The 112997-nt window shown below is 60.0% G+C and carries 110 protein-coding genes and 1 pseudogene (2 of these 111 running past the window's edge); 67 read left to right on the top strand and 44 right to left on the bottom strand.

Annotated features, from left to right (window positions below; genetic code table 11):
* Both MKI83_RS09990 and MKI83_RS09985 read left to right on the top strand, forming a co-directional pair.
* On the top strand, positions 1-770 hold the 3' portion of the coding sequence (locus MKI83_RS09990; RefSeq protein ID WP_241585346.1) for a DUF2868 domain-containing protein. Its footprint begins 592 nt before the window's first position; 770 of the gene's 1362 nt are visible here — the last part of the coding sequence; the start codon falls outside the window, past its left edge; it ends in the stop codon at positions 768-770.
* A complete protein-coding gene (locus tag MKI83_RS09985) occupies positions 767-2134 on the top strand; it encodes a GTPase/DUF3482 domain-containing protein (RefSeq protein ID WP_241585344.1) in 1368 nt (455 codons plus the stop codon). The genes MKI83_RS09990 and MKI83_RS09985 overlap by 4 nt, the downstream gene beginning before the upstream one ends.
* 20 nt (positions 2135-2154) lie before the next feature.
* Here MKI83_RS09985 and MKI83_RS09980 read toward each other — a convergent pair whose 3' ends face one another.
* From MKI83_RS09980 to MKI83_RS09970, 3 genes are all read right to left on the bottom strand, one after another.
* Positions 2155-2763 (bottom strand): SPOR domain-containing protein, encoded by a 609-nt coding sequence (locus MKI83_RS09980; protein WP_241585342.1) that lies wholly within the window; start codon positions 2761-2763, stop codon positions 2155-2157.
* A gap of 3 nt (positions 2764-2766) precedes the next feature.
* Positions 2767-4506: an arginine--tRNA ligase gene (gene argS / locus MKI83_RS09975; protein WP_241585341.1), complete on the bottom strand. Its 1740-nt coding sequence runs from the start codon at positions 4504-4506 to the stop codon at positions 2767-2769.
* A 96-nt stretch (positions 4507-4602) separates the two neighbouring features.
* On the bottom strand, positions 4603-5361 hold the full coding sequence (locus MKI83_RS09970) for an NRDE family protein (RefSeq protein WP_241585340.1): 759 nt from the start codon (positions 5359-5361) through the stop codon (positions 4603-4605).
* A 120-nt stretch (positions 5362-5481) separates the two neighbouring features.
* Here MKI83_RS09970 and MKI83_RS09965 point away from each other — a divergent pair, with 120 nt between their 5' ends.
* The 5 genes from MKI83_RS09965 (at position 5482) to hslU (ending at position 9867) form a co-directional block, all read left to right on the top strand.
* On the top strand, positions 5482-6264 hold the full coding sequence (locus MKI83_RS09965; protein ID WP_241585339.1) for a sulfite exporter TauE/SafE family protein: 783 nt from the start codon (positions 5482-5484) through the stop codon (positions 6262-6264).
* Between the two features lie 14 nt (positions 6265-6278).
* The gene (gene lgt, locus MKI83_RS09960; RefSeq protein WP_241585338.1) at positions 6279-7073 is read left to right on the top strand and encodes a prolipoprotein diacylglyceryl transferase; all 795 of its coding nucleotides are present in this window, start codon (positions 6279-6281) and stop codon (positions 7071-7073) included.
* Complete coding sequence (locus tag MKI83_RS09955) at positions 7070-7864, top strand: thymidylate synthase (RefSeq protein WP_241585337.1); 795 nt, start codon at positions 7070-7072, stop codon at positions 7862-7864. The genes lgt and MKI83_RS09955 overlap by 4 nt, the downstream gene beginning before the upstream one ends.
* A gap of 102 nt (positions 7865-7966) precedes the next feature.
* On the top strand, positions 7967-8503 hold the full coding sequence (hslV, locus tag MKI83_RS09950) for an ATP-dependent protease subunit HslV (RefSeq protein ID WP_241585336.1): 537 nt from the start codon (positions 7967-7969) through the stop codon (positions 8501-8503).
* Between the two features lie 23 nt (positions 8504-8526).
* A complete protein-coding gene (gene hslU, locus MKI83_RS09945) occupies positions 8527-9867 on the top strand; it encodes an ATP-dependent protease ATPase subunit HslU (protein ID WP_241585335.1) in 1341 nt (446 codons plus the stop codon).
* A 95-nt stretch (positions 9868-9962) separates the two neighbouring features.
* Here the strand turns inward: hslU and MKI83_RS09940 are convergent, their stop codons facing one another.
* Complete coding sequence (locus MKI83_RS09940) at positions 9963-10538, bottom strand: YceI family protein (RefSeq protein WP_241585334.1); 576 nt, start codon at positions 10536-10538, stop codon at positions 9963-9965.
* 19 nt (positions 10539-10557) lie between these two features.
* Positions 10558-11112: a cytochrome b gene (locus tag MKI83_RS09935; protein WP_241585332.1), complete on the bottom strand. Its 555-nt coding sequence runs from the start codon at positions 11110-11112 to the stop codon at positions 10558-10560.
* Positions 11113-11302: 190 nt separating this feature from the next.
* On the opposite strand from MKI83_RS09935, the gene MKI83_RS09930 reads away from it, so the two are divergent.
* The 3 genes from MKI83_RS09930 (at position 11303) to MKI83_RS09920 (ending at position 14156) form a co-directional block, all read left to right on the top strand.
* Positions 11303-12439, top strand: a complete 1137-nt coding sequence (locus MKI83_RS09930) for a GGDEF domain-containing protein (protein WP_241585330.1) — start codon at positions 11303-11305, stop codon at positions 12437-12439.
* Positions 12440-12567: 128 nt separating this feature from the next.
* The gene (locus MKI83_RS09925; RefSeq protein WP_241585329.1) at positions 12568-13362 is read left to right on the top strand and encodes a substrate-binding periplasmic protein; all 795 of its coding nucleotides are present in this window, start codon (positions 12568-12570) and stop codon (positions 13360-13362) included.
* Between the two features lie 35 nt (positions 13363-13397).
* The gene (locus MKI83_RS09920) at positions 13398-14156 is read left to right on the top strand and encodes a substrate-binding periplasmic protein (RefSeq protein WP_241585327.1); all 759 of its coding nucleotides are present in this window, start codon (positions 13398-13400) and stop codon (positions 14154-14156) included.
* Positions 14157-14207: 51 nt separating this feature from the next.
* Here MKI83_RS09920 and MKI83_RS09915 read toward each other — a convergent pair whose 3' ends face one another.
* Complete coding sequence (locus MKI83_RS09915; RefSeq protein ID WP_241585326.1) at positions 14208-15563, bottom strand: flavin monoamine oxidase family protein; 1356 nt, start codon at positions 15561-15563, stop codon at positions 14208-14210.
* A 155-nt stretch (positions 15564-15718) separates the two neighbouring features.
* On the opposite strand from MKI83_RS09915, the gene MKI83_RS09910 reads away from it, so the two are divergent.
* The 7 genes from MKI83_RS09910 (at position 15719) to MKI83_RS09880 (ending at position 27108) form a co-directional block, all read left to right on the top strand.
* A complete protein-coding gene (locus tag MKI83_RS09910) occupies positions 15719-17125 on the top strand; it encodes an adenosylmethionine--8-amino-7-oxononanoate transaminase (RefSeq protein WP_241585325.1) in 1407 nt (468 codons plus the stop codon).
* A gap of 69 nt (positions 17126-17194) precedes the next feature.
* The gene (locus MKI83_RS09905; RefSeq protein WP_241585323.1) at positions 17195-17917 is read left to right on the top strand and encodes a 16S rRNA (uracil(1498)-N(3))-methyltransferase; all 723 of its coding nucleotides are present in this window, start codon (positions 17195-17197) and stop codon (positions 17915-17917) included.
* Positions 17918-17998: 81 nt separating this feature from the next.
* Positions 17999-18490, top strand: a complete 492-nt coding sequence (locus MKI83_RS09900) for a hypothetical protein (protein WP_241585321.1) — start codon at positions 17999-18001, stop codon at positions 18488-18490.
* A gap of 134 nt (positions 18491-18624) precedes the next feature.
* Entirely contained in the window at positions 18625-25491 is a 6867-nt protein-coding gene (locus MKI83_RS09895) for an FG-GAP-like repeat-containing protein (RefSeq protein WP_241585320.1), read from the top strand.
* An 8-nt stretch (positions 25492-25499) separates the two neighbouring features.
* Positions 25500-26081, top strand: coding sequence for a pentapeptide repeat-containing protein (locus tag MKI83_RS09890; protein ID WP_241585318.1), 582 nt, complete (start codon positions 25500-25502; stop codon positions 26079-26081).
* A 302-nt stretch (positions 26082-26383) separates the two neighbouring features.
* The gene (locus tag MKI83_RS09885; protein ID WP_241585316.1) at positions 26384-26707 is read left to right on the top strand and encodes a hypothetical protein; all 324 of its coding nucleotides are present in this window, start codon (positions 26384-26386) and stop codon (positions 26705-26707) included.
* Between the two features lie 89 nt (positions 26708-26796).
* Positions 26797-27108 (top strand): hypothetical protein, encoded by a 312-nt coding sequence (locus MKI83_RS09880; protein WP_241585314.1) that lies wholly within the window; start codon positions 26797-26799, stop codon positions 27106-27108.
* A 7-nt stretch (positions 27109-27115) separates the two neighbouring features.
* Here MKI83_RS09880 and MKI83_RS09875 read toward each other — a convergent pair whose 3' ends face one another.
* Complete coding sequence (locus MKI83_RS09875; RefSeq protein WP_241585312.1) at positions 27116-27952, bottom strand: alpha/beta hydrolase family protein; 837 nt, start codon at positions 27950-27952, stop codon at positions 27116-27118.
* Positions 27953-28062: 110 nt separating this feature from the next.
* On the opposite strand from MKI83_RS09875, the gene MKI83_RS09870 reads away from it, so the two are divergent.
* The gene (locus MKI83_RS09870) at positions 28063-29040 is read left to right on the top strand and encodes a GlxA family transcriptional regulator (protein ID WP_241585310.1); all 978 of its coding nucleotides are present in this window, start codon (positions 28063-28065) and stop codon (positions 29038-29040) included.
* Here MKI83_RS09870 and MKI83_RS09865 read toward each other — a convergent pair.
* Positions 29037-29945, bottom strand: a complete 909-nt coding sequence (locus MKI83_RS09865) for a LysR family transcriptional regulator (RefSeq protein WP_241585308.1) — start codon at positions 29943-29945, stop codon at positions 29037-29039. The genes MKI83_RS09870 and MKI83_RS09865 overlap by 4 nt on opposite strands.
* A gap of 127 nt (positions 29946-30072) precedes the next feature.
* On the opposite strand from MKI83_RS09865, the gene MKI83_RS09860 reads away from it, so the two are divergent.
* On the top strand, positions 30073-30588 hold the full coding sequence (locus tag MKI83_RS09860; RefSeq protein WP_241585304.1) for a lactoylglutathione lyase family protein: 516 nt from the start codon (positions 30073-30075) through the stop codon (positions 30586-30588).
* Between the two features lie 3 nt (positions 30589-30591).
* On the opposite strand, the gene MKI83_RS16990 is transcribed toward MKI83_RS09860, so the two are convergent.
* A complete protein-coding gene (locus MKI83_RS16990) occupies positions 30592-31893 on the bottom strand; it encodes a DsbA family protein (RefSeq protein WP_241585302.1) in 1302 nt (433 codons plus the stop codon).
* Between the two features lie 98 nt (positions 31894-31991).
* Between MKI83_RS16990 and MKI83_RS09850 the strand changes: the two genes are divergently transcribed.
* Positions 31992-32609, top strand: a complete 618-nt coding sequence (locus MKI83_RS09850) for a DUF924 family protein (RefSeq protein WP_241585301.1) — start codon at positions 31992-31994, stop codon at positions 32607-32609.
* An 8-nt stretch (positions 32610-32617) separates the two neighbouring features.
* Positions 32618-32875 (top strand): outer membrane protein assembly factor BamE, encoded by a 258-nt coding sequence (locus MKI83_RS09845; RefSeq protein WP_241585299.1) that lies wholly within the window; start codon positions 32618-32620, stop codon positions 32873-32875.
* 14 nt (positions 32876-32889) lie between these two features.
* Here the strand turns inward: MKI83_RS09845 and MKI83_RS09840 are convergent, their stop codons facing one another.
* Complete coding sequence (locus tag MKI83_RS09840; RefSeq protein WP_241585297.1) at positions 32890-33537, bottom strand: substrate-binding periplasmic protein; 648 nt, start codon at positions 33535-33537, stop codon at positions 32890-32892.
* 145 nt (positions 33538-33682) lie between these two features.
* On the bottom strand, positions 33683-34132 hold the full coding sequence (locus MKI83_RS09835; RefSeq protein ID WP_241585295.1) for a hypothetical protein: 450 nt from the start codon (positions 34130-34132) through the stop codon (positions 33683-33685).
* Between the two features lie 91 nt (positions 34133-34223).
* Here MKI83_RS09835 and pip point away from each other — a divergent pair, with 91 nt between their 5' ends.
* Positions 34224-35195, top strand: coding sequence for a prolyl aminopeptidase (pip, locus tag MKI83_RS09830; protein WP_241585382.1), 972 nt, complete (start codon positions 34224-34226; stop codon positions 35193-35195).
* Positions 35192-35629 (top strand): D-aminoacyl-tRNA deacylase, encoded by a 438-nt coding sequence (gene dtd, locus MKI83_RS09825; protein ID WP_241585291.1) that lies wholly within the window; start codon positions 35192-35194, stop codon positions 35627-35629. The genes pip and dtd overlap by 4 nt, the downstream gene beginning before the upstream one ends.
* Before the next feature lie 43 nt (positions 35630-35672).
* Here the strand turns inward: dtd and MKI83_RS09820 are convergent, their stop codons facing one another.
* Entirely contained in the window at positions 35673-36116 is a 444-nt protein-coding gene (locus tag MKI83_RS09820; protein WP_241585287.1) for a hypothetical protein, read from the bottom strand.
* 111 nt (positions 36117-36227) lie between these two features.
* On the opposite strand from MKI83_RS09820, the gene MKI83_RS09815 reads away from it, so the two are divergent.
* On the top strand, positions 36228-36641 hold the full coding sequence (locus MKI83_RS09815; protein WP_241585285.1) for a hypothetical protein: 414 nt from the start codon (positions 36228-36230) through the stop codon (positions 36639-36641).
* Here the strand turns inward: MKI83_RS09815 and MKI83_RS09810 are convergent.
* A complete protein-coding gene (locus MKI83_RS09810; RefSeq protein ID WP_241585283.1) occupies positions 36610-38400 on the bottom strand; it encodes a sensor domain-containing diguanylate cyclase in 1791 nt (596 codons plus the stop codon). The genes MKI83_RS09815 and MKI83_RS09810 overlap by 32 nt on opposite strands.
* Before the next feature lie 257 nt (positions 38401-38657).
* On the opposite strand from MKI83_RS09810, the gene MKI83_RS09805 reads away from it, so the two are divergent.
* Both MKI83_RS09805 and rsd read left to right on the top strand, forming a co-directional pair.
* Entirely contained in the window at positions 38658-39146 is a 489-nt protein-coding gene (locus tag MKI83_RS09805; protein ID WP_241585282.1) for a disulfide bond formation protein B, read from the top strand.
* 204 nt (positions 39147-39350) lie between these two features.
* On the top strand, positions 39351-39818 hold the full coding sequence (gene rsd, locus MKI83_RS09800; protein WP_241585280.1) for a sigma D regulator: 468 nt from the start codon (positions 39351-39353) through the stop codon (positions 39816-39818).
* Between the two features lie 86 nt (positions 39819-39904).
* Here the strand turns inward: rsd and MKI83_RS09795 are convergent, their stop codons facing one another.
* Positions 39905-40546 carry an FKBP-type peptidyl-prolyl cis-trans isomerase gene (locus MKI83_RS09795; protein ID WP_370867380.1) on the bottom strand — a complete coding sequence of 214 codons (642 nt, stop codon included), beginning with the start codon at positions 40544-40546 and terminating at the stop codon, positions 39905-39907.
* A gap of 160 nt (positions 40547-40706) precedes the next feature.
* On the opposite strand from MKI83_RS09795, the gene MKI83_RS09790 reads away from it, so the two are divergent.
* Positions 40707-41507, top strand: a complete 801-nt coding sequence (locus MKI83_RS09790; protein ID WP_241585276.1) for an AlgP family protein — start codon at positions 40707-40709, stop codon at positions 41505-41507.
* Positions 41508-41551: 44 nt separating this feature from the next.
* Here the strand turns inward: MKI83_RS09790 and MKI83_RS09785 are convergent, their stop codons facing one another.
* The gene (locus tag MKI83_RS09785) at positions 41552-41998 is read right to left on the bottom strand and encodes a TIGR02444 family protein (protein ID WP_241585274.1); all 447 of its coding nucleotides are present in this window, start codon (positions 41996-41998) and stop codon (positions 41552-41554) included.
* A 50-nt stretch (positions 41999-42048) separates the two neighbouring features.
* Here MKI83_RS09785 and MKI83_RS09780 point away from each other — a divergent pair, with 50 nt between their 5' ends.
* The gene (locus tag MKI83_RS09780) at positions 42049-43956 is read left to right on the top strand and encodes an ATP-binding cassette domain-containing protein (RefSeq protein WP_241585266.1); all 1908 of its coding nucleotides are present in this window, start codon (positions 42049-42051) and stop codon (positions 43954-43956) included.
* 112 nt (positions 43957-44068) lie between these two features.
* On the opposite strand, the gene MKI83_RS09775 is transcribed toward MKI83_RS09780, so the two are convergent.
* The gene (locus MKI83_RS09775; protein ID WP_241585264.1) at positions 44069-45847 is read right to left on the bottom strand and encodes an acyl-CoA dehydrogenase C-terminal domain-containing protein; all 1779 of its coding nucleotides are present in this window, start codon (positions 45845-45847) and stop codon (positions 44069-44071) included.
* Positions 45848-45979: 132 nt separating this feature from the next.
* Between MKI83_RS09775 and MKI83_RS09770 the strand changes: the two genes are divergently transcribed.
* The 3 genes from MKI83_RS09770 to rhtB all read left to right on the top strand — a co-directional run bounded on the left by MKI83_RS09770 (position 45980) and on the right by rhtB (position 48291).
* A complete protein-coding gene (locus MKI83_RS09770; RefSeq protein ID WP_241585262.1) occupies positions 45980-46738 on the top strand; it encodes a transporter substrate-binding domain-containing protein in 759 nt (252 codons plus the stop codon).
* Between the two features lie 104 nt (positions 46739-46842).
* On the top strand, positions 46843-47595 hold the full coding sequence (locus MKI83_RS09765; RefSeq protein WP_241585259.1) for a TerC family protein: 753 nt from the start codon (positions 46843-46845) through the stop codon (positions 47593-47595).
* A gap of 66 nt (positions 47596-47661) precedes the next feature.
* Complete coding sequence (gene rhtB, locus MKI83_RS09760) at positions 47662-48291, top strand: homoserine/homoserine lactone efflux protein (RefSeq protein ID WP_241585257.1); 630 nt, start codon at positions 47662-47664, stop codon at positions 48289-48291.
* On the opposite strand, the gene MKI83_RS09755 is transcribed toward rhtB, so the two are convergent.
* The 5 genes from MKI83_RS09755 to MKI83_RS09735 form a co-directional block, all read right to left on the bottom strand.
* Positions 48292-48984 carry an EAL domain-containing protein gene (locus MKI83_RS09755; RefSeq protein WP_241585255.1) on the bottom strand — a complete coding sequence of 231 codons (693 nt, stop codon included), beginning with the start codon at positions 48982-48984 and terminating at the stop codon, positions 48292-48294.
* Positions 48954-50450, bottom strand: coding sequence for a diguanylate cyclase domain-containing protein (locus tag MKI83_RS09750; RefSeq protein ID WP_241585252.1), 1497 nt, complete (start codon positions 50448-50450; stop codon positions 48954-48956). The genes MKI83_RS09755 and MKI83_RS09750 overlap by 31 nt, the downstream gene beginning before the upstream one ends.
* 115 nt (positions 50451-50565) lie before the next feature.
* On the bottom strand, positions 50566-51036 hold the full coding sequence (locus MKI83_RS09745) for a thioesterase family protein (protein WP_241585248.1): 471 nt from the start codon (positions 51034-51036) through the stop codon (positions 50566-50568).
* A gap of 74 nt (positions 51037-51110) precedes the next feature.
* On the bottom strand, positions 51111-51764 hold the full coding sequence (gene elbB / locus MKI83_RS09740; protein ID WP_241585247.1) for an isoprenoid biosynthesis glyoxalase ElbB: 654 nt from the start codon (positions 51762-51764) through the stop codon (positions 51111-51113).
* Positions 51765-51767: 3 nt separating this feature from the next.
* A complete protein-coding gene (locus tag MKI83_RS09735; RefSeq protein ID WP_241585246.1) occupies positions 51768-52604 on the bottom strand; it encodes a dienelactone hydrolase family protein in 837 nt (278 codons plus the stop codon).
* Positions 52605-52732: 128 nt separating this feature from the next.
* On the opposite strand from MKI83_RS09735, the gene MKI83_RS09730 reads away from it, so the two are divergent.
* Positions 52733-53977: a sterol desaturase family protein gene (locus MKI83_RS09730; protein ID WP_241585244.1), complete on the top strand. Its 1245-nt coding sequence runs from the start codon at positions 52733-52735 to the stop codon at positions 53975-53977.
* A gap of 81 nt (positions 53978-54058) precedes the next feature.
* On the opposite strand, the gene MKI83_RS09725 is transcribed toward MKI83_RS09730, so the two are convergent.
* The 5 genes from MKI83_RS09725 to MKI83_RS09705 are packed head-to-tail and all read right to left on the bottom strand — an operon-like array spanning position 54059 to position 58750.
* Positions 54059-54502 (bottom strand): MerR family transcriptional regulator, encoded by a 444-nt coding sequence (locus tag MKI83_RS09725; protein WP_241585239.1) that lies wholly within the window; start codon positions 54500-54502, stop codon positions 54059-54061.
* Positions 54492-54908, bottom strand: a complete 417-nt coding sequence (locus MKI83_RS09720; protein ID WP_241585238.1) for a group I truncated hemoglobin — start codon at positions 54906-54908, stop codon at positions 54492-54494. The genes MKI83_RS09725 and MKI83_RS09720 overlap by 11 nt, the downstream gene beginning before the upstream one ends.
* A 2-nt stretch (positions 54909-54910) precedes the next feature.
* The gene (locus tag MKI83_RS09715) at positions 54911-55765 is read right to left on the bottom strand and encodes a DUF3034 family protein (RefSeq protein WP_241585237.1); all 855 of its coding nucleotides are present in this window, start codon (positions 55763-55765) and stop codon (positions 54911-54913) included.
* An 11-nt stretch (positions 55766-55776) separates the two neighbouring features.
* Positions 55777-58113 (bottom strand): putative bifunctional diguanylate cyclase/phosphodiesterase, encoded by a 2337-nt coding sequence (locus tag MKI83_RS09710; protein WP_241585236.1) that lies wholly within the window; start codon positions 58111-58113, stop codon positions 55777-55779.
* Complete coding sequence (locus tag MKI83_RS09705) at positions 58103-58750, bottom strand: methylamine utilization protein (protein ID WP_241585235.1); 648 nt, start codon at positions 58748-58750, stop codon at positions 58103-58105. The genes MKI83_RS09710 and MKI83_RS09705 overlap by 11 nt, the downstream gene beginning before the upstream one ends.
* 143 nt (positions 58751-58893) lie before the next feature.
* Here MKI83_RS09705 and MKI83_RS09700 point away from each other — a divergent pair, with 143 nt between their 5' ends.
* The 9 genes and pseudogenes from MKI83_RS09700 to MKI83_RS09660 all read left to right on the top strand — a co-directional run bounded on the left by MKI83_RS09700 (position 58894) and on the right by MKI83_RS09660 (position 71962).
* Positions 58894-60126 (top strand): NADH:flavin oxidoreductase/NADH oxidase family protein, encoded by a 1233-nt coding sequence (locus MKI83_RS09700; protein WP_241585233.1) that lies wholly within the window; start codon positions 58894-58896, stop codon positions 60124-60126.
* 102 nt (positions 60127-60228) lie between these two features.
* On the top strand, positions 60229-61134 hold the full coding sequence (locus tag MKI83_RS09695; RefSeq protein ID WP_241585231.1) for a carbohydrate kinase family protein: 906 nt from the start codon (positions 60229-60231) through the stop codon (positions 61132-61134).
* Between the two features lie 100 nt (positions 61135-61234).
* A pseudogene (locus tag MKI83_RS09690) lies at positions 61235-62422 on the top strand (OmpP1/FadL family transporter); the annotation flags it as partial.
* A gap of 16 nt (positions 62423-62438) precedes the next feature.
* The gene (locus tag MKI83_RS09685) at positions 62439-65237 is read left to right on the top strand and encodes a DUF1254 domain-containing protein (RefSeq protein ID WP_241585229.1); all 2799 of its coding nucleotides are present in this window, start codon (positions 62439-62441) and stop codon (positions 65235-65237) included.
* 14 nt (positions 65238-65251) lie between these two features.
* The gene (locus MKI83_RS09680) at positions 65252-66880 is read left to right on the top strand and encodes a hypothetical protein (RefSeq protein ID WP_241585227.1); all 1629 of its coding nucleotides are present in this window, start codon (positions 65252-65254) and stop codon (positions 66878-66880) included.
* A gap of 139 nt (positions 66881-67019) precedes the next feature.
* On the top strand, positions 67020-67610 hold the full coding sequence (gene betI, locus MKI83_RS09675) for a transcriptional regulator BetI (protein WP_241585225.1): 591 nt from the start codon (positions 67020-67022) through the stop codon (positions 67608-67610).
* Positions 67610-69073 carry a betaine-aldehyde dehydrogenase gene (betB, locus tag MKI83_RS09670; protein WP_241585224.1) on the top strand — a complete coding sequence of 488 codons (1464 nt, stop codon included), beginning with the start codon at positions 67610-67612 and terminating at the stop codon, positions 69071-69073. The genes betI and betB overlap by 1 nt, the downstream gene beginning before the upstream one ends.
* Before the next feature lie 10 nt (positions 69074-69083).
* Positions 69084-70745, top strand: coding sequence for a choline dehydrogenase (locus tag MKI83_RS09665; protein ID WP_241585222.1), 1662 nt, complete (start codon positions 69084-69086; stop codon positions 70743-70745).
* A gap of 275 nt (positions 70746-71020) precedes the next feature.
* A complete protein-coding gene (locus MKI83_RS09660; protein ID WP_241585220.1) occupies positions 71021-71962 on the top strand; it encodes a choline ABC transporter substrate-binding protein in 942 nt (313 codons plus the stop codon).
* A gap of 604 nt (positions 71963-72566) precedes the next feature.
* Here MKI83_RS09660 and MKI83_RS09655 read toward each other — a convergent pair.
* Both MKI83_RS09655 and MKI83_RS09650 read right to left on the bottom strand, forming a co-directional pair.
* Positions 72567-72947, bottom strand: a complete 381-nt coding sequence (locus tag MKI83_RS09655; RefSeq protein WP_241585219.1) for a VOC family protein — start codon at positions 72945-72947, stop codon at positions 72567-72569.
* A 155-nt stretch (positions 72948-73102) separates the two neighbouring features.
* Complete coding sequence (locus MKI83_RS09650; RefSeq protein WP_241585217.1) at positions 73103-74383, bottom strand: acetyl-CoA C-acetyltransferase; 1281 nt, start codon at positions 74381-74383, stop codon at positions 73103-73105.
* A 193-nt stretch (positions 74384-74576) separates the two neighbouring features.
* Here MKI83_RS09650 and MKI83_RS09645 point away from each other — a divergent pair, with 193 nt between their 5' ends.
* Positions 74577-75968: a 3-oxoacyl-ACP reductase gene (locus MKI83_RS09645; protein WP_241585215.1), complete on the top strand. Its 1392-nt coding sequence runs from the start codon at positions 74577-74579 to the stop codon at positions 75966-75968.
* Between the two features lie 65 nt (positions 75969-76033).
* Here the strand turns inward: MKI83_RS09645 and MKI83_RS09640 are convergent, their stop codons facing one another.
* The 5 genes from MKI83_RS09640 to dadA form a co-directional block, all read right to left on the bottom strand.
* Entirely contained in the window at positions 76034-76453 is a 420-nt protein-coding gene (locus tag MKI83_RS09640) for a c-type cytochrome (RefSeq protein WP_241585213.1), read from the bottom strand.
* Between the two features lie 145 nt (positions 76454-76598).
* Positions 76599-77147, bottom strand: a complete 549-nt coding sequence (locus MKI83_RS09635) for a cupin domain-containing protein (RefSeq protein ID WP_241585210.1) — start codon at positions 77145-77147, stop codon at positions 76599-76601.
* Between the two features lie 149 nt (positions 77148-77296).
* Positions 77297-78364 carry an alanine racemase gene (gene alr, locus MKI83_RS09630; protein WP_241585209.1) on the bottom strand — a complete coding sequence of 356 codons (1068 nt, stop codon included), beginning with the start codon at positions 78362-78364 and terminating at the stop codon, positions 77297-77299.
* 17 nt (positions 78365-78381) lie between these two features.
* Complete coding sequence (locus tag MKI83_RS09625; protein WP_241585208.1) at positions 78382-78732, bottom strand: RidA family protein; 351 nt, start codon at positions 78730-78732, stop codon at positions 78382-78384.
* A complete protein-coding gene (dadA, locus tag MKI83_RS09620) occupies positions 78707-80005 on the bottom strand; it encodes a D-amino acid dehydrogenase (RefSeq protein ID WP_241585207.1) in 1299 nt (432 codons plus the stop codon). The genes MKI83_RS09625 and dadA overlap by 26 nt, the downstream gene beginning before the upstream one ends.
* A gap of 150 nt (positions 80006-80155) precedes the next feature.
* On the opposite strand from dadA, the gene MKI83_RS09615 reads away from it, so the two are divergent.
* The 3 genes from MKI83_RS09615 (at position 80156) to MKI83_RS09605 (ending at position 82691) form a co-directional block, all read left to right on the top strand.
* Positions 80156-80644 carry an Lrp/AsnC ligand binding domain-containing protein gene (locus MKI83_RS09615; RefSeq protein WP_241585206.1) on the top strand — a complete coding sequence of 163 codons (489 nt, stop codon included), beginning with the start codon at positions 80156-80158 and terminating at the stop codon, positions 80642-80644.
* A gap of 119 nt (positions 80645-80763) precedes the next feature.
* Positions 80764-82068 (top strand): NAD(P)/FAD-dependent oxidoreductase, encoded by a 1305-nt coding sequence (locus MKI83_RS09610; protein ID WP_241585201.1) that lies wholly within the window; start codon positions 80764-80766, stop codon positions 82066-82068.
* A 152-nt stretch (positions 82069-82220) separates the two neighbouring features.
* A complete protein-coding gene (locus MKI83_RS09605) occupies positions 82221-82691 on the top strand; it encodes an SRPBCC family protein (RefSeq protein WP_241585199.1) in 471 nt (156 codons plus the stop codon).
* A gap of 49 nt (positions 82692-82740) precedes the next feature.
* On the opposite strand, the gene MKI83_RS09600 is transcribed toward MKI83_RS09605, so the two are convergent.
* Positions 82741-83331, bottom strand: coding sequence for a GNAT family N-acetyltransferase (locus tag MKI83_RS09600; protein ID WP_241585198.1), 591 nt, complete (start codon positions 83329-83331; stop codon positions 82741-82743).
* A 141-nt stretch (positions 83332-83472) separates the two neighbouring features.
* Here MKI83_RS09600 and MKI83_RS09595 point away from each other — a divergent pair, with 141 nt between their 5' ends.
* The 3 genes from MKI83_RS09595 to MKI83_RS09585 are packed head-to-tail and all read left to right on the top strand — an operon-like array spanning position 83473 to position 86147.
* Positions 83473-84078 (top strand): hypothetical protein, encoded by a 606-nt coding sequence (locus MKI83_RS09595; RefSeq protein ID WP_241585196.1) that lies wholly within the window; start codon positions 83473-83475, stop codon positions 84076-84078.
* A 51-nt stretch (positions 84079-84129) separates the two neighbouring features.
* Positions 84130-84807 carry a response regulator gene (locus tag MKI83_RS09590; RefSeq protein ID WP_241585194.1) on the top strand — a complete coding sequence of 226 codons (678 nt, stop codon included), beginning with the start codon at positions 84130-84132 and terminating at the stop codon, positions 84805-84807.
* The gene (locus MKI83_RS09585; protein ID WP_241585192.1) at positions 84804-86147 is read left to right on the top strand and encodes an ATP-binding protein; all 1344 of its coding nucleotides are present in this window, start codon (positions 84804-84806) and stop codon (positions 86145-86147) included. The genes MKI83_RS09590 and MKI83_RS09585 overlap by 4 nt, the downstream gene beginning before the upstream one ends.
* Before the next feature lie 13 nt (positions 86148-86160).
* Here the strand turns inward: MKI83_RS09585 and MKI83_RS09580 are convergent, their stop codons facing one another.
* Both MKI83_RS09580 and MKI83_RS09575 read right to left on the bottom strand, forming a co-directional pair.
* Positions 86161-87324, bottom strand: a complete 1164-nt coding sequence (locus MKI83_RS09580; RefSeq protein ID WP_241585191.1) for an MFS transporter — start codon at positions 87322-87324, stop codon at positions 86161-86163.
* A gap of 75 nt (positions 87325-87399) precedes the next feature.
* A complete protein-coding gene (locus MKI83_RS09575; RefSeq protein WP_241585189.1) occupies positions 87400-88893 on the bottom strand; it encodes an aldehyde dehydrogenase in 1494 nt (497 codons plus the stop codon).
* A gap of 181 nt (positions 88894-89074) precedes the next feature.
* Between MKI83_RS09575 and MKI83_RS09570 the strand changes: the two genes are divergently transcribed.
* The 5 genes from MKI83_RS09570 (at position 89075) to MKI83_RS09550 (ending at position 93644) form a co-directional block, all read left to right on the top strand.
* The gene (locus tag MKI83_RS09570; RefSeq protein ID WP_241585187.1) at positions 89075-89440 is read left to right on the top strand and encodes a cupin domain-containing protein; all 366 of its coding nucleotides are present in this window, start codon (positions 89075-89077) and stop codon (positions 89438-89440) included.
* Between the two features lie 108 nt (positions 89441-89548).
* Positions 89549-90400 carry an alpha/beta hydrolase family protein gene (locus tag MKI83_RS09565; protein ID WP_241585186.1) on the top strand — a complete coding sequence of 284 codons (852 nt, stop codon included), beginning with the start codon at positions 89549-89551 and terminating at the stop codon, positions 90398-90400.
* A gap of 361 nt (positions 90401-90761) precedes the next feature.
* Complete coding sequence (locus MKI83_RS09560) at positions 90762-91883, top strand: Re/Si-specific NAD(P)(+) transhydrogenase subunit alpha (RefSeq protein ID WP_241585184.1); 1122 nt, start codon at positions 90762-90764, stop codon at positions 91881-91883.
* Positions 91884-91895: 12 nt separating this feature from the next.
* Positions 91896-92207, top strand: coding sequence for an NAD(P) transhydrogenase subunit alpha part 2 (locus MKI83_RS09555; protein WP_272493038.1), 312 nt, complete (start codon positions 91896-91898; stop codon positions 92205-92207).
* Complete coding sequence (locus MKI83_RS09550; protein WP_241585182.1) at positions 92208-93644, top strand: NAD(P)(+) transhydrogenase (Re/Si-specific) subunit beta; 1437 nt, start codon at positions 92208-92210, stop codon at positions 93642-93644. It abuts the gene before it with no gap.
* Positions 93645-93900: 256 nt separating this feature from the next.
* Here MKI83_RS09550 and yihA read toward each other — a convergent pair whose 3' ends face one another.
* Positions 93901-94542 (bottom strand): ribosome biogenesis GTP-binding protein YihA/YsxC, encoded by a 642-nt coding sequence (yihA, locus tag MKI83_RS09545; RefSeq protein ID WP_241585181.1) that lies wholly within the window; start codon positions 94540-94542, stop codon positions 93901-93903.
* 183 nt (positions 94543-94725) lie between these two features.
* On the opposite strand from yihA, the gene MKI83_RS09540 reads away from it, so the two are divergent.
* The 7 genes from MKI83_RS09540 (at position 94726) to MKI83_RS09510 (ending at position 100670) form a co-directional block, all read left to right on the top strand.
* Positions 94726-95031 carry a c-type cytochrome gene (locus MKI83_RS09540; RefSeq protein WP_241585180.1) on the top strand — a complete coding sequence of 102 codons (306 nt, stop codon included), beginning with the start codon at positions 94726-94728 and terminating at the stop codon, positions 95029-95031.
* A 52-nt stretch (positions 95032-95083) separates the two neighbouring features.
* Positions 95084-95692, top strand: a complete 609-nt coding sequence (locus MKI83_RS09535) for a c-type cytochrome (RefSeq protein ID WP_241585179.1) — start codon at positions 95084-95086, stop codon at positions 95690-95692.
* A 161-nt stretch (positions 95693-95853) separates the two neighbouring features.
* Positions 95854-96474: a thiol:disulfide interchange protein DsbA/DsbL gene (locus MKI83_RS09530; RefSeq protein ID WP_241585178.1), complete on the top strand. Its 621-nt coding sequence runs from the start codon at positions 95854-95856 to the stop codon at positions 96472-96474.
* A 2-nt stretch (positions 96475-96476) separates the two neighbouring features.
* Positions 96477-97319 (top strand): endonuclease/exonuclease/phosphatase family protein, encoded by an 843-nt coding sequence (locus tag MKI83_RS09525; protein WP_241585177.1) that lies wholly within the window; start codon positions 96477-96479, stop codon positions 97317-97319.
* Between the two features lie 79 nt (positions 97320-97398).
* On the top strand, positions 97399-99180 hold the full coding sequence (locus tag MKI83_RS09520; RefSeq protein ID WP_241585175.1) for a GGDEF domain-containing protein: 1782 nt from the start codon (positions 97399-97401) through the stop codon (positions 99178-99180).
* 109 nt (positions 99181-99289) lie between these two features.
* Complete coding sequence (locus tag MKI83_RS09515; protein ID WP_241585174.1) at positions 99290-99883, top strand: MarC family protein; 594 nt, start codon at positions 99290-99292, stop codon at positions 99881-99883.
* 1 nt (position 99884) lies between these two features.
* The gene (locus tag MKI83_RS09510; RefSeq protein WP_241585173.1) at positions 99885-100670 is read left to right on the top strand and encodes an N-acetylmuramoyl-L-alanine amidase; all 786 of its coding nucleotides are present in this window, start codon (positions 99885-99887) and stop codon (positions 100668-100670) included.
* A 4-nt stretch (positions 100671-100674) separates the two neighbouring features.
* Here MKI83_RS09510 and MKI83_RS09505 read toward each other — a convergent pair whose 3' ends face one another.
* A complete protein-coding gene (locus tag MKI83_RS09505) occupies positions 100675-101331 on the bottom strand; it encodes a DUF3313 domain-containing protein (protein ID WP_241585172.1) in 657 nt (218 codons plus the stop codon).
* 97 nt (positions 101332-101428) lie between these two features.
* On the opposite strand from MKI83_RS09505, the gene MKI83_RS09500 reads away from it, so the two are divergent.
* On the top strand, positions 101429-102658 hold the full coding sequence (locus MKI83_RS09500) for a spore maturation protein (protein ID WP_241585171.1): 1230 nt from the start codon (positions 101429-101431) through the stop codon (positions 102656-102658).
* Between the two features lie 15 nt (positions 102659-102673).
* Here MKI83_RS09500 and MKI83_RS09495 read toward each other — a convergent pair whose 3' ends face one another.
* From MKI83_RS09495 to MKI83_RS09485, 3 genes are read right to left on the bottom strand one after another with little or no spacing between them, the layout of a single operon-like run.
* The gene (locus MKI83_RS09495) at positions 102674-103618 is read right to left on the bottom strand and encodes an L-threonylcarbamoyladenylate synthase (RefSeq protein ID WP_241585170.1); all 945 of its coding nucleotides are present in this window, start codon (positions 103616-103618) and stop codon (positions 102674-102676) included.
* Positions 103618-104505 (bottom strand): lysophospholipid acyltransferase, encoded by an 888-nt coding sequence (locus MKI83_RS09490; protein ID WP_241585169.1) that lies wholly within the window; start codon positions 104503-104505, stop codon positions 103618-103620. The genes MKI83_RS09495 and MKI83_RS09490 overlap by 1 nt, the downstream gene beginning before the upstream one ends.
* Before the next feature lie 59 nt (positions 104506-104564).
* Positions 104565-105131, bottom strand: coding sequence for a DNA-3-methyladenine glycosylase I (locus tag MKI83_RS09485; RefSeq protein ID WP_241585168.1), 567 nt, complete (start codon positions 105129-105131; stop codon positions 104565-104567).
* Between the two features lie 102 nt (positions 105132-105233).
* Here MKI83_RS09485 and glyQ point away from each other — a divergent pair, with 102 nt between their 5' ends.
* Genes glyQ through MKI83_RS09460 form a run of 5 tightly spaced genes read left to right on the top strand, consistent with a single transcriptional unit; the run spans position 105234 to position 109809 of the window.
* Positions 105234-106181 carry a glycine--tRNA ligase subunit alpha gene (gene glyQ / locus MKI83_RS09480; protein ID WP_241585166.1) on the top strand — a complete coding sequence of 316 codons (948 nt, stop codon included), beginning with the start codon at positions 105234-105236 and terminating at the stop codon, positions 106179-106181.
* On the top strand, positions 106181-108232 hold the full coding sequence (gene glyS / locus MKI83_RS09475) for a glycine--tRNA ligase subunit beta (RefSeq protein WP_241585164.1): 2052 nt from the start codon (positions 106181-106183) through the stop codon (positions 108230-108232). Before glyQ ends, glyS begins: the two co-directional genes overlap by 1 nt.
* Positions 108233-108236: 4 nt before the next feature.
* Positions 108237-108779: a D-glycero-beta-D-manno-heptose 1,7-bisphosphate 7-phosphatase gene (gene gmhB, locus MKI83_RS09470; protein WP_241585162.1), complete on the top strand. Its 543-nt coding sequence runs from the start codon at positions 108237-108239 to the stop codon at positions 108777-108779.
* A gap of 15 nt (positions 108780-108794) precedes the next feature.
* Positions 108795-109571 carry a lysophospholipid acyltransferase family protein gene (locus MKI83_RS09465; RefSeq protein WP_241585161.1) on the top strand — a complete coding sequence of 259 codons (777 nt, stop codon included), beginning with the start codon at positions 108795-108797 and terminating at the stop codon, positions 109569-109571.
* The gene (locus tag MKI83_RS09460; protein WP_241585159.1) at positions 109564-109809 is read left to right on the top strand and encodes a putative hemolysin; all 246 of its coding nucleotides are present in this window, start codon (positions 109564-109566) and stop codon (positions 109807-109809) included. The genes MKI83_RS09465 and MKI83_RS09460 overlap by 8 nt, the downstream gene beginning before the upstream one ends.
* A 3-nt stretch (positions 109810-109812) precedes the next feature.
* On the opposite strand, the gene MKI83_RS09455 is transcribed toward MKI83_RS09460, so the two are convergent.
* From MKI83_RS09455 to MKI83_RS09445, 3 genes are all read right to left on the bottom strand, one after another.
* The gene (locus MKI83_RS09455) at positions 109813-110010 is read right to left on the bottom strand and encodes a hypothetical protein (RefSeq protein ID WP_241585158.1); all 198 of its coding nucleotides are present in this window, start codon (positions 110008-110010) and stop codon (positions 109813-109815) included.
* A gap of 196 nt (positions 110011-110206) precedes the next feature.
* Positions 110207-111070: a methylated-DNA--[protein]-cysteine S-methyltransferase gene (locus MKI83_RS09450; protein ID WP_241585157.1), complete on the bottom strand. Its 864-nt coding sequence runs from the start codon at positions 111068-111070 to the stop codon at positions 110207-110209.
* Positions 111060-111947: a DMT family transporter gene (locus MKI83_RS09445; protein ID WP_241585156.1), complete on the bottom strand. Its 888-nt coding sequence runs from the start codon at positions 111945-111947 to the stop codon at positions 111060-111062. Before MKI83_RS09445 ends, MKI83_RS09450 begins: the two co-directional genes overlap by 11 nt.
* A 148-nt stretch (positions 111948-112095) precedes the next feature.
* Between MKI83_RS09445 and MKI83_RS09440 the strand changes: the two genes are divergently transcribed.
* Positions 112096-112997: the 5' portion of a histidine kinase N-terminal 7TM domain-containing diguanylate cyclase gene (locus MKI83_RS09440; protein WP_241585155.1), read on the top strand. 856 nt of this gene lie beyond the right edge of the window; 902 of the gene's 1758 nt are visible here — the first part of the coding sequence; it begins with the start codon at positions 112096-112098; its stop codon lies off the right edge, out of view.

The following is a 112997-nucleotide window of genomic DNA, read 5'->3' as shown; positions in this document are numbered from 1 at the left end:
TGAGTGTGCGCCGCTATGGTTTTATCTGGGAGAGCACCCTGCTGCCGGCCGAGAGCTTCATCACTCTCACGCAACCCATCGGCATGGCCGCCGCCCTGCTCAATCTGCCGCAGCCCGACCTCGGTCAAATCGCCGCCAGCGATCAATGGCAACGCCACGACGCCGCACTGCAGCAAGCGTGGGCTGGCTGGCTGTTGGCCGCGTTACTGCTGTATGTCTGGCTACCGCGCTTGATCGGCGTCATCGTCTGCGCGCTGCACTATCAGCGCCGGCAACGTCGACTCGATATCGACCTGAGCCTGCCGGGCTACGCCACCCTCGCCAACCGGCTCCAGCATCGCTCGCTTGGCGTGCTCGATGCGGAACACCCGCACACCAGCACCCGCGCAACCCATGCCGCCCCCAGCGCAGGCTCTGGCCAATGGTTGGTCGGACTAGAGCTGGCCGATGACGAACCGTGGCCGCTCAGCCACGCCGAAGGCTGGCGGGATGGCGGTGTCCTGCGCCAGCGTCAACACAGCGCCGCTCTGCTGCAAGGCTGGCAAGCTCAGCCGCCACAACATCTGCTGCTGGTGTGCGACGCACGGCAAACACCCGACCGTGGCCTTGAGCGCTGGCTAGAAAGCCTCGCCAACGCCGCCGCACAGCCCGCCTTGCTATTGCTGCACGCCGAACACAGCCCACGCCTAGCCCTGTGGCAACAACTCAACTGGCCACACCCCCGCTTTGAACACTGGGCCCAGGCCCACGCGTGGACGCAATCAGCATGAACACAACCGCACTGCGCTTGGCCGTGGTTGGCCACAGCAACACCGGCAAAACCTCGCTGCTACGCACCCTGTTGCGCGACCGGGACTTTGGCCAAGTGGCCGATCGAGCCGGCACCACACGGCATGTCGAAGGCGCGCGCCTGAGCATCGACGGTGCAACCGCCCTCGAGCTGTTTGATACCCCAGGGCTTGAAGACCCCAGCGGCCTGCGCGATTACCTCGACCTACTGTGCCCGAGCAGCGAGCGACTGGATGGCCCCGCGCGCATCGAGCGCTTTCTCGCCTCCAGCGAGGCCAGCCGCCGTTACGAGCAAGAAGCCAAAGTACTGCGCCAACTCAGCCACAGCGATGCCGGGCTTTACGTGATTGATGCGCGCGACCCTGTCTTGGGCAAGCATCAAGATGAACTCGCCCTGCTGAGCGACTGCGCCAAACCCCTGCTGCCGGTGCTTAACTTCAGCGCCGCCAGCCACAACCGCGCCGCCGCATGGGCTGATGCATTGGCCCGTGCCGGGCTGCATGCCTACGTGCCCTTCGACACCGTAGCCCCTGCCGAAGGCGGTGAAGCCCAGCTATACGCCAGCTTGGCGCTACTGATCAGCCACGGCAAAGCGGCACTGACCCGCCTCACCGAACACCTTGCCGAGCAGCGCCAACAGCGCCAGCACGCCGGCATCCGCTGTATCGCCGAACTGCTACTGAACAGTGCTGCGCTACGCCACAGCGTGCCCAGCGCCAACGCCGCAGCCGCGCTGAGTGAGTTGCAAAACACGCTGCGCGAACGTGAACAGCATTGTGTGCGCAACCTGCTGCAGCTGTACGGTTTTCATCCAGACGACGCCCTGCCCGACCATCTACCGCTTAATGCCGGGCGTTGGGGCGATGACCTGTTTCACCCCGAGACCCTCAAGCAACTCGGCATCAAGGTGGGTGGCGGCATGGCGGCTGGCGCGGCCAGCGGTGTTGGCATCGACTTGCTGTTTGGCGGCATGACCTTAGGTGCCGCGGCCTTACTGGGCGCCGTCGCTGGCGGCGGCCTGCAAACCGCGCGTAATTATGGCAAACGCCTGATCGGCAAGCTGAAAGGCCACGCCGAACTCACCGTCGACGACAACTTACTGCGCCTGCTGGCCGCCCGCGGTTTATGGCTACTCGCCGCCCTCGACACACGCGGCCACGCCGCCACCGAGGCACTACAAGGGCAAACACCAACAGCGCCATGGCCCGACGCACTGCCCAAACCGCTGCGCCAAGCACGGGCGCATCCCCAGTGGTGTGCGTGGCAAGAGCAAGCCACCGATGAAGAGCGGCAACGCGCCGTTAGCGAGTTAGCCGCTGTTCTGCACGACTCTCGGCAGGCCTAAGGCTTATAGAAAAATCGGCGTTACCGGCGCTGCAACTGCAAATTACTAAAGCCATTGGCGGATAACGTCGTGCGCGCGGCTTTCAGTTCGTTTTCATTGCCGTAAGGGCCGGCCAGTACGCGGTACCACGTTTCTTCACGCACCTTGCCTGACTCCACATGCACGTCCTGCCCCATGAGCAGTAATTGCGCGCGCAGTTTGTCGGCGGCGGCATCGCTGCGGAAGGCACCTATCTGCAGATAGAACTGCACAGGCTTGGCAGCGGGTTCGGCCGTTTTGCTGTCGTCGCCAGCTTTGGCCTCAGCAGCTGCGGCATCCGCCGGCTTTTTATCTGCGACTTTGGGCTGCGCACCCGGCGGCACGATGACTTCGGACTCCGGCAGCAGGGTGTAAAAGTCATATTTCGGCTTAGCCGGCTCATCCGCCTTGGGCTTGGCCGCCGGCGCCGGTTTAGCCACCGCTGACGGGCGCTGCACTTGCTTGCCGCCCGGCTCCAACTGGTTGAGGAACATGATCACGCCGCCAATCGCCACGCCAGCCACCAACCACAACCAGCCGGGTACCGGCTTTTTTGCTGGGGCTTGGTAGCGGCTTGCGCCGCGCTGTGGGGCTTTGCGTTTGGCGGCCATAACTTACATGCGCTCCAGCGTTTGCAGGCCCAGCAGCGCCAAGCCTTGTTGTAGCGTACGGCCCGTCAGCGCGGCGAGGCGCAGGCGGCTCGCCTGCAATTCAGGCGTTTCGGCGCTGGCAATCGGGCAGTGCTCGTAGAAGCTGGAGAACAAGCCCGCCAGCTCAAACAAGTAAGCGCACAACATGTGCGGCACGCCTTTGTCCGCCACGCCTTGCAGCACATCGTTGAACTGCGCCAGCTTAGTGCCTAACTCTTGCTCTTGGGCGGCGAGCAGTTGGATCTGCCCGTCGAGCTTGGCTGGGTCGCGCTCCAGCTTACGGAAGATGCTCGCCACACGGGTGTAGGCGTACATCAGATAAGGCGCGGTGTTGCCCTCAAAGCTGAGCATCTGTTCAAAGTTAAAGCAGTAGTCGCTGGTGCGGTGCTTGGATAAGTCGGCGTATTTCACCGCGCCAATGCCCACGGCACGCGCAATCTGGCGCAGCTCGGCGTCGTCCAGCTCGCCGTTTTTCCCCTTCACCAGCGCATAGGCGCGCTCTTCGGCCTCAATCAGCAGATCGACCAGCTTGACCGTGCCGCCGCTGCGGGTTTTGAACGGCTTGCCATCGGCGCCGTTCATAGTGCCAAAGCCCATGTGCTCAAGGCTCATCGCGACATCGACGAAACCCGCCAGTTTGGCCACCTTGAACACTTGCTGAAAGTGCAGCGCTTGGCGCTGATCGACAAAATACAGCGCACGATCGGCTTCCAGCGTTTGGCTGCGGTAACGCATCGCGGCCAAGTCGGTGGTGGCGTACAAATAGCCACCGCCGGCCTTTTGCACGATCACCGGCAGCGGATTGCCTTCGGCATTTTTAAATTCTTCGAGGAACACACACTGCGCGCCCTCGCTCTCGCTGAGCAAGCCTTGGTCGCGCAAAGCGCTGACGATGCCCGCCAACTCGGCGTTGTAGGCGCTTTCGCCGCGCACATCATCGCGCGTCAGACTGACGTTAAGGCGCTCGTACACGTCTTGGCAGTGACTGAGCGAGATTTCATTGAAGCGATGCCATAGCTGCAAACACTTTTCATCACCTGCTTGCAGCGCCACCACCAACTCGCGCGCGCGGTCGGCAAAGGCCGGCGACTCATCAAAACGGCCTTTGGCGGCGCGGTAGAACACTTCAAGATCGGCCAGTTCGGCATCGCCGGCGTCGCCTTGTTCTTCCATGTAGGCCAGCAGCATGCCGAATTGCGTGCCCCAGTCACCGACGTGGTTCTGGCGAATCACGGTGTGGCCCAAAAACTCCAATACGTGTGCCACTGCATCGCCAATGATGGTCGAGCGCAGGTGGCCGACGTGCATTTCTTTAGCCAAGTTGGGGGAGGATAAATCCACCACCACGCGCTGCGGCTCGGCGGCCAGCTGAATGCCTAAATGCACATCGTTCAAGGCGGCATCCAGCTGGCGCGCCAGATAGCCATCGTCTTGGAAGAAATTCATAAAGCCCGGGCCAGCCAGTTCAACCTTGGCAATCGCGGCATTGGCCGGCAGGGCATCCACCAACATTTGCGCCAAATCGCGCGGCTTTTTACCGGCAGGTTTGGCCAGCATCAGGGCGATGTTGGAGGCAAAATCACCGTGGCTCTTGTCCTTGGTGTTTTCGACCTGAATATCGGGCGACAGCTCAGCCGGCAGCACTTGCTGGGCTTTGAGGGTGTCGATGGCGTGCTGGATCAACTGACGGATTTGATTCTTCATAAACTCAAGACTGCTGGGCGCGCGCAAGGACGCCGGGCGAATGGATGCGAACGCGGCATTATAAGGGATACTCCGCGCCTGTCAGCGCTTGCGGCGTTATTCGTTACTGACGATGAATGACTCGTGACAATCGCCCAGCGCCACGCCATGCGGGCCAAAGCTGCGCTCGAACAGCTCCGCGCGCTCGCGCCCCAGACGCAGCACGCTGCTAGCACGGGTGCCGTAGGCTTCGCTTTGAATGAAGGCGCTGCCAAGCAGGCGCTCCCACACCAAGCCAATGCCGGTATCGGGCAGATGATGATCGGCGGGCTGTGTGGGGTCGGCGAGTAACTCAAGGTAATGCGCCAGCGGCGCCTCGGCGGTCAAGCCCAACAAGCCTTCGCGGGTGCGCAGTAGCTTAGGCCACGGCGTATCTAAGGCCGCGTTCGACATGCCGTAACTGCCCGCTTCGAGCACGCGCGGCGCGCCTTCTTGCGAGTTGTAGTACACCAACTGCGCCGGCGTGCCGACCAGCAAGTTAAAGCCGCTGTAATCGCCTGCGGCGGCGTGCACCTGCTCGGCGTAGGCCAATGGCGTGCTGCTGGCGGTCAAAAAGTCTGCGGTTAATTCGCCGCGTGAGCGTGCGCCCTGCGGCAGACTCAAGTCGCGCACATTGGTCAGCGCGGCAAAGCGGCCGCTGCGCGTCACGCCCAGCCAAGTTCCGCCCGCTTGCACATCACGCCCGGCCAGCACCTGCGGCGCGTCCGTCCACCACTGCAGCGCTTGGGTGGGACGCGCATAGAACTCGTCGCGATTGGCCGCCATGCGCAAGGGCATGTCGCTCTCTGGCTGCCAAGTAAATACGATCAGGCACATAGGCTCCTCCTTGCGGGCAGTCTCCCGCCTGTTGGCCTGCTGAGCAAGTCACAGGCTGCGCCGGCGGTGTTACCATCGCCACCTTAACTTGCGCAGTTCGACGCAAGCGTGGGGAACAACATGGAATTTTTACTGTATCTGGCCCTTGGCGCGGCCGCTGGCACCTTGGCCGGCTTGTTTGGTGTAGGCGGTGGCACGGTGATTGTACCGGTGCTGGTCTACAGCTTTGTCGCGCAGGGTATGGATAGCAGCGTGCTCACACACATGGCGGTGGGCACCTCGCTGGCGACGATCATCTTCACCTCGATCAACTCTGTGCTGGAGCACCACAAAAAAGGCGCGGTGCTGTGGTCGGTGGCCGGCTGGATGAGCGTCGGTATTTTGCTCGGCGCAGGCCTAGGCGCGCTGACCGCAGACGCCATCCAAGGCCCGTGGCTACAAAAGCTGATCGGCGTGTTCGCCATTGTGATTGCGCTACAGCTAGCGCTAGAGCTTAAACCCAAGGCCGCCAAACCCTTGCCGGGCAAAGCTGGCTTAGGGGTGGTCGGTACGCTGGTGGGCTGGGCCTCGGCGATTTTCGGTATCGGCGGCGGCTCGCTGAATGTGCCGTACTTAACGTGGCGCAGCGTGCCGGTGCAACAAGCGGTGGCCACCTCCGCCGCGTGCGGCTTTCCGATTGCCGTCGCCGGTGCGATCAGCTTTATGTGGGTCGGCCACGGCACGCCCAATTTGCCCGAGTGGAGCATTGGCTATGTTTACCTGCCGGCGCTGCTGGGGATTGCACTGACCTCCATGCCGTTCGCCCGCGTGGGTGCGCGCTTGGCGCATCGTTTGTCGCCGCGCCTGCTTAAGCGTTTATTTGCTTTATTGCTCACCGTGGTGGGCGTGTCTTTCCTGATTTAACGAGTTCATCACGCATGCTCAGCTACCCGCAAATCGACCCCGTGGCGTTTAGCCTTGGCCCCTTGGACGTGCACTGGTACGGCCTCACCTACCTGTTCGGTATTGGCGGCGCGTGGCTGTTGGCCAAAACACGTCTCGCCCGTTTTGACGCGCAGTGGACCAACGACAAGCTGTCCGACCTAATCTTCTGGGTCGCCATGGGCATCATCCTTGGCGGCCGTTGCGGCTACGTGTTGTTCTATAACTTCGACCAATTCCTAGCCAACCCGCTGTGGTTGTTCAAAGTCTGGGAAGGCGGCATGTCGTTCCACGGCGGCCTGATCGGGGTGATGCTCGCCACGTGGCTGTTTGGGCGCAAAAACGGCAAAAGCTTCTTCGAGCTGATGGACTTTATCGCCCCGTTGGTGCCGGTTGGATTAGGCGCAGGCCGGATCGGTAACTTTATCGGCGGCGAACTCTGGGGCCGCGCCAGCGATGTGCCATGGGCCATGGTGTTCCCGCGGGATCCGCTGCAAGTCGCCCGCCACCCCTCACAGCTGTATCAAGCCGCGCTGGAAGGCCTCGCCCTGTTTGTGCTGCTGTGGGCTTACTCACGCAAGCCACGCCCAACCATGGCGGTATCCGGCATGTTCCTGATTGGCTACGGCGTGTTCCGTTTTGTGATTGAATTTGTTCGCGAGCCTGACGCCCAGCTTGGCTATATCGCCTTCGGTTGGTTGACCATGGGCCAACTGCTGACCGTGCCCATGCTGCTGGCCGGCGGCGCACTGATCACTTGGGCCTACCGTCGCCAAGGAGCCACCGCATGAAGCAATACCTCGACCTGATGCGCCACGTGCGCGAACACGGCACGTTCAAAGAAGACCGCACCGGCACCGGCACCTACAGCGTGTTTGGCCACCAAATGCGCTTTGATTTAAGTGCAGGCTTCCCGCTGGTGACCACCAAAAAGTGCCATTTAAAATCGATCGTGCATGAGCTGCTGTGGTTCTTACAGGGCGACACCAACATTCGCTACCTGAAAGAAAACGGCGTCAGCATTTGGGACGAATGGGCCGATGAAAACGGCAACCTCGGCCCCGTATACGGCTACCAGTGGCGCAGCTGGCCAACGCCCAACGGCGAATCCATCGACCAGATCAGCCAGCTGATCGACATGATCAAGCGCAACCCAGACTCGCGCCGCTTGATTGTGAGCGCGTGGAACCCCGCCCTAGTCGAGCAGATGGCCCTGCCGCCGTGTCATGCACTGTTCCAGTTTTACGTCGCCGACGGCAAGCTCAGCTGCCAGCTCTACCAACGCTCGGCGGATATCTTCTTAGGCGTGCCGTTCAACATCGCCAGCTACGCGCTGCTGACCTTGATGGTGGCGCAAGTCTGCGGCCTTAAGCCTGGCGAATTTATCTGGACCGGCGGCGACTGCCACCTGTACGCCAACCACATCGAACAAACCGACCTGCAACTGAGCCGCCAACCACACCCGCTGCCGCAGATGCACATCAACCCCGAAGTCAGCGATTTGTTTGCCTTTAAGTTCGCAGACTTCGAACTGCAAAACTACACCGCCCACCCGCACATCAAAGCGCCGGTGGCGGTGTAGCCCCCGCGCCGACCAGTCTGTTGCGCAGCTGGTCGGCGATGGTTGAAATCCCTCACTCCTGCCCCCACCTCCTTTAAAAGCACACGGGCAGGAGTACTCCCCTTGACCACTATCGTTTCAGTTCGCCGCGGCGGCACCGTCGTCATGGGTGGCGACGGCCAAGTTTCCCTCGGCAACACGGTTATGAAAGGCAACGCAAAAAAAGTGCGCCGCCTGTACCACGGCAAGGTGATTGCTGGCTTTGCCGGCGCCACCGCCGATGCCTTCACCCTGTTTGAGCGCTTTGAAGCACAGCTGGAAAAACACCAAGGCCATCTGGTGCGCGCTGCCGTGGAGCTAGCCAAAGACTGGCGCACCGACCGCAGCCTGAGCCGCCTGGAGGCCATGCTCGCGGTGGCCAACCAAGACGCCAGCCTGATCATCACCGGCAATGGCGATGTGGTAGAACCCGAGCACGGCTTGATCGCCATGGGCTCGGGCGGCGGCTACGCCCAAGCGGCAGCCATGGCGCTGCTGCAAAAAGGCGATGCCAGCCTAAGCGCGCGCGAGATTGCCGAAACCGCGCTGAACATCGCCGGCAGCATTTGCGTGTTCACCAACCAGAACTTGACGATTGAAGAGCTGGACTCCGCGGTTTAACCGGAGTTGGCTGGAGCCTTAGCATGTCCATGACCCCCCGCGAAATCGTCCACGAGCTGGACCGCCACATCATCGGCCAAAACGACGCCAAGCGCGCCGTGGCCATCGCCCTGCGTAATCGTTGGCGGCGGATGCAATTGGCGGCAGATTTACGCCAAGAAGTCACACCCAAGAACATCCTGATGATCGGCCCCACCGGCGTGGGTAAAACCGAAATCGCCCGCCGCTTAGCCAAGCTGGCGAATGCGCCGTTCTTGAAGGTGGAAGCGACCAAGTTCACCGAAGTAGGCTATGTTGGCCGCGATGTTGAGTCGATCATCCGCGATCTTGCCGACGCCGCGCTAAAAATGCTGCGTGAGCAGGCCGTGCACAAGAACCGCGATCGCGCCGCCGACGCCGCCGAGGAGCGCATTCTCGATGCGCTACTGCCGCCGGCGCGCACAGGCTTCGGTGATGAGCCGGTTAAAAGCGAAGACAGCAGCACGCGCCAGCTGTTTCGCAAGAAGCTGCGCGAAGGCCAGCTGAACGATAAAGAGATCGACATCGAGGTCAGCGAAGCCCCGATGGGCGTCGAAATCATGTCCCCACCGGGCATGGAAGAGATGACCAATCAGCTGCAAAACTTGTTCTCAGGCCTAGGCAAAGAGCGCAAAAAGACCCGCAAGCTGAAAGTCAGCGAAGCGCTCAAGCTGATTCGCGACGAAGAAGCCGCGCGTCTGGTCAACGAGGACGAGCTAAAAGCCCGCGCGCTAGAAGCGGTCGAGCAAAACGGCATCGTGTTTATCGACGAGATCGACAAAGTCGCCAAGCGCGGCAACACCGGTGGCGCCGATGTGTCCCGCGAGGGGGTGCAGCGTGACCTGCTGCCCCTGATCGAAGGCAGCACGGTGAACACTAAGCTGGGCATGGTCAAAACCGACCATATCTTGTTTATCGCCTCGGGGGCTTTTCATCTGAGCAAGCCCAGCGATTTGATCCCAGAGCTGCAAGGCCGCCTGCCGATCCGCGTCGAGCTCAAAGCGCTGACCCCGGATGACTTCAAACGCATCCTGCGCGAACCGCATGCTTCGCTCACCGAGCAATACCAAGCGCTGCTGGCCACCGAAGGGCTGGCGGTTGAGTTTGCCGATGACGGTATCGAGCGCCTCGCGCAGATCGCTTTTCAGGTCAACGAGAAGACCGAAAACATCGGCGCGCGCCGTTTGCACACCCTGCTGGAACGCTTGCTGGAAGAAGTCTCTTTCAGCGCCGCCGATCTGGCCGGCCAGCAAAACGGCCAAGCGTTATGCATCGATGCCGCTTATGTTGACGGCCACTTGGGCGAGCTGGCGCAGGACGAAGACCTGTCACGCTACATCCTCTAATTCCCAAGCTTGAACCCCTGCGGCAGGCATGTCGCAGGCAACAAAAAGGCGGCGAGGTCACCCTCGCCGCCTTTTTAATCGCCAGAACAATCGCGTTACTGGCGTACACCCTCAACCGACAGGGTCAGCTCGACTTCTTGCGAAGCAGGGCCTAAGTCCATGGCGATATCGAAGTCCTTGAGCTTGATCGTGGTGCTACCGGCAAAACCGGCGCGGAAACCGCCCCACGGGTCTTGACCCATACCGACCAACTCAGCCTTGATCAGCACCGGCTTGGTCACGCCATTCAAGGTCAGGTCGCCGCTGATGTCGGCGGTTTTGTCGCCGGTCATCTTCACGCCGGTCGAGGCAAAGCTGGCTTGCGGGTGCTTATCCACATTGAGGAAATCATCGCTGCGCAAGTGCTTGTCACGCTCAGCGTGGTTGGAGTCGATGCTCGCCGTGTTGATGGTGACATTGACCTTGCTCGCCTCAGGCGCGGCTTCGTCGTAGCTGAAGCTGCCGTCGAAGTCTTTGAACGTGCCGTACAGCCAGCTGTAGCCCAAGTGGCTAATTTTGAAATTGATAAAGGCGTGCTGGCCTTTCTTGTCGATGGCGTAATCGGCAGCCATTGCTTGTGGGGCTATCACGGCGGCGCTCAGCGCCAGTGCGGCTAGGGTTTTCTTTAGCATCGTATTCTCCTCGGGGTTGTTATTCGCCACGCCCGCCGAGCATGCGGCGTAGGGTGGCATCACGATCAATAAAGTGGTGTTTCAAGGCAGCCGCTGCATGCAGCACCACCAAGCCAATCAAGCCCCACGCCAGTAACTCGTGAACCCAACCGGCAATATCCTCTTGCTCGGGTAAACCGCTGATCAGCGCCGGCACACTGAACACGCCGAACACCTCAATCGCACGGCCATCGGCGGTACTGATCAGATAGCCGCTGGCCATCAACGCGAACAGCACAAGGTACAAAGCCCCATGCCCAGCCTTGGCGGCCACGCGCACCAACGCGCTGTGCCCGGCTAATGGCTTAGGTTGTGGGCTCAACAAGCGCCAGCTCAAACGCAGCAGCATCAACACCAACAGACAGATGCCGACACTCTTATGCAGCTCGGGCGCGTCTTTACGCCAAGGGTCGTAGTAACCCAGGTCCATCATCCACAGACCCCACGCAAACATACCGATCACTACCAGTGCCACCAGCCAGTGCAGGGTGATACTCAGCCAGCCGTAGCGGTCATCTTGATTCTTTAGCGACATACACGCTCCTTCACTAATGCCGCCAGTTTAGACGCTGAAAAACTGATTAAAAGCGCAAAAATACGCCGAAAAAGATCAGTTAATTCGATATTAGATCGCCCAGCAACGTTGGTCTGACGTCAACAGGTCAGCAAAGTTGCATCGCATTTACTGCCTAACATTGCCGCGCCGCGCTGCTACGCTAATCAGCATGAAGCTCACCTCTTTACTGCACAAACTGTACTGCTGGCTACCGGCCTACTCTCTGCTCTCGCATACGGATGAGCAGCAGTTCCGTCGCCAACTGATTGCCGAGCACCGCGCGCAAAGCCTGCGTTATATCGTGCTGGCGCTGGCCGTGCTGATGGCCTTTATCGTCAGCAATCAAGTGGCAGGCGCGCCATGGCACAACGCCGCCGACGTACTGCGCGGCGCTTGCATCGCGCTGATCACACTGACCATGCTGTGCACGCGAACGCTGTCGGACGCGCATTGGTTAAGGGCTTGGTTTGCCTGTTGCGGCCTGCTCATGGCATTACTGGTGGGTGTGTTTGTCGCCACCGCCGAACGGTGGGGCTACCTCAACGAGGGCGGCCCCATCGTCGCCATGCTGATCTTTGGCTCCATCACCGTGCTGCACTTGGGGCAAAAGCTGTTGCTGTGGGCCATCCTCGTGCTGGGCTTAGTGCTAATGGCAAAGCTGGGCAGCCCCATTAGCGGCTGGACCTTCTTCTACATGGTGTTGTGCTGGGTGCTAATGGCCTATGTGCAATATCAAATCGACGTCTTGCAACGCCAGCACTACATCGCCGAGCAAGCTGAACGGATTAAAGCCGAAACCGACAAGCTCACCGGCACCTTAAACCGCCATGCCTTTGAGGCCCGCCTAACGCAGCTGATCGACGACTTAAAACCCCAGCAAGCCCTGACGGTTGGCATGTTGGATATTGACTACTTCAAGCGCTACAACGACCACTACGGGCATTTGCAAGGCGATCAGGCGCTGATTGCCGTGGCACGCTGCCTTAAGCAACTGCCGCTGGATTTACTCGTGCGCTTCGGCGGTGAAGAGTTCATCGTGGTGAAAGTGCACAACGGCCCAATACCAAGGGAGCTCACGCAACTGCACGAGCAGATCGCGGCCCTGCAATGGCCACATGCACAGAGCCCTTTTCAGCACCTGAGTGCCTCGGTCGGCCTTGCCAGTTATGTGTGCAAAGAGCGCGGCGAACCGCTGCCAGCCAACTTGCTTGGCGGCGCTGATAGCGCGTTGTATGCGGCTAAAGAGCAAGGGCGCAATCGCACCATCGCACGCGATATCGCCGCCAGCACCGCTGCCACCGCCTGATTTAGAGCGCCCGCACGGGCAGCAAAAAGCCACGCCGCCTGCTACGATCAAACCACTCAGCGCTGCGGATTCAGCGCGGAATTTTGCCAAGAAAAGCCACCGCCATCACTGCCAAAATCGAGACTACTTTGCCGTTAGCTCGCTTACTGAAACTATCCCCGTTGTGTCGCATCAGTGTTGTCGCCCTGATGCTGGTTTGCGCCGGCATCAGCCACGCACAAGAGATCAACCTCGCCTTTGCCGATGACTCGCCCCCGCTGACCTACGCGAAAAACGGCCAAGCACTGGGCATCATTCCAGAGCTGGCGCAGTGGCTGATTGAGCACACGCCAGGCCTGAGTTTTAAGGCCACCGCCTTGGCATGGCCACGCGCCCAGCGCGAAGTGGAACAGGGTCGCCTCGATGGTTTCTTGACGTATCCCTCCGGCGAGCGGCAAAACTACGCCGTGTTTACCCCATCAGCGGTGTACCACATCAACTCGTCATACCTGATTTACCGTCACGACAACCCCCACCGTGCGCGCATGGAGCGCGCCACCCAGCTGTCTGATCTCAACGGCCTGACATTGGTGGCCCCCAGCGGCACCGGCTTTGTCGATGACAATATTCCTGCGGGCATCCAGCGTGTGTTCACGCCGCACGTAGAGAGTGTTTATCACCTGCTGTTTAAGCGCCGTAATGGCGACTTCACCCTGCTCCCGCCCGAACAAGCTATCTATTCAACCAAGCAGCTGGGCTATCACGGTGCCTTGCGCTATCACGCGGTGGACTTCATCCCTAACTCAAAAATCCCACTGCACTTGGGCATCAGTAAAGCCAATCCCAAAGCGCAGGCATTGATTGCGCTGTTAGAAAGCACCCTGCAAACAACCGCCTTCAAACAAGCGCACGCCCGCATTGTGAAGAGCTACCGCACCCCGTGATCTATAGTGAGGTAACGCTTCACTAGGATGTGCCTATGCCGCGCTTGTTTACCGCCGCAGCCTTGAGCTTGCTGCTCGTCAGCACCAGTTTTGCCGAAGTACTGACCTTTGCGTTTGCCGAAGGCGAGCCACCCATCAGCGACATGCTCAACGGTGAGGTGGTGGGCCTGATCCCCGAGCTAGCCACGCTGGCGGTTAATCAAACCGGCGACTTGCAAATGCACGCCCGCGCCTTGCCTTGGGCGCGCGCGCAACACGAAGTGGAGTTGGGCAGACTCGACGCTCTACTGACTTACCCGTCCAAAACCCGCCAAGTCTATGCCGTGTTTACCCCCACGCCAGCGTACCACTTGGACTTTGGCTACTTGGTGTTCCACCGCGACAACCCTCACCGCGCGCAGATCGAAAGCGCTAATAGCTTCGCGGATCTGCACGGCCTGACGTTCGTCGCGCAGCAGGGCGTGGGGTTTGAAGAACAAAACGTGCCCAGCAGCGTGCAACGGATTTACGCCCATCAGCTCGATGCGGTGTTGCACCTGCTACTCAAGCGCCGTGTGGGTGACTTCGCCATCATGCAGCCCGAACAGGCGGTGTATTTGGCGCAGAGTTTTGGCTATGCGCAGGCGCTTGCCTTTCAGCGTGCGCCCTTCATTCCTGACGCGCAGATTCCCTTTCACATCGGCATCTCTCGCCTGCACCCGCAGGCTGAGCAGCTGATCGAGCGCCTAGAGAAAACCCTCAACAGCCCCGCTTTCACACACGCCCGCGACGCTCTGGTCAAACGCTACCGCTGACCGGCACCAAAAAGCCGGCGCAGGACGCCGGCTCGTGTTATTTCCACCCGCTTATTGGGTGCTTTTTAGCTGGGCGGCCACGCGCTGGCCGCTGCGTAGTGCGCCTTCTAAAGTGCCGGGGAATAACTTATCGGTGTGTTCACCGGCAAAGTAAATCCGCCCCATGGGCTTTTCCCACAAGCCCCAGTAGCGGCTCATTTCACCAGGGCCGTAGGCCAGCCACGCGCCCCCCGCTAGTGGATCTTTACCAGGCCGCACGACTTCGTAGCCGGTAAAGGCGGCGCGTGCGCCAGGGTAACGCTTGTCCAGTTTGAACAGCACTTGGTCGACCACTTGGCGATCACCCAAGGTCTGCAACAGGCGGGCATTGTCGCCCGCTAAGGTCACCAGCACGTTAGCGCCGCCCTTAAGCGCGGGTTCCAGCCACAGCACGCCCAAGCCTTGGTCGCTATAAATCTCACCGGATAAGCGCGCGCTGCCCCATACCGGTTTTTTGAACTTGAGCAACACGGTGTCACGCCAGCCGTAGTTGATGTCTTTGATCGCCGTGCTGCGCAGTGCGTCCAGACTAGGGCTCAAGCTGATTTTGCCCAACGCCGGCAGCGGCACGGTGAGCACCACATAATCGGCGCTGTAGGTTTGCTTGCCCGCAGTGACGCTGACCTGCTCACCCTGCTGTGCCACACGCGACACCCACTGGCCGGTTTTTACAACTTTCACCCGTTTGGCAAACGCCTGCGCGAGCACATTAGCCCCGCCGCTTAAGCGCTCCGCGCGGCGCTGGCTATCACCAATCTGCTGATACACGCTGAACTGCTGCAACAAATACAGCAACGAAATGCGGCTCGGCTCATCAAAGCGTGAACGGATGATTTGATTGATCAACGCGCGCGCCGTCGGCGGCAACCCTTGGCCATCCAGCCAACGGGCCACGGTGGTTTGATCCAGTTGCAGCAACTCACGATCCGGGGCGGGGTTACTCGGGTCCGCCACTTGCTGACTTAACTGCTGTAGCGCTTGGCGCACCTTGTCTAAGGCGGCGGCATCACGCGGGTAGGCCTTGGCCAGCTCGCTTTCGGTCAGGTACTGGCCGTTGACCATAAACGCCGGCCGCTGCACCTCACCCGGCGCAGCGTGCGTGTTCAAATCAAACAGTTCGATGTAGTTGTGCAGCACCGGCATGGCCGCCTTGGAGCCAATCCACTCCCCCGACTGTGGGCCGATGCGCCCGCCGACTGCGTCGCGCGCTTCCAACACGGTCACCTGCCAGCCGGCACGCTCCAGCTCAAACGCACTGGACAGTCCGGCCAAGCCGCCGCCCACCACAATCGCCGACGGCTGATCGGCCGCCATCAACGGCAGCGCGGTTAAGCCTGCCAACAACCAGCCCCAGCGTTTGTTGCGCATGGATCAATCCCCTTGTTTTCTGTGCCCACAGCATACTGCAGCGCCAAGGCCCAAGGCAGCCCGCCGTTTCACAGTCTGATCAATGGCTTACGACTGGTAAGCGCTGCGCCGATTGCATAGGCTGTAGCGCTACCCACGTTCACAGGAGTGAGGCCATGAGCCTGAACGACGCCTGGATGCAGCGCGACCTTGCCGTACTCTGGCACCCGTGCACGCAAATGAAAGACCACGAAAAGCTGCCCGTCATCCCGATCAAGCGCGGTGAAGGCGTCTGGCTGGAAGACTTCGACGGCAAACGTTATCTGGATGCCGTGAGTTCGTGGTGGGTCAACGCCTTTGGCCACGCCAATCCGCGGATTAATCAGCGCATCAAAGATCAGCTCGATCAACTTGAACACGTAATTCTGGCGGGCTTTGGCCATCAGCCGGTGATCGAGCTGTCCGAGCGCTTGGTCGCCGTCACTCCGCCGGGACTTGAACGGGTGTTCTACGCCGACAATGGCTCATCGTGCATCGAAGTGGCGCTGAAGATGAGCTATCACTACTGGCGCAACCACGGTCACAGTGAGAAAAAACGCTTCGTCACTCTGACCAACAGCTACCACGGCGAAACCGTGGCGGCGATGTCCGTCGGCGATGTCTCGTTGTTCACCGACACCTACAAGCCGCTGCTGCTGGATACCCTCAAGGTGCCTAGCCCCGACTGTTATCTGCGCCCTGACGGGGTGAGCTGGGAGGCGCACTCGCGGCTGATGTTTGCCCACATGGAGCAAACCCTCGCCGAGCACCATCACGAAGTGGCGGCAGTGATCGTCGAACCCTTGATTCAAGGGGCGTGCGGCATGCGCATGTACCACCCGATCTACCTCACGCTGCTGCGCGAAGCCTGCGACCGCTATAACGTGCACCTGATTGCCGACGAAATCGCCGTCGGCTTTGGTCGCACCGGCACCCTGTTTGCCTGCGAGCAAGCTGGCATCACGCCCGACTTTATGTGCTTATCCAAAGCCCTCACCGGCGGTTATCTGCCGCTAGCCGCGTGCCTCACCACCGACGACGTGTATCAGGCGTTCTACGACGAATACGACACCCTGCGCGCCTTCTTGCACTCGCACAGTTACACCGGCAACCCGCTGGCCTGCGCGGCGGCGCTGGCCACCTTGGACATCTTCCGTGATGACGATGTGATCAACGCCAACAAAAAGCTCGCCGCGCGCATGGCCCAAAGCACCGAGCATCTCAAAGATCACCCGCACATTGCCGAAGTGCGGCAAACCGGCATGGCCATCGCCATGGAGATGGTGCAAGACAAAGCCAGCAAAACCGCCTACCCCTGGCAAGAGCGGCGCGGCCTTGCTGTCTACCAACACGCTCTCAGTCGCGGCGCCTTGCTGCGCCCGCTGGGCAACGTGGTGTACTTCCTGCCGCCGTATGTGATCAGCGAGGAGCAAATCGACTTCTTGGCCGAAGTGGCCACCGAAGGCATCGACCAAGCCACCTCGAAAAAAGTCAGCGTGGCGGTGAATGCCGCGCTGTACCCCGATTTCACCCATCCCGGCTAAAAGCAGCAGCACAGCGCGGGCGGCCTAGGTAACATGGCCGCCTAACGCTGTTGCAACTGGTAGTGAGTCATGCGCTTATCCCGCTTTTACATCGACACCCAACTGACCTTAGGCGAACAAGCCCTGCCGGAAACGGCGGCGCACTACATGGCCAAGGTCTTGCGCCTTAAAAGCGGTGACGCGGTGCAGCTGTTTGACGGCAGCGGGCACGAGTTTCGCGGCGTGCTCAGCGAGGTGAACAAAAAAGCCGTCCACGTCCACCTCAGCGAACAATTCGCCGGTCAAGCCGACTCGCCGCTGCATATTCACTTGGGCCAAGTCTTGTCACGCGGCGAACGCATGGATTGGGCGATCCAGAAGGCCACCGAGCTGGGCGTCAACCGCATCACCCCCTTGTTTAGCGAGCGCTGCGAAGTGCGCTTGTCCGACGAGCGCCAAGACAAACGCCTGCAACACTGGCAACAAGTCGCGATCAGCGCCTGTGAGCAATGCGGACGCTCCAGCGTGCCGCAGATACTGCCGCCGCAAGCCCTCAGCGACTGGCAAGCCGCGCGCGATGAAGACCTGCGCTTGGTGCTGCACCCCGAACACGCGCAACCGATTGCCAGCCTTGCCAAGCCCCAGCGCTTAGCCTTGCTGATCGGCCCCGAAGGCGGCCTCAGCGACGCCGAAGTCGCCGCGGCGTGCGCCGCAGGCTTCAGCCAAGCCTGCTTCGGCCCGCGTGTGCTGCGCACCGAAACCGCACCGATTGTCGCGCTGAGCTTAGCCCAGCAACTGTGGGGCGACTTTTAAGCGCCAAGGCTTTCACAGGCGCCGGCACCGCCTTCTGATAGGCTTACCCACACGACCCACCCTAATAAGAAGAAGCCGTCTATGCTCACTCGCCACGCCTTGCTCGCCTTACTCATGCTAACCAGCAGCCTGAGTGCCCAAGCCATCGAAGAAATCCCCGCCGACCGCGCCGAACCGATTTACTTGATCGGCCAACTCAAGCTGGACGGCAGCAGCATGAGCTACAGCATCTTCTTGCACGAGCCACAAGTGCCGAGCCTGGATGCCTGTAACGAGGCATGGCGCTCCGGCCAACAAGGCGACTGGCCGCACTACTTCCATGTTTTCCGCCGCGACCTGATCAAAGGCTTTTCCGCCCACATCCAATACCGCTGCGCCACCAGCCAACAACTATTAGCGCCGTGGGAAGATCGGCGTGATTACAACAGCAACTACCTTGTGCACGTGGAAGGCCAGCGTTTTAGCCTCACGCCCTTTAACAGCTTCGCCGCTTGCAGCCAAAATCTGGGGCAATTTAGCGCCGTGCAACAAGCCAACCGCTTTTGCACGAAAAGCAATCAGGTGCTGCGTTAAGCCATAAAAGAGCCAACAGCCAAACCAAGGATTGGCCGACATTTAGACCCCGCCTTTTTTGCTATAACCATATAGCCTTTCATTCCATTTATTGCTAAAACCCCGAAATAACCCACTTTCAAGCAAGGGACTGCATGAACCGTCACGCTCTGCGTCTGGCGCTGCCTATTCTCGCCACCGCCACATTTGCCCTTTCCACGCCAAGTTATGCTGCGCAATGGAATACTGCCCGCGTTCAAGCATTAACCGGGGACTACAACGGCGATGGTCAGCCCGACATCTACTTAAAGCCACGTGACGGTTTTGCCCTGATCGGCCTTGAGTTACCCGCAGCAATTCCTCTCAAAGCACCCTTTCCGCCAGTGGTGCTACTAAAGAATGGCGCGGGCTACAGCCATCTCTACAACCCACCATTAAGCGAGCTCAACAAGGTCAACTGGCAGCCATTGGCGTATCAGTTGCAGACTGGCGATGTGAATGGCGATGGTTTGGCCGACCTAATCATGCAGCCACAGCAAGCAGGCAGTGATTTACTCATTGTCAGTGGCAACCCACAAAGCCAAGGACTGCTTGCAACGCAAAGCGCGCAGGGGCTAGGCATAGAGCTGGCTGCCAGCAATGGCGTGACCGTCACGCAAGGTGACTGGAACGCCGACGGCAAACTCGACCTGCGCATCAAGCATCCAACTCAAGGGCAAAAAAGCTTTTCCCTAATCAATGGCGAGCTTGTCGCACAATCTGATACTCCGACGACGCCCAGCAATCCATCTACACCAGGTCGGCTTGACGACAGCCCACAAAGTTTTTCGGCGCTAAACCTTGCTTTGCCTGCCGCCGGGGTTTCTGCCAGCGGTGATGCGCAATACGGCTACCCGATGTCTTTGCCAGAGGGCATTAACGGCCTCACACCGCAATTAAGCATTAACTATATTGGCAACAACGAACCGAGCCTCGTCGGGCGCGCTTGGGCACTAAGCGGTATTTCAGCTATCTACCGCTGCGCAAAAACCATCGCTCAAGATGGAGCCTATGCTCCGATTGCCCTAGCAAGCTCGGATCGTCTATGCCTCGATGGCATGCGCCTGCAACTGGCAAGCGGCCAATATTTGCAGCCAGGAAGCGTTTATTACACCGAGCTAGACAGCTTTAGCCGCATCACCCAAAAAGGCACAGCCAACAATCCAATCTTTGAGGTTAAAACCCAAAGCGGCCAAATCATTGAGTACGGCGGCGCAACCGCCAGTATTCGCAGCCAAGGCAAAGTTGCGGAATACCTTTGGGGCATCAATACAGCCAGTGATCGCTTTGGCAATAACATTAAATATAGTTACGAAGAATCGGCCAGCAGCTTAGTGCCCAGCGAAATCCGCTATGCCGACATCGAAATCAAATTCACCTATGCCGATGGCACCGAAAAGCTGCCCAAATACTTTGGCGGCGGCTTTAGCGAGTCAACCAAACTATTAAAAACCATTGACGTTAATGCTGGCTCACAACGTCTTTCCAATGTAACACTGGGCTACGGCGCATCCACCCTTAATAGTCAACAGCATATACTAAAGCATATTCAATCATGCGCGTGGATCAACAACGATAAGTCCTGCATTGCGCCTGTAACATTTGATTACTCAGATGCAAACACGCAACTACAGCCAGCCAAGCCATTTACAGATACCTTGGGTGGAATGACCCGAAAAATGGCCAACCCCAGCATGTTTTCGCTGGACTGGAATGGCGACGGCATCGACGACATGTTTACTACCACGATGGAGGTAGGCTCTCGAGGCCAAATAGGCAACTACATCCATACCGTAAACATATTCAAAAAAGACGGTAGCTATACGCAAAAGACAATATACAAAGAGCCACTGTTGACCTTTTCCGCAGACAAGGCCGATTTCGATGGCGATGGCAAAGACGAGGTTTACTTTCTAAAGTTAATTAGCCAAAGCAACGTTGGCTCAACACAGTACTGGACCATGCAATGGCTGATGGCTAGCGAAGCTGGCATAAAGCCAATTACGGGCCAATGGCAAGCTCCCGCCTTGAGCATGATGGCCAGTTATACTATCAGCAATGCTAACGGCTTATTTCTAAAAGGCACGTCAACAGATATCAACAATGACGGCCGAACAGACTTGATCCTGCCGTTTAATGGGCAATGGACTGCCTTTGTTAGCACCAGCACCGCAGGGGCGTTTAATTTCACAAACAAGCCGGCATTATCAGGCTTTACCACCCAAGACTACCCATGGATTGGTTCACTAGGCAGTGACCCTGCAGGCGGCGCACAAATAACTACCAACAAGGCAAGCCATCTGCATGCAGCTGTTATTCGTGAGAACACCACAACCAGCCCTAACGCTTTAGTTAACTTAGGCATTGCCCTTAATCGCAGCGCAGGGGCAGATTTAAACGGCGACGGCCTGCAGGACTTCATTGTGCCGGATGCCAGTAATAAAATTTCTGTCATGCTAAATACGGGTGGCACACTATCGGCCAACCTGTTCAAAAAAGTACCCACCAGCTTTGACGCTTCAGAAGTATTACCCTCTTTTAAATATCGTTCATCGGAAGGCGACTACCCAGCCAAGGCAGCGGACTTAAACGGTGACGGACGACAAGAAATCATTTACACAGCCAAAGACAGTCGCTACTTAAGACTGAGCTTCAATAACGAACAGCTTACAGCCTCCCCGCTTGGCATCAGCACAAGCCGCATGTTCGTCAATGACTTCTCTAAACTCAGCGCCAGCTGCCAAACGCAAATAAACCAGTTTAATAGTTTTATATCTAAAATAACCGATCCAGCCGCAAAAGCTGCATTCAGAAGCATGCTAGATCTCATATATGCAGGAACCTGTGCCTATAACCCCGACGGGATGCATGGTGACCCTGCGATGTATTACATCGGCAACTTCACCGGCAGCGGGGCAGACAGCATTATTGTTGGCACGCCTGTTTTTACGACACTCAATGCTGCGACAACATATTACTCCGGCGACAAATGGCACCTTTACACCCAGTCGCGCGACCTTCCTGAACTACTCAGCAAAGTCGATAACGGCGCTGGCAACGTGGTGTCTTATGCGTACACCACCCTCCACGACACCAGCGTGGCAACGGCAGCGAATGATGCGATATACCCTGATGTCGCCTATCGCGCGCCTAAGCCGGTGGTTAAGCAACTGCTCAGCAGTGACGGCGTAGGCGGCACGCGCACCCAAAGCTATCGCTATCAAGGCGCTAAGCTCAATCGCCAAGGGCGCGGCTTCTTGGGCTTCGCCAGTATCGAAGTACAGGATCAGGCCCGTGAGAGCCGGGTTGTGCGGCAGCTGCGCCAAGATTTCCCATATATCGGCGCGCTCAAGCAAGAAGAGCAATACCTGGCCGACAAACTCAACCTGCGGGTCACCAATACCTGGGCCGATAAGCAACGCGTGGCTGGCAAGGTGTTTTTCCCCTATCTGGCCAATGCCGTTAACGAGCAATTTGAAGCGGGTGTAGCTGTTGCCGCACAGAGTACCGCTTATGAATACGATACCGATTACGGCACGCTCACCAGCACTATCGAGAAAACCGCTGCCACAGCAGCAGGGCTGGGCAGTCCGCAACGCACGGTAACCGTAACCCGGCAGTACCAAAACGACAGCGCCGATTGGCTAATTGGCTTTTTACGCCAAGAAACCCATACCAGCAGCGCCAACGGCGTCGCCCGGACTCGCACGCATACCTACCAAGCCAAACCGGGCACCCTCGCTGTAGCAAGCCAGACCCAATACCAAGGCGAGGCAGACAATGCGTTACAAACCAGCTTTACCTACGATGGCCAAGGCCGCCTAACCAGCAGCACACAGAGTGCAGCCGGCCTGCCCGCCCGCACCACCACCCTGAGCGACTACCAAGGCCCGTGGCCACAAACGGTTAAGAACCCGCTCAACCATACCCTGCGCACAACCTACGATCGTGCCACCGGGCAAGTGCTGACCAGCGCCGATGCCAACGGCCTAACTACCACCAATCGTTATGATGCCTTTGGCCGGGCAATCAGCACCCTCAACCCCGACGGCAGTCTGCACACCACCGCCTACAAAATCTGTGGGCAAGGCGCGGTGGTTTGCGCGGCGGGAGCCAAACTGGCCGTGCAGCAACGCACCACCAACAGCAATGGCGACCAACAGGGCGCGCCGGAGCAGTGGCAGTACCTCGACCAGCTAGGCCGCACCCTGCAGACCCGCCACCAGAGCTTCGACGGCAATTGGGTCAAAGTGGACCAAACCTACGACGCCCTAGGCCGCATCACCCGCACCACCGAGCCCTATGTACAAACGCCCACGCCGCTGGTGACTGTTTGGGATAACCAAGACCGTCCACGTCAGCGCCAGCTGCCCGGCGGCGCCACATTAAATTTCGACTACGGCGCCAACAGCACCGGCGGCACTTGGCGGCAATACAGCCTCAGCTACGAAGAACACGGGCGCAAAACCCGCGTAGAGCGTCGCGAAAACAACGCCCTCGGCCAGTTGGTGCTCAGCGTGAATGCTGCCGGCAGCGCCGAAGCCAACCAAACCCGCTACCAATACGATGCCGACGGCAACCTAGCCCGTGTCGAAATCAACGCTGATCCACGCACTCAAGTGCAGATGAGCTACGACCTAGCCGGCAACCGCATCACCCTCAGCGACCCCAACAGCGGCCTGCAGCGTTACCACTACAACGCCTTTGGTGAATTACGCGAAACCGTGGCCAGCGATGGCAGCAAAATCGTCAACCAATACGACCCACTCAGTCGCCTCACCACGCGGGAAGACCTAGCCGGCGATGGCAGCGTGCAAGACGCCTCCACGTGGCAGTACGACCAAGCCGCCAATGGCATCGGCCTGCTCTCGGCCATGGGCAAGCACAACCAAAGCTTCTTGCAGGTCTATAGCTATGACCAGCTCAGCCGTCTGCAGATGCGCCAAACCAGCATCCGCGCCAATGACCAAGTGCTCACCTACAACGATGGGCAGGTATACGACGGTTTTAGCCGGCCCAGCACGGTACAAGACGCCAGTGGCTTCCGTTACACCAAGCACTACAACGGCTACGGCTATCTCGCAGGCGAGAGCAACCACGCCGACAGCAAGCCCCTGCGGCAAATCCTCGCGCAAAACGCGCGCGGCCAAGCCACCCGTATTGCCTACGGCAACGGCATCGTTAGCGAAAAAACCTACGACGACGACACCGGCTGGCTGAAACAAATCATCAGCGGCACCCAAGCAGGCCCGGTACAACACCTCAGCTATCAATACGGCCAAAACGGCGTGCTGCTCAGCCGAAGCGATGCCCGTGGCTTAACGGAAAGCTTCCAATACGACCTGCTGCAGCGCCTCACCAGCAGCACCCGCGTATTGGGCAGTGAAACCCTGAGCGACACCTACCGCTACGACAACCTCGGCAACCTGCTGCAAAACCCGCAGTTCACCCAGCTGGATTACGGCCAGTACGATGCCGCCGGGCAAAGCCACTGTGCGGCGCAAGGGGCCAACACACCTCCCGGCCCACATGCGGTACTGAAAAGCACGGCGGGCTACTACTGCTACGACAGCCGCGGCAACCAAATCACCGCGCCAAACCGGCAAGTTAGCTACAGCCTGTACGACAAGCCGCTGCGCATTACCCACAACGGCCAGCACAGCGACTTTCAGTACGACCCCGAGCGCCGTCGCTTCCTGCAGGTCAGCCCGCAGCGCATCACCGTGTACTTGGACGAAGGCCGCTTCGAAGAGATTCTCGATAACGGCAAACGCTGGCAAAACAGCTATATCGACGGCTACCTGCAAGTGCAGCGCGACCCGAGCAGTAACCAGTTGCGCCTCAACTACCAGCTGCAAGATCAGCTGGGCTCTCTGGAGACCGTCACCGACGCCAACGGCGCCCTGCTGGAAAAACGCAGCTACGCCCCCTTCGGCGGCGTGCGCGGCGCCGACTGGAGCAACACCCCAGCGGCCCTGCTCACCACCCGCCGCGGCTTTACCGACCACGAACACCTAGCGGAAAGCGGCCTGATCCACATGAACGGCCGCGCCTACGACCCCGCGCTGGGGCGCTTCTTAAGTGCCGATATCGTTTATCAAGACACCGCTAATGCGCAGTTCTTTAATCGTTATGCGTATGGGTTTAATTCGCCGTTTATTGGGGTGGATCCGACGGGGTATTTCTTATCCTTCATTGAAAATGATTTTGATTTTTCATATGGAACTTCCGGCATGGGGCGCCACTTTGGAGGCATGGACACTAGCTCCGCATATAGTGGATTCATCCCGTCTGGCAAGGAGAAATATGTATTAGGTGCGACACTAGCTCCTTTAACTCTACCTTTCGCTCTTGAAGTGTCAGGCGTCAGTATGGCTGTTGGTAGTGTCGCACAGCATGGTTTAAGGGGCGCTTTATATACAGAAAGCTTCAACTTGGGCACATTGATGGTTGCTGAGATAGCCTTAGGCAGTGGGGCCGTGTTTGGTTTAACAAGGTCAACAGTTACAAAAAGTGCAACGGCTGAAATCAGTAGCGTCGGTAGAGGTATTCGAGGCAACCAAACCGTCACTCGCATTGCAGAGGAGGCGCAAGGGGCACTGAGCCAAGCAAACAGAATTCTTGATTCGGGTAGCTACGAAACTCGCTGGGGCCAGATATACCAAAACGTCCGAGATACTGGCGGTAACTTCGAGTTCCTTGCGCGCCGAAATGCGCTGCACCAAGAGTCAGAGAGACTTCTGTTGAATAATCGATACGTTACCGAAGCGATTGACAACGGTTATATGGTTGAATTTAATCGTGGCAGCTTGCTGAATGTGCGCAGTTCAAGTGGTTCAATTTTGCGCCCAGACATCCAGATTAGGACTCCTGGCCGAAGTTTCGGAATCATTGATTTCACCACGCCAGGCTCTGCCTCGAAGATTTTTAAGTATGGTACGCCTCAGCAAGCCCCGTACATGATCAACGTAACTGTGCCGTGATGGATAGCATGACCGATTCCTTAATTAGCCGCTGGGACGCCCGTTTGCAGGCTGGCAGCCTGCGTGCTTTACTGTCGGGGGCGTCATGCCAAAGCCCCTTCGGTTTGACCAACGACTCCTTGTGCGACTTTCGAGGAGTGCGTATTGAAGAGTCCCTGCACAAAATATCTATTTCGTCGGTAGATTTCTCTGATGCATTAATGGTCGCTGGGCAGTTCGCAGCGGAGGTATCAGACTGCTGGTTCAAGGCTTGTCGCCTTGAGGGAAATCTAGGCAATCAATTTGTGAACTGCGACTTCACTCAGGCAAATTTGTCCAATTCTATATTGCGTGGAAGGTTTGTTAACTGTGTTTTTTCGTTGGCCAACATGACCAATGTTCGCGGGACGGGATTGTTTTTTGAACGATGCGTATTTGAAAAAACCAATTTGCGCAAAGCGTCTTTTTACGACTCCAGATTTGTGGAATGCCGGATTGTTGAATGTAAGTTTGGATCGGGCTCTCTTGCTGGGTCGCGCTTTGAAAAGTGCATGATTGAAGGAGCTGACTTCAGTAAAACAGTCATGCAGCGCGTTACGGGGATTGATTAACTACGACGAAACCTCAGCCATGTAGGACGGGGCATTTGACCCGCGCAGACTTTGTTCTCGCAATACGCAGGGCGTGATTGATGGGGTGCATAACGTGACTATTGCGTGAACTGCACCATTGCCCGGCGGGTTACGCCTTTGGCTAACCCGCCCTACGTTTGGCCTTGGCGTGACGCGGCTGTAAACAGGAGCAGAGCCTCGTTGCCACAGCGGATTTACATATTTAACGAAGACTGGCATTGATCAGCGGTTATTGCACAGAGCAAACACTGCATCACTCAACAAAGGAAAGGAAACACACCATGCTGCGGATAGGCTTAATACTGGCTACGGCTGCACTGGCGCTCAATGCACAGGCGCAACAAATTGACAAAGCCAAAGTAACTATCGTGGGGCTCAATACTGAACTGGCAAATACTGCGTATGTGCTTGCCAGCCCAGCGGGTAGTTCTAGCGAATGCGGTTTTAACATTATTCGCTTACCCAGCATCACCAGCGAGCAAGGCCGCGCACTTTTGAGCATGGCACTGAGCGCTCAGGCCACCCAAGTCAGCGCCAACATCACCTACAAAGTCACCGCGCCCCAAGTGTGTGAGCTCACGCAGTTACAACTGCTTGCTCCTTAAGCGGCAAGGTGATTAGGGCGATGTTGCAATCACAGTAAAGCCTCACTGCCCCATTCAGGAAAACTTACTATTACTAAGGAGTGGTAATTATGCGGCTAAAAGCCAGCTTAGCGTCACTGTTATTGACCATGCCATTACACAGCATGTCGGCAGAAACACCCTACAAAAATATTGAAATTATTAAATATGATACGACAGGCACTCTGTATATGAGCAATAACTCGGGCTGGGGCGCAGTTGGTTGCCCCACGGCCACTTATGCTTATTTACCAGCGAACACCCATGTACAGTCACTAGCCATGCAAGCAATGGCTACTAAAGCCAAGGTAGCGTTTCTGGGTAATTGCCAGAATGCCGAATATTTTTTAATTAATTACATTATGGTGAAAGCCCCCGAATAATCGGGACTTACCACGCCAACACCCGTCGCTCACGTAAATGCTCAGCCAAAAAGTTAAGCACCCGTGCAGCGTATTCTTGCGGCGCGGCAGCGTAAGCGTGGGTGTGTTCGGCATTCGGCACCTGCCAGAACTGGGTTTGGGTACTGGCGCTTAACGCGCTGTGCAGCAACTGGCCGTCGCGTACGGGGGTGAATTCGTCGGCGTCGCCGTAGATCATTAACACCGGCGGCTGACTGGCTAAGCGGGTGGCGGCATGCAGCGGGCGCATGCGCCGCTCACCGGCCGGGTAGACCAGCTTGGACAGCTGAATACCCAACTTGGGCACCGGGTAGCGCGACCAGAAATGCAGCAGGGTTGGGAACGCCGCCTCCAGCACCACGGCCTGGAACGGGTGATCAGGCTCGGCCAGCGCGCAGGTGGTCATCGCTGCGCCCATCGAGGCGCCGACCACCGCCACCGGCAAGTCGGGGTAGCGCGCTTGCAGGGCAAGGCCGGCGGCAAGCACGTCCAGCGGGTAGTCCATGGTGGTCGAGGTGCTTTCGCCAAAGCCGTTCAGATCAAACACCATGACATGATAACCGGCTTGGCGCAGCAGCTCGGCGTGGCCGTATTTGAGCCAAAAGCCTTTGGCCGCCACGCCCATCGGGTGCGCCATCAGCACCGCGCCTTTAGCTTGCTCAGGCTGCACTGCGTCAGCCACCAACGCCGACAAGGTGGCGCCGGAGCGGCTAGCAATCGACTGGCGCACCCACACCTGTTGGTCCACTCCTTCGGGCCAGCGCCACGGCTTCATAAAGCGACCAAAGAACGGTTGTTTAAACGCACGGTAAAAGGCCAATTTCATCGTTAGACACTCCCCATCAATCAACGAGGGTAAGCGTGAGCGATTGACCGCGGCGTCTCTACGGCGAAAAATGACTTCTTACATGCGATTTTTACCGAGCATTAGCGACCATGAAGATAGCCATTTTGATGAGCGAGCACTGCGCCTCGATCAGCGTCAGCGCCGCACTAGAAACCTTTGGCATGGCCAATGCGCTGTACTGCCACAGCTTGCCCGATCAAGCGCCGCTGTTTGAGCTGTACACCGCCAGCCTTGATGGCGCCCCCGTCACCTGTAGCGGTGGGCTGATACTCACCCCGCAGCACAGTCTGGCCAGCTTGCCGTCCTGTGACTTGATCATGGTGCCCGGCTATATGTTCAGCATTTTGCGCCTGCTCCCCACGCTGGGCGCGCTCTACGGCTGGCTGCAAGAGCAACACGCGCGCGGCTGTGCGATTGCCAGTTTGTGCACCGGCGCCTTTATCTGTGCGGAGGCGGGTTTGCTCGACGGCCGCAATGCCACCACACACTGGGCCTTTGCCGCGCAATTTGCCCGCCGCTATCCGCAGATTAAATTGCAAGCCGAGCGCACCCTGACCGAGGACGGCCTGATCTATTGCGCCGGTGGAGCCAACAGCGGCAGTGACTTGCTGCTGCACCTGATTCGTAAATTCGGCTCACCGCAATTGGCCGCCGACTGCGCCAAGCATTTGCTCATCGACGGTACCCAGCAAACCCAACAACCCTACGCCAGCACCGCGTTTAAAAAGCACCATGGCGATGGCGATATTCTTAAAGTGCAGGTCTGGCTGGAGCGGCATCTGCAGCAACCCATCGTGATGGAGCGCGTGGCCGAACAATTCAACATCGGTACACGGCACTTCATCCGCCGCTTCAAAGAAGCCACCGAGCAAACGCCCATTCATTACCTGCAAAACCTGCGCTTAGAGAAAGCGCGCTTGTTGCTGGAGAACAGCGATTTGGCGTTTGACCAGATCACCTTGCAAGTCGGCTACGAGGATCACAACTCATTCCGCCGCCTGTTTAAACAGCGTCTTGGCCTGAGCCCCAGCGAGTACCGACGCAAGTTCCAGCCTTATGTCGCCTAAGGCGCAAGCGCCAGCCACTGCGCCATCTGTTTGAGCAACGGCGCAAAGCGCGCCGGCAGCTCGCGGCCACGGCGTTGCAGCAAATACAACGGCTCGCTGACCTCACGCGGTGATTGCCACACCCGCAGTTGTTCTGGCGCAGCAAACGCCTTCACCGCACGCGCCGGCAACACGGTAAAGCCCAACCCCTGCGCCACCGGCAGCAAGATTTGCTGCAACTGATTGACATAGCCATGCACCGGCAAGCTGGCCAGCGCCACCTGCTGCAGGGCGGCATCGCCGCATTGGGCGAGGTACAGCGCGAGGTAGTGCTCCACATCTGGGTGCCGAATCAGGCCAAGCTTGCGCAGGATAGCCGGCAGATCGGCGCTCACAGGGGCCGCCGCCTCGGCTTGCGCCGGCAGAATCAGCTGGATGATCTCGCTGCCAATCTGTTGGGCTTCCAGCGCGGGGTCATCCGGTGCTTGGGTAACGATACCGATATCAATCGTGCCTGCGCTGACGGCGCGGGTAATACTGTCCTTAGGCGCTACCTCTAACTGCATGACCAGCGCCGGATGGCGCGCCTGCCGCTGCAATAACGGCGGATACAAACTCAGCGCCAGCGCACCAGAGCAGGCAATGCGGCACACCCCGGCGTGCGGGTCATCAAAGCTTAATTGCTGGTGCAGGCGCGTCTCTTGCGCGGCCAAGGTTTGCGCATGCTGATACACCAGACGACCTTGCTCGGTGAGGCTAAAACGCTTGCCCTCGCGCTTGAGCAGCGCATGACCGCAGGCCTCTTCCAGTTTTTTGATCTGCTGAGTCACCCCAGGCTGAGTCATAAACAGGCGTTCTGCGGTCTGCGTGAAGTGACCGACCTCGACCAAGGTTTTGAAGGTGTGCAGCCACTGGGCGTTGAGCATAGGCCATCCAATAACACGAATTTATCAAAAGAATAATAATTGATAATTTCTAATGCAACACACTCCTGACTAAGCTGTAGCCATCGCATCGAACACCCCGTTCGACATCCCTATCGCGAGGCACAGCATGTCACAGACCTATCCGCGCAGTTTTTCCCACATCGGCATTTCTGTTCCCGACCTTGAAGCCGCCGTTAAGTTTTACACCGAGGTGCTTGGTTGGTACTTGATCATGCCGCCGACCGAGATCACCGAAGATGACTCCGCCATCGGCGAGATGTGCACCGACGTGTTCGGCGCCGGCTGGGAGCGCTTTCGTATTGCGCACTTGTCCACTGGCGACCGCATTGGCGTCGAGCTGTTCGAGTTCAAAAACCAAGAGAACCCCGAAGACAACTTCGAGTACTGGAAAACCGGCATCTTCCACTTCTGCGTGCAAGACCCGAACGTTGAAGAGCTGGCCGAAAAAATCGTCGCCGCCGGTGGCAAAAAGCGCATGAAAGCACCGCGCTATTACTACCCAGGCGAGAAGCCCTACCGCATGATTTACATGGAAGACCCGTTCGGCAACATTCTAGAAATCTACAGCCACAGCTACGAGCTGCACTACGCCAGCGGCGCATACACCGCGCCCGCCGCGTAAGGCTTACGGGGCGTCGGCCGGCGCGGTCAAATGCCAACGCCGACGCAAGGCTTGCTCCAGTAAGCCGAGGCGATCTTGCCCCCAAAAGCACAGATCGCCGTAGCGAAAGCTCGGCACGCCCCACAGCCCTGCCTCGCGCAGGGCGTCGAGGTTGTCTTGCGCCCACGCTCGCCAATCTTGCTGACCCAATAGCGACTGCGCGTGCGCCCACGATAAGCCGGCGCGCTCAACCATCTGGCGTAAATGGCGATCATTGGCCGCGTCTAAGCCTTGGCTGTTCACCCCAAGACTGACGCTGTGCAAATACGCTAAGCCTTGGCCTTGCGCTTGCGCCCACGCAAACAACTGATAACAACGCTCAACCCCCGCCCCCAAGGGATCAGCCACCTTGCCGTAAGGAATGCCAAGCTTGTCGGCTTCGCGTTTGGTGTCGTGAAAGATGTACCACTTCTTCGTCGGCGGCACCGGCAGGCCGCGCATCAACATCGGCAACACCGGCCGCAAACGCAGCGGCAGGTGATAGTGCTCGGCCAGTTGCATCGCACGCTGCAAGCCCAAGTGCGAGTACGGGCTGCGAATCGAGAAAAACACTTCAAGTTCGGTGGCTTCCGGTGCGGTTTCTGGAGCCGGCAGCTGACAAAACGACTGCCAAGTGCGATCGAATTGCACGCCGTCTAGCGTCAGTGCGCGGCGCTCGCTTTGCAGACGACGCTCTAAATGATCGAGACGATCCAGTCCCCAGTACCACTCGCCGGCGTAATACAGCATGGCGCTGGCGTAGTGCTTAAGACGAGCGCGGCGCAGCTCATTGGCCGCCAACCAAGCGCGCCAATCCTGTTGCTGCCAAGCACGCGTCAAACCCGCACCACCCCACGCGCGCCGATACAAATCCGCCACCCGTGCCACGGCATCAGGCTGCTGCTCGGCCAATAGCAAATCACGGGTGTAGCTTTCTAAACGCGCACTGCTCCACTGCGGTAAGTCTTTGGGCCACTGCAAGCCATACAAGCGCGCTAGATGCTGCGCATCGACACAGGCATTGGCGTACCACGCCTCGGGCTCGGGGTAGTGCTGCGCCTCGCGATTAAGCACCGTGCGCACCCGCCACTGCACAGCAAAGCGCGCCTGCAAACGCGGCAACGCCTGCGCCAGCAGGTAGCTGTAAGGGTCATCCACCGCCAAGTACACCTCGACGGTGGCTGGCTGGCGGCGCAAGGCATGGCCAAGCCTGTGCAGGCGCTGACGCTGCTGGCGTAACCAAGGGCTGGCCAGTCCAGCGGCCACGTAAGGTACGATTGACGTCACGGTGTACTCCCTTGCTCAGCCTGTGCAGCACGCTGTGCGGCGCTGCTAGTCTTGTTGTTGTTTTACCCTGCCGTGAAGCCCCTCTGGAGGCAAGCCCTATGCACAGCCTTTGGCATGAACAACCGCTACTCGATTGGTGGTTCGGCACCGCCCCCACCTTGCAGGCCCGCATCGAACAACGCCACGGCCTATGGTTTGGTAAACACGACGCCCAAGACCAACAAGCCCAGCAACGCTTTGGCACAGCCGTCAAACAAGCACTGCGCGGCGAATTAGACCCATCCATCGACAGTCCCACGCGCTGGCTTGGCCTGTTATTGCTGCTCGATCAGCTACCCCGCATGTTGTATCGCCAAGACGCCCGCGCCTTTAGCGGCGATCGCCACGCGCAAGCTTGGGTAACGCGCGGCCTAGCGCTCGGTTGGGCGTCCTCGCTCGATCCGCTCCAACGTGTGTTTGTCTATTTGGTGCTGGAGCATCAAGAAGATTTGGCCGCGCAAGAGGCCAGCGTCAGCCACTTTAGCGCGCTGCTGGCCGAAGTCAGCACGCTAGAACCTGCCGCGCAACCTGCCTTTGCTGGCTTTCTCGATTATGCTGAGCGCCACCGTGCGGTGATCCAACGTTTTGCCCGCTATCCGCATCGTAATGCGCTGCTTGAGCGCCCATCCACGCCGGAAGAACTGGCCTTTCTGCGCCAGCCCGGCTCATCGTTTTAGGAGTTGTTATGCGCTCATCGTTACTCGCTGGTACCGCCCTCCTCGCCCTGACCCTGCTCAGCGGGTGCAGTAAGGTCAACCAACAGCATTACGACCAGCTCAAGGTCGGCATGAGTAAAGCCGAGGTCGAGACCCTGCTCGGTGCGGGTGAGTGTGAAGGGGCCATGGGCGCCACCAGCTGCGAATGGGGCGACGATAAAACCGGCATCAGCGTGCAGTTTTTGGGCGACAAAGTCATGCTGTTTTCAGGCCGTGGGCTGAAGTAAACCAGCGGCCTTGCTCACTCATCCACTGCCGGCACGCCCCAGCGCAACTTGAGTTGCGCCACCACGGCGGCGTGCTGCAACAAATAACGGTCAAACTGCTCAATCACCTCGGGGCGTTGAAAGCTGCTGAGCCGGTAGTGGCCTTGCAGATACGGCAAGTGCCGATCCAAACGTAAGCGTTGCGCCCTTAGACCGTCATCCTGCGCCAGCTGGTAATTGATGCTTTGCGCATTGAAGAAGATGCCGTCAATACGCTGCTTTTCAAGCAGCAAATACAACTGCTCCAGCGAATTGCCCTGCACCATCTCAAACTCACCGTTGTCGTACAGGTAGTCGGCTTTAAAGCCGCGAATAATCCCCAGACGCATCGGCCGCGAGCCCGGCGGCACGGGGTCAAGATTCAGCCGCATCACGCCATCTAAATACTCCAGCACCGGATCGCTGTAGTGAATGGCTAACCTCGCGCGCTGCGGCTGATCCCACTGCGGCGAGTCGGGAAATTTAAACTCAACGTCGCCGTTGAAAAACGCGTGGTACAAACGCGCCACCGGCAAGGCTTTAATTTCTAGCTGATAGCCATGACGCTTGGCGAAGTCGGTCAACAGGTCATTGGCAAAGCCCTGATAGCGACCGCGCTGATCAAGGTAATACAAGGGCTGCATGTTCAGCGCCTCAACCCCGACCAACAGGGGCTCGGCCCATCCCAAGCGAGGCAGCCCGAATAACACAGCTAACACCAGTAAAAACCGCAGATACCGACGCACACTATTGGCCTCAAACGTGTCACGTACGCTTAAGCCTAGACCACTACTCCCACGACAAGCGCGCTAACTGCCAACGCCCGTCGTCACGCCACCACTCCAAGCGCACCCGATAGCTGGCGGCGGCGTTAGGCAGCAGCTGTTCAGCGCCAGCCAAGGTGACTTGCGCTTGGGTGGTGCCGCGCTCAGCGCCGGTTAACTGGCTATCCACCGCCAGCGGCAGCACGTGAACATTTTTGTGCCGCAGGTACAGCAAGGTCATGGTGCGCTGGGCCCACGCGCGGTCGAACTGGCCGTCTTGGGCGTGAAACGAGGGGTGTAACTGCGCCAGCACGGCGGCGCTGCGTTTGTTGTCGAGGTTATCGGCCAGCGCGGCGACTTCGGCCTTCAGCTCAGCCAGTGGGTCATCCGCTGCGCAGCTCACCAGCAGCAGTGCCAAGCCAACCCACGTCAACCGAACCCATCCAATCAACCACGACCGCGTGAGATTGTGCATACAAACTCCTTTTATTCGTGTCGCACGCCAGTATGATCGCTACATAGCTGGGGCTAATGCGCCCCTCATGGACTTGCCGCAGGAGCGTGCCATGCAGTGTCTGTACCCCGAGATTAAACCCTACGCCCGCCATACGCTGGCCGTTGAGGCACCGCACGAGCTGTATATCGACGAAAGCGGCACGCCCGAAGGCTTACCCATCGTGTTTATTCACGGCGGCCCCGGCGGCGGCTGCGACGCCCTGAGCCGACGCTTCTTTGATCCCACACTGTACCGCATCATCACCTTTGACCAGCGCGGCTGCGGGCGCTCCACGCCACACGCCAGCCTCGACAACAACACCACCGCGCACCTGATTGCCGACATGGAGAAAATTCGCGAGCACTTAGGCATCGAGCAATGGGTGTTATTTGGTGGCAGCTGGGGCTCAACCCTGAGTTTGGCCTACGCACAGGCGCATCCGGAGCGGGTGCTGGGTTTGGTGTTGCGCGGGATTTTCTTGTGCCGCGAGCAAGATTTGCGCTGGTTCTACCAAGAAGGCGCCAGCCACGTGTTCCCCGATTATTGGGAGGACTACATCGCGCCGATTCCCGCGGCCGAGCGCGGTGAAATGATTCCCGCGTTTTACAAGCGCCTGACCGGCGACGACCAGATCGCGCAAATGCACGCCGCCAAAGCGTGGTCCGTGTGGGAGGGCCGCACCGCGACGCTGCGCCCGAACCCGCAAGTGGTTGAGCGCTTTGGTGACCCACGTCGCGCGCTGGCGATGGCACGCATTGAGTGCCACTACTTCATGAACCAAATCTTCCTGCAGGAAGGGCAACTGCTGCGCGACATGCACAAGATTTCCCACCTACCGGGAATCATCGTGCATGGCCGCTACGACATGGTTTGCCCGCTGGATAACGCGTGGGATTTGCACAAGCGCTGGCCCAACAGCGAGCTGGTGATCGTCCGCGATGCCGGCCACGCTGCGGGCGAGCCGAGCATTGCCGATGCTTTAGTACGCGCGACCAATGAGATGGCGCGCCGCCTGCTGGACCTCCCGCAGAACGTGCAATGAAGGGACTGATTCAACGGGTGCGGCATGCCCGCGTCGAAGTCGATGGCGAGATCGTCGGCGCCATCGATCAAGGCTTGCTGGTGTTGGTCGGCGTAGAGAAGCATGACGACCACGCCAGCGCCGATAAGCTACTGCACAAATTGCTGAACTACCGGGTGTTTGCCGATGGTGACGGCAAGATGAACCTGTCGCTGCGTGACATCGATGGCGGCCTGCTGCTGGTGTCGCAATTCACCCTCGCCGCCGACACGCAAAAAGGTCTGCGCCCGAGTTTTTCCAGCGCCGCCCCACCGGCCCACGGCGAGGCGCTGTATGACTACTTACGCAGCCAAGCCCAAAGCCAGCACCCACAGGTGGCGTGCGGCCGCTTCGGTGCTGACATGCAGGTACATTTGCTCAACGATGGGCCAGTGACCTTCTTGCTGGAAAGCTAAACCACCTTCCAGCAGCGCCGCCCTAGCCCACAGAATCTTGCGCTTATTCGCCGCTAGCTTGGCTTAGCGCAAACATATTCAATCGCTCATTGACCCAATTCAGGCCCGCGCGAAAGTCATTATCAAAATTACGACTGCTGATGCCCCAGCTGTGCGGGTCTTCCAGCGTTTGCAACAGCAAGCGTAAGCGCGGATCGGTATAGCGGCTGAACAGGTACGCCGTTGCACAATGCTGGCGACTGCAGCTTGGGGTATAGAGCGCTTTGACCGCTTGCAACAACCCGCGATCGACCAAGGTGACACGACGAAAGTCCATCACTTCCGCCCAGGGGGTGTTATCCAACTCAGCAATGCACGCTTGGTAGCGCTGCACATACTGGCGCACCAACGGCGTACTCATGACACCCCACTGACGTACAAACAACACGTTGCCCACCAGCGAGACATCAAAGCCATCATCCGCTACAACACGTTTTGCTCTGTTCATAGTCTTAACGCTAGCTGATCGGCTTGGCCGTTCCAAAATAATGCGCAGTAGCTGACCAACGGTGACACCCGAGGTATGGTGCGCTATCACGGTGCGAAGAAGGAGGCACTCATGCGGATAAAACTGTCTTGGCGCGTTTGGTTATGGGTCGCCGGTTTGATCAATATTGGCGGGGTTTTGCTGTTCTCACAGGGCCTGCAAAGCCCAGTGCTGGGCCGCGAGCAACCCGAAGTGCTGAGCCTGATGGGCTTGCTCGCGATCATGCTGTGGGGCTTGGCCTATATCGCCACGGCGCTGCAGAAAACGCCCAACCGCACCTTGCTGGCGGTGTTCGCGCTAGAAAAACTCTTGTATGTCGGTGCATGGCTGAGCCTTATGGTTGGCCTGCCCGATTGGTTGATGCTGTGGGCCGAAGACCCACTCGCCACGCTGTTTATGGCCATTTACGGCCCCAACGATTTACTGTTTTGCCTGATCTTTGCCGTGCTGGCGGTTAAGGCGTCGGCAACGCCTGCGCAACCTTAACCCGATTGCGCCCCGCCGCCTTGGCCGCATACAACTGCTGGTCGGCGGCGGCGATCAACTGCTCCGCCTGCCCCTGCGCCACGACCGACGCCACACCAATACTCACGGTGACCGGCAGGCGGTCGCCGTCCAGCTCAAACACCATCGCCTGCACCGCCGCACGAGCGCTTTCCAGCAAGACGTGCGCACCAGCCAGCGCGGTATCGGGCAGGATCAAGGCGAACTCTTCACCGCCATAGCGCGCCAGCACATCTTGTGGTCGGCGCAATTGCGCCGCTAAGCACTGCGCCACCGCGCGCAAGCAGTCATCGCCGGTCAAGTGACCATGGCGATCATTGAAGGCCTTGAAGTGATCAATATCCACCAGCGCTAAACTCAGCTCGCTGCCTTCACGCCGCGCGCGTTGCAGCTCAAGCGCCAGCGTCTCATCAAAGTGCCGGCGATTGTATTGCCCCGTGAGCGCATCACGTCGGGCGGTTTCACCCAACGCCGCGTGCGCGTGTTTCAGCTCGCTCAGGGCTTGATTGAGACTGGCGGTTTTTAACGCCACTTCTTGCTCTAGACGCTGGTTGGCGTGGTTCTTCACCGACAATAGTTCTTCGGCTATTTCGGTGCGCTGGCGACGCAAGTCATTCAAACGCAAGCCCAAGAGGAACGACAACAACATGGCCTCCAGCGATAACCCAAACAGCTGTGCATAGTTGGTCACGCTATTGACCGGCATAAAGCCCATCAACGCCATGTTGAACAGCAAGGTGCCAGTGATCAGCAAACCCCAACTGATGCCATACAGCCAGATGTAACGACTGTGCGCGCTGCGTACCTGATAAAACGCCAATAAAGGCAACACCGTACCCAGCGTCGCCAGCGGCAAGCCCAGCCACAACAAGTACGGTGCCAACGGCGTAGCCAGCGCGGCGATAAACAGCCCCAAAGCCGCCAACAGCCAGCGATACAAGCGCCACAGCTTAGGCGCCAAGCGCGGCAGGTTCAGTAGCACCACCGAGAACATATTGACCAGCCAAAAACTGGCGCCGGCGGTCAGGATAAAGGCTTCGCTACCGGCCATCGGCCCAAACCACGGCTCGTGTAGACCAAAACGAATCCACTCAAACGCATACACCGCCATCTGAAACAGCACGTACCACAGGTACAAGGTGATCCGCGTGCTGATCCACAGAAACAGGTTGTACAACGCCACCGCCAAACCAATCCCAAAGAACACGCCCAGCCAGCCGTGTTGTTCGCTGCGTACATCCTGCAACGCGGGCTCGGTCAGCACGCGCAGCGGCACCAAGGCGATTTGTGGGTAATGGACTTTTAACAACACATGGCCGCTGCCTGCCTGCTGCGGCAGAGCAAACACGGGGTAGCGCAAACCTTGTGTAAGCGGCAACGCCACTAACTGCCCGTCACCGGCCTGCCAGTAGGCCGCGATGTCGCCCATCTGCGGCCACTCGCTGTACAGGCGCCACGGGCGGTTTGGATCAAGCGTCAGGGGGATACGCAGCCACAGCGCCTGCGTCTGATCAATCAAGTTGATGCTGGCGTGCGGCCAGCGCTGCCAAGCGTCTGCCAGCACATCGTGCGGGCCGGCATCAGGTGCCAGCCATTGAAAATCAGGCTGCGCCGGTAGCTGCCAATCATTAGGGCTATGGCGCAAATCCAACCCTTGCGCGTGCAGCGCAGAAGCCAGCAACAGGCTCACCAGCGCACCACAACGCGCTAGCCATCGCACAGCGTTAAATGCCTTTGTCATGCACTACTCAGCTCACAGGCTTTTTATCGAGCTTAGCAGCCCCGGCGGCCAACCTTGGTAGGGCGTAAACGCCAAAGGTTACGCGGCCATCGACAACATTGTTACGCCACGTCACTCAAGGCGCAGCCAACCCCACGCTAAAGCGGTGGCGACCGTTACCCTAGCCAATTGCGCCGGCCGTCCTTATGCTGCCACAGCTGGCTTGCCCTCTTACTGACAACCCACTACGTTGCACGCCGGTTTATAAGGATCTCACCATGCAGCTGTTTGCCCCTCGCCCTTTGTTTTTATTGATGTTTAGCGCCTGCTTGGCGATTGTCGGCGGCGCGCTGTACATGGAGCATGTACTGGGACAAGAACCCTGCCCGCTGTGCATTGTGCAGCGCATTGAGGTGATGGCGGTGGGCTTGGTATGCCTCATCGCGGCCCTGCATAACCCGCAAGGGGTGGGCCGCAAGGTGTATGCCGGCATTGCCATGCTGTGCGCCGCCGCCGGCGTGGCCACCGCCGCGCGGCAAGTATATTTAACCACCCTGCCGGCAGACCAAGTGCCCGCCTGCTTGCCGCCGCTGGACTACATGCTCGAAGCCTTTCCGCTGTGGGAAATCCTCAGCAAAATGCTCAGCGGCACCGCCGATTGCGCCAAAGTCGATTGGACCTTTTTGGGTCTGAGCATCCCCGAATTAAGCCTGCTGAGCTTTGTCGGTTTAAGCGTCGCCGCGCTGCTGCAACTGCTGCGTAAATAGCCCGCGCCAGGGCGCTAAACCGCCACGCGCACACTATCAAACGCTTGTATGAAAAATGCCCGCAGCCTTTCTTGATGGCTGCGGGCCACTGGCATACCCTGACCTTCCGGCCTTGGGCCAGACCATTTCCCGGAGCTTCGTCGAAGCTTCCTCACCAGCCAGCCTTGCTGGTCATAATAACAACCACCCGGGATCGAGGTGCTTATGCTAGAAAGTTGTCGCAATGCCCAGGAGCGCTGGGGCGGCGTTCACCAATTGATCGACCGCTGGCTGACCGAGCGTCACGAACTGATCGAGGCCTTCTCATCGTTGACCTCGCAAGACGCCGATGACACCACCACCACACCACTGCAGTTCTGCCAAATCTTGGTGGACTACGTGTCTGCAGGGCACTTTGAGGTGTACGAGCAGCTGATCAAAGAAGCCGAATCCTTCAACGATCAACGCGCACTGGAGTTGGCCAAGCAGATTTATCCCCGCCTTGAAGCCATCACCAGCCAAGCGCTGAAGTTCAATGATCGCGTCGACAATGGCGACCTGCGTGAGCATGGCTTAACCACCGCGCTGGCCATCATGGGCCAGCAGCTGCACGAGCGCTTTGAATTGGAAGACTGCCTGATCGAAGTGCTGCACAACGCCCACCGCGATCAAGCCATGGCCGAAAAAGCCTAAGACAAGCTGATTTAACCGCCGCACAACTCAAGCACCGCGCAACGCCGTGATTGAGTTGAGCCGGCCGGTAGTCCGCCCCTCCTTGACTATTCAGCCTTCTCTAGCAACACATCAAACAACAAGGGCGCGTACGGCGGAATCACATCGCCAGCGCCCTCTGCACCATACGCCTGCGACGACGGAATCAAGATTTCCCAGTGCGAACCCACAGGCATCTGCGTCAGCGCCGTACGCCACCCCGGGATCAGCGAAGCCAAGGCAAAGCGCACCGCCTCGGGACTGGCATCAAACACACTGCCGTCGGCCAGCTTGCCGCTATAGCGCACCGTGACCATGGCATCGGCGCGCGGTGTTGGGCCACGACCGGTGCTCAGCTCGCGCACCAGCACGCCGCCGTCTAACACCCGCGCACTGGGGTGGCGCGCCTTGAACTGGGCAATGTAAGCCGCCTCTTGGCGCTGCTGGCGCGCATCAGCGGCGGGGCTATCCGCCTGCGCCGCCTCATGTTCCGCCAGCAAGGTTTCGATCTTCGCCGCATCCAAGGCCAGCGGTTGACCTTGATAAGCCGCCTGCAAGCCCGCGAGCAAATCGCTCACCGACAACGCCGGCACCTCATCGCGCAAGCGCTCGCCAATGCGCACGCCCAAGCTATACGCCAGCTCATCTTTGGGCGCCGCCGGTGCAGTCGCGGCAAAGGCTGAGCCACTCAATACACTGCTCAGCAACATCGCCGAGACCACCGCCGAGACCACCACGCTCATCCGTAAGGCCATAAAACGTCCTCTTGATCTGTGACAATGGCCTTGATGCTAACCGAAAGTGTCACTGGTCGCCGCCTTTAACCCTGCCTATAGTGTTGGCACGCCCTACCAGCCAGGAGGCTTAACCATGGCCGCAAAGAAAAGTCGTATTGTTACCCCGCTGCACCTGCTGTCGGACCTATCCAGCAGCCTGATTTCACACCTCGCGCAAGCCTGTACAGCAGCCCAAAAAGAAGCCGAACAACTGCTGGTTAAGCTGGAAAAACAGCGCGGCAAGGTGCAAGAGAAACGCGCCAAGGTACAAGCCAAGCTTGAAGAAGCGCTCGCCGCCGGCAAAAACAAAGCCCGTCAGCGCGCCGAAAAGCGCCTGCAAGACATCGACAGCCTGTTGGCCAGCTTGCAAGAGCGCCTGCAAGACACCCGCAACTACCTGAGCTCGCTGCAAGGTGATACGCAAAAAACCTTAAAGCTGGCCGAAGGCATTGCCGCCGTGGGCGACCAAGCCAAAGCGCATATCGAAGAAAAAGCCGCCGCCCCCAAAGCCGTGAGCAAACCGGCAGCTAAACCGGCAGCCAAGAAACCAGCCGCCGCCAAACCTGCTAGCGCCAAAACCGCCAGCAGCAAAGCGGCCGCCAAACCCGCTGCGAAAAAAACTCCAGCGAAGAAGCCCGCCGCCAGCAGCACCGCTGCTAAGCCCGCCGCCAAGCCCGCCGCTGCCAAAGCAGCCGCTAAACCGGCAGCGAAAAAACCGGTAACCAAGCCTGCGCCTAAGCCGGCCACTAAGCCTGCCGCGAAAAAACCAGCCGCCAAACCGGTTGCCAGCGCTAAGCCAGCGGCCGCCGCGGCACCTGCGCCAAGTTCTGCGGCAACAACGGCCGTAGCAAGCAACACTGAGGCGCCTGCTGCCAGCGCCGAGAAAAAAGCCTAAGCCACCCGAGCGGCAGCAGCTCGCCTGCTGCCTAGCTCACCCTGCTAGAAACCGCTCGCCGCGCGCAACCGCGCCCGCAGTGCTTCGCCTGTACCGAGCGCCACCAGCCAACCCGCCTCACCCGCCGTGTCGCTGCTCGACGGCCAGGCCGCCACCGCTTGCGCTAACTGCGCCAGCAACGCCCGCTCGCTATCCAGCTCCACCGCCTTCAAGCGCTCACGCAAGGCGTGACGAGCCGCATCCTCGGCACACCAAGCTTTAGCCTGTTGCCGTAATGCGCGCATGGGCGCCAGCCACGTCTTCTGCCAGTCCGCACTGAGCGCCTGTAATTCAAGCCAACGGGGCGCGCTAAAAGGCACCTGCTCGCGGTCTAACCACGCCGCACACAACAACAAACACACATCACCGCCTTGCGTCTGCCAAGCCAAACATTGGCGTTCTACGTCGTGTTGACCATACAAGTGCGTGGCGAAAGCCCACAGATCGCGCATAATTCACCCCCCGTTTTTGCCAAGACTACTAGGCCCTGCGCCTTGCGCCCATGATTCGAATCGACAGCCTGACCTTACAACGCGGCGCCCTGCGCCTTTTGGACAACGCCAACCTGACCCTGCACCCAGGGCAAAAAGCTGGCTTGGTCGGCGCCAACGGCGCGGGCAAATCAACCCTGTTCGCCCTCTTGCGCGGTGAACTCGGGGCCGATGCCGGGCGCTGTGACCTGCCCAGCAGCTGGCGCATTGCCCATATGCAGCAAGAGGTCGACGCGCTGGATCGCCTCGCGGTGGATTACGTGCTCGATGGCGACCAGCAACTGCGGCGCATTCAACACGACTTAAGCGTCGCCGAAGCCGCCCACGACAACAGCGCACTCGCCCGTCTGCATGCCGAATTTGATGCCGCCGACGGTTACACCGCCGACAGCCGTGCGCGGCGTTTGCTGGCTGGCTTGGGCTTTAACGAAGCAGAAATGCAACGCCCCGTATCGAGCTTTTCCGGCGGATGGCGCATGCGCTTGAACTTGGCGCAAACACTGATGTGCCCGTCCGACTTATTGCTGCTGGACGAGCCCACCAACCACCTCGATTTGGATGCCATCTTGTGGCTGGAAGAGTGGCTCAAGCGCTATCCTGGCACCTTGCTGTTGATCTCGCACGACCGCGATTTTCTTGATTCGGTGATCGACCACATCATCCATATCGAGCAGCAAACCCTGACCTTGTATCGCGGCGGCTACACCGCCTTTGAACGCACCCGCGCCGAGCGCTTAGCCCAGCAGCAGGTGATGTTTGATAAACAACAAGCCCAGCGTGCGCACCTCGAAAAGTACATTGCACGCTTTCGGGCGCAAGCCACCAAGGCGCGGCAGGCGCAAAGCCGGATCAAGATGCTGGAACGCTTGGAAGACCTCGCCCCGGCCCACGCCGACTCACCCTTTGAGTTCAGCTTTCGCGAGGCACTGAAAGTGTCCAGCCCGCTGCTCGACGTGCAAGAGGCCGATTTGGGCCATCAAGGCGCGGTGATCTTGCAGCAGGTCAAACTGCAACTCGCGCCCGGCGATCGTTATGCCCTGCTGGGCCCTAACGGGGCGGGTAAATCGACCCTGATCAAAACACTGGCCGGCAGTTTGGCGCTGTTGAGCGGCACACGACAAACCGGCGAGCACTTGGCGGTGGGTTATTTTGCCCAGCACCAGCTCGACAGCCTCGACCCCAAAGCCTCGGCCTTGTTGCATCTGCAGCGCATTGCCCCAGATGAGCGCGAGCAAACCCTGCGCGACTTTTTGGGTGGTTTTGATTTTCGTGGTGAGCGGGTCGAAACGCCGGTGGCACCGTTTTCCGGTGGTGAAAAAGCCCGCCTTGCGCTGGCTTTGATTGCTTGGCAACGGCCCAACTTGCTGCTGCTCGACGAACCCACCAACCACCTCGACTTAGAAATGCGCCACGCCCTGACCATGGCCCTGCAGGCCTTTGAGGGCGCGGTGCTGTTGGTGTCGCACGACCGTCACCTGCTAAAAAGCTGCACCGATCAATTCCTGCTGGTGGCCGAAGGCCGCGTGCAAAGCTTTGACGGCGACCTTGACGACTACAGCCGCTGGCTAGCCGACTACCGCAGCGCACAAGCTGCGCCGGACAACGACAGCAGTGACGCGCCGAAAGTCGATCGCAAAGCCCAACGGCAAGCTGCGGCAGCGCTGCGCCAACAACTGGCGCCACAGAAAAAAGCCTGCGACAAGCTCGAGCAGCAGCTGGAAAAAGTCCAAGGCCAACTGGCCGAGGTAGAGCAGCAGTTAGGCGACAGCAGCCTGTACGACGCCCACCGCAAGGACGACCTCAAAGCCCTGCTCAACCAGCAAACCACGCTAAAAATCCAAGTCGATGAACTCGAAGAAGCGTGGATGACGGCGTTGGAACAGCTGGAAACCCTGCAGGCCTCCTTGCAAGACGCGTAACGCTCAGGCCAGCAGGGCGCAATAAAAAAACCGGCAGCACAAATAAGCGGGGGGGCTTTGCTGCCGGCGTGCGCAGAGATCTCGTGCGCTGGGCTACGCACGAGCGCAGGGGTTACACCGCAAACTCTTCTTCGCTAAAGGCCATCAAGGTGGCTTTACCGGCTTTGATTTCGGCCAGCAGACCGTCGGTTTCCGTCAGCACACGCGCCATATAAAAATCCGCCGACTTGAGCTTGGCCCCGTAGAAGGTAGTTTCGCTGCTGCCGGCATCCAGCTTCTGCTGCGCAACATACGCCATGCGCGACCACAACCACGCCAGCGTGGTCAGGGCGAACAGGCGCAGATAGGGCACCGAGGCGGCGCCGGCTTGCTCGGGGTCTTTCATCCCTTCGGTGGCAATCCACATGGTGGCCGCTTGCAGTTGCTTCAGCGCTTTGGTGACTGCGGCGGTGTGCGGGGCTTCTGGATTGGCCTTGAGCCAAGTCTCGAGCATGGCGAAGAAGTGACGCACCGCGCGACCACCACCGAGGCCCAGTTTGCGCCCGACCAAGTCCAAGGCCTGAATGCCGTTGGTGCCTTCGTAAATGCGCGTGATCCGGCAATCGCGGACCAATTGCTCAATGCCCCAGTCCTCGGTAAAGCCAGCGCCACCCAGCACTTGTAAGCCTTCGTTAGCACAGGTGGACCCTTCATCGGTCAGGAACGCCTTCACCACGGGAGTGAGCAGCTGCACGATATCATCGGCCTGCTCGCGCACGGCTGGGTCTTCGTGATCATGTGCCACGTCTTGATGCAGACCGGTGTAATAAGCCAATGCACGGCACCCTTCGATCACCACCTTCTGCCGCAGTAACATGCGGCGCACATCCGGGTGCACGATGATGGGGTCAGCCGGCTTATCGGCCGCCTTCGGGCCAGACAAAGCGCGACTTTGCAGGCGCTCTTTGGCAAAGCCCAAGCTGATTTGATAGGCGTTTTCGGCAATGCCCAAACCCTGCAGACCGACCATCAGGCGCGCCGAGTTCATCATGGTGAACATGCACTTGAGGCCCTTGTTGGCCTCACCAATCAGCCAGCCTTTGGCGCCTTCAAAGTTCATCACACAGGTGGCCGAGCCCTTGATGCCCATCTTGTGTTCTAGGCCGCCACAGAACGCTGGATTACGGCTACCGTCATGCAAAAACTTGGGCACCAAGAACAGCGAGATACCTTTGACGCTGTCTGGCGCATCCGGCAGCTTGGCCAGCACCAAGTGCACGATGTTATCCACCAGATCGTGTTCACCGCCGGTGATCCAAATCTTGGTGCCGCTGATGGCATAGCTGCCATCGGCTTGCGGCACCGCCCGCGTGCGGATCAGGCCTAAATCGGTGCCGCACTGCGGCTCGGTCAGGCACATGGTGCCTGTCCATTCGCCGCTGATCAGCTTGGGCAAATACGCCTGCTGTTGCTCGGGCGTGCCGTGCGCGGTGAGTGCATTGATTGCACCGTGGGTCAGGCCTGGGTACATGCCCAACGACAAGTTGGCTGAGCAGACCATTTCTTCCACCATCATGTTCAGCACATGCGGTAGGCCTTGGCCGCCAAAGTCTGGCGAGCACGCCAAGGCCGTCCAGCCGCCTTGGGCAAACTGCTGGTAGGCCTGTTTGAACCCGTCGGGGGTGGTGACGCTGTGGGTGGCGGGGTCGTACTGACAGCCTTGTTTGTCGCCAGGTCCGTTCACCGGTGCCAGCACGTTAGCCGCAAGCTTTGCGGCCTCTTCTAAGATGGCGCCACCGAGATCGTGACCGAACTCGCGCTGCGAGGGCAGCGTCTGCAAGGTGGCATAAGCATCAAGTACTTCATCAAACACAAACTGCATGTCACGCAGGGGGGCGGTATAGCTGGGCATAAAAACCTCGCAGCAGTAAAAATGTACAGGCGTGTAAATGTTGTACACAAATCTATACAAACAATCAAATACCGCACAATAAATTTATGCGCTTTTGACTAAACTCTGAGCAGGCCCTCTTGATGAATTGCCATGCTGCGCAGTCGCTTACTCGTCCCTCTGCTGGTCTTTAGCTTGCTACAAAGCGCTCTAGCTGGCGCCGTGCGGGCACAAAACCTCGAATTACTGATGATCGAATACCCGCCGTACACCAGCACCACATTGGCCGATGGCGGTTTCACCGTGGCCTTACTGCAGAAAACTCTGCACGGCTCACCGTTTACTGTACAACTTCGTAGCCTGCCGCCGGCGCGCGTGCAGCACACCATGAGCCGCACCAGCGGCTGGGACGCCAGCTTGATGCCGCCCGCCGCCGAGGTCTCGCGTCAGCACCTGAGCAATATCGCCCTCGATAACCAAGGCATCCGCATCAGTTTGTTTCGGCGTCAGCCCACGGGCGACACGCAGGCTTTTACTTGGCAAACCTTTGCCGATCTCGCACCGGGCTCGGTGGCAATGACCCGCAGTTACACCGCCAGCCCGCGCGTGCACGCGCTACAAGAGGCGGGACTGGAGATCATGCCGATCGACGAGCTGAGCCAAGCCTTTGCCATGCTGCGGCGCAAACGGGTGGATTACGTGATGGCCGCCGAGGCCAGCGGCTGGTACGTGCTCAACCAGCAAGGGGCGCAGGCAGCGGACTACCAATTTGCCGAGCAGGACTTGCTGCGCGTGCCCAACAATCTGTGGATTAACCTCGCCAGCCCCAACGGCCAAGCGTTGCGCCACTATCTAGTCGAGCAGCTGTCACTGCCGCAACTGTACCCCAGCGTCGACAGCGCTCAGCCCTAGACGAACAGCCGTGCACACGTCGGCACTCACTCGACGCCTTGTGCGGCGCCCCCTAGAATGCCGGCGGGCAATATCGCCCTCAGACCCTCGCAAGGATCAACAACATGGAATGGCTGACCAGCCCAGAAATTTGGGTTGCCTTTCTAACCCTGACTGCTTTGGAAATCGTCCTAGGCATCGACAACATTATTTTTATTTCCATCCTCGTTAGCCGCCTGCCCAAAGCCATGCAGCCCAAAGCACGCTTCTTTGGCTTGGCGTTGGCGATGGGCACCCGCATCTTGCTGCTGCTGTCGATTTCGTGGGTGATGCAGCTGACCGACGACCTGTTCACGGTCATGGAGCACGGCATCTCTGGCCGCGACCTGATTCTGTTCTTCGGCGGCTTGTTCTTGCTGTTCAAAAGCACCATGGAGATCTACCACGGGCTAGAAGGCGAAGAAGCAAACGGGGAAGGCGACAACGCCAGCGCCGCACGCGGCTTTATCGGCATCATCATCCAGATTGCGATCATCGATATCGTGTTCTCGCTGGACTCCGTGATCACCGCCGTTGGCTTGGTCTCGCATGTGCCGGTGATGGTGGCCGCGATCGTGATTTCCGTCGGCGTGATGATGCTCTCAGCCGGCACCATCAGCGACTTCATCGACAAGCACCCGTCGTTGAAGATTCTCGCCCTGTCGTTCTTGATTTGCGTCGGCACCTTGCTGGTGGCAGAAGCATTCGGCGTGCACGTACCCAAAGGCTATGTGTACTTCGCTATGGCGTTCTCGCTGGCGGTTGAGGCCCTCAACATCCGCATGCGCGGCAAAAAAGTCGCCAAGCAGGCGGTAGAGTTACGCAAAAATACGCCGTAACTGTACCTAGCTGCCGAACAAAGCCCCAGCTAGTCTGGGGTTTTGTTTTTATGGCCGAGGGACATCATGGCGTTGTCGGTGTGGTTAACTTTTTTTGCCGCTTGCTGGCTATTGAGCCTGTCACCGGGGGCCGGTGCGGTGGCCTCGATGAGCAGCGGCGTGCGTTATGGCTTTTGGCGTGGCTACTGGACTGCCATCGGCCTGCAAGTGGCCATGGCCCTGCACGTCGGGATTGTCGCGGCAGGCTTAGGCGCGCTGTTAGTCGCCTCCACGCTGGCCTTTGAGCTGATTAAGTGGCTGGGCGTGGCCTACTTGGTGTGGCTGGGGATTAGCCAATGGCGCAGCCCGCCCGCACCACTGACCAGCAACGAAGAAGGCCGCCCCATCGGTCGGCCACTGTCGCTACTGCTGCGCGGTTTTATGGTCAACGCCAGCAACCCCAAGTCGATCATTTTTATCTTGGCGGTGCTGCCACCGTTTATCGACCCTACCAAGCCCTTGCTGGTGCAGTACCTGATTTTGGGCGGCACCATCATTGCGGTGGACTTGATCGTGATGGCCGGCTACACCGGTTTAGCCGCCCGCGTACTGAGCCTGCTGAAAAGCCCTGCCCAACAAAGCTTGGTCAATAAGGTCTTCGGTGGCTGCTTTGTGCTGGCGGCGGGGTTGCTAGCCACCGTGCAACAAAAAGCCTGATCAGCTCACCTGTTGCTGGGCCTGCGGCGGTAATACGTCAATCGGCCGGTACAGGCTGAGCCATTCCAATAAATCAGCCACAGGCAATGGCTTGCTGAACCAAAAGCCTTGCAACAAATCGCACTGCTGACTGCGCAACAAAGACACGTGCTTGAGCGATTCAACGCCTTCGGCGACCACGCGCAATTGCAGCTTGTGCGCCATGGCAATAATGGCGCCGGTGAGTTCTTGATCCTGCTGGTTAGTGTCCAGCTCGCGCACAAAAGAGCGGTCAATCTTTAGCGTATTGACCGGCAAGCGACGCAAGTACGCCAGCGACGAATAGCCCGTGCCGAAGTCGTCAATCGACACCCGCACGCCCAGCTCACGGATTTTCTGCAAGCTGTCCGCCGCTTGCAGCAAGTTGCCCATCAAGGCGTTTTCGGTGATTTCGATCGTTAAATAAGCAGCAGGCAAGCACGAGCTGCGCAGTGCGTTATCCACCCGCGCTGGCAGCTCTGGATCCGATAAGTTCAGCGCTGAGCAATTCACCCCAACGCGCAACTCCAGCCCCTGACCGTGTAACCGGCAGACATCGCGACAAGCCCGGCGCATGACCCAATCATCCAGCTCGCCAATCAAGCCGCATTGCTCGGCCAAACCGACGAAACGCTCCGGGTTGATCATGCCAAATAAGGCGTGCGGCCAGCGCACCAGCGCCTCAAGCCCTTCAACATGGCCATCCTCAGCGCGCACGATAGGTTGGTAAACACCTCAAGGCCATCTTGGTCCAGCGCTTCACGCAGGTCTTGCTCCAAGCGCAAGTCCATCTGCGCCTCACCCGCCAAGGTCATGCTGAAACGCTGGCTGCGGTTACGCCCGTTCTTTTTACACCAGCCCAAAGCGATGCCCGCGTCACGCAATAACTCGCCGGGCTCACGGCCATCATCCGGGAAATAGGTAAAACCGATGCTGGCACTCAACTGCAGCGTGGTGTCGCCCACGCTAAACGGCGGCTCTAGTTGATCCCGCAAGCGCTGCGGCAAGGCTTCTAAGCTGTCGAGGTCGGCATCATTGACCAAGACACAAAACTCATCCGCCGCATAACGACCCAGTAGCGCATTACCCGATAGCGCTGCGCGCAAACGCAGCGCCACTTGCACCAGCAAATCGTCGCCATGAGCGTGGCCTAGGCTGTCATTGATGCGCTTGAACTGGTCTAAGTCTAACCACAGTACCAAGGCGGGCTGCTCATCGGCCTGCACTGACAAGCGCTGGTGTAACTTCTCGCGAAAGGCACGACTGTTGTAGAGGCCCGTCAGCGGGTCGTAATCGCTCGCCTGCTGCAAACGCAACGCTGCCTGACTCAGCGCACTGCTTTGCTGGCGAATCACTTGCTGCCCCCAGCTGCTGCCGACCAAGCCAATCAACATAATTAACAAGGTGATCATGCCCACCACGAGGCCGAGTTCGGTATCGGTGCTGCTGGCATTTTGTACAAACGCTTGTAAGTCCACCGGCACCAGCAACTGCATACCGTGCATGCCAACCCAATGCACGGCAGCCACACCCAAGGCCAACAGCAGGCTGATACTGATTTTCAGCGCTAAATAACTGAGTAGCTGTGTGGTGCGTAATAAGCGCTCCACCAAAAAATAACCCAACATACCCACCGCCACCGCCAAAGGCACGGTGACTAATAACCACCACGGATTATGCAGCTGCACGGCGATGCTACGCATCGACACCATGCCGGTGTAATGCATGCTGAGAATGCCCATGCCGGAGATCAACCCGGCATACAGCAGGCGATGTTTTAACGCCGTTTTAGCCAGCAGCACCAAGGAGGCCAGCGCCGCAGCACATGCCAACAACAGCGACAGCAGGGTCAAACCCACGTCGTAACTGCGCTGGATAGGCACCTGCAGCGCCAGCAGGCTGATGAAATGCAGCGACCAAACCCCAGCGCCCAAGCAGAACGCGGCCAGCGCCACACTGACATACAACTGCCACTGCGCAATGCCCGCGCGCAGCCGCATGATCATGTATTCCACCAGGCTTTGCGTGACAAACGCAGCGGCCACGGCAATCGTAATTGCCAATAGCAATAAAAAATTCTGATGCTCGAACGGGATGACCAGCATGTCCGGCGGGACGGCAATACCCAAGGAAAAGCTCATCACGACCCCTCATGACCGTATCGTGTATTGAGCTTAGCCAAGATTGCACGGTGACAAGCACCGCATAGCGGAAAGCTGCGCGGCATTACTCACGCGCGCGGCGCAAGTCGTGGCCTCAGCCGCACAGGTAGGTGCCCGTTCCCACCGCGATGAGTTCGCCTTCTAAGGCATGCAGTTCGCAGCGGATCACCGCCACCTTATTGCCACTGCGCAGCGGGGTGGCGCGGGCGATAAACGCCGTGCCGCGCCCCGGGCGCAAGTAGTCCACGCGTAAGTCGATGGTGCCCAACTTGGACAACCGTGCCATGCGTTCAGACGAGCTTAAGTGCTGGTTTTTTAGGCTGGCGCCGACCAAGGCCATCAAGCCGCCGGCCACATCCAAAATAGTCGCCGTGACACCACCGTGCAGAATGCCGTGCAGGTAATTGCCCACCAGCTCTGGCCGCATCGGCACGCGCATCTCAACGGCGTCTTCTTCGATCGACAGCAGTTCGATACCCAGCAGCTTGTTGAAAGGAATCTGCTCGATAAAGCGGGCGATCCCCTCACGGACGAGGGGATCAAGGACGGGGGAATCATGACTCATGGCCGGCGGCATCCTGTTGCAAGCGTCTGCGGGGCGACCAGCATAACCGCTGGCCACCGCCCATGAGGTGACGATCAGGCCAAAGCTAGGACGCGATCGACCAGCTTGTTGATGCCTTGCGCCGCTTCCACCAAGGAGCCGGCCAACATGTACGCCGGCGTGGTCACCAACTTGCACTGACTGTCTTCGACGATATCGCTGACCACACAGCTTTGGTGGTGCGCGCCGCTGGCCGTCACCGCCGCGGCGGTATCGGCGTCATTACCGATGGTGCAGCGCACACCGGGGCCAAAGATTTTTGCCGCCAAAGCCGGTGCAATGCACTCCAGCCCCACCGGCTTACCCGCCGCTGCAAACGCTTTTAAGGCCGCCAAGACATCGGCTTGCACGGTGCAATCGGCCCCTGCAAAGGCAAAGTTGGAGAGGTTTTTCGCCACGCCAAAACCACCGGGCAAAATCACCGCTGCAAAGTCGTCCACCGCCAGTTCGGCCACGTCGCGAATCGCCCCTCGGCAAATGCGCGCCGCCTCAACCAACACGTTGCGCGTCTCGGCCATGGCTTCGCCATTGAGGTGGTTGATCACGTGATGCTGCGCCACGTTGGGGGCAAAACATTGATAGGTGGCGCCCTGTTGTTCCAAGCGCAACAAGGTCAGTACGGTTTCGTTAATTTCCGCGCCATCAAACACGCCACAACCCGACAAAATCACTGCAACCGGCTTACTCATCGCTCACTCCTTGCTGTTTAAGTGTTCGGCCAAGAAGGCCTCAGCTTGCGCTTCGGCGGCACGCGCCATGGCCGGCACTTCGCTGTTCATGCCGCTGGGCTGATCAAACACATGCTCGGCACCGGCAAACTGGCGAATATCCAACGGCTGGCTGGCAAAGTTAGCCGCCGCGTTCAAACATTCTTGCGGGCTGACCACCGTGTCCGCACCGGCTAAAAACATCAGCAGCGGTGTAGCCAACGCCACGCCGCTTTGCGCGTGACTCGAAGGGAAGCCGCAGAAGGGGTAATAGGCGATCACGCCTTTAACCCCGGCCAACGCCTCAGCGCTCGGTGCGGTGTAGCCGTGACCCTCGTGGCCGGCCTGGCTCAGGGCGTCAAAAATCGTCCAGCCGCCGTGCGAATAACCCAGCAGCACCAGCTGTTGTGGGTCGGCCAATGGATAGTCTTTGAGCAGCGCCAGCGCGGCGAACACATCTTGCGCCCGCTCACTGCCCCACAACACTTTGCCGTCACACACGGGGTATTGGCCGGTCTGAATCGGGATATCGCGCGCCTTTAAGCTATCCACAAACAACACGTGGTAGCCCTTGGGCACCAGCCAGGCAGAAACATGCTGGAAAAAGCCCGGGGTTTGCCCTGAGCAGCCGTGAAACACCAACACCGTTGGGCCCACTTGGTCGCTGGCCGGCACAAAGGTCAGCGCGTCTTTTAGCCGCGCCATGCTGGCCTCTTGTTGTGAGGGGGTAGGGAATAGCGCCGCACGATAAGGCCAAAACCCGACCAGCGAAGCCGCCACGGCCACCACCACGATCACTGCCAACCCACGAAAGCGTTTCATATTGTTCCTTGTCGTTATTCGTCGCCTGCGCTGGCATCTGCGGCCATCGCCAATTGTCGCGCAGGGTATAGGATGAGGTCGTCAATGCTAGCCTGACTCTACGCTGGTACCAACTGTCGAGGTGCTCGATGAACTTGATCTTATTCGCCGTTCCTTTCTTTTTACTGCTGATTCTTCTCGAGCTAGCCGCCGACTGGCATACCGGCAAGCGCCACTATCGCTTAAGCGACTCGATCAACAGCTTGAGCGCCGGCGTGCTGTCGCGCGCGGTGGGTATCCTCACCAAACTGTTTACCGTGGGCATTTACTGGGCCATCTACGAGCACAGCGCCTGGTTCGAACTCAGCGCCAGCAGCGTGTGGGTGTTTGTCTTCGCCTTTGTCGCCTACGACTTTTGCTACTACTGGAATCACCGCCTCGGCCACGAGGTGAACGTGCTGTGGGCCGCGCATTCAGTGCACCACCAAAGCGAAGATTACAACCTGATCACCGCGCTGCGACAAACCAGCACCGGATGGATTTTTGGCTGGGTGTTTTACGTGCCAATGGCCGTGCTGGGCGTGCCGCCTGAGTTATTTATCACCGTCGCGGCGCTGAATTTGATCTACCAGTACTGGGTACACACGCAGCACATCGGCAAGCTCGGCTGGTTTGAGACCTACTTCGTCACTCCGTCCAACCACCGCGTGCATCACGCGCAAAACGAGGTGTACATCGACCGTAACTACGGCGGCGTTTTCATCCTCTGGGATCGCCTGTTCGGCACCTTTCACGAAGAGCTCGAACACGAGCCGGTGATCTTCGGCGTCACCACCCCACTGGCCAGCTGGAACCCGCTGTGGGCCAATGCGCAATTTTATGTACAACTGTGGCGCGACGCCGTGCGCGCCGAGCGCTGGCAAGACAAGCTGAGTATCTGGTTTCGCCGCACCGGCTGGCGACCAGCGGATGTAGCCGCGCGTTACCCCATGCACAAGCCCGACATCAGCCAGTTTAAGAAATTCGACATCCCGCTCAGCCGCGCACAGCAGATCTATGCCGCCGCGCAATTTAGCGTCACCGTGCTCGGCACGGTGGTGATCATGGCCGTAGGCGAAAGCCTGCCCTATGCCCCCATGCTGATGCTGGCCGGCTGGGTTGCTTTCAGCCTCTATGCCACCGGCGTGTGGCTAGAAAACCACCGCTACGCTTACCTGCTGGAATACCTGCGCATGGCCGTCAGCGGCGCGGTGCTGGTGTGGCTGCTCAGCAGCGGCTTACTCAGCGGCACGGCCTTGTGGCTCGGCCTGTTTGCCGGCTACGCCGCCCTTAGCCTGTGGGGGATGAGCCAAGTAGCCCGCCAACCTGATCAGCCCAATGCCAGCGCGGCCTAACACGCCATCACGCCATCACGCCATCACGCCATCACGCCAAGCAGCTTGGGCCATGCCCCTTGGCGTGATGACCACACCAACTTAAGCGCTGTCGCCCGCTGCATGCCCATCCAATAACTTAGCCAGCGGCAAGCAACGGCCTAAGTCCCAATGCTCGTGCAGCTTGCCGAGCATGCAGGTCAGCCCCGTGTGCTGCGCGGCCAAGGTGCTTTGCATTTGCTCGATTTCCGCCAGCCGCGCCTGCAAGCCGGTGAGAATTTGTTGGTGATCCAACGGCTCACCGGCGCGCCCTAAAATGCCGCGCACTTGCTCCAAGCTAAAGCCCAAGCGCTGCGCTAGGCGAATCAAGCCTACCCGCTCCACGGCATCAGGCGCGTACTGCCGATAACCATTGCCGCCGCGCGCCGCTTTGCCGAGCAGGCCGTGTTTTTCATAAAACCGCAGCGCCGAGGTGCTCACCCCGGTGGCAGCGGCCAGTTCACCGATGCGCAGGGCCGCGCCGCTTGCTGGGCTGTTAGCGTTCAATGATCTCTCCGCGCATGGGCGCTAAGTGCGCCAACAGCTGATTTTGCGCGCGCACCGACACGCCTTGTTGATCCATCGCCGCTTGCAGCAGCTCGACCAACGCGTTGAAGTCGCTGCGGCTGATGTGCAAGCCGGTGTGGCTTTCTTCCATGCTGTCACCGCTGTAGGTGCAAGGGCCACCGCTCAGTTCACACAGCTGCTCAACCAGCTTGTCGCGCACCCGCACGATATCCACCTCGACAAAATGCTGCTTAATGCGCGCATCGGCGGCGGCGCGCAGCAGCATGTCTTCGACAATACGGGTGATCCCCGTCTGTCCGCCGAGCTGCTGATAGAGGCTGTCCGGGGCCGGCGTGGCGCAACCGACCAGCAGCACCAGCAGTCCGCTAAATAACCAAGCTCGCATGGTTAAAAACTCCCTTGCAGCGACAGGTAAACGCCGTCTTGATGGTCGTAGGTGGCGATCTCACCGAGCCGCGCATAGGCCAGCACCAGCGAGACATGCTTGCTGGGGAAATAGCCGATAAACACATCCTGCCAGTCGCTTTCACCGGCAAAACTCAGGTTGTCGGGCTTTTCGCGGTATTCCACGCCCACCGCCCAGCGCGGGTTGAGCAGCACCGCCAAGCTGGCTTCGCCGAGCCATTGGTGTTGGTCGCGACGGTCGCCGCCAAAGCCCAGCAGGCCTAACTCGTTGGCGCGGCTATAACGCGCGGTGACGTTGCCCAGCAGGTTGTAGCCAAACGCGGCGCCGAGCCACAAACGGCTGGCGACCAAATAGCCTTCGGTGTCTGTGTCGCGCTGCGCGCCGACCAGCTTAGGCACGCGGAAGTCGCGCTGACGTTTGTGCTGCACGCCCAGCGCCACTTGCGGCAAGCGGTCGTAGATCAGATCGCCAAACAGGCGCACTTTAAGGCCGAAGATATCTTGGCTGACGCTGTTATCCGGCAGGTTCAAGTCACGCGCCAGACTACCCAAATCTAAGTGCTGGCGGGCATAGCTAAGCTCCAGCCGATTGCCATAAGCCAGCGCCACGCCGCCGGCATCCAAGCGGTAGTCGCCGGTCTCGACACGGGTGGCAAAGGCGCTGCCGCCCCACTCATCTTGCTCGCCATAGCCGGTGAGCACCGCCCACGGCACAATGCCGCCGCCGGCGGCCCCTTCGAGCATGCTGGCACCGCCGGTGGCCAATAAACGCCCCTGCTCGGCGTACGCGCCGAAGGCACAACACAGGCCACAGGCCAAGAGCGTTATTCGTCGCATGTTTACCTCCGTTAACCTTGCATAACCTGCGCCGCGTCGCTGGCCAGCCAAGCTTGCAACGCGCTGGCCGGCACCGGCCGGCTGATGTAATAGCCCTGCGCCACATCACAGCCCCAGTCGCGCAGCAGCTCCAAGACCAAGGCACTCTCGATGCCTTCGGCAACCACCTTCAGGCCTAAGCGATGGCTCATCTCGATGGTCGAACGGACGATCACCGCATCATCGCCTTCCGGGCCCAGTTGGCGGATAAAGGTTTGGTCGATTTTCAGCTCTTGCACCGGCAACTGGCGTAGCTGCGCCAGCGATGAATAGCCGGTGCCAAAGTCATCCACCGACAGGCCCACGCCCAATTCGCGCAGCGCCTGCAACACCGCTAGCGCGTGCTGTTGGTCCTGCATCACCGCGCTTTCGGTGATTTCCAGCACCAATTGCTGCGCCGCCAGTTGATGGCGACTAAGCGCCTGCTCGACCACCTGACAGACATCGAAAGCGGCCAGATCGGCGGCCGACACATTCACCGACACTTGCATGACCAGCCCCTGCGCGTGCCACTGAGCTATCTGCGCCACGGCGGCCTCAATCACCCAGCGGGTCAGCGCGGCAATGCTGCCGGTGCGCTCGGCCAAGGGAATAAATTCGCCCGGCGACACCCAACCCAACTCGGCATGCTGCCAGCGCAGCAGGGCCTCGGCTTGGCGAATCTGCCCATCGCGCAAGTTCAGCTTGGGCTGGTAATGCAGCTGCAATTCGCCACGCTCGGCGGCTTGGCGTAGGTCGCGCACCAGAATGATCTGCCGCTGCCGCGCGGCGTCTTTAGCCTGCTCATAGACTTGCACCGGCTCGTGGTGCATTTGCGCCTCATGCAGGGCGGCCAGTGCGCAGTGCAGTAAGGCCTCGCTGCTGTGCGCATCGTGCGGATAGCTGGCCACGCCGATATGCACCTGCAAGCCCAGCGCCTCGCCCTGCCAATCGCGCAGTTGGCTAAAGCGCTGCTGGCATTGGTCGGCCAAGGTGATCAGCTCGGCGGCGCTGGCTTCTTCAAGCAACACGGCGAAACGCTCATCCAACAGACGCGCCACACTCAAGCCCGGCCGGCGCAGCTCGAGTAATTGCTGCGCCAAGGCCTGCGCCAGCTGTTGCTCGGCATCGCCGCTGCGCGCACTGAGCCACTCGGAGAAGTTCGCCACGCCAATCAGCAACACACCTAAGGGCCGCTCGGCGGCGATGGCGCTGTTGATGCGCTCCTCCAGCAAGGTGCGGTTGGGCAGGCCACTGTGCGGTTCGTGCAGAGCATTGTGCGCCAACTGGCGTTCGCGCTCGGCGATGCCGTGCTGCATCTGCCCCAGCGCAGCGCCCAGCGCGGCCAGCTCAGGCACGCGCAGGCGTTCAATCGGCGCCTGATAATCGCCCTGACCAATGCGCTGCGCACTACGCGCCAAGCGCTCCAGCGGCCTAGCCACAGTGCGCGCCAGCAACAAAGCCAACAACAGCGACGCGCCGAAGGCCAAACCGGCAATGCTCAGCAAGCGTTCACGCAGCCCCAGCAGTGCGGCAGACACGGCATTTAACGGCCGATGCAAAAAGGCGCTGATCTGGTAATCCGCCGCTTCACTGAGCGGCACCGCCAAGCTCAGGTAATGTTCGCCGGCCAGCGCCAAAGGCTGCCAATGGCGACTGTCGCTATCCAGTTGGCGCAGCAGCTCCAACTGCTGCGCGGGGGCATTCAGCAAGGTGCTCAGCCAGCGCGGTTTGCTGTTGTCCGTCTGCACCAGCAGGGTCACCTCTAGATGGGTGAGCTGGCGCAGCTCGTCGGCCAGCGCGCGGTCGATTTCAAACCCCATAATCAACACCGCCACCGGCAACGGCGCGCGCACCGTGGCGGCGGCCAGCAAGTGCGGCACGCCATCGACCGGCACCACCAGCAGATGCTGCGGGTTTTGCAGCTGGGTCAGCAGTGCTTGGGCATAGGCAAAGGGCTGGCCTTCGGCAAACGCCGCGCTGGTGCTGGCCTTGATCTGCCCGTGTAGATCGAGCAACAGCACTTCGCTGGCTGCGGCGCGATCACCATGATTACGCAGCGCCGAGCGCAGGGTCGGCACATCCGCCGAGGCCACCGCATCACGAAAGCCAAAATCGCTACTGAGGATGCGCACTTCGTCCTGCAACTGCTGACTGCGCAGCGCCAGCAAGCGCTCGAAGACCCGCGCACCGACATTCAGCTGCTCCTGCGCGTGACGCTCCAGCGCCTGCTGCGCGGCCTGTTGCAGGGCACCGGCCAAGCTGCCGATGACCAGCAGCAAGAGCAACATCACCCCCAGGCTGACCCGGGCAAAAAAACTAATCCGCATGCTGCTGCAAATTACGCTGGAAGGCTTCGGCAAACGGGTTGCTCGGCGCAGCGGCTGGAGCAGCGGCCGAGATGCGCACCGCTAACGGCAGCGCCGGAGTGTTGGCCGACAGCGCCGCACGGCCTTGCCAAGGTTGCGGCTGCGGCCAATCGGGGTGCCAGAGGGTGAGCGGGTAATCGCCGGCGGGCAAAGCAAAGCGTGCGATGCCTTGTGCATCGGTCACCGCCACCCATGGGTCGGCACTGACATAGATGTAGCCGACCATCCAATCGTGAATATTGCAGCCCAGCACCACTAAGCCGGGGCTGTCGAAATGCACCGGCTGGCTGGGCGTGCCGTGGTAAAGGCGCAGCTCGAAGCGCTTGGGCTCCGAAAAAGAATACACGTGATGGCGGATATCGTCGCGATTAGGAAACGCCACCGCCGTGCCGGTGCTCACGGCCAACACCCGCGGCACAAACTGCTTGCCCACCTGATCCATTACCGCCGTGCTGGCCGGCGTGCCGGGGGCCTGAATGCTTACCACCGCATCGGCCAGCGGCTGACCTTGGCCATCCACCACCTGCACGCGTACCTCGGCCTGCGCCGTCAGCGCCGCCAACACACCAGCGGCTAACCACCCCAATTGTCGAAGCATACTGCACCTCCCCCTGCCGAACGGTTAACGGCAGGGCCTGCGATTTCCTGAGCTTAGGCACTGCAAAGCAGCATTGCCATGTGGGCTTGACCTTAAACAGCACTTCAAGCTTAGCCTGTGCTCACCGCGACGAGGAGATCAGCATGCCGCACGCCCTGTTTACCCCGCTCACCCTGCCCAACGGCAGCCAATTACCCAACCGCATCGGCAAAGCCGCGATGGAGGAAAACCTCGCCGCGCCCGGCCAGCAACCCAGCGCCACCTTGATTGAACTGTATCGCCGCTGGGCGCAGGGCGGCAGTGGTTTGCTGTTGACCGGCAATGTGATGATCGATGGCCGCGCCATGACCGGCCCCGGCGGCGTGGTGCTAGAGCAAGGCACGCCGCTCAGCGCCTTCACCCACTGGGCTAAGGCTGGGCAAAGTGGCGGCGGGCAGATTTGGATGCAGCTCAACCACCCAGGTCGGCAAACCTACGCCAACTTGGGCGGCCTGCGCTGGGCGCCGTCGGCGGTAGCGCTGGATTTGGGCAAGCACTCCAAGCTCTTTGCCGCCCCCACACCGATGACCCACGCCGACATTCAAGAACTCATCGCGCGCTTTGCCCACAGCGCACAACTGGCCGAGCAAGCCGGCTTTAACGGCGTGCAAATCCACGCCGCGCACGGCTATTTGTTGTCGCAATTCTTATCGCCGCTGAGCAACCAACGCGATGACGAGTACGGCGGCAGTTTAGAAAACCGCGCCCGCGTGCTGATCGAAGTCGTCCGCGCCGTGCGCGCCGCCGTTAGCCCCGGTTTTGCCGTGGCGGTGAAGCTCAACTCGGCAGATTTCCAGCGCGGCGGCTTTACTGCCGACGATGCGCGCGAAGTGGTCGAGCTGCTTAACCAGGAAAACATCGACCTCTTGGAGCTGTCCGGTGGCAGCTACGAAAGCCCCGCCATGCAAGGCCGCACCGCCGATGGCCGCACCTTGGCACGCGAGGCGTACTTCCTAGAATTTGCCGCCGAACTGGCTAAAGTCGCGCGCATGCCGCTGATGACCACCGGCGGAGTACGCCGCCTGCCGATTGCCGAGCACGTCATCGACAGTGGCGTGGCCGTGGTCGGCATGGCCACCGCTTTGGCGGTCGAGCCCGACCTGCCCAAGCGCTGGCAAGCCGGTGAAGCACGCATCGGCGAGCTACCCGCTGTCAGCTGGGGCGACAAGACCCTCGCCGCGGTCGCCACTATGGCGTTGGTGCGCCGCCAACTACGCCGTCTTGGCACGGGCAAGGCGAGCAAGCCCGAGGCCTCACCCGTGTTGTCGCTGCTGCTCGATCGTCTGCGCCTGTCGCGCCTGACCAAGCGCTACCAGCAGTACCTCGCCCAGCGCTGACTCGTCCAACGCCTGCGCCCCCGCCCTGCGCCTACCCAAGGCGCAGGTGCAGGCGGCTTAAGCTCGCTACGCTGCCTGCTGGCGCAATCATGGAGACGCAGCATGCAGCCTTTATGTGTGATTGGCGGCACCAGTTGGGACACCCTCATCCACTTGCCCGCGCTACCCAAACCCATTGGCCAAACCCTGTGGGCCGAGCGCAGCTACCAAACGCTGGGCAGTACCGGTGCGGGCAAAGCGCTAAACCTCACGGCCCTTGGCTTTGAGGTCAGCCTGCACAGCGTGATTGGCGCCGATGCGGCCGGCGACGCGATCCATCACGCCTTGGCACCCCATGGCCTGCACCAGCACTTAGCCCGCAGTCACAGCGCCACGCAGCAGCACACCAACCTGATGGATGCCCACGGCCAGCGCTTATCGATTTTCACCCACGCCCCCGCCGCCAGCGGCCTCGACCTTGCCGCCTGCCAACAAGCCTTGGCAGCGTGCGATTTGGCCATCATCAACATTCTTGATTACGCCCGCCCCACCTTGGCACTGGCACAAGCGCTCGGCAAGCCGATCTGGACGGACCTGCACGATTACGATCTCGGCAACCCCTACCACCAAGCCTTTATTGATGCCGCCGAGGTGATCTTGGTCGCTGACAACCAACTGCGCGATTACCGTGCCTTCATGCAGCAGTGCATCGACCAAGGCAAAAAGCTGGTGCTGTGCACCCACGCCGAGCACGGCGCCAGCTTGCTGGCCGCTGACGGCACATGGCTTGTGCAACCCGCCCTGCCGATTCAACACCTGCGTGATAGCAACGGTGCCGGCGATGCGTTTTTCAGCGGCTTTGTTTACGGCTATCTCCAGCAGCGACCGCTGGCGGAATGCTTGCGCTTAGCCGCCGCGGCGGGGGCTTTTTGCGTGGAGTCAGCCAGCCTGTGCGCCGCGGCGATGACGCCCACAACGCTGCAACAAAGAGCCGCGCTGCAAACAAAAGATCATCCCAACCGCCACTAAAGGTCATCCGGGTGTGGGTCAATGCGCGATGAAGGCATGGCAGAGCATGGCACGCGCCCTTTGACGCCCCTTCAAAGCCGGCGCAAAATTCGCCGCAGGCGACGTCGGCCTTGCCAACGCTGGCGCCGCCGCACGGGCACAAAACCCCAGCACACTGGCGAGCAATATTGCCGGCATGAGCTACTTGTCCGGCACTCAAGTCACCGCCGGTGGCCAGCTGATCAGCGGGCAAGTCAACTTCGACACCGACAGCAGCAACAACCTCTCCGGCGGTGGCGGTAAAAACGCCATGCCACTGTCGCCCGGCGCGAGCTTTTTCATCAGCCATCAGTTGAATGAACAGTGGCACGTGGGTTTTGCCAACTATGGCGACTTCGGTCTGGGCATCGATTACTCGGATGACTGGGCTGGTCGCTACTACCTGCAAAACGGCAGCCTGATGGGCTTAACCATGATGCCCAGCCTGTCGTTTCGCGCTAACGAGCAATGGTCTTTCGGCCTTGGCTTACGCGCCATGTATGCCATCAATGACACTGAGCTGGCACTGGACAACAACCCGCTGGGCCTTGGTTCGCACCCCGACGGCAGCTTGGAGTACTCCGCCACCGATTGGGGCTTTGGCCTCAACGCGGGGGTGATCTATCAAGTCACGCCGGCCACCCGTCTCGGCTTGGCTTATACCAGCGCCGTCGATTTGAGCTTTAGTGACAAGCTGGATCCCGAAGGCTTAAGCGCCGCCGAGCAAACCGTGTGGAACAACAGCGGCCTGACCAATGCCAAGACCACGCTGGATATGCAAGTCCCGCAAACGGTGACGTTAAGCCTGTTCCACCAGCTCAACCCGGAGTGGGCACTGCTCGCCAGCGCCAACTGGCAAGATTGGTCGCGCTTTGGCGAAATCGGCCTTGATCTGGAGGCGCGCAACCCCACAAGCGCTACCCTCGACGCCAACTACCGCGATACTTGGCACGTGTCCGTCGGCGCGCAGTACCAATTCAGTCAGGCGGCGCGCTGGAATGTCGGCGCGGCGTACGACAGCTCACCCGTTGGCGACCAGTACCGCACCGTCACCAACCCCATGGGCGAAGGCTGGCGACTCGGCACCGGCCTCGACTATGCGCTGGATAGCGACACCACGCTGAACGTTAGCTATGAGTTCATTTGGATTGGCGACATGCCCACGGCGCAGAACAAGGCCTTGCCGGTGAATGCCCCCAAGACCGTCAGTGGCACCTATGAAAACGCTTGGATGCAAGCCTTCAGTGGCAGCGTCACTTGGCACTACTAAGCACGGAGAGCACACGATGAAATCCTTAATACAGGCGGCTTGGCTCAGTACCTTGCTGGTTGCTAGCAGCGCACTCGCTGAACCGGCAAAACCTGACCTCAATGCGCTGGCCACTCAGGTGAGCATTTACGGCTTTCCGCTGGTCATGAACTACAAAGTCTTTCATGACACTTTTTTAGACAGCAGCAGCCCCGGCTACAAAGGCCCGCTGAATCAAATCCACCACACCGCGCGCACTTACACGCCAGACGACACCACGGTGCAAACCCCCAACAGCGACACGCCGTACTCGCTACTGGGCACCGACCTGCGTAGCGAGCCGCAGGTGTTGTGTCATGCCGATGTGCCACAAGACCGCTACTTCAGCGTGCAGCTGGTGGACATGTACACCCACAATTACGCCTACATCGGCTCACGCAGCACCGGCAGCCAAGCCGGCTGTTTCTTGCTCGCCGACAGCCAGTGGCAAGGGCCAACACCGGCCGGCATCAAGCAGGTGCTGCGCAGTGAAACCGCGTTCAACATGGTGATTTTCCGCACCCAGCTCAAATCCGACGCGGACTTGCCCAACGTACAAAAGGTGCAAGCTGGCTATCAGATTCAGCCGCTGTCTAGCTATCTAAAACAGCCGGCGCCAGCCGCCGCACCAACGATTACTTGGCCGGCGGCCAACAAAGATATTTTCACCACCGGCATGCCCGCGCTGCTGAGTTTTTTGCAGCCGTTTATGCCCATAGCGCTGGCTTCGCCGGCCGAACAACAGCTGCGTGAGCAAATGCCTTTGTTGGGCATTGGCAACCCCGCGGCGCTGAAAGACAAAGCCGTGCAGGCCGCTTGGGGTAACGGTTTAAAAGCCGCCATGGGCGCCATCAATCAAGCGGTTGCGCAGCTCGGCAGCGTGCATAACGGCTGGCAAATTGGCACCGCCGCAGGCTCGCGCGCGTTCTTCAATGACAACTGGCTGCTGCGCGCGGTGGGCTCACGCGCCGGGATTTATGGCAACGACGCCATAGAGGCCACCTACCCCTTCACCAAGCACGACCTTAACGGCCGCCCGCTGGATGGCAGCAAGCATGCCTACACCCTGACCTTTGCCCCTGGCCAGCTGCCGCCGGCCAAAGCTTTTTGGTCGATCACGGTGTACGACGCCAACACGCAGTTTTTGGTGAAAAACCCGATCAAGCGTTATCTGGTCAACAGCACCATGCTGGATACCCTCAAGCGCAACGCCGACGGTTCGCTGACCCTGTTCCTGCAGCAGCAAAGCCCGGGCAAGGCCCACGAAAGCAACTGGCTGCCGGCGCCCAACGGGCCAATCTTCTTGGTCATGCGGATTTATTGGCCGCAAGAACAATCCCCCAGCGTGCTGCCATTGGGCCAAGGCGACTGGCAGCCGCCGAAGATTGAAGCGGTCACCCACTTAAACACCGTCGGAGCCAAACGCCCCGGCGACAAGGCGATGGAAACGGTGATTCGTACCGATGAGCGCTACGGCGCCGACCCGCTATTCCATGGCCCGCGCGGTGTCGGTTACTGGCGCGATCTGGCGTATGCCGCGCCGATCCAAAACCCTAATCTGTGGCCAGATACGCAGTCGACTTACTTCCTCTCGACCTTACGCATGCCTGCTGGCAGCCAGCTGGTGTTTGATGGCGAGTACCCCTATGCGCGCTACTTTAAGCTGGCGCTCTACCGTTGGCAGGGCAATACCTTTGTCTCCACCGGCGAAGACATGGCCGGCGATGAAATCGCGCCGAATCCAGGCTCCATCAACCCGTTTGTGGTCGGCCAACCGCGCCTTGAGCCAGCCCGCAGCTTTCGTCTGAAGATTCTCGCTGAAGACGCCCCCAGCGACAGCCGTGAGCGCCAGCCCAACACCCTGTATGCCGGTGCCCAGGGCGACAAAATCCAAATGGTAATGCGGATTTATTTGCCCGATAACGGTAAAGACGGCGCAGGCTTTGGCAGTGCCTACGGGCCACAGCGCGGCTTTGGTTTGCCGCGCTACCACGGTCTCTTGGCCGATGGCAGCAAGCTCAGTGCCGCCGAGGTCATCCAGCAGTTCGCCCTGCCGATGAACGACGCCCTTGAGCAGCCGGTGACCCCCGAACAATGGCAAGGACTGGTCAACAATCCCAGCAATGATCCAACACTTAAGCCCAGCACCGCACCGGCACGCCAAGCGCCGCGCTGGGAAAAGTATTGGTCGTTCAAGTACTCCATCGTCGGGGCGTTTATGAGCCCATCAGCGCGCCAAGCGATTCCCTATGGCGGCGCGATGGACGGTGGCGGCGACCCCAGCACGCAATACCTGCTGCTGCACCTGTCGCGCCAATTTGGTCCGGTGTATGTGATGCGCGGCAAGATGCCAACCTTCCCCGACACCTATTACGGTGAAGCCGGCCAAGGCCTAAACCAGCGCCCTGCCGCGCAAACCCAATACTGGTCGCTGGTCAGCTGCGAGTCGGCGCCGTCGGGCCAGTGTGTTGATGGTCTGACCGACATGCAGGTGCCGCTGGATGCCGAGCGCAACTTCACCATCGTGCTTAGCCGCGCGGCTGATCGGCCGAAAAACGCCACCCTCGACAATGGCGTGGCGTGGCTGGAATGGAGCCCACGCGGCGAAGGGTTAACCAGCGCCAGCAACCGTGAAGATTTCGCCATGCTGATGCTGCGCTATATGGCCAACGCCGCCGATTGGGCCGAAAGCCCCGAGCATATTAAAAAGCCCGGCGACGAAGAAAAAATCATGGGCGCGTATTACCCGCGCGGCCAATACATGACCACCGCTGAATTTGAAGCACTGACTTTTTAACCTAGGGATATCCCATGACCGTTAAACGCACCTTTAAATGGCTCGGCCTGCTGTTGCTCGCCGCGCTGGCACTGATCGTTTACAAGCTCGCGGCACCGGCGATTAGCCTGTTTACCGCCGGCCAAGTGGCCAAAATTGGCTTAAGCGATAACGAGCTGGCCGCCAACGGCCCGCTGCCGGGCGAAGTCAGCCTGTATGCCAAAGAGCTCGCGTGCTCGCAGCAGCACGCCACCCCCGGCTATTTCTCCAGCCTTAACGGCGCTGAAATTGCCGACGCCCAGCGCAGCGGCGTCTTCCCGTGCGCCAGCTTCACCGGCAGCCGCGAGCAAGAGAACCAAGTGTATGCCTGGCAAAGCGCGGATAAATATCCGGGCATCTCCTACATCAACACCCGCAACACGAATGAACTGTATATCGTGGGCGGCGAATACCCGACGCTAAAAGATCTGGTGCCCGCAGGCCCGTTTGTCGCCAAAGCCGATGCCACCACCGGCAAGGAAATCTGGCGTACTTACGTCGACAACCCCAACGCCTCCGGTCGCTGGATTGGCAACGCCAACCTCAACATCCTGCCTAACGGCAATATTCCCTTCGCCTGGTCTAATCAGATTGTCTTGATTGACGGCGACAGCGGCGAAATCCTCAAGCACAACACCCTGCCGAGTGGCCCAGCAGCCGCCGAAGACGTTAACTTCAAGCACCTCACCATCGCCCCCGATGGCACCTTGATTCTAAAAGACCAAACCCGCCCCGCCGGCTGCCAAGGGCAAGGCACCATCGCCATCATCAAGTGCGCTGACCAAGGCATGGTGGCGGCCAGCTCGGTACTGGTCGCGGTCGACCCCGACAGCTTAGAAATTCTCGATCAGCTAGCGCTGCCAGAGCCTGCGGTGTCGCCACATAACATTGCCGAGTTCGAGGGCAAAATCACCGTGTATATCGGCATGGCGACCCGCGTCGGCCGCGCCTTCTGGGATCCGGCCAGCAAGAAGCTGAGCATGGATGACAGCTGGCAAGCCTTCCCCATGCAAGAAGGCCAAGGCGCTGCCACCGCTCCGACCATTGTCGGTGACTGGGTGGGTTTCCAGCTCAACGGCATTGGCAGCGACATCAAGGCCTCCAGCGTGGTGTTGATCAACCAGCACGACGCCAAGCTTATGACCACGCACTTCCCCTTCGGCGAGCTCGAAGAAGGCCAATGGAGCTGGGCCCCGCCAAAAATGGGCGGCGATGCGGAAAACCACATGCTGTATTCCGCCGACGTGGGCATCGGCAAAGTGGCGGGCATCAAGTTCGACCCGCAAACCGGTGCAATGAGCAACGCGTTTATCGTCAACAACAGCACCTCGACCTTCCAGCCGGTGATCGGCCCCAAGGATCAGCGCGTGCTGCTGCTCACCCACATGAAGCTCAACGCGCCGAACGAGCCGGTGAAGATGGCCATGTTCACCAGCAACTACACCGAGCAGCTGAAATGGCATGACGCCGCCACCGGCGAAGTGCTGGCCGAGTCCGACTTCTTTGCCGCACTGACCATTAACTCGCTAACGCCACCGGGCTTTGGCGGCCGCGTCTACTTCCCCAGCGCGGTGGGCGAGTACTTCAAAGTGCTGCAAGTGTTGCCTAAGCGCGCCGAGCCATAAGGCACACTCGCGTTAGCTCCTGCACAGGGCGCCTTCGGGCGCCCTGTTGCGTTTTGCGCCTGCGGGTTTGCACCGACTGGCGGTTTGCTTTAGGCTTTTATTGATTGATCGTTCAATTAAAAATGAATCGAAGCCTTTTATGCCTAAAGTCGGAATGCAGCCCGTACGCCGTCGTCAGTTAATCGAAGCCACCCTGAGCTCGATTGATCAACACGGCCTGCACAACACCACCATCGTCACCATCAGCCGCTTGGCTGGGGTATCGAGCGGCATCATCAGCCACTACTTCGGCGGCAAGAATGGTCTGCTCGAAGCCAGCATGCGCCACCTGCTTAAAGAGCTGGGCAATGCCTACCAGGCACGCGCCGCATTGGTTGACCGTGATGACGGCCAAGCGCGCGTTATGGCCGTGGTGGACGCAAACTTCGACCGCGTGCAAACCAGCCCTGCGGCGTGCAAAACCTGGCTGGCGTTCTGGGCCGAGGCCATGCACCAACCCGAGCTGGCTCGCCTGCAGCGGGTCAACGCCAAGCGCCTGCTCAGCCATTTGCGCGGCGCACTGCGCACCCTGCTGCCAGCCCCGCGCGCGCAATTGGCCGCGCAAGGGCTCGCCGCGCTGATCGACGGCATTTGGCTGCGCGGTGCGTTAGAAGGCGGCATCGACACCGCCCAAGCCAAGGCACTGTGCCGCGATTACCTGCAGCAACAACTGCGTTACAAGGATTCCTGATGTCTGTTTCTTTACCCCTGCACCACAGCTGGATTGCCGGCGCGCCTTACCCCGTGGGTGGCGAGCGCTTTGTCAGCATCAACCCCGCCACCGCACAGCCACTGGCAGAAATCGAACACGCCGATAGCGCGTGTGTTGACGCTGCCATCGCCAGCGCACAGCAAGGCTTTGCCGTGTGGTCCGCAATGCCTGCGGTCGAGCGGGCGCGCATTCTGCTGCGTGCGGTGGCCTTGCTGCGCGAGCACAACGATGAGCTAGCGCAACTGGAAGTGCTCGATACCGGCAAGCCGTGGCAAGAAGCCAGCACGGTGGACATCGCCACCGGCGCCGACAGTATCGAATACTTCGCCGGCCTAGCCGCCAGCGTGCACGGTGAACAGCAAGACTTAGGCGGCGACTTCTTCTACACCCGCCGCGAGCCGCTGGGCGTGGTCGCCGGCATTGGCGCGTGGAACTACCCGCTGCAAATCGCCTGCTGGAAAGCCGCGCCAGCGCTGGCCTGCGGCAATGCCATGGTATTCAAACCGTCGGAAGAAACCCCGCTCACGGCGCTGAAATTGGCCGCCCTCTTTAAACAAGCGGGCGTGCCGGACGGCGTGTTCAACGTGGTGCAGGGCGATCATCGCGTCGGCGAGCTGCTCACCCATCACCCCGATATCGCCAAAGTGTCATTCACCGGCGAGGTCGGCACCGGCAAAAAAGTCATGGCCGCCGCCGCCAGCAGCTTGAAAGAAGTCACCATGGAACTCGGTGGCAAGTCGCCGCTGATCATCTTTGCCGACAGCGATGTGGACGAAGCGGTCGGCGCCGCGCTGGTCGCCAACTTTTATACCCAAGGTGAAGTCTGCACCCACGGCACCCGCGTGTTTGTCGAAGACAGCATCCACGATGCCTTTGTCGCTAAGCTCCGCGCGCGCCTGAGCAATATCCGCCTCGGCGACCCGCAGCATCCGGACACCAACCTTGGCGCGCTGATCAGCGCCAACCATCGCGACAAGGTGCTGGCTTACATCCAAAGCGGCCTCAACGAAGGCGCCACCCTGCTCGCCGGCGGCAAAGCGGCAGCGCCGGCTGGTTGTGAGCAAGGCTATTTCGTCGAGCCCAGCGTGTTCATCGACTGCCACGACGACATGCGCATCGTGCGTGAAGAAATCTTCGGCCCAGTGATGAGCGTGCTGCGCTTTAGCACTGAAGACGAGGTCATCCGCCGCGCCAACGCCACCCACTACGGCTTAGCCGCCGGGGTGTACTGCAATGACCTGCGCCGCGCGCACCGGGTGATTCACCAGCTGCAAGCCGGCATTTGCTGGATCAACAGCTACGGCGCGTCACCGGCCGAGATGCCGGTCGGTGGTTACAAGCAATCCGGCCTTGGCCGCGAAAACGGCTTGGCCACGCTCAACCATTACACCCAAATCAAAAGCGTGTACGTCGGTATGACGCCGCTGCAATCCCCGTTTTAAGGCCTGACTGATGTCTGATTCCCGTTACGACTACATCATCGTCGGCACCGGCTCGGCCGGCTGCGTGCTGGCTAACCGCTTGTCCGCCAACCCCGACCACCGCGTGCTGGTGCTCGAAGCCGGCAAACGCGACAACACGTGGAAAATCCACATGCCGGCGGCGCTGACCTACAACCTGTCCGACGCCAAGTACAACTGGTACTACCACACCGAAGCGCAAGAACACATGAACGGCCGCAGCCTGTACTGGCCGCGCGGCAAAGTGTGGGGCGGCGGCAGCGCGTTGAATGCCATGGTGTATATCCGTGGCCACGCGCTGGACTACGACCGCTGGGCCAGCGAAGGCGCAGACGGCTGGAGCTACGCCGAGGTACTGCCCTACTTCAAGCGCGCGGAAAGCCGCGAAGTCGGCGGCGATGACTGGCGTGGCAGCGACGGCCCGCTCAACGTGCACACCGGCGATGAGCCCAATCCGCTGTTTGATGCCTTCCTCGCCGCCACCGCGCAAGCCGGCTACCCCGCCACCCGCGACATGAACGGCGAGCAGCAAGAAGGCTTCGGCAAGATGGACATGACCATCCGCCAGGGCAAACGCTGGAGCACCGCACAAGCCTATCTGCGCCCAGTGCTCGAGCGGCCCAACTTAAGCGCCGAAGTCGGTGCCTTGGCCACGCGTATCCTGTTTGATGGCGAGCGTGCGATCGGCGTGGAATACCTGCAAGACGGCCGCACCCAGCAAGTCTTTGCCGAGCGCGAGGTGATCTTAGCCGGCGGCGCGATCAACAGCCCGCAGCTGTTGATGCTCTCCGGCATCGGCGACGAGGCGCACCTCAAAGAGCACGGCATCCGCGTACAAAAGCACCTGCCGGGCGTCGGGCAAAACCTGCAAGATCACCTTGAACTGTACGTGCAGCAAGCCTGCAAGCAGCCCATCACCCTGTATCGCTACACCCGTCTGCCAGAGCAGCCGATTGTTGGCGCCAAGTGGTTTCTCAATCACAACTGGGGCGCGTGCCGCACCGCACACTTAGAAGTCGGCGGGTTTATCCGCACGGAAGCGGGCGTGAAGCACCCCGACTTGCAGTACCACTTCCTGCCCTCACAGGTGATCGACCACGGCCGCAAAAACCCCGAATGCCATGCCTACCAAGCGCATGTCGGGCCGATGCGTGCCGAAAGCCGTGGCTACCTTAAGCTGCGCTCGGCCAACCCTGAGCAACATCCGCTGATCGAGCCCAACTATTTGGCCACCGACCGCGACCGCTGGGAGATGCGCCAGAGCGTCAAGCTGACCCGCGAAATCTTCGCGCAACAAGCCTTCGAGCCGTTCCGCGGTGCAGAACTGCGCCCCGGCGTGGATGTGCAGTCGGACAGCGCCATCGACGCCTTCGTCCGCCAGTACGCCGACAGCGCCTATCACCCCAGCTGCACCTGCAAGATGGGCAGCGCCGATGACCCACAGGCGGTGGTCGATAGCCACGCGCGTGTATTTGGCGTCGGCAACCTGCGCGTGGTGGATGCCTCGATCATGCCCAGCATTGTCAGCGGCAACCTCAACGCGCCGACCATCATGCTGGCGGAAAAATGCGCCGACCATATCCTCGGCCAAGCACTGCCCGCTGCCGCCGCCAACGTGTGGATTCACCCACAGTGGCAAACCGCACAACGCTAACCCCATTCACTCGGCACGCCGTTCGCGGCGTGTCCGCTGCCCATCGGCCTGCGGCTAGTGCACACGCTCCAACGTGCGCAACCGGGCTAAGTGAAAGCGTCGCGAGCGACGGTCAGGCAAGGCAAAAATCGCTGAGAAAGCGCAGTGTACAAACGCGTAAATGAGCATTTCGAAGCAGTTTTTAACGCCGCATGACCTAGCGCAGCAGTTTTCACCCAGTCCGGAATGCCGCAGCCCAATGGCCAGCTTCATTTGTTACAAAACTAGGAGCTTGCATGAACCTGCCCCACACCCTACTCACCGCCGCCCTAACCCTGGGCCTGACCAGCGCCACCTTGGCCGCCGAACCCGAGCAGTGCCAGAAGGTGCGCTTCTCCGATGTGGGCTGGACCGACATCACCGCCACCACGGCGATGACCAGCGAAATTCTGGAAAACTTAGGCTACAGCACCCAAACCCAGCTGCTTTCTGTGCCGGTAACCTTCCGTGGCATGCACGATGGCGACTTGGATGTATTCCTCGGCAACTGGATGCCCAGCATGGAAAACGACATCCGCCCGTATCTGGATAAGCAAAGCCTCGACATCCACGCCACCAACTTAACCGGCGCCAAATACACCCTCGCCGTGCCGGCCTACGTGTACGACGCTGGGGTAAAAACCTTTGCCGACTTGGCCAAACACGCCGAGCAGTTCGATAGCAGCATCTACGGCATCGAGCCCGGCAACGACGGCAACCGCCTGATCAGCGACATGATCAAGGCCAACGCCTTTGGTCTGGAAGACTTCCGCCTGGTGGAGTCCAGTGAAGCCGGCATGCTGGCGCAAACCAAGCGCGCAATTCGCCGTAATAACTGGATCGTGTTCCTCGGCTGGGCCCCGCACCCGATGAACCAGTACTTTGAGATGCGCTATCTGGATGGCGGCGACGACTGGTTTGGCCCCAACTTCGGCGGCGCCGAAGTGCATACCGTGGTGCGCAAAGGCTACGCCGCCGAATGCCCCAACGTGGCCAAGCTGCTCAGCAACCTGCAATTCACCGTCGAACAAGAAAACGCGTGGATGGCCGCCATTCTGGATGAAGACCTCGACCCGCGCGAAGCGGCCAAGCAATGGCTAAAAGCCAATCCGCAAGCGCTCGACGCTTGGCTGAGCGGCGTCACCAGCCAAGACGGCCAACCAGGCCTCAGCACCGTCAAAGCCAAACTCGCGCTGTAAGCCAGAAAGAAGCCCAGCAGTGCGCTGGGCTTCAGACCGCTGCCAATGGCTCAGCGCACACCAATCGCCCCTTTTATCCGGCTGAGCATAGGCTGGCTGGCGTGGGGTAAGCCGCAAGGATGCGGCGCAAGCGGCGATGGGCTTCAGACCACTGACAAAGACCCGCTGGAAGAGCCAGTGGTGCAGGTCGAAGGTTTAGCGGTTGCAATGCTTAAGCATTACTTAGTGGCTTAATCTTGCTGATTGATCGTGCGAAGGCGCCAAGCCCTTGGTGTTCGGCTGAGCAGAGGGTTTGCGCAGCGGGGCGCGAGACAAGGATGTCGAGCTAGTGGCGATGGGCCAGGATGGCCCTTCGCCCCGACCCGTAGAGCAGGCCCAGCGCGAAGGGAGTTTGGCCGCAGGTCAAACTCGGACACAGGGTGCCCTTCTTCTTTGGTTACTTTCTTCTTGGGCACGCAAGATGAACGTAGCGAAGCGGAGTAACAGCCGCAGGCTGGCCCGAAGGGCGAGCGAAGCGAGTCAAGTGACGCGCCGGGCAGGCGCAACAAAATGGTCCAGCGTACTCAATCATCAACCTGACGAACGCACTCAAACAATCCACGCATCACGGCATGCGATACATCGCACACAGCTTATTCCCCGCTGGGTCCAGCAGGTAAGCCAGATACAACTTCATGCCGCCCCCTTCACGCACGCCGGGCGCGTCTTCAACCGCCACACCGCCGTTCGCTAAACCTGCCGCGTGCCAAGCATCCGCCTGTTCGGGGCTGCTGGCGGCAAAGCCGATGGTGCTGCCGTTGCCTTTGCTGGCCGGCTGACCATCAATGGGCTTGGTGATGGCAAACACATCTTTGGGGCCAAAGTAAAAGCAGCGCCCTTTAGGATCGATCATCCCTGCTTTGTAGCCCAACACGCCCATGGTGGCATCGTAGAAGGCTTTGGACTGTTCGATATCGTTGGCACCGAGCATGACGTGGCTAAACATGGCATTTCCTTGTGAGTGGTCCAAACGTGAAGCTCAACCTTAGCGCATACCGCACGCCGCTGCGCTAAGCGCAGCAAAGTATTCAAGCGCTGTATGGCAGGCAAAAAAAAGCGCCGTAGCAACGGCGCAAACAGTGCTTACAACACAGGAAGCGGTTACGGGCGCTCGACGATCGCGACCACGCCTTGCCCACCGGCGGCACAGATGGAGATCAGGCCACGGCCCGAGCCCTTTTCTGCCAGCTGTTTGGCCAAGCTGGCGATGATGCGCCCGCCGGTGGCGGCAAACGGGTGGCCCGCAGCCAACGAGCTACCGCGCACGTTGAGCTTGCTGCGATCGATGCTGCCGAGGGCTTTTTTCAGGCCGAGTTTTTCTTTGCAGTAGCTTGGGTCTTCCCACGCTTTGAGGGTGCACAGCACCTGCGCGGCAAAGGCTTCGTGAATCTCGTAGAAGTCAAAGTCTTGCAGGGTTAAACCCGCGCGCTCGAGCATCCGCGGCATGGCGTAGGCCGGTGCCATCAGCAGGCCCTCGCCCTTCTTCACAAAGTCGACGGCGGCAACTTCACCAAAGCTCAGGTAGGCCAATACCGGCAGCTTGCGCGCCTTGGCCCACTCTTCGCTGGCCAGCAGCACCAACGAGGCACCGTCGGTCAGTGGGGTCGAGTTGCCGGGGGTCAGAGTGCCGCTAGCAGAGCGATCAAAGCAGGGCTTGAGGCCTGCGAGTTTTTCCGCCGATAAGTCAGCGCGCAGGTTATTGTCGCGCTCCAAGCCCATAAACGGCGTCATCAGGTCAGCATGGAAACCGTCGGCGTACGATTTGGCCATGTTTTGGTGACTGGCCAGCGCCAGCGCATCTTGCTCGGCGCGCGGAATCTGCCATGTTTTGGCCATCAATTCGCAGTGCTCACCCATCGACAGCCCTGTGCGCGGCTCGCCGTTTTGCGGCACCGAAGGGGCAAGATGGCTGGGACGAATCTTCAGCAGCGCTTTGACTTTGTCGCCGGTGGTTTTACCACGGTTGGCTTCGAGCAGAATCTGCCGCAGCTTTTCGCTAACGCCAATCGGCGCGTCAGACGTGGTATCCACACCGCCGGCAATGCCGCACTCGATTTGCCCCAAGGCAATCTTGTTGGCCACCAAAATTGCCGCTTCAAGGCCAGTACCGCACGCTTGTTGAATGTCGTAGGCGGGGGTTTCTGGCGCCAGCGAGCTACCCAGCACGCATTCACGGGTCATGTTGAAATCGCGTGAGTGCTTGAGCACCGCGCCTGCGACCACTTCGCCAACCCGCTCACCCGACAAACCAAAACGCTGTACTAAGCCTTCCAGCGCGGCGGTCAACATCTGGCTATTGCTGGCTTTGGCGTAAGGGCCATTGGAACGGGCAAAAGGAATACGGTTACCGCCGATAATGGCAACACGACGAATCTGACTCATGCAGGGTCTCCTTAATACGGCACGGCACAGCGCCGCGTTAATGTGCCGCAAGCTTAGCTGATGAACGAGACGGCTCATTGGCCGTGGCGACCGATTAAGCGCTGCGGCGGTCAATCGATGCGTCATCAAGCTTTGCTTTAATGCAGCCACTGTTTAACCATGCGCGGCCACTAGGCCCCCTCAGGAGAGTTTCATGGATCGCTACACCACCTTTGCCCAGTCTGGCTTTGGCCGCTCGCTGTTACAGGCAGTCGGCATGCCCGCGCCGGTGGCGCTGCAGCGCCATCAAACGCACAGCCCGTTGCTGCGCGCCCCCGTGGTGATCGGCGTGGCGCGCAATACCGCGGTGACCCAAGCGCTGTTGCGCATTCTGGCCGACAGCCAAGCGGTGGTGTACGCCGCGCGTGGCGAAGGCTTAGACAATCCGCACCCGCTGGCGAAAGAGGCCAACGTGAGTCTCGGCAGCGTGAGTGAAGGGGAAAAGCTACAAGCCCTGCTGCTGGATGTGTCCGGCGTGAGCGACAGCAGCGAGCTGAAAGTGCTGCTGCGCTTTTTGCAGCCACACCTGCCGCAGCTGGCTGCCAGCGGCCGCGTGCTGATTGTGGGCCGCCCGCCCGAAGCCTGCGCCGAGCCCAAGCAAGCCACCGCCATGCGCGCGCTGGAAGGCTTTGTGCGCTCGCTGGGTAAAGAGTTACGCGCCGGCGGCACCGCCAATCTGATCTACGTGGCCGAAGGCGGCGAAGCACAACTGGACTCCAGCGTGCGCTTCTTCCTCTCGCCGCGCTCGGCGTATGTCAGCGCGCAGCATGTGCGTATCACCGCCAACAGCGCCTGCACGCTCGACTGGCAAAAACCGCTGGCCGGCCAAGTCGCCTTAGTCACCGGCGCGAGTCGCGGCATTGGTGCGGCGATTGCTGAAGTGCTGGCCCGCGACGGTGCCAAGGTGATTGGCTTGGATATTCCGCAAGCGGCCGGCGAACTGCAAACCGCCATGGCGCGTTTAGACGGTGAAGCTCTGGCCGTGGACATCACCGCCGCTGATGCGCCCAAGCAAATTGCCGAAGCCCTAAAAAGCCACGGCGGCGTGGATCTGCTGGTGCACAACGCCGGCATCACCCGCGACAAAACCCTCGCGCGGATGAGCGATGCCTTCTGGGATCAGGTGATGGACATCAACCTGCTCAGCGAAGAACGCATCAACGATCACCTGCTGGCCAACAAGCTGTTCAAGAAAGGCGCTCGCATCGTCTGCGTGGCCTCGATCAGCGGCATCGCCGGTAACCGTGGGCAAACCAACTACGGGCTGTCTAAGGCGGGCGTGATTGGCATGGTGGAGTCGATGGCCGCCCCGCTGGCCAAGCACAACATCAGCATCAATGCGGTGGCGCCGGGCTTTATCGAAACGCAAATGACCGCGGCGATCCCTTTCGCCATCCGCGAAGCGGGCCGACGCATGAACAGCCTCAGCCAAGGCGGCTTGCCGGTGGATGTGGCCGAAACCATCGCGTGGCTTGGCAACCCGGCCTCTAACGGCTTAAGCGGCAACGTGGTGCGTGTCTGCGGGCAAAGCTTGCTCGGCGCGTAAGGCTAATCTTCGGCCACAAAAAACCCCGCACTGAGCGGGGTTTTTTACTTCAAGCACGCTCGGGCTTATAGGCCCGACATGTGCTTGATGGCGGCCATCAGCTCGTCATCCGAGCAGTCGCCGCAAGTGCCTTTAGGCGGCATCGCGTTGATGCCGTTGATGGCATGCGACAGCAGGGTATCGAGGCCACCGGCTTTGTCCGAACGCGCTTTCCAGTCAGCGCTATCGCCGACTTTCGGTGCACCCAGTACGCCAGCGCCGTGGCAACCGTTGCACGACTTGGCAACAATCTCTTCACCGCTACGTGGGCCACTGCTGGTCGCCACAGCGGCAACGGCAGCGCCTTTACATTCTTCGCCTTGGATACACACATCGCCTACCGGCTTGATGCGTGCAGCAATGTCTTCGTTGGTGGCGGCCTGGGCGCTCACTGCAACCAGGGCCAAAACAGCGGCGTGGGCCGCCAGCATTTTCTTCAGGTTCACCCTTACACCCTCAATCATGGCTTGTTGTGGACCCGAGCTTCACGGTGGCGCGGGCGGGTCACAGTATACCGGCAATGCTTTGTGGCCGAAACAACCCTGTCAACAACGAGGCTTTTGCGCGGCTTTGCTGCAGAGGCGCGAGCGCTTAGAAGTTGGCCGGCGTGGTGGCGCTGATCAAGCGCACGGGCTCATCAAAGGGGTTACGAAAGCGGTGTGGCTGTGTGCTGTCGAAGTAATAGCTGTCGCCGGGTTCGAGGATGTAGGTTTCCAGTCCGACGGTCAGCTCCAGGCGTCCCGATACCACAGTGCCGGCCTCTTCGCCCTCGTGCGAGAGCATATCGTCGCCCGTGTCGGCGCCGGCGGGGTACAGCTCATTGAGAAAGGCGATCAGGCGGTTGGCGTGGGCTTTACCGACGAGTTTCATCTCTACCTGACCGCTGGACAGGTCGATCAGCTCGTCTTGTTTGTACACCACCTGCGTTGGGTTGCCCTCTTCCAAGTCCATCGAGAAAAACTCCACCAACGGCATGGGAATGCCGCCGAGCACCTTCTTCAACGAGCTGACCGAAGGGCTGACGCTGTTCTTCTCAATCATGGAAATGGTGCTGTTGGTGACACCGGCACGTTTGGCCAGTTCACGCTGCGATAAGCCTTTAAGTTTGCGGATGGTGCGCAGGCGAGCTCCAACGTCCAAAGGTGGTGTCCTCCACAAGGGATCAGCCAAAAAGTGGTGGCCATCATGGCAAGAGTGTTCGGAATTTTCAACAGCCGTGTCCAAGACATTGGCCGCTACAGGCACAGATCTGGCACGAACGGTCGGCAAACAGGCCGTTTGCGACGAGCTTAGTGTTGGTAGCGCAACGGCACGCGGCGCACGTTGCAAAACAACTGATAGGGGATGCTTTGCGCTTGCGCGGCCACTTCACTGGCCAACACCTGCTGCCCCCATAGCTCGACGGCGCTGCCGAGGCCGGCTTTGGGCAGGTCGGTGAGGTCCACCGTGAGCATGTCCATCGACACACGGCCGATCAGCCGTGTGCGCTGACCGTCCACCGCCACCGGCGTGCCATCGGGGGCATGGCGGGGATAACCATCGGCATAACCCATGGCAACCACGCCCACACGGGTGGGCCGCGCGGTGATAAAACGCCCGGCGTAGCCGAGCGGCTCGCCGGCTGGCAGTTCACGCACGGCGATGATTTGTGAACTTAGGCTCATCACAGGCTTGAGTTGCTCGGCCTGTGCGTGTTGCCCCGCAAAAGGACTGGCGCCGTAGAGCATGATACCCGCCCGCACCCAATCGTTATGCACTTGCGGCCAGCCTAAAATCGCCGGCGAATTGGCCAGACTGATTTCGGCCTTAAGCCCAGCACTGGCGTTTAAAAAGGCTTTCTGTTGCTCCAACGTGCGCGGGCATTCCAACTCGTCGGCGCGGGCGAAGTGGCTCATCAACACCACTTTGGCCACTTGGCCGCTGGCGAGTAAGCGTTGATACAACGGCTGTAGCTCATCCACCGCAACACCAACACGGTGCATGCCGCTATCGAGCTTGAGCCACACGGTGAGCGGCCGTTGCAGCTGCGCACGCTCAATCGCTTGCACTTGCCACGCGCTGTGCACGACACACCACAGTTGATGCTGATCGATCAGCGCCAGCTCATCGGCGGCGAAAAAACCTTCCAGCAGCAAAATCGGCTGGCGGATGCCGGCAGCGCGCAACTCTAAGGCTTCTTCAATGCAAGCCACGGCAAAGCCGTCGGCTTCGGGTAACGCTTCGGCACACACCACCGCGCCATGCCCATAGGCATTGGCTTTGATCACCGCCAGCGCTCGGCCACCGCCCAAGCGCTGCGCCAACTGGTAGTTGTGGCGTAAGGCGGCAAGGTCAATCAGGGCTTGGGCTGGGCGCATGGCACGATACCGATCAATTACAGCGCGGCAATGACGGTCATTTCGACCAACACGCGCGGGTCATACAGTTTGGCCTCAACGCAGGCGCGCGCGGGTGCGCAGCCTTCGGCCACCCAAGCGTCGTAGACGCTGTTCATGCCGGCGTAATGCGCGGCCATGTCTTTGACGTACACGGTCACTGACAGCACCTTGGATTTGTCGGTGCCGGCTTCGGCGAGAAACTGGTCAACGCTGGCCAAGATTTCTTGCGTTTGCTGCACGATGTCGCCGTCGTAGTTCTCCGCCAACTGCCCGGCCAGATAGACCGTGCCGTTGTGGATGACGATTTCGCTAAAGCGTTTTTCAGTGCGCAGGCGCTGGATGGACATGAGCAGTGGACTCCTTGGTCTTGCGATAGCGGGAAATGTCTAAGCCCTCAGCACTGATCTGCGGACGGCGGCTGGCCATCTGATCCGCCAGCAGGCGACCCGAGCCGCACGCCATGGTCCAGCCAAGGGTGCCGTGACCGGTGTTGAGGAACAAGTTGCGCAGTTTAGTGGCACCCACGATCGGTGTGCCATCCGGCGTTGCCGGGCGCAGACCGGTCCAGAACTCCGCTTGGGCTAAATCGCCGCCTTGCGGGTACAGATCGGCGGTGATCATTTCCAGCGTGGCGCGACGGCGCGGGTTAAGGCTTAAATCGTGGCCGGCAATTTCAGCCATGCCGCCGACGCGGATGCGGTTGTCAAAACGGGTGATCGCCACTTTGTAGGTTTCATCCAAAATGGTCGAGGTCGGCGCCATCGTCGCATTGGTGATCGGCACGGTCAGCGAGTAACCCTTAAGCGGGTACACCGGCGCCTTGATGCCCACCGGCTTAAGCAGCGCAGGCGTGTAGCTGCCCAGCGCCAGCACGTAGCGATCGGCCTTTTCTAGCACGCCATCAATCCACACGCCGTTGATGCTGTCACCGTCGCTCTCTAAACGCTGGATGTTCTGCCCAAAGCGGAACTCCACACCCATGGCTTGCGCCATTTCGGTGAGTTTGCGGGTAAACATCTGGCAGTCACCGGTTTGATCGTTAGGCAGGCGCAGAGCACCGGCCAGCTTGTGCGTCACATTGGCCAAGGCCGGCTCAACGCGGGCAATGCCGGCACGGTCAAGCACTTCAAACGGTACGCCGGTGCGTTGCAGCACGGCGATATCTTTGGCCGCGTTATCCAGCTGCGCTTGGGTGCGGAACAACTGAGTCGTGCCTAACTGACGGCCTTCGTAGTTGATGCCCGTTTCAGCGCGCAACTCGTCCAAGCAGTCACGACTGTACTCGGCCAAACGCACCATGCGTTCTTTGTTGATGTCATAACGGGCCGCGGTGCAGTTGCGCAGCATTTGCAGCATCCAGGTGTATTGATCCGGATTGCCGGTCAGCTTGATCGCCAATGGCGCGTGCTTTTGCAGCAGCCACTTCATGGCCTTCAGCGGGATACCCGGGGCCGCCCACGGTGAGGCATAACCGGGGGAAATCTGCCCGGCGTTGGCATAGCTGGTTTCCAGCGAAGCGGCGGGTTGACGGTCAACCACCACCACTTCAAAGCCAGCGCGCGCCAAGTAATACGCACTGGTGGTACCGATAACGCCGCTGCCAAGCACTAATACACGCATGAGAGACTCCCGCCACGCCAAAGCATGACACTTGCTGATCTAGAGATATCGGCTAGTCTATTGCTGCTTTAGCAGTTTTATTCACCATTTATCAGGCTCTTTCAGCGCTATATTTCTGGCAAAAAAGCCTTTTGCAGAGGTAATTCGCCCGTGCGAACTCAACACCAAACCCGCCGTGAACTGGACAAGATCGACCGCAAGATTCTGCGCATCCTGCAGGACGAGGCACGCATCTCCTTTACTGAACTGGGCGAGCGCGTCGGCTTATCCACCACGCCCTGCACCGAGCGGGTCCGCCGCCTGGAGCGCGAAGGGGTGATTCAGGGCTACTCCGCGCGGCTCAACCCCCAGCATTTGAAGGCCAGCCTGCTGGTGTTTGTCGAGATCAGCTTGGCGTTTAAGTCCGGCGATATTTTTGAAGAGTTCCGCCGTGCCGTGCTCAAACTGCCACACGTGCTGGATTGCCACTTGGTGTCTGGCGATTTCGACTATTTAGTCAAGGCACGCATCAACGAGATGGCCAGCTACCGCAAGCTGCTGGGCGACATCCTGCTGAAACTGCCGCACGTGCGCGAATCCAAAAGCTACATCGTGATGGAAGAAGTCAAAGAAACCTTGCACTTGCCAGTGCCGGACTGAGCCACGGTTAATCAGCGTTTGCCTAAACCTAGGTTTAGCACGCTGTACTTGGCCGCCGCCATCAGGCCTTGCTAGGCTTGCGTGCAATTTATTTGACACAGCATTCAGGAAAGCCTGCCATGAGCGCGCGCACAGCCACCCACACCGAGCATCACGCCCCGTCTTATTACGCCGCCAGCGCCAGCCGGCAAACCGACTACCCGACCTTGCTAGGCGCCGCGCAGGTGGATGTGTGCATTGTTGGCGGCGGCTTCAGCGGCTTGAACACCGCGATTGAGCTGGCCGAACGCGGCTACTCGGTAGCCGTGCTCGAAGCCCACAAGATGGGCTGGGGCGCCAGCGGCCGCAACGGTGGCCAGCTGATTCGCGGCGTCGGCCACGATGTCGATCAGTTCGCCAAACACATCGGCGCCGACGGCGTGCTGGCACTCAAGCACATGGGCATCGAAGCGGTCGACATCGTGCGCCAGCGGGTGGCCAAGTTCGCCATCGACTGCGACCTCACGTGGGGCTATTGCGACTTGGCCAACAAGCGCCGCGATGTCGAAGGCTTCTTTGAAGACCTGCAAGCGCTGCAAGCGCTGGGCTACCCACACGCATTGCGCTTGCTGGATAAAAGCCAGATGCGCGAGGTGGTAGGCTCGGACCAATACCTTGGCGGTCTGATCGACATGGGCTCGGGCCACCTACACCCGCTGAATCTCGCCTTGGGTGAAGCCGCCGCCGCGCACAGCCTCGGTGTGCAACTGTTCGAGCACTCGGCCGTCACCCGTATCGACTACGGCAGCCAAGTGGCCGTGCACACCGCGCAAGGCTGCGTGCGCGCCAACACCTTAGTGCTGGCCTGCAACGCCTACATGAATCAGCTCAACCCCAAGCTTGGCGGACAAGTGTTGCCGGCGGGCAGCTACATCATCGCCACTGAACCCTTAACCGAAGCGCAAGCCGCGCGCTTGATCCCGCAAAACATGGCCTTGTGTGATCAGCGCGTGGCGCTGGACTACTACCGCCTGTCTGCCGACCGCCGTTTGTTATTCGGCGGCGCGTGCAACTACTCCGGCCGCGACCCCAAAGACATCACCGCCTACATGCGGCCCAAAATGCTCAAGGTATTCCCCGAGCTGGCTAGCACGCGCATCGACTTTGCTTGGGGCGGCATGATCGGCATCGGCGCCAACCGCCTGCCGCAGATCGGCCGTCTGCCGGAGCATGCCAACGTGTACTTTGCGCAGGCTTACTCCGGCCATGGGGTGAATGCCACGCACTTGGCCGGCAAGCTGCTGGCCGAGGCCATCCACGGGCAAAGCAACGGCTTTGACCTGTTCGCCAAAGTGCCGCACATGACCTTCCCCGGCGGGCCGGCGCTGCGCTCACCGCTACTGGCCATGGGCATGCTGTGGCACCGCCTGCTGGATATTGTCTAAGGCGCGCCGCTTGAAAAGCGGCACCAGCCAATCACGGCGTTGTGCCGCCGCGCCCGCTGATTAGCCCGGCCACGCCCACCGGCTTGCGCTATGCCGCGCAGCAACCGTGCGCAATAGACGCTAGGCTTGAAGAAAATGCCGCGAGTGCTGACATGTCCAAAGCCGCTGGGTTTATCCGTATCCATACGCAAGCTGAAATCGCCTGCAGCCCTGAGGAGCTATTCCGCTACGTGACCACACCGGCGCGCTGGCGCGAATGGCATCATTCCTCGCTGCGTACCGGCCCCGGTGCCGATCAGCCGCTGATTGCCGGCGCACGCTTCGAAGAAGATATTCGCGCCGGCGCAGTGCAGGCGCACCTGAGCTGGCGGGTGGATGAGGTACTCGCCAACCAATGCTGGATCGCCCGCGCCGAAGGCACGCTAGGCATCGAACTCACCCTGCGCTACGACTTCACCACCGCGCCCAACGGCGTGCTGTTTCAACGCACGCTGGACTATCGCAGCCACCACCGCGTACTGCACTGGCTGCATCAACTGGTGCTGCGGCATAAAGTGGAAAGCGAATCCAAACAGGCCCTGCGCGAGTTACAAAAGCAGGTCGCGCTGGGCATGCATCGCTAAAAATGGCATTCAGTCATGCCGTCTTTGGACGGATAAACACATTCAGCCCCTACCCCTGCATCAACCTAAACCGTAAATTCTGCCGCACGGCCGGCCACTCTGGCGCGATGATGGAGAACACCACGGTATCGCGGATTACCCCGTCAGCACTGCGCTGGTGATGGCGCAAGACCCCGTCTTGTTTGGCGCCTAAACGGGCGATGGCGGCGCGGGAGCGGGTGTTGTGCCAGTGGGTGCGAAACTCTACCGCCATGGCCTGCAATGCCTCGAAGGCGTGGCTCAGCAGCAACAGTTTGGCTTCGGTGTTGAACGGCCCGCGCTGGGCGCTGGCGCGGTACCAGGTATGGCCTATCTCTAGGCGCTGGTTGAGCTCATCCACCGCAAAATAGCGGGTGCAGCCGAGCAAGCGCCCGCTGCTTTGCTCGCGAACCACAAAGGCTAAAGCGCCCTGGTCTTGCTGCATGCGCAGGGCGCGTTCGATATAGGCGCTGACGTGTTCAGGCTTGGGGATGGAGGTAAACCACAGCTCCCACAAACGCCCATCGCTCACCGCCTCGGCCATTTCAGCGGCATCGCTCAAAGCCAAAGGCTCTAGCCGCACATGCTGGCCCTGCAAGGTAACCGCGCGAATCCATCCCATCATCACTCCTTAGTCTTTTACCGCTCAATACAGCGCTATGGCTGTTGGTTCAGCCTAGGTTCAGCTTTGGTACAGGCTCTGTTCAGCCACGCGCCGTCACTATGGCTCCCGAGTTCACCACATCACTTTAGGAGCTACACCATGAACCGCACACTGACTACCCTTGCTCTAGGCACCAGCTTGGCTTTCACCAGTTTGGCCAGCGTCGCCAATGACACCTTCGTCGGCCTGACCTGGGGCCAAACCGACAATAACATTCAGAAGTCGTCAGCACTGAATAAAAACCTCGACAACCCGAACCTCGACAAAGTCATCGACGGCACCGGCACTTGGGGCGTGCGCGTGGGTCAACAAAATAACCAACGCCGCTATTACGCCACCTATGAAAATATCTCCGACAGCGACAACGGCGCCAAGTTACGCCAGCAAAACCTGCTCGGCAGCTATGACGTATTAGTGCCCTTGGGCCAAAACGCCACGTACCTATACGGTGGCGCTACCCTCGGCTTGATCAAGCTGGAGCAAGAAAGCTCAGGCGCTAGCCGCGACAGTGACATCGGCTACGCGGCTGGCTTACAAGCCGGTATCCTGCAAAAAGTCGATCAACACTTCTCCATGGAAGCCGGCTACCGTTACCTGCGCAGTAATGCCAGTACCGAAATTTCAGCGCACGGCGGCAGCAAGCTCGGCTCACTAGACTTGCACAGCAGTAGTCAAGCGTTTATTGGCGTTAACTACCAATTTTGAACATTGATGACGAACACAGGGCTGGGCTAGCCCCAGCCCTGAGCGAGCACTATGAAAATTTTGTTAGTCGAAGACGAGGCGCTGCTGCGTCATCACCTTAAAACACGGCTCAGCGAGCACGAGCAAACGGTTGACGCCACCGCCGACGCCGAAGAAGCACTGTATCGTGCTCGCGAGTACCACCACGACATCGCCATCGTCGACCTGGGCTTACCCGGCATGAGCGGCCTGGATTTTATCCGCCAACTGCGCAGCCTAGGCCGCACCTTGCCGATTCTCATCCTGACGGCGCGAGGCAACTGGCAAGACAAGGTCGAAGGGCTGAGTGCCGGCGCCGATGATTATTTGGTCAAGCCGTTCCAGTTTGAAGAGTTAGAAGCGCGCCTGCAGGCACTGCTGCGGCGCTCTGTGGGCTTAGTGCAGGCACGCGTTACCGCCGGCCCCTTACAGCTGGATCTCAACCGCAAACAAGCCTTGGTTGATGAGCAGCCGCTGCCGCTCACCGCGTATGAATACCGTCTGCTGGAGTATCTGATGTTGCACGCTCAGCAAGTGGTGTCGAAAGATCGGCTGATGGAGCAGCTGTATGAACACGATGACGAGCGCGACCCCAACGTGATTGAGGTGCTGATCGGGCGCTTACGGCGCAAGCTCGATACCGCCTGTGCGCTACAGCCCATCGACACCGTGCGCGGCCAAGGTTATTTATTTACCGAGCGCTGCCGATGATGCGCTCGCTGCGTCTGCGTCTGCTGCTTGCCGCCAGCTTGCTGGCCAGCCTGTTTATGCTCGGCCTGCTACCAACGCTGCACAACGCCTTTCGCCAAGCGCTGGACAGCGTGATCGAACAACGTCTGGCCGCCGATGCCGCCACCTTACTCTCGGCCGCACGCTGGCAGAATGGTCGCCTGCAGATGCCGGCGCAGCTCCCGGACGAAGAATTCAACCTGCTCCACTCTAAGCTGCTCGGTTTTATCTACGACCACCAAGGCCGGCTGCTTTGGCAATCGCCCTCGAGCCTCGACGAGCAACTCGACTATCAACCGCGCTTCGACGGCAAGAATCCGCAATTTGCCCGCCTGCAGGACGCCGCCGGTCTCGAGTTCTTTGTCTACGACTTGGAAATCCACAGCCTCGCCGGCCAACCGGCCGCGCTAAGCATCGTCACCATGCAGCCGGACAGCGAATACCAGCCGATGCTCGCGGCGGTCAGCCAGCAGCTCAAACTGGGCCTAGGCGGCGCCTTGCTGGTGCTGTTGTTGCTGCTCTGGCTGGGGCTGAATTGGGCCTTCAGCACCCTGCGTGGGCTCAGCCGTGAGCTGGACGAGGTCGAGAGCGGCCACCGCGACACCCTCAGCGCACAACAGCCCACCGAACTGCTCCGCCTGACCGACTCACTGAACCGCCTGCTGGCCAGCGAACGCCGCCAGCGCGAGCGCTATCAAGACTCGCTGGGTGATTTGGCGCACAGCCTGAAAACCCCGCTCAGCGTTTTGCAGGGCGTGGCCGAAGTGCTCAGCCGTGCGCCAGCCCAGCGCGAACAGGCGCAGGTGCTTAACCAGCAGGTGGCGCGCATGAGTCAGCAAGTGGATTACCAGCTGCAACGCGCCAGCCTGCGCAAGAGCGGCCTAGTGCGCCACCACCAAGACCTTGGTCCGGTGCTGGATACCCTGTGCAGCGCGTTGGATAAGGTTTACCGCGACAAGCGCGTGCAAGTCAGCCGGCAATTCAGCAGCCCTTGCCTGATCCCCATGGAGCAAGCCGCCCTGTTCGAGCTGCTCGGCAATCTGCTCGAAAACGCCTACCGCTTGAGCTTGGGGCAGATCTGCGTGCGCGTGGTGCAGCAGGCCGACAGCTGCCAACTGTGGATTGAAGACGACGGCCCGGGGATTCCCGCCGACCAACGTGCGCGCATCTTGCAGCGTGGCGAGCGACTCGACAGCCTGCACCCCGGCCAAGGCATCGGCACCGCCGTGGTGGTGGATATCATCGACAGCTACGGCGGCACCCTGACCCTCGGCGAGTCCGCGCTGGGCGGGGCCAGTTTTCATATTCAGCTGCCGCGCTAACTGTGCGCGGTACTCAAGCGGCGTCCCGCGTGGCAAACAACGGGTAACGCCACAGCAAATATAAAAAGAACGCCGCGCCGGCGGCCAACAGCCACGGCAAGGCGTGACCACTCAGCCATTGGCTGGCCGCCCCGGTGCTGGTGGGGCCAATCAAGGCTCCCACGCCCCACAGCATGGCAATGTGTGCATTGGCGCGCACCAAGGCGGCATCGCGGTAGCGCTCCCCAATCAAGATCAACGACAAGGTGTACAGGCCCCCCGCGCTGGCGCCAAACAACACCAGCCACGGCCACAGCAACCAGCTGTGCAGCACCCACGGCAAGCTCAGACAGGTCAGCAGCAGTACGCCGCCACTGATTTGGTACAGCCGCGTGCGCGATACCCGATCGGCCAGCCAGCCAATCGGCAGTTGCAAACAGGCATCGCCGATCACCACCACGCTGACAATGGTCAGCGCCACGGCCTCGGTAAAGCCTTGTTGCAAGGCGTACACCGGCAGCAAGGTGAGCACCATCGATTCAAAGCAGGCAAACAGCACCACCGCCCAAGCCAGCGCCGGCAGCTGACGAGCAAAGCCTAATAAGCCACGACCAATCGCGGCGTTGGCCTCCACCACCGGAGCGCCACCACGGCCGAGTAAAAACAACACACCGACCAACAGCAGCGCCGCCGATAGGTGAAAGCCGATATCGGTCTGGGTACCTAACAGCGCCAACAGCAAGGGGCCGGCAAGTTGGCTGAGGGCAAAGCCGGTGCCGTACAAGGCCACCCAGCGGCCACGGTAGTGCTCTTCCGCCAGCTGGTTGATCCAACTTTCGCCGAGCACAAACGTCACCGTCAGGCAGATACCCAAGGCCAATCGCAAGACCAGCCACACGCTGTAGTGCGGCAGCCACGACAGCAGTCCCACCGCGACCGCGCTGACCAGCAAGCTCAGCTGCACACTGCGTGGGCCGCCGAGGCGCGCCGACAAATAGCCGCTTAGCCGCGCACCCAGCAAGGTGCCGACGGCGGGCATCGCCGCCATCACCCCGATGGCAAAGCTGCCATAGCCTTGCGCCTCAAGGCGTAACGACACCAGCGGCAAGCTCACGCCCAGCGCCAGCCCCACCAGCACCACACTGCTGGCCACGGCCAGAAAGGTCAGCCAGCGGCTTTGTTGGTCATCATGACGCATGGTGCTTGCCTCAAAAACACACAGCCGATCACGAGGATCGGCTGTGGCGTAGGGCGCGAGGTTAAGCCTGCGCCGTTACAGCTTGATCCACGTCGCTTTCAGCTCGGTGTACTTATCAAACGCGTGCAGCGATTTATCGCGGCCATTGCCCGATTGCTTGTAGCCGCCGAAGGGCGCGGTCATGTCGCCGCCGTCGTACTGGTTCACCCACATGCTGCCGACGCGCAGCGCACGCGCGGTTTGGTGCGCCTTGCTGAGGTTGCTGGTCCAGATTGCAGCGGCCAGACCGTAGATGCTGTCGTTGGCGATCTGGATCGCCTCTTCAGTGCTGTCGAAGGGGATCACCGTCAGCACAGGGCCAAAGATTTCTTCTTGGGCAATGCGCATCGCGTTGTTGGCGTTATCGAAGATGGTCGGCTCGACGTACACCCCGCCGGTGTCTTGCAGGGTTTGCGCGCCGCCGCACAGCAGCGTGGCTTGCTCGGCCTTGCCGGCCTCGATGTAACCCAACACGCTCCGCAGATGGCCTTCATCGACCAACGCGCCCACTTTGGTTTCAGGGTCCAGCGCGTGGCCGGTCTGCCAGCCGCGCATGGCATCGACCACCATGGGCATGAACTGATCTTTGATCGAGCGCTCGACCAATAGACGCGAACCGGCGGTGCACATCTCACCTTGGTTAAAGCAAATCGCTGCGGCGGCGGCCTCAGCGGCGTCTTGCAGGCACGGCGCATCGGCAAAGACGATATTGGCACTCTTGCCGCCGGCCTCCAGCCAGACGCGCTTCATGTTGGACTCGCCGGCGTAAATCATCAGCTGCTTGGCGATTTTGGTCGAACCGGTGAACACCAGCGTGTCGACATCCATGTGCAGTGCCAGCGCTTTACCCACGGTGTGGCCGTAGCCCGGCAACACGTTAAGCACACCGGCAGGAATGCCCGCCTCCAGCGCCAATTGCGCCATGCGCAGCGCCGTGAGCGGCGACTTCTCTGACGGTTTAACGATCACCGAGTTACCGGTGGCCAGCGCCGGGCCGAGCTTCCATGCGGTCATGATCATCGGGAAGTTCCACGGCACGATGGCCGCCACCACGCCGACTGGCTCGCGCGTCACCAAGCCCAGCTCGTTATGCGGGGTGGCGGCGACTTCGTCATAAATCTTGTCGATCGCCTCGCCGCTCCAGCGAATCGCCCGTGAGGCGCCCGGCACATCAACGTTCAGTGCGTCGTTGATCGGCTTACCCATGTCGAGGGTTTCCAGCAGAGCTAACTCTTCGGCGTGGGCGTCGAGCAAATCGGCAAAACGCACCATGATCTTTTTGCGTTCAGCCGGCGCCATCTGCGACCACACGCCCGAGGCAAACACGCTACGCGCATCGGCGACGGCTTTTTCTGCATCGGCGGCGTCACAGCTGGCCACCTTAACCAAGAAGCGCCCATCGACCGGGCTGATGCAGTCAAACGTGGCACCGGCCACCGCATCGCAATAGGTGCCATGAATAAACGCGCGCCCTTCAATGTTTAAGGCTTTGGCGCGGGCTTCCCAGTCGGCTCGGGTCAGGCTGCTCATGGTGGACACCTCTTAATGGCATAGGGGCAAAAATAGACCAACAACATAATCTGGCCACACTACTGGCCGCACTCAGGGTTTTCAATATTTTTTACACGGCGTGCAGAAAAACTTGTCATTGGTTTTTTTTCGCGCCTAGACTGCCGGCTCTGTCTTCGTTGCCCAACCCGAGTGACTCGCCATGACCGTGAATGAAATTATCGACTTTGCCAGCGCCATGACCCCCGCCGAGCATTACGCACCCGCGGCGGAAAAAATCCTCAAGGGCAACCCGCAGCAAAGTGCGCGCAATCACTACGCCAGCCCATGCGGTCAATTCAGCACCGGCATCTGGGAAGGGGCCGTGGGGCAATGGCAGGTCAATTACAGCGAGTTTGAGTACTGCGAGATTCTGCAAGGCGTCTCCGTGCTGCGTGATGCCGACGGCAACAGCCGCACGGTGCGCGCTGGCGACCGCTTTGTGATTCCCGCAGGCTTCAGCGGCACCTGGGAGGTGCTGGAGCCGTGTCGCAAGGTGTACGTGATTTATGAGAAAGCCGACGCATAAGGCGTCGAACTTAGCAGGCATTGGCCGAACTGCCGGCGACCTCGGCTACCGCTCCCATAGCCGCAGCCCCGTCTGCGCGGCATGCTGAACACCGACCAAGGAGTTCGCATGTCGCACACATTTACCTTACCCGCCGCCGATGGCTATGCCATTCCGCTGACCTTATTTGCGCGCGATGACCTGCGTGATGCGTGCGGCGACTGCCTGCTCATTCACCCCGCCTTAGGGGTGCGCGCCAGCTTTTATAACGCCTTTGCCGAAGCGCTCAGCCAGCAAGGCCACTGCGTTTTAGTGCTAGAGCAGCGCGGCCAAGGTAGCAGCGCCCTGCGTGCTGCCCATCATGTGGATTACGGCTACGCCGAACTGTGCGATGACCTCCACCGTGCGGTGACGTGGCTGGCGCGGCACTATCCACAGCGCCGCCGCTTTTTGCTCGGCCATAGCCTGGGCGGCCAGCTGGGGATTGCCTACAGCGCCATGCATAACAGCAGCCTGCACGGTTTAGTCACCCTCGCCAGCGCCAACCCGCACTGGCGTCATTACCGTGGCTTTACCCGTTGGCAGCTATTCGGCCTACAGTGGCTAACCCCTGTGCTGTGCCGCACGCTCGGCTACTTTCCCGGCGATCGTTTAGGCTTTGGCGGGCGCGAGGCGCGTGGTCTGATGCACGACTGGCTACAACTGGTGCGGCATAACCGATTCGTCGCGCTGCGACCTGACCTCAACCAACGTCTACAACGGCTGCGCTTGCCGCTGTTAAGCATCGGTTTTAACCAAGACAGCTTCGCGCCGATCGGCCCTGTGCGCGCCTTAGGTGCCTTGCTCGAAAACGCCACGATCGAGCATGCGCAGTTTGACGCGCACCGCCTCGGCACAGTTGCCGACCACTTTGCTTGGGCTAAAAAGCCGCAGGCGGTGGTGCAACACATCCACCATTGGCTGCAACAGCAACCCAGCTAACCGGCCAAACCAGTCGCAAATAAAGACCGAGCACGGTCAGGTCAATAGCAAAAAGCGACATTTAATCCGATGAATGGGCATTCAGGACATGAACACTGATCGTCCTTTTATTTCTTTTGGTAACACCCAGAAGCCGCACCAATCCTGACTCACGTCATTTTGCTTAACCCTAAAGCGCAGTAGCAAAATATGTAGTCCGCTACTTTAAGTACTACATCACACCTTGAAGGCGCAGGGCCAAGTCTGCACAATGCGCAGCCCCGGCTACTTGCTGAACTTTGTAGTGCGGGAATAACCGACACACCTGCGGCGATCGCAGAATCGCCCAGACTCACTTCCAAACTATTGCGGGGAAGTTGCTGTGCACATTGGTGTTCCTCTAGAAACGCATGCTGGTGAAACGCGGGTTGCCGCCACACCAGAAACCATCAAAAAACTGATTGCCCAAGGCCATACCGTTACCGTGCAAACCGGTGCCGGCGTGAGCGCGAGCATTATCGACAGCGCGTATGAAGCCGTTGGCGCGAGCATTGGCAGCGATGCCGCCGCGCTGGGTGCCGATATCGTGCTGAAGGTGTTGGCGCCGACCGAAAGCGAGCTGGCGCACATGAAAAAAGGCGGCGTGCTGATCGGCATGCTCAACCCTTTCGATGACGCCAACATTGCCCGCATGGCAGCGCAAGGCATCACCGCGTTCGCGATGGAAGCCGCCCCGCGCACCTCGCGCGCGCAGAGCCTCGACGTACTGTCGTCGCAAGCCAACATTGCCGGCTACAAAGCCGTGATGCTGGCTGCCAACCACTACCCGCGCTTTATGCCCATGCTGATGACCGCCGCCGGTACCGTTAAGGCCGCCCGCGTGCTGATCTTGGGTGCTGGTGTCGCCGGCCTGCAAGCCATCGCCACCGCCAAGCGTTTAGGCGCTGTGGTAGAAGCCTCAGACGTGCGTCCGGCGGTGAAAGAGCAGATCGAATCGCTCGGCGCCAAGTTTGTCGATGTGCCGTTTGAAACCGACGAAGAGCGCGAGTGCGCTGAAGGCGTGGGCGGCTATGCGCGTCCGATGCCGGCGTCGTGGATGGAACGTCAAGCCAAGGCCGTGCACGAGCGCGCCAAGCAAGCTGACATCGTCATCACCACCGCGCTGATCCCCGGCCGTAAAGCCCCGGTACTGCTGCAAGAAGCCACCGTGGCTGACATGAAGCCCGGCTCCGTGATCATCGACATCGCCTCATCGCAAGGCGGCAACTGCCCGCTGACCGAAGTCGACAAGGTTGTGATCAAGCATGGCGTGACCCTTGTTGGTCACAGCAACTTGGCCGCCTTGGTCGGTGCCGACGCCTCGGCCCTGTACGCCCGTAACCTGCTGGATTTCATGAAGCTGGTGATCAACGGCGAAGGCCAATTCCACCTCAATCTCGACGACGACATCGTTGCCGCGTGCCTGATGTGCCGCGACGGCGAAGCCGTACGTAAGAACGCTTAAAGGAGCTGGATGATGGAAATCTCTGACGGCATCTACAACCTGATCATCTTCGTGCTGGCCATCTATGTCGGCTACCACGTGGTGTGGAACGTAACCCCCGCGCTGCACACGCCGCTGATGGCCGTGACCAACGCCATTTCTGCGATCGTGATCGTCGGCGCCATGTTGGCCGCCGCGCTGACCGAAACCTTCCTCGGCAAGAGCATGGGCTTTTTGGCCGTCGCACTGGCCGCGGTCAATGTGTTTGGTGGCTTCTTGGTCACCCGCCGCATGCTGGAAATGTTCAAGAAGAAAGCGCCCAAAGCCAAAGCGGAGGGCAAATAAATGAGCATGAACCTGATTACCCTGCTGTATCTGGTGGCCTCGATCTGTTTCATTCAGGCACTTAAAGGCCTGTCGCACCCAACCTCGTCACGCCAAGGCAACACCTACGGCATGATCGGCATGGGCCTCGCGGTGATCACCACCGTGGCGCTGATCGTTAAACTCAATGCCGAAGTCGCTGCCGGCGGCTTGGTCTTCGTCGTCGTGGCCCTGCTGATCGGCGGAAGCGCCGGCACGCTGATGGCCAAGCGCGTTGAAATGACCAAGATGCCCGAACTGGTCGCCTTCATGCACAGCATGATCGGCTTGGCGGCGGTGTTCATCGCCATCGCGGCGGTGGTTGAGCCGCAGTCGCTGGGGATTGTCGCCGCGCTGGGCGATGCCATTCCGGTCGGCAACCGTCTGGAGCTGTTCTTGGGTGCCGCCATTGGTGCGATCACCTTCTCCGGCTCAGTGATTGCCTTCGGCAAGCTGTCGGGCAAGTACAAGTTCCGCCTGTTCCAAGGTGCGCCCGTCCAGTTCAAGGGCCAACACCTGCTCAATCTGTTGGTGGGCTTGGCCATTGTGGCCTTGGGCCTGACGTACATGTTCAGCGGTAACCTGAGCGCGTTCGCGGTCATGCTGGTGCTGGCGTTCATCATCGGCGTACTCATCATCATCCCCATCGGCGGCGCCGATATGCCGGTGGTAGTGTCGATGCTCAACAGCTACTCGGGCTGGGCAGCGGCCGGTATCGGTTTCTCGCTGAACAACTCCATGCTGATCGTGGCAGGTTCCCTGGTCGGTTCTTCCGGCGCGATTCTGTCCTACATCATGTGTAAGGCGATGAACCGCTCGTTCTTCAACGTGATCTTGGGCGGCTTCGGTGCCGACGCCGACGCGGGCGGCCCAGCCGGTGCGCAAGGCGAACGCAACGTGAAATCCGGCTCGTCTGACGACGCGGCTTTCTTGCTGACCAATGCCGACACCGTGATCATCGTCCCCGGCTACGGCTTGGCGGTGGCTCGTGCCCAGCACGCGCTGATGGAGCTGACCGAAAAGCTGACCCACCAAGGCGTCACTGTGAAGTTCGCCATCCACCCAGTCGCCGGTCGTATGCCCGGCCACATGAACGTACTGCTGGCCGAAGCCGAAGTGCCGTACGACATGGTGTTTGAGATGGAAGACATCAACTCCGAGTTCGGCCAAGCCGACGTGGTGCTGGTGTTGGGCGCTAACGACGTGGTCAACCCTGCGGCGAAGACCGATCCGAAGTCACCGATTGCCGGCATGCCGATTCTGGATGCTTACAAAGCCAAGACCGTGATCGTCAACAAGCGCTCGATGGCCAGCGGTTACGCCGGTCTCGACAACGAGCTGTTCTACATGGACAAGACCATGATGGTCTTCGGCGACGCGAAGAAAGTCATCGAAGACATGGTCAAAGCCGTGGAATAAGCCCACGCCTCTGGCAGCAAAAAGCCCGTCCTGAGTGACGGGCTTTTTTATTCGCTTTGGCTCTAACCTTAAGAACAAATAATTATGGAGAAAAATGAAACTTTCCTGCACAAGGCCAGTCTGATCTTACGAGTGGGCCGCAAACTCACTCGCTCCTTCGATGTTTTGTGTGTTGGCAGAAAATCCAAACGGTTTGTTTGGTACGACTAAACCCTGAGCTCCCCCTCCCCGAGGCTCAGGGTTTTTTTTGTCTGCATTATTCCTCGCCGGCCTCGTCGCCGGCGGTCAACTCTAGCCAGCCACTCATGACGGCCAACGCCTCTTCCACGCCAATGCGTTTAGGCGACGAAAATAGCTGAGCGCTGGCGGTGTGCGGCCAGCGGTTGTGCAGTTCGCGCTGCACCTTTAATAAGGTGTTTTTCGCCGCGCCAAAGGTCAGCTTATCCATCTTGGTCAGCAACACATGGATCGGCAGCTGACTGGCTTCGGCCCAGTCCAGCATCATGGTGTCGAAATCGGTGAGCGGGTGGCGCACATCCATCATCAACATCACCCCAGCCAAGCAATGGCGCTGCTGCAAATAGGCTTCAAGGTGCTGCTGCCAGTGTTCTTTCAGCGCAATCGGTACTTTGGCGAAGCCGTAACCGGGCAAGTCCACCAGGCGACGCTGCTCATCCAAGCTAAAAAAGTTAAGCAACTGGGTGCGCCCGGGCGTTTTTGAGGTACGCGCCAACCGCGCGTGCGTCAGGGTGTTCATGGCGCTGGACTTACCCGCATTAGAGCGACCGGCGAACGCCACTTCATAGCCCTCATCCGGCGGACATTGCTGCACCTTAGCGGCACTCTTTAAAAAAGTGGCCTGCTGGCACAAACCAAGAATCGGGTTTTTACTGGACATACTGGGGCTCTCTCTGCGGCCTAGACACGTAAAGGGCCCGCCGCTTCGTTTAAGTTTCTAAGGCGGCAGTATATAATGCCCCGGTTTTTTGTGTGCTTAGTCCCTTACGGTCACTAATCATTGCGCTGACACAAGATCCCCGTTGAGAGGGTCACTGTTGGCAACCTGCATGAGGCATTTTTCATGAAGAAGCTACTTATCGCTCTGAGCATGGCCACCTTCGCCAGCGCTTTTGTTGCGCCGGTCAGCGCCGCCCAAGACCCAGAAGCCGTGTTCACACGCGCCTGCGGTGCTTGTCACAATGGCCAGCTGCCCACCGCACCGAAAAAAGGCGATACCGCCGTATGGCAACAGCGTATTGAGGAAAAAGGCATGGAAACCCTCGTGCAGCACGTCACTAATGGCTTCAACGCCATGCCGCCGCGCGGTCTGTGTATGGACTGCAGCGCCGAAGACTATCAAGCTGTGATCGAGTGGATGGCCAAGTAAGCCTGCCACCGTCACTGACACCCACTACCCCCATTGCCGAATGGATGAGCTGATGAACAAAGTACTTGCGACCCTGCTTCTGGGCCTTGGCCTGACTGGTGCGGCCCACGCTGCTGGTGATGCCACTGCCGGCCAAGCCAAAGCTGCTGTATGTGGCGCTTGCCACGGTGCCGACGGCAACAGCGCTGCACCTAACTTCCCTAAATTGGCAGGCCAAGGTGAGCGCTATCTGATCAAGCAGATGCAAGACGTCAAAGAAGGCCGCCGCGCGATCGTGGAAATGACGGGCCTTTTAGACAACCTGAGCGAGCAAGACTTTGCCGATATCGCAGCCTATTTTGCTAGCCAAAACGGCAGCATCGGCGCAGCTGACCCGGCCTTGGTTAAGCGCGGTGAAGAAATCTTCCGTGGCGGCAACCTTGAAACCGGCCTGCCCGCTTGCACCGGCTGCCATGCACCGAACGGTGTCGGTAACGCCCCGGCTGGCTTCCCCAAGCTGAACGGCCAACATGCCGCTTACACTGCTAAGCAGCTGACCGATTTCCGCGAAGGCGACCGCAACAATGATGCAGGCGATGCCGGTATCATGCGCACTATCGCCGCCAAGCTGTCGAACAAAGACATCGCCGCGGTATCCAGCTACATCCAAGGCCTGCACTAAGCAGCAACGGATCGCTGGTCAAAAGGGCGGCTTCGGCTGCCCTTTTTTGTGGCTGAATTTACGTTACCCTGAACCAGACGCGTTTAAACCTGTCTATGCATCATCGCCCGCGCTATTAAGCGGCGCGTTGCATTTTGCCCAAGCCCACTAAGGAGCTATTCATGAAGAAGCTGATGGCCGCTGCCGCCCTGACTGCCATGGCGCTGTTCAACCCCGCCATGGCCGCCGACGCCGGCAAGCACTATCAGGAGCTGCGCGCCCCCGTGCCAGTGTCTGAGCCCAGCAAAATTGAAGTGGTCGAACTGTTCTGGTTTGGCTGCCCGCACTGCTATGACCTTGAAGACACCATTGAGCCTTGGGTTGAGCAGCTGCCCGAAGACGTCAACTTTGTTCGCATCCCCGCCATGTTCGGCGGCGCATGGAACACCCACGGCCAGCTGTACTTGGCACTCGAAGCCATGGGCAACGCAAAAGAAATGACCCCCGTGGTGTTCAAGGCCTACCACCAAGACGGCAACAAGCTCGCCGATGTTGAGGCCATGGCCGACCTGTTGGCCGCTAACGGCGTTGATCGTGCCGAGTTCATTAAGACCTACAACTCGTTCGCGGTGAAATCCAAAGTCGAGAAAATCAAAAAACTCGGCATGGCCTACGGCGCCACGGGCGTACCCAGCGTGATTGTGAACGGCAAATACCGCCTTGACGTTGGCTCAGCCGGTGGCAAGCAAGAGTTGCTGCAAGTGACCGACGAGCTGATCGCCAAAGAGCGCGCTGCACAGTAAGCATGCTCACAGCCCTACGCCGCCCGCGTGCCCCTGCGCCGGGCGAGCTAAAAAGCAACCAACTGTGCAATCGCAGCCTCGGCTTAAGTGAGCCGGGGCTGCTGCGTTTACTTAGCTTTAACATTCAGGTCGGCATCAATACTGGGCAGTACCGCCACTACCTCACCCGTGGTTGGCAGCATGTATTACCCAACAGCCATCGCGCACAAAACCTGTGGCGCATTGGTCGCGTGCTGCAAGACTACGACTTGGTCGCCCTGCAAGAGGTCGACGGTGGCAGCCTGCGCTCGGGCTACATCAACCAAGTTGAGCACTTGGCCCAAGTCGGCGAGTTTCCTCTTTGGTATCAACAGCTTAACCGCAACTTAGGACGCATTGCCCAGCACGGCAACGGCCTCCTGACGCGCATCCAGCCCTGCTCGGTTGAAGACCACCCCTTGCCCGGTCTGCTGCCTGGGCGCGGGGCCATTGCCCTGCGTTTTGGGCCCGCCGAGAACGGTTTGGTCGTGATCATGCTGCACCTCGCGCTTGGCGCGCGTGGGCGCAATAACCAGCTTGGCTACGTGCGCGAGCTGATCGGCGATTATCGCCACGTGGTGCTGATGGGCGACATGAACACCCACGCGGATGAATTAATCCACCACAGTGCGCTGGCAGACATTCAACTGACCGCCCCCAGCGAAACCGCGACCTTTCCCAGTTGGCGGCCACAACGCTGCATTGACCACATTCTGCACAGCGCCAGCCTTGATGTGATCTCGGTACGGGTGCTCGATTTACCCATTTCCGACCACCTGCCAGTGGCGGTTGAGCTGCGCCTGCCAAGCGACAGCCCTCTGCAATAATTCACGCACTGGCCACCCAATTGGCCAACAAGCCGCAATGCAGCGCCTATACTTTGCCCAGCGTTTGATGAGGCGAACCATGGCCAGCAACGACACCCAACACTGGAAAGAAAAATACCTCGCCCTTGCCGAGGAGCAAGAGCAGCGCGATAAGTCTTGGCAAGCACGCCTAGACCTGCTGCGGCGCGGTCTGGTGCGCACCAGCATGGCCGCCGAAGGCTCCGACCCGGTGGTCGATCAAGTCATGGGCGAACTGCGCAGCCAACTGCGCCAGCCCGACAGCGATCAAAGCATGGACGCGCTGATTCCGCGCTTAGAAAAAATCGTCCTGCAATCCGAAGACCAACGCGAAGAGCGCCTCAAACAACTGGGCAAAGGCCTGCGCCAACTGAGCGAGCAACTGCAAGAGCTGCCCCTGCCTAAGCCGATGGTCAAAAGCCTTAAGCAACTGGCCAAACAGGCCGAACAGCGCGCACGCCACTTAAAAGAGCTGCCCTTGCTGGTCGATGAACTGAGCCGCCTGCAAAACCAAGTGGTTAACCAGATTCAAAGCGCCGAAGAGGAGCGCCCCGGCTTTTGGAAGCGGCTGCTGAAAAACAAACAAAGTGCTGACGACAGCGCCGACACCGATCCGCCCGTCGCAGCCCCTACGGACGCGGCCACGCTCGACACCACGAACAACACCCCGCCGCCTGTCACCAGCCAACCTGCAGCGACGCCGGTTATCGCCCAACAACCCGTCAAGGCGGGCCAAGGCCATCCAAACTACGCCATCGCCGAAGCCCCCGAGCCGGGTTACAGTGCCATTGCCGAGCATATCGAAGGCACCCTTAACAGCCTGCTTGCCGCCTTAGAAGTACCGGACAGCCACCACACGCAGCGCGATGCGCTCAAACAGCGCGTGGATGGCGGCCTGAATTGGTACGAGCTCGCCGCCGTACTGGATGAGCTAAAAGCCCTCATCTTGGCCACCCTTAATCAAGGTGAGCACGAGTTCCAGCGCTACCTAGGCGCGCTCAACGAGCGCCTCGCCAGCTTCCAAGACAACCTCAAGGACGCTCACACCGGCTACCAAGAGTCGCTCGCCAGCGCTCACGAGTTGGACGGCGAATTGCGCACACAGGTGGACGGCTTACAGACCAGCGTTAAGCAAGCTACCGACCTCGACAGCTTAAAGCGCACCGTGGAAAGCCGCCTCGATGGCTTGCTCAGCACCATGGACACCTACCAACACGCGCGCGATCAGCGTGAGAAGCAAGTCGCGCAAAAGCTGCAAACCTTGGTGGAAAAAGTCGGCAACATGGAAGACGAAGCGAAAAACTTCCGTGCCCACCTCGAAGAACAAAAGCAAAAAGCCCTCAAAGACGCACTCACCGGCCTGCCCAATCGTGCCGCGTGGGATGAGCGCATCGCGCTGGAAAGTGCGCGCTGGCAGCGTTACGGCGGGGACTTATTACTGGCGGTGATCGACGTCGACTTCTTCAAAAGGATTAACGACAGCTATGGCCACTTAGCCGGCGACAAAGTGCTGCGCATCATCGCGCAAGAGATTGCCAAGCGCCTGCGCAAAACGGACTTCGTGGCCCGTTACGGCGGTGAGGAGTTTGTCGTGCTGTTGCCTGCTACCGAGCTTGAGGCCGGCTTCCAAGTGCTCGACACCTTGCGCAGCGGCATCGAAGCCTGCCCGTTCCACTTTAAGGGCGAGCCGCTGACCATCACGGTGTCAGTGGGCATCAGTGCCTTTAGCGGCAAAGACAGCGCCAGCCAAGTATTTGAACGCGCCGACCAAGCGCTGTACGCCGCGAAAAATGGCGGACGCAACCAAGTTCAGCGTGGATTAGTCGAGCAACAAAAAGCCTAAAGCGCCGCGCGCGTGGCCCAGATAAGCCGGGATTTATCCATTCCTGCCGCTTGGCTGCATTTATCCCGCGCCCAGCTTTGTTAGCATCACGCGCTTTGCGGAGCTTTCTATGGAAATCGTCAGCATTGCCGTATTGATCTTTTTGGTCATCGACCCCTTCGGCAACATCGCTATTTTCCTCTCGGCCCTTGGCGGCGTAGCCCCTGAGCGGCGTTGGCGGGTGATTTTGCGCGAACTGTTGTTCGCCCTGACCTTATTGCTGCTGTTTTTAACCTTTGGCGAGCACATCTTGTCGGCGCTGGGTTTATCCCGTGAGGCCATCTCGATTGCTGGCGGCATCATTCTGTTTGTGGTCGCCATGCGCCTGATTTTCCCCAGTAAAGAAGGCATTTTTGGCGACAGCCCCGACGGCGAGCCTATGCTCGTGCCGCTGGCGACGCCGGCGGTGGCAGGCCCCTCCGCGCTGGCGATTTTGATGACCTTACGCAACACCCACGAAGGCCCCGTGTGGGAGCTCTACGCCGGCCTCGGCTTGGCGTGGTTTGCCTGTGCGGTGATTTTGATGCAAGCGGTAACCTTGCATAAATTGCTCGGCCCGCGCGGCCTAACCGCCTGCGAGCGCTTGATGGGCATGCTGTTGATCATGCTCAGCGTCGACATGCTGCTCGACAGTTTTAAATCCGTGCTGCACCTGCAAGGCTGATATGCGCGTACTCGGCTTAACCCTGCTGCTGTTACTGGTTGGCTGCCAAGGCACGCCGCACCACCCTACGCGCAGCGTGCAAGCCAGCAGCCAAGACAGCCGCGTGCAGTATGTGGTGCTGCACTACACCTCCAGCAACCTTGCCGAATCACTGGCCACGCTGAGTCGCGGCCAAGTCAGCAGCCACTACCTCATCAGCGAATCGGGGCACGTGTGGCAACTGGTGGATGAGCACGCACGCGCCTGGCACGCCGGCGACAGCCAGTGGCAAGGGCGCACCTACCTCAACGCGCACAGCATTGGCATCGAACTGGTGAATGAGGGCTATATCGACGAGGCCGACGGCACGCGCCGTTGGTTTGCCTACCCTGATGCGCAAATTCGGGCTTTGGAAGCGCTCCTGGCGGACATCCTCCAGCGCCATCAACTCGGCCCCGAGCGTGTGCTGGGTCACAGCGACATTGCCCCCGGACGCAAAGTAGATCCCGGGCCATTGTTCCCTTGGGCGCGCCTAGCCGCCGCAGGACTAGCACAAACGCTGGACGACAGTGCGGTCGCTCGGGCGAGTCAGCAGCTCGGGCAATCACTGCCGGACAGCCAATGGTTTAGCCTGCGCTTACAATGCTTGGGCTATTTAGCCCCGTGGTACCGCTTAACCGACGATAGTCAGGAGCAGCACCTGCGCAAAGCCTTACGCGCGTTTCAGCTGCGCTACCGAGCCAGTGATTTTGAGGGGGAGAAGGATCTGGCCAGCGCCGCATTGCTGCAAGCGCTGACCAGTGACTAGCCGGTTATTGCAAGGCTAGACGAGCGTCTTTGGCGACTTGATCGATCACGCCCTTGACGTCATTCAAGGTCAGCTGGGTGCTGTCATTTTTAAGGTTTTCACCAAAGGCTTTGCGCACAGCGCGCACTAAAGGCTTGCTGCTCCCGCCATCCAGCACTTCGGCTTCAAAGAACAACGCCACTTGCTGGTCGCGATTACCGGTAGCACTCATCGCCGCCGCCGCCACCAGCGCCACCGGCACCACTTCGTACGGCTGTAACTCTTCGGCAGAAGTTTGCACCGCCGTTAAAGCGCCGCGCAGCACTAGGGTGTCATTGGTTGCCTGCTGCACAATAGGACGCACCTTCGCCAGTTCTTCCGTTAGGCGCTGCTGGGTGTAACTGCAGATTTGTTCCAACGCTTGGTCAGATACCTGGTCGCTAGGTGCGGGTTTCGGGTGGAAGCACACCGGCTCAATCAGGATGCTGGCGTAGTTATTGACATCAAAGCCATCGGCCTTCCAACGCATTACCGGCGCGCCGGAGGGCGTCTCTTGCTTTTGCAGCTGCGAGTAATCGCCCAAAAAACCAGAATACTGCTCAGGTGCCGTCGTCTTACTGGCACACCCCGCCAAAGCCAGCGACAAGCTAGCTACCAACACCCCTATGCTTTTGTGCATCATGCAATGATCCCTTACTGATTATTTGCTGAAGTTTGTAGTGCCTGAGCCTAGCGCAAGTTACCCGCACCACCACCTGATTAAGCCCTAAGGATAAGACATGCTTAACACCCTCTGGCTCGGCTTTTTTTGGCTAGCCGCCTTAGCCGCACTGTGGCGCTGGTTGATCCAAGGCGATGCCAGTGTGTTCAGCGCCTTGGTCGATAGCCTTTTTAGCATGGCTAAGGTGTCAGTGGAGTTAATGATGCTGCTGTTTGGCACCTTAACCTTGTGGCTGGGCTTTTTGGCGATTGCTGAGCGCGCCGGCTTGATCGACTTATTAGCGCGCCTTCTTGGCCCCCTGTTCAAGCGCTTGATGCCCGAAGTGCCGCCGGGCCACCCGGCACTGGGTTTGATCACCCTGAACTTTGCCGCCAACGGCTTAGGGTTAGATAACGCCGCGACCCCGATCGGTTTACGGGCTATGAAAGAGCTGCAAACCCTCAACCCCAAACCGGACACCGCCAGCAACGCGCAGATCTTATTTCTGGTGCTCAACAGCTCCTCGCTAACGCTATTGCCGGTCTCGATTTTCATGTACCGCCTACAGCAAGGCGCGCCGGAGCCGGCATTGGTGTTTTTACCCATCTTGCTCGCCACCACCGCCTCCAGCGTGGCCGGCCTACTGGCGGTGGCTATCGTGCAGCGTTTGAAGCTGTGGGACCCCGTAGTACTGGCCTATCTCGGTGGCGGCGCGCTGTTGCTGTCGAGCTTTATGGCGCTACTGGCCGGCTTATCGGTGACCGCGCTAAGCGAGCTGTCCAGCCTGATGGGCAACTTAACCTTGTTCGGCTTGATCATGCTGTTCGTCACCGTTGGCGCGCTGCGCAAAGTACCGGTGTACGAAACCTTTGTGGATGGCGCTAAACAGGGCTTCAACGTCGCCCGCGACTTGTTGCCGTACCTGATTGCCATGCTCTGCGCGATTGGCGTACTGCGCGCCAGCGGCGTGCTGGATGGGCTACTCAGCGTGATTCGCTACGGCGTTGAACTGCTCGGCTGGGACAACCGTTTTGTCGATGCCCTACCCACGGCCTTAATGAAGCCTTTTTCCGGCAGCGGCGCACGCGCCATGCTGATCGAAACCATGCAAACCCACGGCGTCGATAGCTTTCCCGCACTGCTGGCCGCCACCGTACAAGGCAGTACTGAAACCACGTTTTATGTGTTGGCGGTGTACTTTGGCGCGGTGGGCATCCAGCGCGCTCGGCATGCGGTGGGCTGCGCGCTGGTGGCTGACGCCGCCGGCATCGCGGCGGCCATTGCGGTGTGTTACGCGTTCTTTGCTTGAGTGCGGCCGGCCGCGTTAGGCCGACTGAGAGGCCCGACTAAGCCGGTCATGCACGGCCGTCCACGCTTCGCTGCGCGGCGGCAACTCGATATAAATGCGCTCAAGGCCTGCGTTATCAAGCGCATACAGCGCGGCGTATAAACCACGCGCATAGGCAATCGGCTCATTCCCTAAGGCGTGTACGGTACCGGCGATATCGTCACGCGGGCGCAACAACAGCCAGCCACAGCGCGGATCAGCCTGGGCGGCGACTGGCACATTGGCCACGCTAAACGCAGGGGTGTTCGGCGCGTAATGTTTCACGTGCTGCCCCGGCACACGCACACTGCCGGCGGCGCCACGGGCCAGCGGCTGGCCTAACACGTGCTCGATGGCGGCGGGGTCTAGCGTGCCGGAACGCAGCAAGCGCGGGGTGTCGTCGAGCAGGCTGACAATCGTTGACTCCAGCCCCACCTGACAGGCGCCGCCGTCCACAATCAATAAATCCGCATCGGCAAACTGCTGCGCTACGTGGGCGGCACAGGTCGGGCTGATCGACATATAACGATTAGCCGACGGCGCCACCAGCGCCCCAGCAAACGCAGCCAATACTGCCTGCGCGCTCGGATGCGCGGGGGCGCGCAAGGCCACGCTGGCCTGACCGGCGGTAATCACCGGCGACACGCTGTCTTTGGCGGGCAGCACTAAGGTCAGCGGCCCCGGCCAAAACGCCGCGATCAGTTTTTCCGCGGCTTCCGGCACGCTGGCCGCCCAGTCATCGACCTGTTCGCGCCCGGTCACATGCACAATCAACGGGTTGCTCGCCGGCCGTCCTTTTAACGCAAACACCTGTGCCACCGCCGCGGGGTTGCGCGCATCCGCCGCTAGGCCGTAGACGGTTTCGGTAGGCAGGCCCAGCAATTCACCGGCGCGCAAACGCGCGACAGCACAGGCAATATCGGTGGTGATTTGCGGCATCATCAATACAGCTTCGGCATACCTGCTGGGCGTTTTTTGAAGCGTTTCATGCTCCACATGTACTGCGCCGGATAACGCTGCACCGCGTGCTCAATCGCCTGACTCAGCGCGGCCACGGCGGTGGGCACATCGTCACTGAACAGCGCCTCTGGCGCCGGCTCGAAGACCACTTTAAAGCCTGAGCCATCTTCCAAGCGGAAGGCGTGCAAGACCAAGGCATTGGCTTTACCGCCGACCACCAAACTCGGCACAAACTTGCTGGTCAGCGTCGGCACACCGAAGAAGGGCACAAACTCGCCACTGGAGACCGACGGCTCAGGGTCGGCCGCGATGCCGGCGATGCCACCGTCACGCAAGCCTTTAACCAATTTAAGAATGCCTTCACGGGTGGAGGGCACTAACGGGTTGCCCTGTTGCGAGCGGCGTTCGGTGATCAGTTGGTTCACCACGGCGAGCTTGGACGGGCGGTACAAGATGATGGTTTTGCACTGCGAGGCGGCGTATTGATTGAGCACCTCCCAATTACCGAGGTGACTGGTGATGAGCACCAGCGGTTTGCCGCTGGCCAGTGCTTGCTTGAGCAACTCATGATTTTCTACTTGGCGCACCAGCTTGAGGGTACGCTCGGCAGGCCACATCCACGCACTGGCGGCCTCCATGATGGTGTGGCCGATGTGCTTAAGACTGCGCCGCGCAAGGTCTTCGCGCTCGGCTTCGGGCATCTCGGGGAAGCACGCTTTGAGGTTAATCCGCACCACCTCGCGCGAGCGGTTTGGCACGCGCCACATCAGCCCACCCACCAAACCACCCAGCGCTTTAATCACCGGCCACGGCAGCAAGGCAAACAGTTTAAGTAACGCCACAATCACGGCGCCTTTGAATGCTTCCACGCGCAAGTCTCGTTATGTCTGCAAAAGTGCGGCGATTGTAGCCGACTACGCGGTCAGGCTCACCCTTTGCCGGCGCGCTGCTGCGCCAACGCGGCATAGCGAAAGCAGTCGGTGGTGTGGTCCATCACCATGCCCGCCGCCTGCATAAAGGCATAACAGATCGTCGGGCCGACGAAGTTGAAACCGGCTTTCTTAAGCGCCTTGCTCATCGCTTGTGCGGCGGCTGTCTGCGCCGGCACCTCGGAGGCGCTGAAATGGTTGATCTGCGGCGCACCGCCGACAAACGACCACAGCCACGTCGCGGGGTCGTCGAGTTGCAGCCACGCTTGTGCGTTCTGCCGCGCCGCCCGCACTTTTAAACGATTGCGGATGATGCCGGGGTCGCGCAAAAGCTGCTCAACCTCGTCATCCGTCATCTGCGCCAAGCGCTCAGGGTCAAAGCCCCACAGTACCTGGCGGTAGTGTTCACGCTTTTTCAGTACCGTCAGCCACGACAAACCGGCCTGAAAGCCCTCCAGCAGCAGCAACTCAAACAACGCGGCGGCCTGATATTGCGGCACGCCCCACTCATGGTCGTGATAGTGCTGGTACAACGGGTCGCTGCTACACCAAAAACAACGCTGCATGCTGGACTCCTTGCCAGTGCTATCGCCGGCGGTGTCGCCGGCCCTTGCTCGGTAAGGGTATACTCGCGGGCTATTTTTTAAAGCCTGATAGCGGTGACATTCGTGAGCCAGACTAAGCCCGACGTGAGTACCTTCCAAGGCCTGATCCTCGCCCTGCAACAGTTTTGGGCTGAGCAGGGCTGCGTGATCCTGCAGCCGTATGACATGGAAATGGGTGCCGGCACCTTTCATACCGCCACGTTTTTGCGTGCCATTGGCCCAGAAACCTGGAACGCCGCCTACGTGCAGCCTTCACGCCGACCCGCCGATGGCCGCTATGGTGAAAACCCCAACCGCCTACAGCACTACTACCAGTTTCAGGTGGTGTTAAAGCCCAACCCCGACAACATCCAAGACCTGTACTTGGCCTCGTTGCGCCACATCGGCATCGACACCTTGGTGCACGACGTGCGCTTTGTCGAAGACAACTGGGAATCGCCGACCTTAGGCGCTTGGGGCTTAGGCTGGGAAGTGTGGCTCAACGGCATGGAAGTCACCCAGTTCACCTACTTCCAGCAAGTCGGCGGCGTGGAGTGCTACCCCGTCACCGGCGAAATTACCTACGGTCTTGAGCGCTTGGCCATGTACCTGCAAGGCGTCGACTCGGTCTACGACTTGGTCTACTCCGACGGCCCGTTCGGCAAAGTCACTTACGGCGACGTGTTCCATCAAAACGAAGTGGAGCAATCCACCTTCAACTTCGAGCACGCCAACGTCGACAAATTGTTCGAGCTGTTCGACTTCTACGAAAGCGAAGCCAACCGTCTGATGGGCCTGCACCTACCGCTGCCGGCCTACGAAATGGTGATCAAGGCCAGCCACAGCTTTAACTTGCTGGATGCGCGCCGCGCCATTTCGGTGACCGCTCGCCAGCAATACATTTTGCGCGTGCGCACCCTGTCGCGCTCGATCGCGCAAAGTTACCTGCTAGCCCGCGCCAAACTGGGCTTCCCCATGGCACCGCCAGCCCTGCGTGATGAAGTACTGGCCCAGTTGAAGGAGGCCGAATAATGAGCGCCCACGATTTTTTGCTTGAGCTTGGCACCGAAGAGCTGCCCCCCAAAGCGCTGAAAACCCTTGGTCAGGCCTTGTTGGCAGGCGTAGAAAAAGGCCTCAAAGCCGCCGGTTTGGCTTACCAAAGCGCGCGCTTTTTAGCCGCCCCGCGCCGTTTAGCCGTGATTGTTGACGCGTTGGCCATTCAGCAGCCCGATCGCACCGTTAACCTCGACGGCCCACCGTTGGCCGCCGCGTTTAAAGACGGCGAGCCCACCCAAGCTGCACTCGGCTTTGCGCGCAAATGCGGCGTTGAGCTGAGCGAGATCGACAGCAGCGGTCCCAAGCTGCGCTTTAGCCAAGCAATCGCAGGCCAACCGGCGGCCAGTCTGCTGCCGGGCATCGTTGAACAAGCGCTGAATGATCTGCCCATCCCCAAGCGCATGCGCTGGGGCGCGCGCAAAGAAGAGTTTGTCCGTCCCGTGCAATGGTTGGTCATGCTGCACGGTGATGCCGTGGTGGACTGCGAAATCCTCGCCCACCGCGCCGGTCGTGTATCGCGCGGGCACCGCTTCCATGCCGACCACGACGTCAGCATCGGCAGCGCCGCCAGCTACGCCGCTGACCTGCGCAGCGCCTACGTGATTGCTGACTTTGCCGAACGCCGCGAACAAATCAGCGCTCGCGTCGCCCAGCTGGCCGCCGAGCAAGGCGGCAGCGCCATCGTCCCCGACAGTCTGCTGGATGAAGTCACCGCACTGGTCGAATGGCCGGTGCCGCTGGTGTGCTCGTTCGAAGAACGCTTCTTGGACGTTCCGCAAGAAGCGCTGATCACCACCATGCAAGACAATCAGAAGTACTTCTGCTTGGTCGATGGCAACGGCAAGCTGCTGCCGCGCTTTATCACCGTGGCCAACATCGAGTCGAAAGACCCCGCGCAAATCATCGCCGGTAACGAGAAGGTGGTGCGTCCGCGCTTGTCTGACGCCGAGTTCTTCTTCAAGCAAGACAAAAAACACGCGCTGGAAAGCTTCAACCAGCGCTTGGCCAATGTGGTGTTCCAAGCGCAACTCGGCAGCGTGTTCAACAAAGCCGAGCGTGTGTCGGCCTTGGCCGCGTTTATCGCCGGCAACATTGCCGGTAACCCCGAGCACGCCGCACGGGCCGGCCTGTTGAGCAAGTGCGACTTGGCCACCGAGATGGTCGGCGAGTTCCCCGAAATGCAAGGCGTGGCGGGCTACTATTACGCCCTGCACGGCGGCGAGCCAGAAGACGTCGCCCGCGCCCTCAACGAGCAATACATGCCGCGCGGTGCCGGTGCTGAGCTGCCGCAAACCTTGACCGGCGCGGCGGTCGCGGTGGCCGACAAGCTGGATACCTTGGTCGGTATTTTCGGCATCGGCATGCTGCCCACCGGCAGCAAAGACCCGTACGCCCTGCGCCGTGCGGCGCTTGGTGTGCTGCGCATCTTGATTGAGAAGCAGCTCGACCTCGACTTGGTCGCCGCCGTGGCCAAGGCCATTGCCCTGTACGACGACAAGATCAAAGCCGACGGCTTGGCCAACCAAGTGCTGGACTTCATCTTCGACCGCCTGCGCGCGCGCTACGAAGACGAAGGCGTCGATGTTGCCGTGTACCAAGCGGTGCGCGCCCTCGCCCCCGCCGCCCCGCTGGACTTTGACCAACGCGTGCAGGCCGTGCAGGCTTTCCGCGCCTTGCCAGAGGCCGAAGCGCTGGCCGCCGCCAATAAGCGCGTGTCCAACCTGCTGGCCAAAGCCGATGTGGTGGTGCCCAGCCAGGTTGACAGCGCCCTGCTCAGCGAAAGCGCCGAGCAAGCACTGGCGCAAGCCGTCAGCGCCGCGCAAGCCCAAGTCGCCCCGCTGGCTGGCGCCCGCGATTACCGCGCCGCGCTGACCCAGCTGGCCAGCTTGCGCGCCCCCGTGGACGCCTTCTTCGAGCAAGTGCTGGTCAACGCCGACGACGCGGCAGTGAAAGCCAACCGCTACGCCTTGCTCGCGCAGTTGCGCGGCCTGTTCTTGGGCGTGGCCGATATTTCGCTGCTTGGCTAAGTCGATGAAACTGCTGATCCTCGACCGCGACGGCGTGATCAACCAAGACTCCGACGACTACATCAAGTCGTTGGAGGAATGGTTGCCGCTGCCCGGCGCCATCGATGCCATGGCCGCGCTATCCAAGGCCGGCTGGACCATCGCGGTGGCCACCAACCAATCGGGCTTGGCGCGCGGCTACTTCAACCAAGCCACGCTCGACGCCATGCACGCCGAGCTACAACGCTTGGTACAAGCACAGGGCGGGCGCGTCGACGCAATCCACTTCTGCCCACACGGGCCAGAGGATGATTGCACCTGCCGCAAGCCACTTCCCGGCATGATTGAAGCCATTGGCCGCCAGTTCAATGCCGATTTAACCGGCGTATGGTTGGTGGGCGATAGTCTGCGCGACTTAGAAGCGGGCCTCGCCGTAGGCTGTCAGCCGGTGCTGGTGAAAACCGGCAAAGGCCTACGCAGCTTGGCCAAGCCTCTGCCAGAGGGTACGCTGGTGTTCGATGATTTAGCCGCGGTTGCCCAGCAACTGCTTACAGGGAAGCCAGACTAAAGGGAGTGATCCACCATGGCACTGCTGATCCAAGGATTGCGAACGGCATTGTTTTACCTGCTACTGGCCAGTAGCGCGTTTGTTTGGGGTTCGCTCAGCTTGCTGGTCGGGCCGTTCCTCCCGTTCCCTCAGCGCTTCGCCTTTATTATCGGCGTGTGGACCCGCATGGCGATGTTCTTTGCCCGTCACGTGGTGGGTATCGAGGTGCGCATCCACGGGCGCGAGCACATTCCCGCCACCCCCTGCGTGATCATGGCCAAACACCAAAGCACGTGGGAAACCTTCTTTCTGCAAACGCTGTTCGCCCCGCAAGTGCAGGTGATCAAGCGCGAGCTGTTATCCGTGCCGTTTTTTGGCTGGGCCTTCGCCCTGATCAACCCCATTGCCATCGACCGCAGCGCCAGCCAGCAGGCACTGCAACAACTGATTGAGCAAGGCTGCGCCAACCTCAAAGACGGTGTCTGGGTGCTGATCTTCCCGGAGGGGACGCGCATCCCCAACGGCCGCGTCGGTAAGTTTTCACGCGGTGGGGCGGCCTTGGCTTGCGCCGCCGAGGTGCCGGTATTGCCGATCGCCCACAACGCCGCCACCTGCTGGCCCAACCAAACATGGTGGAAAACCCCGGGCGTGATTGACGTGGTGATTGGCGCGCCGATCAGCCCCAACGGTCAAGACAACCGCGCGATTGTCGAACTGAACACCCGCTGTCGCGACTGGATCGTGCAGCAGCAAGCCGACCTCGGCTGCGTGTACCAACCTCATCACGACCTAGCCGGAGCCCGCGATGCGTAAAACCCTAGTGATGACTCTGCTGTTAAGCGCCGCATTGAGCGCTTGCAGCAGCACGCCAAGCACCGACATCGAACGGCCTCAGGCGTTTGCTGGGCAAAACAACCCCGCCGCTGACTACTGCGAATCACTCAAAGGCCAATACGAGCGTGCCATCAGCACGCAGGGCGAGCGCGGTTATTGTCATCTGCCCAACGGGGTGATGCGCGATGCGCAGCAACTGCTGCGAGAAAAGCCTTAACCGTTACGCTTCAGCGCTTTGATCTTTGGCCATCTTGCCCAACTCACGCTGGAACTGCTCAGCCTGCACGCTAGGCTTTGGCCGCCACGCGCGGCGGTCGGTCTTCGGTTGTGCGGCGTAGAGCACCACTTCGGCGCCCTGTTTTTCCAGAAAGGCTTGCGCTTGTGCTTCAAGTTGCGCGCGCAGTTGCTCTTTGGTCATAGGTTCTCCTCTGAGTTACGAAGGAACCTCCCTGTAGCGGGGGTGTCACTCCAGACCCGTGGCCGAATCATTCGCCACGGCGGCTATCCTGTTGCGGGCGCAAGAGTAGCACAGCCTTGCGTGGTTAATAGCCATGCGCCATTAGCAGGCATACCGCTCATCGCTTTAGCTATATAGAACCCCACAACACCGCCACTCAATGCGGTGCTACGGCGTGCACAGCCTCCCATCCTTGCATCAACTGCTTGCGCTGACGGCCCCAACGGAATTGGCCGATTTCGCCGGTTTCACGAATCACCCGATGACAGGGGATCAGAAAACCCAAGGTATTGGCGGCCAACGCCGAACCCACGGCGCGCGCCGCTTTGGGGCTGCCAGCCAGTTGTGCTAACTGAGCATAGCCCAACACCTGCCCCGGCTCGGTGCTCAGCAAGGCTTGCCACACCTTGAGCTGAAACGGGCTGCCACGCAGCAACACAGCCAAGGGTGCAGCCGCGCGCGGTGGGGCAAAAATCCGCGTCAGCCATGCTGCGCCCTGTGCCGGTGCAGCGCGCAGCGTCGCCTTGGGCCATAAGTCGTGCAGCTCGCGCTCCGCGGCGAGGCCGTCGTCATCGAAAAACGCCAGATGACACACCCCGCGCGCCGTCCACGCGACTAACGCCGGGCCAAAAGGCGTCGCGCCGCTGGCGTATTCAATCACCAACCCGGCGCCCTGCGCCTTCAGCTCACCCGGGGTCATGGCCTCATACGTCACCAGTAAATCATGCAAGCGCCCGGGGCCCGACAGCCCCGCCGCCAAACTGGCCTCAAGCACCGACTGCGAGGCTTGTAAGGCTGCCTTGGCGCGCTCTTTGGTTAAAAACTGTAAAAACCGTTTCGGCGAAACTCCCACCCAGCGCGTAAACAAACGCTGCAAGTGAAACTCCGACAAGCCCACCTGCGCGGCCACAGCCGCCAAGCTGGGCTGCGTGCTTTGCGCCGCGCACAGATAGGCAATCGCTTGGCTGATGTGCGCGTAATGCTCGGCGTCTAAGCCGCTATAGCTCTGGTTAGCCGTCATGTTGCACCACCTTGCGGCGCAGCGCCGCCGGTGAAAAACCGGTCACTAAGACAGTCCCCGCAATCACCACCAGCGCCCCTAATGCGGTATTCCAGCCTACCGGCTCGTGTAAAAACACATGCCCCCACAGCACCCCGAACAGAGGAATGAGAAAGGTCACGCTCAACGCCGAAGCGGCGCCTAAATCCGCCACTAAACGGAAGTACAAGATGTAGGCAATCCCACTGCACAACACGCCGAGCGCCAACACCGCCAACCATACCGCAACGCTCGGCATGGCCACCGGCGTGGTGCTGGGCAACCATGGTAACAACAGCAAGGTGGCTGCCCACATGCTGCCATGCGCATTGCTGAAGGCACCGACTCCGCTGCGCGCTTTGGCATACACGCTGGCCACGCCATAACACGCCGCCGCCCCCAAGCACGCCAACACAGCCACACCAGTACCGACTTGCAGCAGCACGGGATCCAAGCCCACCAACAAGGCGACACCCACAACCCCGAGCAATAAGCCCAACGCCACCTTGGCCGAAAACAACTGCCGTGCCAGCACCGCCGCAAACACTGCGCCCCACAAAGGCGCTGTGGCGTTAATGATCGACATCAGTGACGCCGACAACTGCTGCGCCGCATAGCTGAATAACAAAAACGGCAGCGCCGAGTTAAACAAACCTAGCACCAGATAGTGCCGCCACTGGCTACGCATCTGCAGGGCTTGACGCAACCACAGGCCCACCACGGTCAAAAACAGCGCGGCCCACGCCACGCGCCCAGCCGCCAACCACACCGCGCCCAACGACGGCGCCGCGATGCGCATAAATAAAAACGAGGCGCCCCAAATGGCCGCCAAACTGATCAACCGCAGCACGCTGCTCATGAGCACTCTCAGGCTTATTCCTACCGGAGCTGACTATAGGCAGCCCGCCCGCCGCGCCGCCACCCGATTCTTGCGCGCAGCGCCAGCTAGGTTTTTCAATCCGCCAGGCAAAGCGCTAGCATGGGCAAAACACAACGCAGGCGGCTTCATGGATTGGCAAGTGCTGTACATGCTCGGCGTGCTGCTCGCCATCATCAGTTTGGTCGGGGCTTTTGTGCATGCGTGGCAGTTTCGCCACCTACCGGCCGCCAAGCCCTTGCTGTTTTTTATCGCCACCGCCGCCTGCTGGTCGATTTGCGTGGTGCTGATGGCCACCGCCACCCCAAGTTTTGCCGTCCACTGGCTCAAACTCAAATACCTGTTCATTGGCTTAACGCCGGTGGGGGCTTTTCTCTTTGCGCTGCGCTTCACCGGCCGCGATCGCATTGCCAGCTTACCGCTGGGGTTGTTGCTCGGCGCACTGCCACTGGCCACCCAATGGGTGCTGTGGCAGCCGAGCTGGCAACACTTGATGCTGCAAAACGTGGTGTTTACCCGTATTGACGCCCTGAGCTACACCAGCACGCTGATCTTTGGCCCGTATTATTGGCTGTTTGCTGGCTACAGCTATTTATTGATTCTCGCCGGCGTCGGCCTAACGCTGGTGGCCTTATGGGGCGGCAGTCGATTGCTGCGCCGACAAGGCGGCCTGTTAGTCGCCGGCTTATTAATGCCGTTGGTGACCAATGTGCTGCTGATCACCGGGCTTGTGCCACGTCAGTATGACTTGGTGCCCATCGGCTTGGCCGTGGCGGTTGGGCTGCTGTGGCTAGCGATGCTGCGTTATCGCCTGTTTAACCTGATGCCGGTGCTGCGCAATCGCACGCTGGATGCCGTCAGCGACGGTGTGCTGGTGCTCGACTTACAGCACCGCGTGGTCGACATGAACCACGCCTTCGCCAACATCAGCCAACTCAACCCCAATCAAGTCATCGGGCTACGCCTTGATGAGTGCCTGCGCGAGTTACCCGACCTCAGCGCGCCTTTGCTCGCCAGCTTAAGCCAAGGCCC

Origin of the sequence: Atopomonas sediminilitoris (assembly GCF_022601735.1) — a bacterium.
GTDB classification, from domain to species: domain Bacteria; phylum Pseudomonadota; class Gammaproteobacteria; order Pseudomonadales; family Pseudomonadaceae; genus Atopomonas; species Atopomonas sediminilitoris.
Note: the sequence above shows the minus strand (reverse complement) of the source record. Positions and strands in the feature narration are given on the sequence as shown.

Excerpts from the sequence above, each read along its gene's own strand:
- MKI83_RS09525 (WP_241585177.1), top strand. The coding sequence starts at position 96,477 with ATGCTCACAGCCCTACGCCGCCCGCGTGCCCCTGCGCCGGGCGAGCTA.
- MKI83_RS09915 (WP_241585326.1), bottom strand. The coding sequence starts at position 15,563 with ATGCGCAACAAACGCTGGGGCTGGTTGTTGGCAGGCTTAACCGCGCTG.
- MKI83_RS09715 (WP_241585237.1), bottom strand. The coding sequence starts at position 55,765 with ATGCGACGAATAACGCTCTTGGCCTGTGGCCTGTGTTGTGCCTTCGGC.
- MKI83_RS09930 (WP_241585330.1), top strand. The coding sequence starts at position 11,303 with ATGAAGCTCACCTCTTTACTGCACAAACTGTACTGCTGGCTACCGGCC.
- betB (WP_241585224.1), top strand. The coding sequence starts at position 67,610 with ATGTCTGTTTCTTTACCCCTGCACCACAGCTGGATTGCCGGCGCGCCT.
- MKI83_RS09805 (WP_241585282.1), top strand. The coding sequence starts at position 38,658 with ATGCAGCTGTTTGCCCCTCGCCCTTTGTTTTTATTGATGTTTAGCGCC.
- MKI83_RS09775 (WP_241585264.1), bottom strand. The coding sequence starts at position 45,847 with ATGCCCAGCTATACCGCCCCCCTGCGTGACATGCAGTTTGTGTTTGAT.
- MKI83_RS09510 (WP_241585173.1), top strand. The coding sequence starts at position 99,885 with ATGCGCGTACTCGGCTTAACCCTGCTGCTGTTACTGGTTGGCTGCCAA.
- gmhB (WP_241585162.1), top strand. The coding sequence starts at position 108,237 with ATGAAACTGCTGATCCTCGACCGCGACGGCGTGATCAACCAAGACTCC.
- MKI83_RS09840 (WP_241585297.1), bottom strand. The coding sequence starts at position 33,537 with ATGCAGCCCTTGTATTACCTTGATCAGCGCGGTCGCTATCAGGGCTTT.
- MKI83_RS09600 (WP_241585198.1), bottom strand. The coding sequence starts at position 83,331 with ATGGGATGGATTCGCGCGGTTACCTTGCAGGGCCAGCATGTGCGGCTA.
- MKI83_RS09985 (WP_241585344.1), top strand. The coding sequence starts at position 767 with ATGAACACAACCGCACTGCGCTTGGCCGTGGTTGGCCACAGCAACACC.
- MKI83_RS09735 (WP_241585246.1), bottom strand. The coding sequence starts at position 52,604 with ATGAAACGCTTTCGTGGGTTGGCAGTGATCGTGGTGGTGGCCGTGGCG.
- MKI83_RS09530 (WP_241585178.1), top strand. The coding sequence starts at position 95,854 with ATGAAGAAGCTGATGGCCGCTGCCGCCCTGACTGCCATGGCGCTGTTC.
- MKI83_RS09880 (WP_241585314.1), top strand. The coding sequence starts at position 26,797 with ATGCGGCTAAAAGCCAGCTTAGCGTCACTGTTATTGACCATGCCATTA.
- MKI83_RS09685 (WP_241585229.1), top strand. The coding sequence starts at position 62,439 with ATGAAATCCTTAATACAGGCGGCTTGGCTCAGTACCTTGCTGGTTGCT.
- MKI83_RS09575 (WP_241585189.1), bottom strand. The coding sequence starts at position 88,893 with ATGAGCAGCCTGACCCGAGCCGACTGGGAAGCCCGCGCCAAAGCCTTA.
- MKI83_RS09555 (WP_272493038.1), top strand. The coding sequence starts at position 91,896 with ATGGAAATCTCTGACGGCATCTACAACCTGATCATCTTCGTGCTGGCC.
- MKI83_RS09835 (WP_241585295.1), bottom strand. The coding sequence starts at position 34,132 with ATGCACAATCTCACGCGGTCGTGGTTGATTGGATGGGTTCGGTTGACG.
- MKI83_RS09520 (WP_241585175.1), top strand. The coding sequence starts at position 97,399 with ATGGCCAGCAACGACACCCAACACTGGAAAGAAAAATACCTCGCCCTT.
- MKI83_RS09680 (WP_241585227.1), top strand. The coding sequence starts at position 65,252 with ATGACCGTTAAACGCACCTTTAAATGGCTCGGCCTGCTGTTGCTCGCC.
- MKI83_RS09890 (WP_241585318.1), top strand. The coding sequence starts at position 25,500 with ATGACCGATTCCTTAATTAGCCGCTGGGACGCCCGTTTGCAGGCTGGC.
- MKI83_RS09860 (WP_241585304.1), top strand. The coding sequence starts at position 30,073 with ATGTCACAGACCTATCCGCGCAGTTTTTCCCACATCGGCATTTCTGTT.
- MKI83_RS09625 (WP_241585208.1), bottom strand. The coding sequence starts at position 78,732 with ATGTCCATCCAGCGCCTGCGCACTGAAAAACGCTTTAGCGAAATCGTC.
- MKI83_RS09655 (WP_241585219.1), bottom strand. The coding sequence starts at position 72,947 with ATGTTTAGCCACGTCATGCTCGGTGCCAACGATATCGAACAGTCCAAA.
- MKI83_RS09870 (WP_241585310.1), top strand. The coding sequence starts at position 28,063 with ATGAAGATAGCCATTTTGATGAGCGAGCACTGCGCCTCGATCAGCGTC.
- MKI83_RS09780 (WP_241585266.1), top strand. The coding sequence starts at position 42,049 with ATGATTCGAATCGACAGCCTGACCTTACAACGCGGCGCCCTGCGCCTT.
- alr (WP_241585209.1), bottom strand. The coding sequence starts at position 78,364 with ATGCGCCCAGCCCAAGCCCTGATTGACCTTGCCGCCTTACGCCACAAC.
- MKI83_RS09455 (WP_241585158.1), bottom strand. The coding sequence starts at position 110,010 with ATGACCAAAGAGCAACTGCGCGCGCAACTTGAAGCACAAGCGCAAGCC.
- MKI83_RS09955 (WP_241585337.1), top strand. The coding sequence starts at position 7,070 with ATGAAGCAATACCTCGACCTGATGCGCCACGTGCGCGAACACGGCACG.
- MKI83_RS09570 (WP_241585187.1), top strand. The coding sequence starts at position 89,075 with ATGACCGTGAATGAAATTATCGACTTTGCCAGCGCCATGACCCCCGCC.
- MKI83_RS09980 (WP_241585342.1), bottom strand. The coding sequence starts at position 2,763 with ATGGCCGCCAAACGCAAAGCCCCACAGCGCGGCGCAAGCCGCTACCAA.
- MKI83_RS09450 (WP_241585157.1), bottom strand. The coding sequence starts at position 111,070 with ATGACGGCTAACCAGAGCTATAGCGGCTTAGACGCCGAGCATTACGCG.
- MKI83_RS09515 (WP_241585174.1), top strand. The coding sequence starts at position 99,290 with ATGGAAATCGTCAGCATTGCCGTATTGATCTTTTTGGTCATCGACCCC.
- dadA (WP_241585207.1), bottom strand. The coding sequence starts at position 80,005 with ATGCGTGTATTAGTGCTTGGCAGCGGCGTTATCGGTACCACCAGTGCG.
- MKI83_RS09815 (WP_241585285.1), top strand. The coding sequence starts at position 36,228 with ATGCGGATAAAACTGTCTTGGCGCGTTTGGTTATGGGTCGCCGGTTTG.
- MKI83_RS09770 (WP_241585262.1), top strand. The coding sequence starts at position 45,980 with ATGCTGCGCAGTCGCTTACTCGTCCCTCTGCTGGTCTTTAGCTTGCTA.
- MKI83_RS09745 (WP_241585248.1), bottom strand. The coding sequence starts at position 51,036 with ATGAGTCATGATTCCCCCGTCCTTGATCCCCTCGTCCGTGAGGGGATC.
- MKI83_RS09730 (WP_241585244.1), top strand. The coding sequence starts at position 52,733 with ATGAACTTGATCTTATTCGCCGTTCCTTTCTTTTTACTGCTGATTCTT.
- MKI83_RS09970 (WP_241585340.1), bottom strand. The coding sequence starts at position 5,361 with ATGTGCCTGATCGTATTTACTTGGCAGCCAGAGAGCGACATGCCCTTG.
- MKI83_RS09865 (WP_241585308.1), bottom strand. The coding sequence starts at position 29,945 with ATGCTCAACGCCCAGTGGCTGCACACCTTCAAAACCTTGGTCGAGGTC.
- MKI83_RS09920 (WP_241585327.1), top strand. The coding sequence starts at position 13,398 with ATGCCGCGCTTGTTTACCGCCGCAGCCTTGAGCTTGCTGCTCGTCAGC.
- MKI83_RS09895 (WP_241585320.1), top strand. The coding sequence starts at position 18,625 with ATGAACCGTCACGCTCTGCGTCTGGCGCTGCCTATTCTCGCCACCGCC.
- MKI83_RS09785 (WP_241585274.1), bottom strand. The coding sequence starts at position 41,998 with ATGCGCGATCTGTGGGCTTTCGCCACGCACTTGTATGGTCAACACGAC.
- MKI83_RS09535 (WP_241585179.1), top strand. The coding sequence starts at position 95,084 with ATGAACAAAGTACTTGCGACCCTGCTTCTGGGCCTTGGCCTGACTGGT.
- MKI83_RS09485 (WP_241585168.1), bottom strand. The coding sequence starts at position 105,131 with ATGCAGCGTTGTTTTTGGTGTAGCAGCGACCCGTTGTACCAGCACTAT.
- MKI83_RS09910 (WP_241585325.1), top strand. The coding sequence starts at position 15,719 with ATGAGCCTGAACGACGCCTGGATGCAGCGCGACCTTGCCGTACTCTGG.
- MKI83_RS09850 (WP_241585301.1), top strand. The coding sequence starts at position 31,992 with ATGCACAGCCTTTGGCATGAACAACCGCTACTCGATTGGTGGTTCGGC.
- glyS (WP_241585164.1), top strand. The coding sequence starts at position 106,181 with ATGAGCGCCCACGATTTTTTGCTTGAGCTTGGCACCGAAGAGCTGCCC.
- MKI83_RS09845 (WP_241585299.1), top strand. The coding sequence starts at position 32,618 with ATGCGCTCATCGTTACTCGCTGGTACCGCCCTCCTCGCCCTGACCCTG.
- MKI83_RS09700 (WP_241585233.1), top strand. The coding sequence starts at position 58,894 with ATGCCGCACGCCCTGTTTACCCCGCTCACCCTGCCCAACGGCAGCCAA.
- MKI83_RS09445 (WP_241585156.1), bottom strand. The coding sequence starts at position 111,947 with ATGAGCAGCGTGCTGCGGTTGATCAGTTTGGCGGCCATTTGGGGCGCC.
- MKI83_RS09900 (WP_241585321.1), top strand. The coding sequence starts at position 17,999 with ATGCTCACTCGCCACGCCTTGCTCGCCTTACTCATGCTAACCAGCAGC.
- MKI83_RS09595 (WP_241585196.1), top strand. The coding sequence starts at position 83,473 with ATGAACCGCACACTGACTACCCTTGCTCTAGGCACCAGCTTGGCTTTC.
- MKI83_RS09795 (WP_370867380.1), bottom strand. The coding sequence starts at position 40,546 with ATGTTGCTGAGCAGTGTATTGAGTGGCTCAGCCTTTGCCGCGACTGCA.
- dtd (WP_241585291.1), top strand. The coding sequence starts at position 35,192 with ATGAAGGGACTGATTCAACGGGTGCGGCATGCCCGCGTCGAAGTCGAT.
- MKI83_RS09875 (WP_241585312.1), bottom strand. The coding sequence starts at position 27,952 with ATGAAATTGGCCTTTTACCGTGCGTTTAAACAACCGTTCTTTGGTCGC.
- rsd (WP_241585280.1), top strand. The coding sequence starts at position 39,351 with ATGCTAGAAAGTTGTCGCAATGCCCAGGAGCGCTGGGGCGGCGTTCAC.
- MKI83_RS09695 (WP_241585231.1), top strand. The coding sequence starts at position 60,229 with ATGCAGCCTTTATGTGTGATTGGCGGCACCAGTTGGGACACCCTCATC.
- MKI83_RS09505 (WP_241585172.1), bottom strand. The coding sequence starts at position 101,331 with ATGATGCACAAAAGCATAGGGGTGTTGGTAGCTAGCTTGTCGCTGGCT.
- MKI83_RS09665 (WP_241585222.1), top strand. The coding sequence starts at position 69,084 with ATGTCTGATTCCCGTTACGACTACATCATCGTCGGCACCGGCTCGGCC.
- MKI83_RS09495 (WP_241585170.1), bottom strand. The coding sequence starts at position 103,618 with ATGATGCCGCAAATCACCACCGATATTGCCTGTGCTGTCGCGCGTTTG.
- MKI83_RS09550 (WP_241585182.1), top strand. The coding sequence starts at position 92,208 with ATGAGCATGAACCTGATTACCCTGCTGTATCTGGTGGCCTCGATCTGT.
- MKI83_RS09500 (WP_241585171.1), top strand. The coding sequence starts at position 101,429 with ATGCTTAACACCCTCTGGCTCGGCTTTTTTTGGCTAGCCGCCTTAGCC.
- MKI83_RS09765 (WP_241585259.1), top strand. The coding sequence starts at position 46,843 with ATGGAATGGCTGACCAGCCCAGAAATTTGGGTTGCCTTTCTAACCCTG.
- MKI83_RS09610 (WP_241585201.1), top strand. The coding sequence starts at position 80,764 with ATGAGCGCGCGCACAGCCACCCACACCGAGCATCACGCCCCGTCTTAT.
- MKI83_RS09540 (WP_241585180.1), top strand. The coding sequence starts at position 94,726 with ATGAAGAAGCTACTTATCGCTCTGAGCATGGCCACCTTCGCCAGCGCT.
- MKI83_RS09940 (WP_241585334.1), bottom strand. The coding sequence starts at position 10,538 with ATGCTAAAGAAAACCCTAGCCGCACTGGCGCTGAGCGCCGCCGTGATA.
- MKI83_RS09705 (WP_241585235.1), bottom strand. The coding sequence starts at position 58,750 with ATGCTTCGACAATTGGGGTGGTTAGCCGCTGGTGTGTTGGCGGCGCTG.
- MKI83_RS09810 (WP_241585283.1), bottom strand. The coding sequence starts at position 38,400 with ATGACAAAGGCATTTAACGCTGTGCGATGGCTAGCGCGTTGTGGTGCG.
- argS (WP_241585341.1), bottom strand. The coding sequence starts at position 4,506 with ATGAAGAATCAAATCCGTCAGTTGATCCAGCACGCCATCGACACCCTC.
- betI (WP_241585225.1), top strand. The coding sequence starts at position 67,020 with ATGCCTAAAGTCGGAATGCAGCCCGTACGCCGTCGTCAGTTAATCGAA.
- hslU (WP_241585335.1), top strand. The coding sequence starts at position 8,527 with ATGTCCATGACCCCCCGCGAAATCGTCCACGAGCTGGACCGCCACATC.
- MKI83_RS09465 (WP_241585161.1), top strand. The coding sequence starts at position 108,795 with ATGGCACTGCTGATCCAAGGATTGCGAACGGCATTGTTTTACCTGCTA.
- MKI83_RS09885 (WP_241585316.1), top strand. The coding sequence starts at position 26,384 with ATGCTGCGGATAGGCTTAATACTGGCTACGGCTGCACTGGCGCTCAAT.
- MKI83_RS09720 (WP_241585238.1), bottom strand. The coding sequence starts at position 54,908 with ATGCGAGCTTGGTTATTTAGCGGACTGCTGGTGCTGCTGGTCGGTTGC.
- rhtB (WP_241585257.1), top strand. The coding sequence starts at position 47,662 with ATGGCGTTGTCGGTGTGGTTAACTTTTTTTGCCGCTTGCTGGCTATTG.
- MKI83_RS09590 (WP_241585194.1), top strand. The coding sequence starts at position 84,130 with ATGAAAATTTTGTTAGTCGAAGACGAGGCGCTGCTGCGTCATCACCTT.
- lgt (WP_241585338.1), top strand. The coding sequence starts at position 6,279 with ATGCTCAGCTACCCGCAAATCGACCCCGTGGCGTTTAGCCTTGGCCCC.
- MKI83_RS09460 (WP_241585159.1), top strand. The coding sequence starts at position 109,564 with ATGCGTAAAACCCTAGTGATGACTCTGCTGTTAAGCGCCGCATTGAGC.
- MKI83_RS09905 (WP_241585323.1), top strand. The coding sequence starts at position 17,195 with ATGCGCTTATCCCGCTTTTACATCGACACCCAACTGACCTTAGGCGAA.
- MKI83_RS09750 (WP_241585252.1), bottom strand. The coding sequence starts at position 50,450 with ATGAGCTTTTCCTTGGGTATTGCCGTCCCGCCGGACATGCTGGTCATC.
- MKI83_RS09935 (WP_241585332.1), bottom strand. The coding sequence starts at position 11,112 with ATGTCGCTAAAGAATCAAGATGACCGCTACGGCTGGCTGAGTATCACC.
- MKI83_RS09660 (WP_241585220.1), top strand. The coding sequence starts at position 71,021 with ATGAACCTGCCCCACACCCTACTCACCGCCGCCCTAACCCTGGGCCTG.
- MKI83_RS09820 (WP_241585287.1), bottom strand. The coding sequence starts at position 36,116 with ATGAACAGAGCAAAACGTGTTGTAGCGGATGATGGCTTTGATGTCTCG.
- pip (WP_241585382.1), top strand. The coding sequence starts at position 34,224 with ATGCAGTGTCTGTACCCCGAGATTAAACCCTACGCCCGCCATACGCTG.
- MKI83_RS09605 (WP_241585199.1), top strand. The coding sequence starts at position 82,221 with ATGTCCAAAGCCGCTGGGTTTATCCGTATCCATACGCAAGCTGAAATC.
- MKI83_RS09645 (WP_241585215.1), top strand. The coding sequence starts at position 74,577 with ATGGATCGCTACACCACCTTTGCCCAGTCTGGCTTTGGCCGCTCGCTG.
- MKI83_RS09790 (WP_241585276.1), top strand. The coding sequence starts at position 40,707 with ATGGCCGCAAAGAAAAGTCGTATTGTTACCCCGCTGCACCTGCTGTCG.
- elbB (WP_241585247.1), bottom strand. The coding sequence starts at position 51,764 with ATGAGTAAGCCGGTTGCAGTGATTTTGTCGGGTTGTGGCGTGTTTGAT.
- MKI83_RS09580 (WP_241585191.1), bottom strand. The coding sequence starts at position 87,324 with ATGCGTCATGATGACCAACAAAGCCGCTGGCTGACCTTTCTGGCCGTG.
- MKI83_RS09965 (WP_241585339.1), top strand. The coding sequence starts at position 5,482 with ATGGAATTTTTACTGTATCTGGCCCTTGGCGCGGCCGCTGGCACCTTG.
- MKI83_RS09585 (WP_241585192.1), top strand. The coding sequence starts at position 84,804 with ATGATGCGCTCGCTGCGTCTGCGTCTGCTGCTTGCCGCCAGCTTGCTG.
- yihA (WP_241585181.1), bottom strand. The coding sequence starts at position 94,542 with ATGTCCAGTAAAAACCCGATTCTTGGTTTGTGCCAGCAGGCCACTTTT.
- MKI83_RS09650 (WP_241585217.1), bottom strand. The coding sequence starts at position 74,383 with ATGAGTCAGATTCGTCGTGTTGCCATTATCGGCGGTAACCGTATTCCT.
- MKI83_RS09565 (WP_241585186.1), top strand. The coding sequence starts at position 89,549 with ATGTCGCACACATTTACCTTACCCGCCGCCGATGGCTATGCCATTCCG.
- MKI83_RS09710 (WP_241585236.1), bottom strand. The coding sequence starts at position 58,113 with ATGCGGATTAGTTTTTTTGCCCGGGTCAGCCTGGGGGTGATGTTGCTC.